The sequence below is a fragment of the Acinetobacter sp. ANC_7634 genome (assembly GCF_056779875.1).
Genome location: NZ_JBWYIT010000003.1, coordinates 57,672 through 173,014 on the forward strand (window position 1 = coordinate 57,672; position 115,343 = coordinate 173,014).

At 38.7% G+C, this 115,343-nt stretch carries 102 protein-coding genes, 4 tRNA genes, 1 other RNA gene and 1 pseudogene (2 of these 108 cut by a window edge); 54 read left to right on the plus strand and 54 right to left on the minus strand.

The annotated features are described in order from the left end of the window. Positions 1–280 carry the final stretch of a DUF4377 domain-containing protein gene (locus tag AC1M9A_RS05300; RefSeq protein ID WP_481586469.1) on the plus strand. It extends 497 nt beyond the left edge of the window, so 280 of the gene's 777 nt are visible here — the last part of the coding sequence; its start codon lies beyond the left edge, outside the window; the stop codon is at positions 278–280. A 52-nt stretch (positions 281–332) separates the two neighbouring features. On the opposite strand, the gene gdhA is transcribed toward AC1M9A_RS05300, so the two are convergent. Continuing rightward, positions 333–1,676 (minus strand): NADP-specific glutamate dehydrogenase, encoded by a 1,344-nt coding sequence (gdhA, locus tag AC1M9A_RS05305; RefSeq protein WP_035268479.1) that lies wholly within the window; start codon positions 1,674–1,676, stop codon positions 333–335. Positions 1,677–2,012: 336 nt separating this feature from the next. Between gdhA and AC1M9A_RS05310 the strand changes: the two genes are divergently transcribed. Next, on the plus strand, positions 2,013–2,804 hold the full coding sequence (locus tag AC1M9A_RS05310; protein WP_180027938.1) for an RnfABCDGE type electron transport complex subunit B: 792 nt from the start codon (positions 2,013–2,015) through the stop codon (positions 2,802–2,804). Further along, positions 2,805–3,506, plus strand: coding sequence for an endonuclease III (gene nth / locus AC1M9A_RS05315; protein ID WP_481597251.1), 702 nt, complete (start codon positions 2,805–2,807; stop codon positions 3,504–3,506). Here the strand turns inward: nth and AC1M9A_RS05320 are convergent. The 4 genes from AC1M9A_RS05320 to AC1M9A_RS05335 all read right to left on the minus strand — a co-directional run bounded on the left by AC1M9A_RS05320 (position 3,503) and on the right by AC1M9A_RS05335 (position 6,362). Then, a complete protein-coding gene (locus AC1M9A_RS05320; RefSeq protein WP_171076785.1) occupies positions 3,503–3,655 on the minus strand; it encodes a hypothetical protein in 153 nt (50 codons plus the stop codon). The genes nth and AC1M9A_RS05320 overlap by 4 nt on opposite strands. 75 nt (positions 3,656–3,730) lie before the next feature. Then, the gene (adk, locus tag AC1M9A_RS05325) at positions 3,731–4,390 is read right to left on the minus strand and encodes an adenylate kinase (protein ID WP_035268488.1); all 660 of its coding nucleotides are present in this window, start codon (positions 4,388–4,390) and stop codon (positions 3,731–3,733) included. A 75-nt stretch (positions 4,391–4,465) separates the two neighbouring features. Further along, a complete protein-coding gene (locus AC1M9A_RS05330; protein ID WP_035268489.1) occupies positions 4,466–5,782 on the minus strand; it encodes a DUF445 domain-containing protein in 1,317 nt (438 codons plus the stop codon). A gap of 64 nt (positions 5,783–5,846) precedes the next feature. Next, positions 5,847–6,362, minus strand: a complete 516-nt coding sequence (locus AC1M9A_RS05335; protein ID WP_035268492.1) for a hypothetical protein — start codon at positions 6,360–6,362, stop codon at positions 5,847–5,849. Positions 6,363–6,598: 236 nt separating this feature from the next. On the opposite strand from AC1M9A_RS05335, the gene mrdA reads away from it, so the two are divergent. Both mrdA and rsmD read left to right on the plus strand, forming a co-directional pair. Then, positions 6,599–8,707 carry a penicillin-binding protein 2 gene (gene mrdA / locus AC1M9A_RS05340; protein ID WP_481591796.1) on the plus strand — a complete coding sequence of 703 codons (2,109 nt, stop codon included), beginning with the start codon at positions 6,599–6,601 and terminating at the stop codon, positions 8,705–8,707. Then, positions 8,708–9,259, plus strand: a complete 552-nt coding sequence (gene rsmD, locus AC1M9A_RS05345; protein WP_035268497.1) for a 16S rRNA (guanine(966)-N(2))-methyltransferase RsmD — start codon at positions 8,708–8,710, stop codon at positions 9,257–9,259. A gap of 4 nt (positions 9,260–9,263) precedes the next feature. Here rsmD and AC1M9A_RS05350 read toward each other — a convergent pair whose 3' ends face one another. From AC1M9A_RS05350 to sdhC, 10 genes are all read right to left on the minus strand, one after another. Beyond that, complete coding sequence (locus AC1M9A_RS05350; RefSeq protein ID WP_481609794.1) at positions 9,264–9,743, minus strand: hypothetical protein; 480 nt, start codon at positions 9,741–9,743, stop codon at positions 9,264–9,266. 77 nt (positions 9,744–9,820) lie between these two features. Continuing rightward, complete coding sequence (sucD, locus tag AC1M9A_RS05355; RefSeq protein ID WP_481609795.1) at positions 9,821–10,711, minus strand: succinate--CoA ligase subunit alpha; 891 nt, start codon at positions 10,709–10,711, stop codon at positions 9,821–9,823. A gap of 12 nt (positions 10,712–10,723) precedes the next feature. Next, complete coding sequence (sucC, locus tag AC1M9A_RS05360) at positions 10,724–11,890, minus strand: ADP-forming succinate--CoA ligase subunit beta (protein WP_035268500.1); 1,167 nt, start codon at positions 11,888–11,890, stop codon at positions 10,724–10,726. Between the two features lie 167 nt (positions 11,891–12,057). Then, positions 12,058–13,491: a dihydrolipoyl dehydrogenase gene (gene lpdA, locus AC1M9A_RS05365; RefSeq protein ID WP_035268502.1), complete on the minus strand. Its 1,434-nt coding sequence runs from the start codon at positions 13,489–13,491 to the stop codon at positions 12,058–12,060. Between the two features lie 60 nt (positions 13,492–13,551). Beyond that, positions 13,552–14,772: a 2-oxoglutarate dehydrogenase complex dihydrolipoyllysine-residue succinyltransferase gene (gene odhB, locus AC1M9A_RS05370; RefSeq protein WP_035268505.1), complete on the minus strand. Its 1,221-nt coding sequence runs from the start codon at positions 14,770–14,772 to the stop codon at positions 13,552–13,554. A 17-nt stretch (positions 14,773–14,789) separates the two neighbouring features. Further along, positions 14,790–17,612: a 2-oxoglutarate dehydrogenase E1 component gene (locus AC1M9A_RS05375; RefSeq protein ID WP_481609856.1), complete on the minus strand. Its 2,823-nt coding sequence runs from the start codon at positions 17,610–17,612 to the stop codon at positions 14,790–14,792. 738 nt (positions 17,613–18,350) lie between these two features. After that, positions 18,351–19,061 (minus strand): succinate dehydrogenase iron-sulfur subunit, encoded by a 711-nt coding sequence (locus AC1M9A_RS05380; RefSeq protein WP_035268507.1) that lies wholly within the window; start codon positions 19,059–19,061, stop codon positions 18,351–18,353. Between the two features lie 14 nt (positions 19,062–19,075). Then, complete coding sequence (sdhA, locus tag AC1M9A_RS05385; protein ID WP_035268510.1) at positions 19,076–20,974, minus strand: succinate dehydrogenase flavoprotein subunit; 1,899 nt, start codon at positions 20,972–20,974, stop codon at positions 19,076–19,078. 12 nt (positions 20,975–20,986) lie between these two features. Then, positions 20,987–21,352, minus strand: coding sequence for a succinate dehydrogenase, hydrophobic membrane anchor protein (sdhD, locus tag AC1M9A_RS05390; RefSeq protein WP_035268511.1), 366 nt, complete (start codon positions 21,350–21,352; stop codon positions 20,987–20,989). After that, complete coding sequence (gene sdhC, locus AC1M9A_RS05395; protein WP_179997761.1) at positions 21,352–21,750, minus strand: succinate dehydrogenase, cytochrome b556 subunit; 399 nt, start codon at positions 21,748–21,750, stop codon at positions 21,352–21,354. Before sdhC ends, sdhD begins: the two co-directional genes overlap by 1 nt. A gap of 1,041 nt (positions 21,751–22,791) precedes the next feature. Between sdhC and gltA the strand changes: the two genes are divergently transcribed. Further along, complete coding sequence (gene gltA / locus AC1M9A_RS05400; RefSeq protein ID WP_035269948.1) at positions 22,792–24,066, plus strand: citrate synthase; 1,275 nt, start codon at positions 22,792–22,794, stop codon at positions 24,064–24,066. Positions 24,067–24,222: 156 nt separating this feature from the next. On the opposite strand, the gene AC1M9A_RS05405 is transcribed toward gltA, so the two are convergent. From AC1M9A_RS05405 to AC1M9A_RS05415, 3 genes are read right to left on the minus strand one after another with little or no spacing between them, the layout of a single operon-like run. Further along, a complete protein-coding gene (locus AC1M9A_RS05405; protein WP_481609796.1) occupies positions 24,223–25,800 on the minus strand; it encodes a flavin-containing monooxygenase in 1,578 nt (525 codons plus the stop codon). 15 nt (positions 25,801–25,815) lie between these two features. Continuing rightward, positions 25,816–26,661 carry an SDR family NAD(P)-dependent oxidoreductase gene (locus AC1M9A_RS05410; RefSeq protein ID WP_481590218.1) on the minus strand — a complete coding sequence of 282 codons (846 nt, stop codon included), beginning with the start codon at positions 26,659–26,661 and terminating at the stop codon, positions 25,816–25,818. A gap of 15 nt (positions 26,662–26,676) precedes the next feature. Next, positions 26,677–27,630, minus strand: a complete 954-nt coding sequence (locus AC1M9A_RS05415; RefSeq protein WP_481609797.1) for a metal-dependent hydrolase — start codon at positions 27,628–27,630, stop codon at positions 26,677–26,679. A gap of 282 nt (positions 27,631–27,912) precedes the next feature. Here AC1M9A_RS05415 and AC1M9A_RS05420 point away from each other — a divergent pair, with 282 nt between their 5' ends. The 3 genes from AC1M9A_RS05420 to AC1M9A_RS05430 all read left to right on the plus strand — a co-directional run bounded on the left by AC1M9A_RS05420 (position 27,913) and on the right by AC1M9A_RS05430 (position 31,380). Beyond that, on the plus strand, positions 27,913–28,401 hold the full coding sequence (locus tag AC1M9A_RS05420; RefSeq protein WP_481609798.1) for a hypothetical protein: 489 nt from the start codon (positions 27,913–27,915) through the stop codon (positions 28,399–28,401). A gap of 341 nt (positions 28,402–28,742) precedes the next feature. Next, complete coding sequence (locus AC1M9A_RS05425; RefSeq protein WP_481588917.1) at positions 28,743–30,368, plus strand: NAD+ synthase; 1,626 nt, start codon at positions 28,743–28,745, stop codon at positions 30,366–30,368. Next, entirely contained in the window at positions 30,361–31,380 is a 1,020-nt protein-coding gene (locus AC1M9A_RS05430; RefSeq protein ID WP_481609799.1) for a hypothetical protein, read from the plus strand. Before AC1M9A_RS05425 ends, AC1M9A_RS05430 begins: the two co-directional genes overlap by 8 nt. A 35-nt stretch (positions 31,381–31,415) precedes the next feature. On the opposite strand, the gene AC1M9A_RS05435 is transcribed toward AC1M9A_RS05430, so the two are convergent. Then, a tRNA-Met gene (locus AC1M9A_RS05435) sits at positions 31,416–31,492 on the minus strand. A gap of 202 nt (positions 31,493–31,694) precedes the next feature. On the opposite strand from AC1M9A_RS05435, the gene AC1M9A_RS05440 reads away from it, so the two are divergent. After that, positions 31,695–32,057: a hypothetical protein gene (locus AC1M9A_RS05440; RefSeq protein WP_481609800.1), complete on the plus strand. Its 363-nt coding sequence runs from the start codon at positions 31,695–31,697 to the stop codon at positions 32,055–32,057. Positions 32,058–32,114: 57 nt separating this feature from the next. On the opposite strand, the gene AC1M9A_RS05445 is transcribed toward AC1M9A_RS05440, so the two are convergent. From AC1M9A_RS05445 to coaD, 4 genes are all read right to left on the minus strand, one after another. Continuing rightward, positions 32,115–32,191: transfer RNA gene (locus AC1M9A_RS05445), tRNA-Met, on the minus strand. A 72-nt stretch (positions 32,192–32,263) separates the two neighbouring features. Then, positions 32,264–32,645: RNase P RNA component class A (gene rnpB, locus AC1M9A_RS05450), an RNA gene on the minus strand. Between the two features lie 28 nt (positions 32,646–32,673). Further along, a complete protein-coding gene (locus tag AC1M9A_RS05455) occupies positions 32,674–32,937 on the minus strand; it encodes a YfhL family 4Fe-4S dicluster ferredoxin (RefSeq protein ID WP_180027945.1) in 264 nt (87 codons plus the stop codon). A 1-nt stretch (position 32,938) separates the two neighbouring features. Continuing rightward, entirely contained in the window at positions 32,939–33,430 is a 492-nt protein-coding gene (gene coaD, locus AC1M9A_RS05460; protein ID WP_035269911.1) for a pantetheine-phosphate adenylyltransferase, read from the minus strand. A gap of 139 nt (positions 33,431–33,569) precedes the next feature. Here coaD and smpB point away from each other — a divergent pair, with 139 nt between their 5' ends. Beyond that, positions 33,570–34,046 (plus strand): SsrA-binding protein SmpB, encoded by a 477-nt coding sequence (gene smpB / locus AC1M9A_RS05465; protein ID WP_035269908.1) that lies wholly within the window; start codon positions 33,570–33,572, stop codon positions 34,044–34,046. A 29-nt stretch (positions 34,047–34,075) separates the two neighbouring features. Here the strand turns inward: smpB and AC1M9A_RS05470 are convergent, their stop codons facing one another. From AC1M9A_RS05470 to rluD, 4 genes are all read right to left on the minus strand, one after another. Further along, positions 34,076–35,395 (minus strand): hypothetical protein, encoded by a 1,320-nt coding sequence (locus tag AC1M9A_RS05470; RefSeq protein WP_481609801.1) that lies wholly within the window; start codon positions 35,393–35,395, stop codon positions 34,076–34,078. A gap of 236 nt (positions 35,396–35,631) precedes the next feature. Continuing rightward, on the minus strand, positions 35,632–36,927 hold the full coding sequence (locus AC1M9A_RS05475; RefSeq protein WP_481609802.1) for a hypothetical protein: 1,296 nt from the start codon (positions 36,925–36,927) through the stop codon (positions 35,632–35,634). Positions 36,928–37,260: 333 nt separating this feature from the next. Continuing rightward, the gene (gene pgeF, locus AC1M9A_RS05480; RefSeq protein WP_481609803.1) at positions 37,261–38,001 is read right to left on the minus strand and encodes a peptidoglycan editing factor PgeF; all 741 of its coding nucleotides are present in this window, start codon (positions 37,999–38,001) and stop codon (positions 37,261–37,263) included. Positions 38,002–38,018: 17 nt separating this feature from the next. Beyond that, positions 38,019–39,071 (minus strand): 23S rRNA pseudouridine(1911/1915/1917) synthase RluD, encoded by a 1,053-nt coding sequence (rluD, locus tag AC1M9A_RS05485; protein WP_481609804.1) that lies wholly within the window; start codon positions 39,069–39,071, stop codon positions 38,019–38,021. A gap of 71 nt (positions 39,072–39,142) precedes the next feature. Between rluD and AC1M9A_RS05490 the strand changes: the two genes are divergently transcribed. Both AC1M9A_RS05490 and AC1M9A_RS05495 read left to right on the plus strand, forming a co-directional pair. Then, the gene (locus AC1M9A_RS05490) at positions 39,143–40,159 is read left to right on the plus strand and encodes an outer membrane protein assembly factor BamD (RefSeq protein ID WP_179997751.1); all 1,017 of its coding nucleotides are present in this window, start codon (positions 39,143–39,145) and stop codon (positions 40,157–40,159) included. A 129-nt stretch (positions 40,160–40,288) separates the two neighbouring features. Beyond that, positions 40,289–42,184, plus strand: coding sequence for a DNA primase (locus tag AC1M9A_RS05495; protein ID WP_481607577.1), 1,896 nt, complete (start codon positions 40,289–40,291; stop codon positions 42,182–42,184). Positions 42,185–42,207: 23 nt separating this feature from the next. Here the strand turns inward: AC1M9A_RS05495 and hemA are convergent, their stop codons facing one another. Further along, positions 42,208–43,491, minus strand: a complete 1,284-nt coding sequence (hemA, locus tag AC1M9A_RS05500) for a glutamyl-tRNA reductase (protein WP_481597262.1) — start codon at positions 43,489–43,491, stop codon at positions 42,208–42,210. A gap of 76 nt (positions 43,492–43,567) precedes the next feature. Between hemA and AC1M9A_RS05505 the strand changes: the two genes are divergently transcribed. From AC1M9A_RS05505 to panD, 9 genes are all read left to right on the plus strand, one after another. Then, on the plus strand, positions 43,568–45,280 hold the full coding sequence (locus AC1M9A_RS05505; RefSeq protein WP_481595844.1) for a tetratricopeptide repeat protein: 1,713 nt from the start codon (positions 43,568–43,570) through the stop codon (positions 45,278–45,280). A gap of 6 nt (positions 45,281–45,286) precedes the next feature. Continuing rightward, positions 45,287–45,871, plus strand: a complete 585-nt coding sequence (gene lolB, locus AC1M9A_RS05510; RefSeq protein WP_481586488.1) for a lipoprotein insertase outer membrane protein LolB — start codon at positions 45,287–45,289, stop codon at positions 45,869–45,871. Between the two features lie 12 nt (positions 45,872–45,883). Further along, the gene (gene ispE / locus AC1M9A_RS05515) at positions 45,884–46,714 is read left to right on the plus strand and encodes a 4-(cytidine 5'-diphospho)-2-C-methyl-D-erythritol kinase (RefSeq protein WP_035269285.1); all 831 of its coding nucleotides are present in this window, start codon (positions 45,884–45,886) and stop codon (positions 46,712–46,714) included. Between the two features lie 5 nt (positions 46,715–46,719). Beyond that, a tRNA-Gln gene (locus AC1M9A_RS05520) sits at positions 46,720–46,794 on the plus strand. Between the two features lie 91 nt (positions 46,795–46,885). Continuing rightward, positions 46,886–46,960, plus strand: a tRNA-Gln gene (locus AC1M9A_RS05525). Positions 46,961–46,996: 36 nt separating this feature from the next. Beyond that, a complete protein-coding gene (locus AC1M9A_RS05530; RefSeq protein ID WP_035269283.1) occupies positions 46,997–47,950 on the plus strand; it encodes a ribose-phosphate pyrophosphokinase in 954 nt (317 codons plus the stop codon). A gap of 98 nt (positions 47,951–48,048) precedes the next feature. Then, complete coding sequence (gene rplY / locus AC1M9A_RS05535) at positions 48,049–48,345, plus strand: 50S ribosomal protein L25 (RefSeq protein ID WP_035269282.1); 297 nt, start codon at positions 48,049–48,051, stop codon at positions 48,343–48,345. A gap of 19 nt (positions 48,346–48,364) precedes the next feature. Then, complete coding sequence (pth, locus tag AC1M9A_RS05540) at positions 48,365–48,943, plus strand: aminoacyl-tRNA hydrolase (protein ID WP_481607573.1); 579 nt, start codon at positions 48,365–48,367, stop codon at positions 48,941–48,943. 147 nt (positions 48,944–49,090) lie between these two features. After that, a complete protein-coding gene (panD, locus tag AC1M9A_RS05545) occupies positions 49,091–49,471 on the plus strand; it encodes an aspartate 1-decarboxylase (protein WP_481609805.1) in 381 nt (126 codons plus the stop codon). A 58-nt stretch (positions 49,472–49,529) separates the two neighbouring features. On the opposite strand, the gene AC1M9A_RS05550 is transcribed toward panD, so the two are convergent. Then, positions 49,530–50,036, minus strand: a complete 507-nt coding sequence (locus AC1M9A_RS05550) for a DUF1289 domain-containing protein (protein ID WP_180027954.1) — start codon at positions 50,034–50,036, stop codon at positions 49,530–49,532. A gap of 91 nt (positions 50,037–50,127) precedes the next feature. On the opposite strand from AC1M9A_RS05550, the gene trhO reads away from it, so the two are divergent. The 3 genes from trhO to AC1M9A_RS05565 all read left to right on the plus strand — a co-directional run bounded on the left by trhO (position 50,128) and on the right by AC1M9A_RS05565 (position 52,274). Next, positions 50,128–51,060: an oxygen-dependent tRNA uridine(34) hydroxylase TrhO gene (trhO, locus tag AC1M9A_RS05555; RefSeq protein WP_035270894.1), complete on the plus strand. Its 933-nt coding sequence runs from the start codon at positions 50,128–50,130 to the stop codon at positions 51,058–51,060. Between the two features lie 196 nt (positions 51,061–51,256). Then, positions 51,257–51,598: a hypothetical protein gene (locus tag AC1M9A_RS05560; protein ID WP_481607572.1), complete on the plus strand. Its 342-nt coding sequence runs from the start codon at positions 51,257–51,259 to the stop codon at positions 51,596–51,598. A 67-nt stretch (positions 51,599–51,665) separates the two neighbouring features. After that, entirely contained in the window at positions 51,666–52,274 is a 609-nt protein-coding gene (locus tag AC1M9A_RS05565) for a DedA family protein (RefSeq protein WP_481609806.1), read from the plus strand. A gap of 26 nt (positions 52,275–52,300) precedes the next feature. Here AC1M9A_RS05565 and AC1M9A_RS05570 read toward each other — a convergent pair whose 3' ends face one another. Then, positions 52,301–52,825 carry a YecA/YgfB family protein gene (locus AC1M9A_RS05570; RefSeq protein WP_481609807.1) on the minus strand — a complete coding sequence of 175 codons (525 nt, stop codon included), beginning with the start codon at positions 52,823–52,825 and terminating at the stop codon, positions 52,301–52,303. Between the two features lie 66 nt (positions 52,826–52,891). Continuing rightward, a complete protein-coding gene (locus AC1M9A_RS05575; RefSeq protein ID WP_092766845.1) occupies positions 52,892–53,098 on the minus strand; it encodes a PA3496 family putative envelope integrity protein in 207 nt (68 codons plus the stop codon). 297 nt (positions 53,099–53,395) lie between these two features. On the opposite strand from AC1M9A_RS05575, the gene rpoD reads away from it, so the two are divergent. The 7 genes from rpoD (at position 53,396) to AC1M9A_RS05610 (ending at position 61,819) form a co-directional block, all read left to right on the plus strand. Beyond that, entirely contained in the window at positions 53,396–55,333 is a 1,938-nt protein-coding gene (gene rpoD, locus AC1M9A_RS05580; protein ID WP_228133303.1) for an RNA polymerase sigma factor RpoD, read from the plus strand. A 127-nt stretch (positions 55,334–55,460) separates the two neighbouring features. After that, positions 55,461–55,748, plus strand: coding sequence for a YbeD family protein (locus AC1M9A_RS05585; RefSeq protein ID WP_035270687.1), 288 nt, complete (start codon positions 55,461–55,463; stop codon positions 55,746–55,748). A gap of 129 nt (positions 55,749–55,877) precedes the next feature. After that, positions 55,878–56,534: a lipoyl(octanoyl) transferase LipB gene (gene lipB, locus AC1M9A_RS05590; protein WP_035267889.1), complete on the plus strand. Its 657-nt coding sequence runs from the start codon at positions 55,878–55,880 to the stop codon at positions 56,532–56,534. 77 nt (positions 56,535–56,611) lie between these two features. Continuing rightward, complete coding sequence (locus AC1M9A_RS05595; protein ID WP_035267888.1) at positions 56,612–57,145, plus strand: hypothetical protein; 534 nt, start codon at positions 56,612–56,614, stop codon at positions 57,143–57,145. A 2-nt stretch (positions 57,146–57,147) separates the two neighbouring features. After that, a complete protein-coding gene (locus AC1M9A_RS05600) occupies positions 57,148–58,332 on the plus strand; it encodes an iron-containing alcohol dehydrogenase (RefSeq protein ID WP_035267887.1) in 1,185 nt (394 codons plus the stop codon). A 267-nt stretch (positions 58,333–58,599) separates the two neighbouring features. Beyond that, complete coding sequence (locus AC1M9A_RS05605) at positions 58,600–59,994, plus strand: APC family permease (RefSeq protein ID WP_481609808.1); 1,395 nt, start codon at positions 58,600–58,602, stop codon at positions 59,992–59,994. A gap of 307 nt (positions 59,995–60,301) precedes the next feature. After that, a complete protein-coding gene (locus tag AC1M9A_RS05610) occupies positions 60,302–61,819 on the plus strand; it encodes an outer membrane protein transport protein (RefSeq protein WP_092766849.1) in 1,518 nt (505 codons plus the stop codon). 35 nt (positions 61,820–61,854) lie between these two features. On the opposite strand, the gene AC1M9A_RS05615 is transcribed toward AC1M9A_RS05610, so the two are convergent. After that, positions 61,855–62,307, minus strand: a complete 453-nt coding sequence (locus AC1M9A_RS05615; protein ID WP_481609809.1) for a hypothetical protein — start codon at positions 62,305–62,307, stop codon at positions 61,855–61,857. Positions 62,308–62,474: 167 nt separating this feature from the next. On the opposite strand from AC1M9A_RS05615, the gene AC1M9A_RS05620 reads away from it, so the two are divergent. After that, positions 62,475–63,554 carry a hypothetical protein gene (locus AC1M9A_RS05620; protein ID WP_481609810.1) on the plus strand — a complete coding sequence of 360 codons (1,080 nt, stop codon included), beginning with the start codon at positions 62,475–62,477 and terminating at the stop codon, positions 63,552–63,554. Between the two features lie 61 nt (positions 63,555–63,615). On the opposite strand, the gene AC1M9A_RS05625 is transcribed toward AC1M9A_RS05620, so the two are convergent. From AC1M9A_RS05625 to cysG, 4 genes are all read right to left on the minus strand, one after another. Further along, positions 63,616–64,590, minus strand: a complete 975-nt coding sequence (locus AC1M9A_RS05625) for an isopenicillin N synthase family dioxygenase (RefSeq protein WP_035267882.1) — start codon at positions 64,588–64,590, stop codon at positions 63,616–63,618. A 108-nt stretch (positions 64,591–64,698) separates the two neighbouring features. After that, positions 64,699–66,033 (minus strand): solute carrier family 23 protein, encoded by a 1,335-nt coding sequence (locus AC1M9A_RS05630; protein ID WP_481609857.1) that lies wholly within the window; start codon positions 66,031–66,033, stop codon positions 64,699–64,701. A gap of 450 nt (positions 66,034–66,483) precedes the next feature. Continuing rightward, on the minus strand, positions 66,484–66,963 hold the full coding sequence (locus AC1M9A_RS05635) for a tRNA (cytidine(34)-2'-O)-methyltransferase (protein WP_035267879.1): 480 nt from the start codon (positions 66,961–66,963) through the stop codon (positions 66,484–66,486). Positions 66,964–66,991: 28 nt separating this feature from the next. After that, entirely contained in the window at positions 66,992–68,377 is a 1,386-nt protein-coding gene (gene cysG / locus AC1M9A_RS05640; protein ID WP_481608742.1) for a siroheme synthase CysG, read from the minus strand. 199 nt (positions 68,378–68,576) lie between these two features. On the opposite strand from cysG, the gene AC1M9A_RS05645 reads away from it, so the two are divergent. From AC1M9A_RS05645 to AC1M9A_RS05665, 5 genes are all read left to right on the plus strand, one after another. Then, the gene (locus tag AC1M9A_RS05645) at positions 68,577–69,827 is read left to right on the plus strand and encodes a dienelactone hydrolase family protein (RefSeq protein ID WP_481595838.1); all 1,251 of its coding nucleotides are present in this window, start codon (positions 68,577–68,579) and stop codon (positions 69,825–69,827) included. Between the two features lie 45 nt (positions 69,828–69,872). Next, positions 69,873–70,394 carry a flavin reductase family protein gene (locus tag AC1M9A_RS05650; RefSeq protein ID WP_179997732.1) on the plus strand — a complete coding sequence of 174 codons (522 nt, stop codon included), beginning with the start codon at positions 69,873–69,875 and terminating at the stop codon, positions 70,392–70,394. Positions 70,395–70,424: 30 nt separating this feature from the next. Next, positions 70,425–71,510 carry an LLM class flavin-dependent oxidoreductase gene (locus AC1M9A_RS05655; RefSeq protein ID WP_179997731.1) on the plus strand — a complete coding sequence of 362 codons (1,086 nt, stop codon included), beginning with the start codon at positions 70,425–70,427 and terminating at the stop codon, positions 71,508–71,510. A gap of 60 nt (positions 71,511–71,570) precedes the next feature. After that, complete coding sequence (locus AC1M9A_RS05660; RefSeq protein ID WP_035267867.1) at positions 71,571–72,413, plus strand: hypothetical protein; 843 nt, start codon at positions 71,571–71,573, stop codon at positions 72,411–72,413. A 156-nt stretch (positions 72,414–72,569) separates the two neighbouring features. Next, complete coding sequence (locus AC1M9A_RS05665) at positions 72,570–73,589, plus strand: AraC family transcriptional regulator (protein ID WP_481590631.1); 1,020 nt, start codon at positions 72,570–72,572, stop codon at positions 73,587–73,589. A gap of 54 nt (positions 73,590–73,643) precedes the next feature. On the opposite strand, the gene serS is transcribed toward AC1M9A_RS05665, so the two are convergent. The 5 genes from serS to rplU all read right to left on the minus strand — a co-directional run bounded on the left by serS (position 73,644) and on the right by rplU (position 77,428). Then, positions 73,644–74,915 (minus strand): serine--tRNA ligase, encoded by a 1,272-nt coding sequence (gene serS, locus AC1M9A_RS05670; protein WP_035267865.1) that lies wholly within the window; start codon positions 74,913–74,915, stop codon positions 73,644–73,646. 112 nt (positions 74,916–75,027) lie between these two features. Further along, positions 75,028–75,813 carry an RsiV family protein gene (locus AC1M9A_RS05675; RefSeq protein WP_481609811.1) on the minus strand — a complete coding sequence of 262 codons (786 nt, stop codon included), beginning with the start codon at positions 75,811–75,813 and terminating at the stop codon, positions 75,028–75,030. A 110-nt stretch (positions 75,814–75,923) separates the two neighbouring features. After that, on the minus strand, positions 75,924–76,622 hold the full coding sequence (gene lolA / locus AC1M9A_RS05680; protein ID WP_092766859.1) for an outer membrane lipoprotein periplasmic chaperone LolA: 699 nt from the start codon (positions 76,620–76,622) through the stop codon (positions 75,924–75,926). A 217-nt stretch (positions 76,623–76,839) separates the two neighbouring features. Next, positions 76,840–77,097 carry a 50S ribosomal protein L27 gene (rpmA, locus tag AC1M9A_RS05685; protein WP_035267862.1) on the minus strand — a complete coding sequence of 86 codons (258 nt, stop codon included), beginning with the start codon at positions 77,095–77,097 and terminating at the stop codon, positions 76,840–76,842. A 19-nt stretch (positions 77,098–77,116) separates the two neighbouring features. After that, positions 77,117–77,428: a 50S ribosomal protein L21 gene (rplU, locus tag AC1M9A_RS05690; RefSeq protein WP_035267860.1), complete on the minus strand. Its 312-nt coding sequence runs from the start codon at positions 77,426–77,428 to the stop codon at positions 77,117–77,119. Between the two features lie 407 nt (positions 77,429–77,835). On the opposite strand from rplU, the gene sdsA reads away from it, so the two are divergent. From sdsA to AC1M9A_RS05730, 8 genes are all read left to right on the plus strand, one after another. Then, a complete protein-coding gene (sdsA, locus tag AC1M9A_RS05695) occupies positions 77,836–78,813 on the plus strand; it encodes an All-trans-nonaprenyl-diphosphate synthase (protein WP_035267858.1) in 978 nt (325 codons plus the stop codon). 23 nt (positions 78,814–78,836) lie between these two features. Beyond that, on the plus strand, positions 78,837–80,888 hold the full coding sequence (locus AC1M9A_RS05700; RefSeq protein ID WP_481609812.1) for a site-specific recombinase: 2,052 nt from the start codon (positions 78,837–78,839) through the stop codon (positions 80,886–80,888). A gap of 163 nt (positions 80,889–81,051) precedes the next feature. Beyond that, the gene (locus AC1M9A_RS05705; protein WP_035267854.1) at positions 81,052–81,687 is read left to right on the plus strand and encodes a phosphatase PAP2 family protein; all 636 of its coding nucleotides are present in this window, start codon (positions 81,052–81,054) and stop codon (positions 81,685–81,687) included. After that, positions 81,687–82,928 carry an efflux RND transporter periplasmic adaptor subunit gene (locus AC1M9A_RS05710; RefSeq protein WP_035267853.1) on the plus strand — a complete coding sequence of 414 codons (1,242 nt, stop codon included), beginning with the start codon at positions 81,687–81,689 and terminating at the stop codon, positions 82,926–82,928. The genes AC1M9A_RS05705 and AC1M9A_RS05710 overlap by 1 nt, the downstream gene beginning before the upstream one ends. Positions 82,929–82,940: 12 nt before the next feature. Continuing rightward, positions 82,941–86,117, plus strand: coding sequence for an efflux RND transporter permease subunit (locus AC1M9A_RS05715; RefSeq protein ID WP_035267851.1), 3,177 nt, complete (start codon positions 82,941–82,943; stop codon positions 86,115–86,117). After that, complete coding sequence (adeK, locus tag AC1M9A_RS05720; protein ID WP_481609858.1) at positions 86,117–87,568, plus strand: multidrug efflux RND transporter AdeIJK outer membrane channel subunit AdeK; 1,452 nt, start codon at positions 86,117–86,119, stop codon at positions 87,566–87,568. The genes AC1M9A_RS05715 and adeK overlap by 1 nt, the downstream gene beginning before the upstream one ends. 98 nt (positions 87,569–87,666) lie before the next feature. Beyond that, complete coding sequence (locus tag AC1M9A_RS05725) at positions 87,667–88,017, plus strand: YbjQ family protein (protein WP_092766864.1); 351 nt, start codon at positions 87,667–87,669, stop codon at positions 88,015–88,017. Between the two features lie 9 nt (positions 88,018–88,026). Then, positions 88,027–88,467, plus strand: coding sequence for a YbjQ family protein (locus AC1M9A_RS05730; RefSeq protein ID WP_092766865.1), 441 nt, complete (start codon positions 88,027–88,029; stop codon positions 88,465–88,467). A 162-nt stretch (positions 88,468–88,629) separates the two neighbouring features. Here AC1M9A_RS05730 and AC1M9A_RS05735 read toward each other — a convergent pair whose 3' ends face one another. Both AC1M9A_RS05735 and AC1M9A_RS05740 read right to left on the minus strand, forming a co-directional pair. Further along, complete coding sequence (locus AC1M9A_RS05735) at positions 88,630–89,436, minus strand: SDR family NAD(P)-dependent oxidoreductase (RefSeq protein ID WP_035266703.1); 807 nt, start codon at positions 89,434–89,436, stop codon at positions 88,630–88,632. 18 nt (positions 89,437–89,454) lie between these two features. Next, positions 89,455–90,135, minus strand: coding sequence for a hypothetical protein (locus AC1M9A_RS05740; RefSeq protein ID WP_481590626.1), 681 nt, complete (start codon positions 90,133–90,135; stop codon positions 89,455–89,457). A 187-nt stretch (positions 90,136–90,322) separates the two neighbouring features. On the opposite strand from AC1M9A_RS05740, the gene AC1M9A_RS05745 reads away from it, so the two are divergent. From AC1M9A_RS05745 to AC1M9A_RS05755, 3 genes are all read left to right on the plus strand, one after another. Next, a complete protein-coding gene (locus AC1M9A_RS05745; RefSeq protein ID WP_481609813.1) occupies positions 90,323–93,217 on the plus strand; it encodes a valine--tRNA ligase in 2,895 nt (964 codons plus the stop codon). A gap of 67 nt (positions 93,218–93,284) precedes the next feature. After that, a complete protein-coding gene (locus AC1M9A_RS05750; protein ID WP_481609814.1) occupies positions 93,285–94,568 on the plus strand; it encodes an AAA family ATPase in 1,284 nt (427 codons plus the stop codon). Between the two features lies 1 nt (position 94,569). Continuing rightward, entirely contained in the window at positions 94,570–95,229 is a 660-nt protein-coding gene (locus AC1M9A_RS05755; RefSeq protein ID WP_481609815.1) for an HNH endonuclease, read from the plus strand. Between the two features lie 131 nt (positions 95,230–95,360). Here the strand turns inward: AC1M9A_RS05755 and AC1M9A_RS05760 are convergent, their stop codons facing one another. The 6 genes and pseudogenes from AC1M9A_RS05760 to AC1M9A_RS05785 all read right to left on the minus strand — a co-directional run bounded on the left by AC1M9A_RS05760 (position 95,361) and on the right by AC1M9A_RS05785 (position 102,822). Next, positions 95,361–95,759 (minus strand): endonuclease domain-containing protein, encoded by a 399-nt coding sequence (locus AC1M9A_RS05760; RefSeq protein ID WP_481609816.1) that lies wholly within the window; start codon positions 95,757–95,759, stop codon positions 95,361–95,363. Between the two features lie 32 nt (positions 95,760–95,791). After that, positions 95,792–96,736: a hypothetical protein gene (locus AC1M9A_RS05765; protein ID WP_481609817.1), complete on the minus strand. Its 945-nt coding sequence runs from the start codon at positions 96,734–96,736 to the stop codon at positions 95,792–95,794. A 339-nt stretch (positions 96,737–97,075) separates the two neighbouring features. Continuing rightward, positions 97,076–97,794: pseudogene (locus AC1M9A_RS05770) on the minus strand (carbonic anhydrase). Between the two features lie 361 nt (positions 97,795–98,155). Then, positions 98,156–99,877, minus strand: coding sequence for a thiamine pyrophosphate-dependent enzyme (locus AC1M9A_RS05775; protein WP_481609818.1), 1,722 nt, complete (start codon positions 99,875–99,877; stop codon positions 98,156–98,158). Between the two features lie 188 nt (positions 99,878–100,065). Further along, positions 100,066–101,103 (minus strand): molecular chaperone DnaJ, encoded by a 1,038-nt coding sequence (locus tag AC1M9A_RS05780; RefSeq protein WP_481609819.1) that lies wholly within the window; start codon positions 101,101–101,103, stop codon positions 100,066–100,068. Between the two features lie 57 nt (positions 101,104–101,160). Beyond that, on the minus strand, positions 101,161–102,822 hold the full coding sequence (locus AC1M9A_RS05785) for a sensor domain-containing diguanylate cyclase (RefSeq protein ID WP_481593897.1): 1,662 nt from the start codon (positions 102,820–102,822) through the stop codon (positions 101,161–101,163). Between the two features lie 309 nt (positions 102,823–103,131). Here AC1M9A_RS05785 and AC1M9A_RS05790 point away from each other — a divergent pair, with 309 nt between their 5' ends. Then, positions 103,132–103,809: a YetF domain-containing protein gene (locus tag AC1M9A_RS05790; RefSeq protein ID WP_092766869.1), complete on the plus strand. Its 678-nt coding sequence runs from the start codon at positions 103,132–103,134 to the stop codon at positions 103,807–103,809. Between the two features lie 82 nt (positions 103,810–103,891). Here AC1M9A_RS05790 and AC1M9A_RS05795 read toward each other — a convergent pair whose 3' ends face one another. Continuing rightward, positions 103,892–104,884, minus strand: a complete 993-nt coding sequence (locus AC1M9A_RS05795; RefSeq protein ID WP_481609820.1) for an NAD(P)H-quinone oxidoreductase — start codon at positions 104,882–104,884, stop codon at positions 103,892–103,894. A 131-nt stretch (positions 104,885–105,015) separates the two neighbouring features. On the opposite strand from AC1M9A_RS05795, the gene AC1M9A_RS05800 reads away from it, so the two are divergent. The 3 genes from AC1M9A_RS05800 (at position 105,016) to AC1M9A_RS05810 (ending at position 110,589) form a co-directional block, all read left to right on the plus strand. Further along, entirely contained in the window at positions 105,016–105,306 is a 291-nt protein-coding gene (locus AC1M9A_RS05800) for a hypothetical protein (RefSeq protein ID WP_481609821.1), read from the plus strand. A gap of 138 nt (positions 105,307–105,444) precedes the next feature. Then, positions 105,445–107,904 (plus strand): glycerophosphodiester phosphodiesterase family protein, encoded by a 2,460-nt coding sequence (locus AC1M9A_RS05805; protein ID WP_481609822.1) that lies wholly within the window; start codon positions 105,445–105,447, stop codon positions 107,902–107,904. A gap of 264 nt (positions 107,905–108,168) precedes the next feature. Further along, positions 108,169–110,589 (plus strand): glycerophosphodiester phosphodiesterase family protein, encoded by a 2,421-nt coding sequence (locus AC1M9A_RS05810; protein WP_481609823.1) that lies wholly within the window; start codon positions 108,169–108,171, stop codon positions 110,587–110,589. Between the two features lie 56 nt (positions 110,590–110,645). Here the strand turns inward: AC1M9A_RS05810 and AC1M9A_RS05815 are convergent, their stop codons facing one another. The 4 genes from AC1M9A_RS05815 to cysD form a co-directional block, all read right to left on the minus strand. Next, positions 110,646–111,521, minus strand: coding sequence for an SDR family oxidoreductase (locus AC1M9A_RS05815; protein WP_481609824.1), 876 nt, complete (start codon positions 111,519–111,521; stop codon positions 110,646–110,648). Between the two features lie 120 nt (positions 111,522–111,641). Next, positions 111,642–111,890, minus strand: a complete 249-nt coding sequence (locus tag AC1M9A_RS05820) for a DUF2798 domain-containing protein (RefSeq protein WP_481609825.1) — start codon at positions 111,888–111,890, stop codon at positions 111,642–111,644. Positions 111,891–112,480: 590 nt separating this feature from the next. After that, on the minus strand, positions 112,481–114,097 hold the full coding sequence (cysN, locus tag AC1M9A_RS05825) for a sulfate adenylyltransferase subunit CysN (protein ID WP_481609826.1): 1,617 nt from the start codon (positions 114,095–114,097) through the stop codon (positions 112,481–112,483). Between the two features lie 126 nt (positions 114,098–114,223). Further along, positions 114,224–115,138 carry a sulfate adenylyltransferase subunit CysD gene (gene cysD, locus AC1M9A_RS05830; RefSeq protein WP_481609827.1) on the minus strand — a complete coding sequence of 305 codons (915 nt, stop codon included), beginning with the start codon at positions 115,136–115,138 and terminating at the stop codon, positions 114,224–114,226. A 141-nt stretch (positions 115,139–115,279) separates the two neighbouring features. On the opposite strand from cysD, the gene AC1M9A_RS05835 reads away from it, so the two are divergent. Beyond that, positions 115,280–115,343: the beginning of a GNAT family N-acetyltransferase gene (locus AC1M9A_RS05835; RefSeq protein WP_481609828.1), read on the plus strand. The gene runs 380 nt beyond the window's last position; the window shows 64 of its 444 coding nt (coding positions 1–64); its start codon is at positions 115,280–115,282; its stop codon lies beyond the right edge, outside the window.

Sequence of the window (115,343 nt, forward strand, 5' to 3'; positions counted from 1 at the left end):
TGAAATTTCGCCAGAAACTAAACAATGTACTGGTGTAGCTCCCCAAACTTGTCTACAAGTCAGAGAAATAAAATACAACGATAGTGGTATTAAAACGCAAGTCGATAAAGACTGGACTTTATTCTACGATCAAATTGAAGGTTTTTCACATAGTCCAAATGAACGTCAAATCATTCGTGTAAAACGTTATGAAATTAAAAATCCTGCTGCAGATCAATCAAAGTATGCTTATATTTTTGATATGGCTGTAGAGCGTGAAGCTGTAAAAGGTTCTTTATAAAGAATAAAAAACCGAGGCTAAGCCTCGGTTTTTTTTATTTTTGAATATATTCTTAGAATACACCCTGAGCTAACATCGCATCAGCAACTTTTACGAAACCAGCAATGTTCGCACCATCTACATAATTCACAGTACCATCTTCTTGAGTACCGAATTTTACGCAGTTACGGTGAATTTCTTTCATGATTGCATGTAAACGCTCATCTACTTCTTCGAAAGACCAACCTAAACGAAGCGCATTTTGAGACATTTCAAGACCAGAAGTTGCAACACCACCTGCATTAGATGCCTTACCTGGAGCATATAGAATTTTTGCATCAACGAATTTTTCAACTGCAGCAAGTGTAGAAGGCATATTTGCGCCTTCAGCTACGCAGATCACACCATTTGCAAGCAATTTATCCGCATCATCAGCATCTAATTCATTTTGTGTTGCACATGGAAGTGCGATATCACACTTAATACCCCAAGGACGTTGCCCTTCAAGATATTCAAAACCATGCTTCGCTGCAAACTCAGAGATACGACCACGTTGAACGTTTTTAAGCTCCATTACTTCAGCTAAAAGCTCTGGAGTCAAACCGTCTTTAATGTATACAGTACCAGCTGAATCTGAAAGTGAAACAACTTTTGCGCCCAAATACATTGCTTTGTCAGCAGCAAACTGTGCAACGTTACCCGAACCAGAGATTGTAACTACCTTGTCTTTGAAACTGTCGTTACGAGTCTTAAGCATTTCCTCAGCGAAATACACTGTACCGTAACCAGTTGCTTCAGGGCGCGCTAGTGAACCACCAAAAGTTAAACCCTTACCTGTAAATACGCATGAAGTGTCATTGCTGAGCTTCTTCATCATACCCGCCATGTAACCAACTTCGCGGCCACCAACACCAATATCACCCGCAGGAATATCTGTGTCAGAACCTAAGTGACGGTATAACTCGATCATGAGTGCTTGGCAGAAACGCATGATTTCGCCTTCTGATTTACCTTTAGGGTCAAAATCAGAACCACCTTTACCACCACCCATTGGTAGTGTAGTTAACGCATTTTTGAAAGTCTGTTCAAAACCTAAGAATTTTAGGATTGAAAGGTTCACTGAAGGGTGGAAACGCATACCACCTTTGAATGGACCAATTGCTGAGTTGTACTGAACACGGAACGCACGGTTAACGTGTGTTTGACCTTGATCATCAACCCAAGAAACGCGGAATTGAATCGCACGTTCAGGTTCAACTAAACGTTCTAATAAACCATGAGCTGCATACTTAGGGTTCTTTTCAATAAAAGGCCATAAGCTTGTCATCACCTCTTCAACAGCTTGAAGAAATTCTGGTTGATGTGCATCACGTGTTTTAACGTAGTCTAGGAAGTCGTTAAGGCTGTTGTATTTCAACGCTTAATCCTCAGCAGAAAATGGATCAAAATTGGTCAAAATTTCAATATATTGATAAGTTTTGGCGCAAAGTATTAAATATCTTTTACAGGCACTGTACAATAGTTTTCATAATTTTTTTTAATATTTTTTTAATTTCAATTACTTAATTATAGTATTTAATAATTTTAAATTATCAAATTCATTACTTTTAATTATGAATTAATGCTTATTCGGCGCTTTTATTGCGCGATAAATGACCCATAACAGCGCACCCCAAACTAACACTAATCATGTTAAAATCATTCATATTTCACACCTATGATCTCCTTTTCGCTTGATTAAGTTTTAACGTACATGCACGCACAAATCTCATTGATACAACAAGTTGATGCTTTCCTACCTCAAACCCAATGTGGTCTATGTGGCCACCGTGATGGTTGTTTACCTTATGCTAAAGCTATTGTAGAAGGAGAAGACGCGAATAAATGTGTCCCTGGCGGTCAACCTGTTGCTGACGCAATTGCTCACTTACTGAATCGCCCTAAGCTTAAAGCTGAAGAAAGCGTTTGGCCAATTCAATCTGATGGTCGCCCACAGCGTATGAAAGCGATCATACGTGAAGACGAGTGTATTGGTTGCACTAAATGCATCAGTGCTTGCCCTGTAGATGCCATCATTGGATCAGGAAAGTTAATGCATACTGTGTTAACTGATCTTTGTACTGGATGCGAATTATGTATACCACCTTGTCCAGTTGACTGTATCGATCTTGTTGAAGATTTACAGCCCATACCAAATGAGCAAGCCCGCATCCTAGAACAAAATGATCTTAGAAATCGTTATTATGCTCATATTCAACGTGAGGAAAATCGCAGTCTTCATCGCAAAGGTCCTGTCGTTAAAGCTGAAATTGATACTGCGCTTTTTGCTCAATTTTCAAAACAATTACAATCAGTACCTACTATTCAAACGATAAAAAAAACAGCGCTTCATAAGACATTAGATGCAAAATCTACAATCGAACTTGCCAAATTACGTACACAAATTAAAAAGCTTGAAAAACAACTTGCTGTACGTGAGAGTGTCGATAAGCAAGAGCAACTCAATACTTTATATGAAAAACTCAATTCAATTGAGGGTGTTTAAATGAACGTTAAAACACCTAAAACTGTAAAAAACATGACAAAAAACCAAATTCAAATTTTTTTTGAAAGATTAAGAGCTCAACGCCCAAACCCTAAAACAGAGCTGAATTATTCTTCACCCTTTGAGTTATTAGTTGCTGTGACCTTATCAGCACAAGCCACTGATGTAAGCGTAAATAAGGCCACAGATAAGCTTTTCCCTGTAGCAAACACACCTGAAGCAATCTATGCCTTAGGTGTAGAAGGATTAAAATCTTATATTAAAACAATAGGTCTCTATAACTCTAAAGCTGAAAATGTCATCAAAGCTTGTGAAATATTGATTAAACAACACAACAGTACTGTTCCTAACAACCGTGCTGATTTAGAAGCACTTCCGGGCGTAGGTCGAAAAACTGCAAATGTGGTATTAAATACCGCTTTTGGTCAACCAACCATGGCCGTTGATACCCACATCTTTCGATTAGGTAATCGTACTGGACTTGCGGTAGGAAAAAATGTACTCGAAGTTGAACACCGTCTAGTTAAAGTGATTCCAAAAGAGTTTATTGTAGACGCTCATCATTGGTTAATTTTACATGGACGTTATTGCTGTATTGCGCGGAAGCCAAAGTGCAATGAGTGTGTTGTGAGTGATGTGTGCAACTGGCCTGAACGTTTCGAATATGGAGCGACAAGACAGATCGATTTAAAACAGGTTTAACGATCAAGAGATTTTTTTTGATCTTTTTTCTCTTTATCTAATTTCATCTGTTTTTGACTATCGCGAAGTAATTTAAAACTTATAAATACCAAAAAAGACAATACTGCCAAGCATGCAAGCATCAATAAAATAATGGCAATATTTTGCACTTGTTTACCTTCACATCATAAAAAAGAAGCCCTAATATGACTTAGGGCTCCTTTTTTGTCAAAGCTGAATAATGGTTATTTAGTTTGATCTAAAATTGCAAAAAGTTCTTTTTGAACTTCTTCAATAGGACGAAGTCCATTCAACTTATCATACGTTGGCGCATTTTCACCTGAAGCTGCACGCCCTTGGTAAAAGCCAACCAACTGTTCAGTTTCAGTATGATACGAACCTAAGCGCTTACGAATTGTTTCTTCTTGGTCATCTGGACGCTGAACTAAATCTTCACCAGTTTCATCATCTTTGCCTTCCACTTTTGGTGGGTTGTAGACGATATGATAAACACGACCTGATGCTGGATGTTGGCGACGACCCGATAAGCGTTTAACGATTTCTTCATCAGGCACATCAATTTCGATCACGTGATCAATATCAATGCCTTCTTTTTCCAAAGCTTCAGCTTGAGGAATCGTACGAGGGAAACCATCAAAGATACAACCATTTGCACAATCTGGTTGTGCAATACGCTCTTTAACCAGACCAATAATCAGTTCGTCAGAAACTAGACCACCATTGTCCATTACAGATTTTGCCTGTAGACCGAGTTCAGTTCCTTCACGAATTGCAGCACGGAGCATATCACCGGTTGAAATTTGTGGGACATTGTAGCGCTTGCAGATCAACTGAGCTTGAGTACCTTTACCTGCTCCAGGTGGTCCGAGTAATATAATGCGCATAAATAAACATCCTCATTTTAACTATATCGACGATACTTGGTTAATGTCTTTGGTAGGCACCAATCCAGCATCTATTTATAAGAAAGCCACAAATAAATGAATCAGACCCGCGAAGAAACCTGTTACCCCACCTAGCACAATTAAGATCCATTCGTCTTCCTGGAATGCAGGACGTAATAGATTTTGAAACTCGCGCGGCGTTAATTCACGGATACGTTCTTTAAACATTTGATAGATTTTCTGTGCGCGGCTCGCATTAAAAGCTGGGTCGCATACAGGCACCATCGTAATTTCAATTGAGCGATCGATCAAGTCTGTCTTGAGTTTTGCATACTCTTTTGGACCTAAAGATAGCTGTAATGATGTACGAACCAATGGTGTTTCCATGATTTCATTGATATGACGTTTAACAATACGGCGTGTTTTGTCTTTTTTTCCACCATACATCATTTCCATCATAATAGATTTCAATGTAATCAAATCTTCAGTCACTACACGGGCAAATACATCAGATACTTCTTCTTGGCGCTTCATAAACGCACCTTGAATATTATAAGAACCAATGCGTGGAATGACAGGTTTTATCCAAGGGAATTTACGATCTTTCGTTAATTCAAAGAATTGTGGATAACGTATATAGTGTGGTTCAACTGGATTAAATACCATCCAAATTGCAATCCAATTTGTTAAAAAGCCCCAAATTGCTGCCCAGAATGGTACAGTCCAATGCCAAGGCACGACAAACCAAACGATCATTTGGAAGATACCAAAGAACATACCGATTAATGCACTGATATGCCAAATGAAGTTAATTTCTTTTTGACCCACTTTTAGGAACATATTGACCATCAATTGACGGTCGCCTTCCATTTGACTCACTACCATCGCACGCATATCCACGAGCGACTCAACATTTAAAGTTAATTCGGTTACGAGCTCTTTCAAAACATTTGGAAGTTGCTTATGTGCTTGCGCATAAATACGTCGCTTGATTGAGTAAGGTAAGTTTTCCCATAGAACCGCATTGCGATCCATCATCACTTCATCAATTAAGTGCTCTAACTCAAAGCCAACCTGTTCACCAATGATACGAGCAGTATCCTCGGGATCCATCGCATCTAAGAACTCTCGTAAGGAGCCAAGTTTTGATAGTGTATTGTCGGTAATAATACCCGATATACGTCCTGCCTTACGTGGAACAATTCCTTGCCATCCCACCGGAAGCGGACCTAAGTGAAAACCCCAAAACTTAATTGGATAAAACACCATCTTGAGTGCCATCCAGACGTGAGCCCAAGTCACAAATGCGGTTACTGGGATAATACTCAGTACTGCATAAAAATCAGGTCGATTGACGAAGGCTTGCCACAAATCACTCACATATCCAAACATTCATGACTCTCATATTCATATATCTAATTGCAGTCGAACTTGAGGTATAAAACCATAAAGCTTTCTAAAATCCTACACTTAAGGTGTAAGCAAACTGTAGTTCTGGTTTAGTTTCAAAAATCACTTGGTTTCCTTGCGTGATTTCCTCTCCTGCTTTTATCCCTACACTAAATGTACTAATTCTTTCTTTATTCAGCATGACATAAGATAAATCTATACCACCACCGAGTTGAGATTCCTTTTCACCATTGACTGTTTTTGATTTTAGATGACCAGCAAATGCACCTAAATAAAATCCATTTAAGTCCTTAGTTCCGAGAATTATTGGATAACGAAAACCGACTTGAGCGCCCACATCGTGGTCGTCATTTAAGAAAGCGCCAAGCTTTCCGTATCCAATACCGTATGGAGTGACGTATTCTAAATTCCCATGCGCTAACCGTTGTGTAACACCAGCACCCACATTTATTTTAGAAAATTGTTCTGGTTTCAATTTTGCTTCAGGATAAAACGATGAAAAATCTGCGTATGCTAAATTCCCTACCCACATCATGACAGCAAAGGAAACGATTTTTCTCATTATTTTCTCCATTCTCTCAAACTGAGAACAATATTATTATTCATCCATAGTGATTCGACTTTAACAGAATAATTTTCGTTCTTATATACAACAAGCTTTAAAATTAGTGTCTATTTGGTCAAATTTTAATTTTTATAACATACGAACTATTTATTAATTTTACAAATTTTATAGGCAATCTGAGTTAAAATACTTTGATATAAAGTCAGCTTTTACCCGCAAAAAAGTAAAGATCTATGAAGCAGCAGTTCCCACTGAAGAATGTACAACAAGAAAAGCGAATTTTTCGTAGTCGAGTGGTGTTTGCTATTTGCGTGGTAATCTTTTTTTTACTTGTTCTATTGTCTCGATATGCTTATTTGCAAATTGTGCATTACGACCAGTTTAAAGATGCATCGGACAAAAACCGAATTCGTTTACAACCGATTTCCCCTGCCCGCGGTTATATTTTTGATCGTAACGGCATTCTACTGGCTGACAATTATCCAGTTTTTACGGCTACATTAAGTAAAGCGGATGTGCCTGATATTGAAGACACGGTAGAACGCCTTAGAAAGATTATTGACTTGAGCGAAGAAGACATCGAACGCTTCATGAGTCGTGTAAAAACCGCAAAAAAGACTGAACGTGTAACGCTTAAACTAAACTTAACTGAAACAGATATCGCTAAATTTAGCGAAGTAAAGTTTAAATTTCCTGGTGTTTCCATTGAAACCCAAATGACGCGTTATTACCCACATGGTGAATTATTTGCCCATGTTATTGGGTATGTCGGTCGTATTAATGATAAAGAACTTAAAAGCATTGATAAAGATGCTTACGCAGGCACCAACCTGATCGGTAAAATTGGCGTAGAAAAATTTTACGAAGACCTGTTGCATGGTTCACCTGGCTTTGAATCTATTGAGACAGATGCATTTGGTAATGTCTTACGGAAATTAGGGCGTAAAGATTCTGTACGCGGTAATGACCTCTATTTATCACTTGATTATGGTCTCCAAACAGTAGCTGCTGAGCAACTTGCGGGGCGTCGTGGTGCAATTGTTGCAATGGATCCACGTACAGGTGAAATTTTGGCACTAGTTTCGAGTCCGAGTTTCAACCCCAATTTATTCGTGACTGGTATCAGTCATACAGACTATAGTGCACTGCGTGACAATTTAGATCAGCCGTTGTATAACCGCGCAGTTCAAGGGACCTATCCACCAGGTTCTACCATTAAGCCTATGGCTGCATTAGGGGGTATTCACTACGGTATTGTCGATTGGTCAACTGCTATTTCAGATCCAGGTTATTTCCACTTACCAGGAGACTCTCACAAATTCCGCGACTGGAAAAAAACGGGGCATGGTGTAGTCAATATGCATAAATCCATTGTTGTCTCTTGTGATACTTACTATTACGTTCTTTCTTACCAGATGGGGATTGATCGTATGAACACATGGATGCGTCAGTTTGGATTTGGTGAGAAAACGGGTGTAGACCTCCCTAGCGAAAGCACAGGCTTGTATCCTTCGCCAGAATGGAAAATGCGTACTCGCAATTCTAAATGGCTCAAAGGTGAAACAATCTCAGTCAGTATTGGGCAAGGTGCATTCACTTCTACCCCTTTACAACTCGCGATGGCAACTGCAATTACCGCAAATCATGGCGCCCATGTTACACCGCATGTATTGCGTGAAACCAAAGGAACAAAGCAATTCAAAGTCCACAATGCACCAGATTATAAAATTGCCTTCAATGGTACTGATGAAGATTGGATTAAGATGCGTGATGCCATGGTGGATGTGATCCAATCTGGAACAGGTAAAGGGATTCGTGGTGGACTGCAATATCAAATTGCGGGTAAAACAGGTACCGCTCAGGTCAAGAGTATTGCGCAAGGTAAAAAGTATAACGAAGCTTTATTAACTGAACGTCAACTCGATCACGGCTTATTTGTAGGCTTCGCCCCTGCCGACAACCCAGAAATAGCGATTGCAGTGATATGGGAAAATGGTCGTGGAGGTTCAGGAGCAACCGCGCTCGCACGTCCTGTATTAGATTATTGGTTACTCCATCGTGATCGTAAGCCAATAAAGCCGATGAATCATGTTGTCAGCGGCGGCTTAATGACAGCAGGCATTAAGCCTGGTGAATTACCTAGCGGATCTACCAATTTGTCAGCCGATCCAAATGCACTTCCTCGTGAACTCCAAACATCACGTAACAGCAACAGTGCAACGAATGCAACGAATGCAACGAATGCAACGAATGCAACGAATGCAACGAATGCAACGAATGCAACGAATGCAACGAATGCAACGAATGCAAACACTGACACTCAACGTAACACGAGTCAATAAATGAAAAATCAACTCCGCATCATTGGTGGTGAATGGAAACGCCGTGTATTACCTTTTGCCACTATTGAGGGTTTAAGACCAACACCAGATCGTGTACGCGAAACTTTATTTAATTGGTTAATGTGGGATATTCAACAAGCGCAGGTGCTAGATGTTTGCGCTGGATCTGGTGCATTAGGTTTTGAAGCGCTATCTCGAGGGGCAGCTCATGTCACGATGATCGAACCTAATTTAGAGCAAAATAAATTTTTAAAATCAAACTTAGCGCTTTTAAATGTGAATAATGCAAAACTGATTCAAAGCACTGCCCAAATCGCGCTAAAACAACTCTCAAACAATCAATTCGATGTAGTTTTTTTAGATCCTCCCTATAGTTTAAATCTTTGGGAGGAGTTGGCTTCATTGATTGACCCAAAACTCAAAGCAGATGCATTTATTTATGTCGAAGCCGATCAACCATTGTCATCACTTAATCTACCTTCTTCATGGCACCTCATAAAAGAAACCAAAGCTGGAACAGTTAAATCAGGCCTTTATCGAAAAATAGATTAGACATTTAAAATGTCTGATTCCAAAAAATCCGAATCAATCTGCCTCGATCGTAGGGAAACGAGGATAAAAACTCGTACCCTATCGTTTGATTCTGTTTCAGCAAATACTCAACACCATATCCAAACGTAATGCTTAATTGTTCCAGATTTGATAAGTCAAAATGACCTGTATCAAGTTTATTCTTCAATTCATTCCGATCAAAAGCCGTGAAATTAAAAAATTGAATACGTTCGGATTGAAAAATTGAATGCGTCAATACATCAAATCTCGAATATTCTTTCTCATTTAATTCTGCAATCTTGGTCTGTTCACTATTTAAATCTTCTATGGCAGGCTCATAGTGAAGTTCTTGCTGAGCTTCAAAAAAAATAAAAATGAGATTTTGATCATTCGTATTTTCATCATGATCCAAGGAATTCGCGTGAACAGCAGAAATTGAAAAAAACATCAAAGCTTGTAAATAAAGTTTTAAATTTTGAATCATATTAATTTTACGTTTCTATATCTTATTATTATGCATGAAAAAAAGCCTCCACTCAGGAGGCTTTTTTACTTAAAGCATTAAGCTAGACCTTTTTCTTTAAGTACTTCTAGCATCGTTGAACCAAGTTCAGCTGGGCTACGTGTATATGCCATTCCAGCACGTTCAAACGCAGCGAATTTTTCTTCTGCCGTGCCTTTACCACCTGAAATAATAGCACCAGCATGACCCATTCGCTTACCTTTCGGTGCAGTCACACCAGCAATATAACCAACAACAGGTTTGGTCACATTTGATTGGATATATTCTGCCGCTTCTTCTTCAGCTGTACCACCAATCTCACCAATCATAATAATTGCATCTGTGTCTGGATCATCTTGGAACAGTTTCAAAGCATCAATCTGATTCATACCAGGGATTGGATCTCCACCAATACCAATACACGTTGATTGACCTAATCCTAACTTCGTAGTTTGTGCAACAGCTTCATAGGTCAACGTACCAGAACGCGAAATAATACCGATTCGTCCTGGCTGATGAATATGTCCTGGCATAATACCAATCTTACATTCACCCGGCGTGATAACACCTGGACAGTTTGGACCCACTAAGCGAGTGCCATTTCCATTGGTTTCTAGATAGCGTTTCGCTTTCAGCATATCAATGGTTGGTACACCTTCAGTGATAACAACAATCAGTCCAACGCCAGAGTCAACTGCTTCAACGATAGAATCCAATACAAATGGTGCAGGAACGTAAATGACCGATGCATCAGCACCAGTCTCTTTCACTGCATCTTTCATTGTATTGAATACAGGTAGATTTAAATGAGTTTGACCGCCTTTACCTGGAGTCACACCACCCACAACCTTAGTACCATAAGCCAAAGCTTGTTCTGAGTGGAATGTACCATTTTTACCCGTAAAGCCCTGTACCAATACTTTAGTTTCTTTATTAATTAATACGCTCATGATTGATACTCCTTATGCTTTTACTGCAGCAACAATTTTTTCTGCGGCATCAGATAAGCCGTTTGCAGAAATTAGTTTAAGACCAGATTCATCAAGTAATTTTGCACCTAGTTCTGCATTATTCCCTTCTAAGCGAACAACAACAGGCACTGTTACATTTACTTCTTGAACCGCTGCAATAATTGCTTCAGCAATCATGTCACAACGCACAATACCACCGAAGATATTGATCAGCACACCTTGTACTGACTGATCCGCTAAAATGATCTTGAATGCTTCAATTACACGCTCTTTGGTTGCGCCACCACCTACATCCAAGAAGTTTGCTGGTTGACCACCATAGAGTTTAATGATGTCCATGGTTGCCATTGCAAGACCTGCTCCATTCACCATACAACCAATATTACCTTCTAAAGCAACATAGTTAAGGTCAAACTCAGATGCCTTGAGCTCACGCTCATTTTCTTGCGATTTATCTCTTAAAGCAGAAACTTCTGGCAAACGATATAAAGCATTCGAATCAATACCGACCTTGGCATCAACACACAAAATTTCACCATTTTCACGGACTGACAATGGATTAATTTCAAACAATGCGAAATCATTTTCTACGAACGCTTGATAAGCTGCAGACATAATTTTAACAAATTGATTAATCTGTTTATCTTTCAGCTCTAAAGCAAAAGCGACTTCACGAGCTTGGAAAGGAAGTAAGCCAACCAATGGATCTACTTCAACTTTAATAATTTTTTCTGGAGTTTCTTCAGCGACTTTTTCAATTTCGACACCACCTTCAGTAGAAGCCATGAAAGTAATACGACGTGATGAACGATCAACAACTGCGCCTAAATACAATTCACGCTCAACTGGATAGACATCTTCTGCAACGAGTACACTGTTAACTGGTTGCCCATTTGCATCCGTTTGATATGTAACTAAACGAGTACCAATAATTTGCGAAGCATATTCTTTTGCTTCATCAGCTGACTTAACGACTTTAACGCCGCCAGCTTTTCCACGCCCACCGGCATGTACTTGTGCTTTCATAACAGCGAATTTGCCGCCTAGCTGTTCAAATGCTTTTACTGCTTCCTCTGCATTTGTAGCGATGATGCCTTCCTGAACTGGCATACCATATTTTTTTAACAGCGATTTCGCCTGATACTCGTGTAAATTCATTGTTTTACCTTTTACTACTTTTCACTTTTTATGACACACCAATATTTAAACTTCCTTCGCAATAAATATTGGCATTTATTAAATTTAGTATTCTAGTTTTAGATGATTATTCAAACAAAAACAACCACCAAATGCAAAAAGAGCGGCCTCAGCCGCTCTTTTTTGTGTTATTTACGTTTACGCTGAATCGCGTGAATCGCTCGCCCATCTACTGCTAACGCAGCTTCATGAACTACTTCAGAGAAAGTTGGGTGACCAAATGTCATTAATTGAAGATCTTCAACGCTTGATACAAATTCAAGTGCGATCATGCCTTGGTGAACGATATCAGACGCAGCAGGTCCAATCACGTGCATACCAAGCAAACGATCCGTTTTAGCGTCAGCAACAAATTTTACGAAACCAGCATTTTCTCCAGCTGCCATCGCACGACCATTCGCTGCGAAACCAAATTGACCTGTTTTAACTTCGTGACCTTTTTCTTTCGCTTGTTCTTCTGTTAAACCAACCCACGCCGCTTCAGGGTGTGTATAAATCACAGAAATAATCGTGTCATAGTTCACTTGAGCTGCGTGACCATGAATACGTTCAACAGCCATTACGCCTTCTTCCATTGCTTTATGTGCAAGCATTGGACCACGTACTAAGTCACCAATTGCATATACACCTTCAACAGAAGTTGCACACCAATCATTTACTTCAACCAAACCACGTTCAGTAAGTTTAATGCCAGAATCTTCTGCTAATAAACCTTCTGCATACGCTTTACGACCCACGCAAACGATCAATTTGTCGAAAGTCTGAGTTTTGTCTTCGCCACCTTGAGTGTACTTAACTGTCACTTCACGACCATTGATTTCTGTACCAGCTACTTTTGCGCCAACACGAATATCAAGACCTTGCTTCGTTAATACTTTTTGGTAATCTTTAGCCAAAGCTTTATCAGCCATTGGTAAAAATGCATCCATTGCTTCAAAAACAACAACCTCTGCACCCAAACGACGCCATACTGATCCTAGTTCAAGACCAATTACACCTGCACCAATTACACCTAAACGTTTAGGTACTTCTTGGAATTCAAGCGCACCGGTAGAATCAACGATAAGATCTTGATCTACAGGAGCAACAGGAATATTTACAGGAACAGAACCAGAGGCAAGAATGACATATTTAGGTTCTAAAATTTGAGTTTCACCTTCATGTGGAACAAACTCAACTTTTTTACCAGCTAATAATTTACCTGTACCCTGCAACCATTCAATACCGTTACCTTTCAATAGGCCATCGATACCCATTGTAAGTTGGTTGACGATTTTATCTTTACGAGCAAGTAACTTTTGAAGATCGAATTTCACTTCGCCCGTTGTAATACCATGATCATCTAAATGATGAACAGTATCTTCATAACGATGTGAAGAGTCTAAAAGTGCTTTAGATGGGATACAACCCACGTTCAAGCAAGTACCACCTAAAGATGGTTTTCCTTTATGAATACGCTTTTCAATACATGCAACTTTGAAACCCAGTTGTGCTGCACGAATAGCAGCTTCATAACCACCTGGACCACCGCCGATTACTACTAAATCAAATTGTTGAGACATTCTTCTCTCCAAAAATGGGCCTAGAGGATCGCTCTAAGCCCATGGATTTATTCTTTAGAATTAAAGATCAAGGATAAGTTTAGCTGGTTCTTCTAACAATTCTTTGATTGTTACAAGGAAACCTACTGCTTCTTTACCATCAATTAAACGGTGGTCATAAGAAAGCGCTAAATACATCATTGGTAAGATTTCAACTTGACCATTTACCGCCATTGGACGCTCTTGGATTTTATGCATACCCAAAATTGCAGTTTGTGGCGTATTTAAAATTGGTGTTGAAAGCAATGAACCGAAAGTACCACCATTAGTGATCGTGAATGTACCACCTGTCATATCTTCAATGCCGAGCTTACCATCACGTGCTTTGAATGCGTAATCACGAATACCATTTTCTACTTCAGCATAGTTCATGCGATCAGTATCACGTAATACTGGAACTACTAAACCACGGTCAGAAGATACCGCTACACCGATGTCATAGTAACCGTGATAAACGATATCATCACCATCAATTGAAGCATTTACAGCTGGGTAGCGTTTAAGTGCTTCAGTTGCAGCTTTAACAAAGAATGACATAAAGCCTAAACGAGCACCATGACGCTTTTCAAAAGCATCTTTGTACTGAGCGCGCATGTCCATGATTGGCTTCATGTTGACTTCGTTGAACGTCGTTAACATTGCTGTTTCTTGCGTTGCAGCAAGTAAACGCTCAGCCACACGCTTACGAAGACGTGTCATAGGAACACGTTTTTCAATACGCTCACCTACAGCTACGCTTAATGGTGCAGCAGCAGGAGCAGCAGGTTTAGATTGGTGATTCGCCACATCTTCTTTAGTGATACGGCCACCACGACCTGTACCTGATACTTCTGATGCATTGATACCAGTTTCAGTTAATGCCTTACGAACAGCTGGAGCTTGGTCTTGAACAGGAGCTTGAGCACGTTCAACAACCGGAGCAGCACCCGCTTCTGTAGCAGCCGCAGCTTGTTCAACTTTCTCTTCAGATTGAACAGCTTGAGTTTGAGAAGCACCAGAAACAGCACCTGCTTCAAATGTAGCAATTACTTCATCAGAAAGAACTGTGTCGCCTTCGCCTTTAATGATATTTGCAATCGTACCATCTGCAGGAGCAACAACTTCAAGTACAACTTTATCCGTTTCGATATCACAGATCACTTCATCACGTGATACCGCTTCACCTGGTTGTTTGTGCCAAGTTGCAATTGTTCCGTCTGCAACTGACTCTGGGAATACCGGTGCTTTAATTTCGGTTGCCATTCTTAAGATTCTCCTGATTATTCTGCTACGATCGCAAGCGCTTCGTTAACGAGTTGTGCTTGTTGTTTTGCATGTAAATATGGTGAGCCACAAGCCGGTGCAGCAGATGCTTCACGTCCTGCATAGCTGATTTGAATTTGTTGACCTGACTTCATAACACCTTCGTATAAACGTGGTGCGATGAATAACCATGCGCCTTGGTTCTTCGGTTCTTCTTGCGCCCAAACAAGCTCTTTCACATTTGGATATTGTGCAAGTACTTCCGCTAAACGTGCTTCTGGATATGGGTACAATTGTTCAACACGAACAATAGCAGTGTTGTTCAATTCATTTTCACGACGTTTTTCAAGTAAATCGTAATAAACCTTACCACCGCAAAGCACTACACGAGTCACATCCAACTTATTAATGTTATCAACTTCATCAATCACAGTTTGGAAAGTTCCGTTCGCCAATTCATCAAGATTAGATACCGCTAATTTGTGACGTAATAATGACTTTGGAGACATGATAATCATTGGTTTACGAATTGGGCGAATCGCCTGACGACGTAAAGCATGGAAAATCTGTGCAGGAGTTGTAGGCGTCATCACTTGCATGTTTTCTTCAGCACATAGCTGTAAGAAACGCTCTAAACGTGCAGATGAGTGTTCTGGGCCTTGACCTTCAAAACCATGTGGAAGAAGCATCGTTAAACCACAAACACGCTCCCACTTTGTCTCACCAGAAGCAATGAATTGGTCAATAACAACTTGAGCACAGTTCGCGAAGTCACCAAATTGTGCTTCCCAAATAATTAAGCTCTTAGGTAGAGTTGTTGCATAACCATATTCGAATGCCAATACTGCCATTTCAGACAATAATGAGTCATAAATCGCTGTACGCGGTTGATTTTCTTTAATATGGCAAAGTGGAATATACGTCGAACCGTCTACTTGGTTATGAAGCTTCGCATGACGATGCGAGAATGTACCACGACCAACATCTTCACCAGTTAAACGAACAAGATAACCCTCGTCCAATAACGAAGCATAAGCTAGAGTCTCAGCTGCACCCCAGTTCAATGGCATTTCACCAGTTTGCATTTTAAGACGATCATCGATCACCTTAGAAACTTGACGCTGCATCACGAAGCCTTCAGGAAGCTCACGCATTTTGCGACCAAGTTCTTTTAAACGCTCTTCAGGGAAAGTAGTATCCCAAACGTCAGTGTATTCGTGACCTAAGTATGGCGTCCAGTCAACGAACATTTTTTTATTCGGTTCAAGTACAAGTGCATTAGCAACATGTTTACCTGCTTCTAAATCAGCACGGTAATCTTCGATCATCTGATCTGCAGTCGCACGATCAATTACACCTTCTTGTACTAATTTGTCAGCATATAATGCACGAGTCGTCGTTTTCTTATTAATGACTTGATACATCATTGGCTGAGTTGCTGCTGGCTCATCTGCTTCATTGTGACCGCGACGACGGTAACAGAACATATCGATAACAACGTCTTTACGGAAAGTATGACGGAAATCATGTGCAAGTTGAGCAACAAACAATACAGCTTCAGGATCATCACCATTCACATGGAAGATTGGTGCCTGAATCATTTTCGCGATATCAGTACAGTATTCAGTAGAACGTGCATCACGTGGATCTGATGTTGTAAAACCAACTTGGTTATTGACAACAATATGAACTGTACCACCTACCGTATAACCACGTGTTTGTGACATTTGGAAGGTTTCTTGGTTCACACCTTGACCAGCAAATGCAGCATCACCATGTACGATTACTGGTAATACGTCATCACCACCAATGTCTTTACGACGAACTTGACGAGCACGTACTGAACCTTCAACTACAGGCCCTACGATTTCTAAGTGTGATGGGTTAAATGCCAATGCCAAATGAACTTCGCCACCTGGAGTCATTACGTTTGACGAGAAACCTTGGTGATACTTAACGTCACCAGAACCTTTCTTGTGAAGTGATTTACCTTCAAATTCACCGAAAAGATCTGCTGGGTTTTTACCCATGATATTGACAAGCAAGTTGAGACGACCACGGTGTGGCATACCGATCACAACTTCTTTACATCCCACAGAACCTGCGCGTTGAATAACAGCATCAACCATCGGAATGAAAGATTCACCGCCTTCCACACCAAAGCGCTTAGCACCAACATACTTATTGCCTAAGTATTTCTCTAAGCCTTCAGCTGCAGTTAAACGTTCAAGAACATGTTTCTTTTGTTCTGCTGAAAAACCAAATTGACCTTTCACACCTTCAAGACGTTGTTGAATCCAACGTTTCTCTTTAGTGTCAACAATGTGCATATATTCAACACCAATAGAAGCGCAATACGTCGCCTCCATCGCATTGACCATTTCACCTAAAGTTGCTTCAGTTTTGCCAATTGCAAGATTACCTGTATTGAATACAGTATCTAAGTCAGATTTGGTTAAACCATGAGCCGCTAGATCAAGATCAGGCACTTCTTCTCGTTTTGCCAAACCTAATGGATCTAATTTTGCTTTTTGATGACCGCGGTTACGGTATGCAGCGATTAATTGTAATACGCCAATCTGACGACGCTCGTGCTCAGAACTAACTGAACTTTGAACGACAGGCTGAATACGGTTTGAGTTACGACCCAATAAAAGGAATTGCTCACGTACATTGCTGTGTGGTTGATCCCCTTTTGGGAACTTACCAAAGTATTCTTGCCAATCAGCACCGACTGATTCTGGAGCAACTAAATACTGCTCATAAAGTTCTTCAATATACGCTGCACTGTCAGCGGAAAGTTCAGTGTCAAGACGCAATGCGTCAGCAACTTCTTGCATTTGTGGACCCATTTCCTATTGCAAAACATTACAGGGAGCTTTCTAAGCTCGCCCATGATTGATAATGCCAAATCGGTAAATTGACATTCACCCATCTGGTACAAAAGACCATGGGGCGTATAGCATTAGAGAGTTTCTAATACCAATGACGAATCATAACGCCCTCATTGGCATCATCACTCATCTTTATACTCGATAAAATTACCGAGCAATTTTTGCAAATTGACTTAGAAAAAAATAAAAATATTAGTCTTTTCTAAAGCAACTTTTCAATTTCATTATCCCTGCTTTCAGCTTAACACCAAACCACCAAAATGTTGATTTAATGTACAGATTGAATAATATTCATGCTAAAAATTTTGTTCAAATCCTACCATGAACTTCACTTCAAACTGATTTTATTGACACATACCATTCATAAATTAGCTAAATACAACTATAAACCATTGAGATAATATAAGGTGCATTTAGATAAATTCTATTAAAATTCATAATTATTAGACTAAAGCCTAAAATTATAGATTTAAATACATGCAACTTGGATCATAAAACCGATATCTTAACATTTTAAAAAGATATTTGCAGATGCAAAACGTTTTCATTTATCCCTAAAGTGCATATTTTTTTATGATTGGGGCAAATCTAACCACTTCAACCAAAATATCTCGAAAACTAAATTTAACATCAAGTTTTGATTAAAAAAAAAGCACACCTAAGTGTGCTTTTTTTGGAACAGCATTATCCAGCTTGATCTAACAACATGCTACGAATGTGACCAATCGCTTTTGTTGGATTTAGACCTTTAGGGCATACTGATACACAGTTCATGATACCTTTACAACGGAATAAACTGAAAGGATCGTCTAAACGAGCCAAACGGTCTTGAGTAGCAGTATCACGCGAATCAATAATGAAACGATATGCATTCAACAATGCTGAAGGACCCAAGAATTTATCAGGGTTCCACCAGAATGATGGGCAAGACGTTGAACAACATGCACAAAGAATACATTCATACAAACCATCAAGATGCTCACGCTCTTCTGGAGATTGTAAACGCTCTTTAGGTGGTGCAGGTTGATTATTAATCAAGAACGGTTGAATTTTGTCGTACTGATCATAGAACTGATTCATGTCTACAACCAAGTCTTTGATTACTGGAAGACCTGGTAATGGACGAATAGTAATTACTTCTGGCAAATCGTTTAGGTTCCAAAGACACGCTAAACCATTTTTACCATTGATGTTTACACCATCTGAACCACAAATACCTTCACGGCATGAACGACGGAACGTTAAAGTTTCGTCTTGAACTTTCAATGCAAGTAGCGCATCAAGCAACATACGGTGCTTATCAGTCAACTCAAGCTTGAATGTTTGCATGTACGGTGCTTTATCCTTATCAGGATCGTAGCGGTAGATATTAAATGTACGAGTACCTCTACTCATCTTACTTCTCCCAATTAGAATGTACGTGGTTTAGGTGGAATAGCATCAACTGATAAAGGCTTGTAACGTACTGGCTTGTACTCAAGACGGTTATCAGCAGAGAACCATAAAGTATGCTTCATCCACTCATCATCACGACGGCCGTAAGGATATGCTGGATGATCTGGAGATTCTTCAAAATCTACAACAGTATGCGCACCACGACATTCTTTACGTGCAGCAGCAGAGATTAAGGTTGCTTTTGCAACTTCGTATAAGTTTTCCACTTCAAGTGCTTCAATACGCGCAGTATTAAATACTTTTGATTTGTCTTTTAAGTGGATATTACGGATACGAGGCTCAAGTGCAAGAATCTCTTTCACACCTTTTTCAAGAAGTTCAGTTGTACGGAATACACCTGCATGATCTTGAACGATATCGCGAATTGCATCAGCAACTTCTTGCGCATTCTCACCAGAAGTTGACTCATCTAAGCGACGGATACGCTCGACAGTTTGCTGAAGCACAGTTGTTGGAAGCGGCGCATATTCATCACCGTGATGCTTAGTCACATAGTCAATGATATGTTCGCCAGCAGCTTTACCAAATACAACTAAGTCAAGCAATGAGTTTGTACCTAAACGGTTAGCACCATGTACAGACACACATGAACATTCGCCAATCGCATAGAAACCTTTCACTGGTTTAGTGAAATTGCGATCCGCAGCATTGGTAGAATAAGTATCGCTGTCTTTGTCGTAATGTGCTTCTAGCGGAGTAGTTTCACGCGATTCAGGAACAACAACTTGACCATGAATGTTAGTTGGAATACCACCCATTTGGTAATGGATTGTTGGTACAACAGGAATTGGCTCTTTTGTGATGTCAACGTTCGCGAACTTCTTACCAATCTCAAATACAGATGGAAGACGTTTCATGATCGTATCAGCACCCAAGTGCGTCATATCAAGAAGGATATAATCACCTTTAGGTCCACAACCACGGCCTTCTTTGATCTCTTGGTCCATAGAACGTGATACGAAGTCACGTGGTGCCAAGTCTTTCAAAGTTGGAGCATAACGCTCCATGAACGGTTCGCCGTCTTTGTTACGAAGGATTGCACCTTCACCACGACAACCTTCAGTTAACAATACGCCTGCGCCTGCAACGCCCGTTGGGTGGAATTGCCAGAATTCCATATCTTGTAATGGAATACCTGCACGAGCAGCCATACCAAGACCGTCACCAGTGTTGATATATGCGTTTGTAGATGCGCGGTAAACACGACCAGCACCACCCGTTGCGAACAATGTTGCTTTCGCTTGGAATACTGCAATTTTACCTGTTTCTTGGTCAATTGCTGTAACACCAAGTACATCACCTGCTTCATTACGGATCAAATCAAGCGCGATCCATTCTACGAAGAATTGTGTACCCATTTTCACGTTGCTTTGATAAAGCGTGTGAAGAAGTGCGTGACCTGTACGGTCGGCAGCAGCACAAGCACGAGGAACAGCTTTTTCACCATAGTTCGCAGAGTGACCACCGAATGGACGTTGGTAAATTGTGCCGTCAGCGTTACGATCAAATGGCATACCTAGATGTTCAAGTTCATATACAACTTGTGGCGCTTCACGAGTCATAAACTCAATTGCGTCTTGGTCACCTAACCAGTCAGAACCTTTTACTGTGTCATAGAAATGGTAGTGCCAGTTATCTTCTTGCATGTTACCAAGAGAAGCACCAATACCACCCTGTGCAGCTACAGTGTGAGAACGCGTTGGGAATACTTTAGTCAATACCGCAACTTTCAAACCAGCTTGAGCAAGTTGGTAAGAAGCACGCATACCAGAACCACCACCACCAACGATGACAGCATCGAAAGTTTCGTGTGGAATATTTGTATAATCTTCTTTAGGGTTTATAGCGCCCATGATTGTTTCCTATCAATTCGCCCAAAAAATCTGGATTGCCCAGATCGCATATGCAAATACAGCAATAATGACTGCTGAAGTCAGTACTAGGCGTAAACCTGATGCTGATGGACCCATTTGACGAGTCGTCACATAGTCAGTGAATACTTGCCACATACCAATCCATGCGTGTGCAACAAGAGATAAGACTGCCAATAAAGATAAAATCTTCATCGGTAATGTCATCATAAAGCCGTACCACTGTTCGAAGTTGAAACCACCATTACAAAGGATCCAACCAAACACCACAACAGTATAAACAGCTAAAACTACAGCACTTACACGCTGGATAAACCAATCGCGAGAACCTGAACCCGTTAAACCAGTAGCACTTTTCATTAGAGTACGATCCATACAAATGATGCAACGATACCAATTGCAGATAAAATTAATGCGATTGTTGCTGCTACACGACCACTTTGTAACTCTTCAGCGATACCCATATCAGCAAGCAAATGCTTGATACCTGCGATGAAGTGGTAGATTAAGCCAGCGACAAATACCCATACGATGAAGCGCACGATAAAGCTATCAAAAATAGCTTGAACTTGTGCAAAGCCCTCAGGAGAAGACAATGATTTGTCTAAGATCCATAAAAGAACTGGTACGAGTAAAAATACGATGACACCTGAAAGACGGTGTAAAATAGATGCAATAGCCACAGGGGATTTTAAGTTTACGTCTAAAACTTGACCCATGGACAAATTGACAGGTCTGTTGCTTTTCACAGCGGGCATCCTGTAGTTAAAAACTCCATCCGGAGTTTGTTGGAATTAATTCGAAGGAAAGCTGGCATTTGTTAGACAAATAAATTGTCTAAACCTTTATACGACACGGAATTATAAAACGTGCAATTTCAAATTACAAACCTACGAAGCAGGCGTCAACCATAAAATATTTTTAAATAAGAATCATTTACATCTACTTTCTTACAGTTAAGTCATCTCTCTATTTAAATACAAACACTAAGCTATTAATATTTATATCAATTTATTTTAATTTAGTGTTACTGAACTCAAATGTTCGATTTGTCTTAATTAGACTAAAGCACAACTCACTACAAAAATATATTTTTTTAAGAAATATAATATTCATTTTATTTTTCAAAAACTTAAAGAAAATTAATTCTCAAATAATTTGTACTTTTAAAACTAATTAGAAAAATGAATATTGCTCACATGGTCATTGTTTTTTTATCTAATTGAATTGAGTAATTTCAAATGTAAAAAAGGATAAAAATCATATGCACTTATAAATTAATTACAAAATAAACTTCATTTTCTAATGTTGAGTTCACCACTTAAAATGTAATGAAACATTATAAATTAGACACTTTTTAATCAATTAGTAAATAAAGTGAAAAAAAATATTTCATTGTCATTATTGGTCTATTTATTCAGTCTATCATCTTAAAAAAACAGACAAATTCTATAAACAATCGCTTTTCACAACCTTTAACATATTGATAAAAGGTATTAATAATCAAGCATTACTTGGTTTAAATCATCAAAATATGCACGTTTTTGTCTTTTTTTTTATGCCACTACCGTTGAAATTGTCTTATTATACGGCGGCGCTAGTGAAAAGCAGATAAATTCCTACTGATTAACTGAGTTTAGAACCAGTCACTTTAGGTCGTCATTTTTATCCATAAGTATAATTGACAATTTTTGACTACTCACTAAGCTTAGAGCAAATTTTGAAACCGTCTAACTCACGGATTACAACAGATTATTTCGGGTTAGATAAAACATTCACCAGGACAGGAGATCTATTGAATGTCTGAAGCAACTGGCAAAAAAGCCGTATTACAGCTTGATGGCAAAGAAATTGAATTACCAATTTACAGCGGCACATTGGGCCCAGATGTAATCGACGTTAAAGATGTATTGGCCGCAGGTCACTTCACTTTTGATCCTGGTTTTATGGCTACAGCGTCTTGCGAGTCTAAAATCACATTTATCGATGGTAATAAAGGTGTTCTATTACACCGTGGTTATCCAATCGACCAACTAGCTACTAAAGCTGATTATTTAGAAACTTGCTACTTATTATTAAATGGTGAGCTTCCTACAGCTGAGCAAAAAGAAGAGTTTGACGCTAAAGTTCGTAACCACACTATGGTTCACGATCAAGTTAGCCGCTTCTATAACGGTTTCCGCCGTGATGCACACCCTATGGCGATTATGGTTGGTGTTGTTGGTGCGTTATCAGCGTTCTATCACAACAACCTTGATATCGAAAATGTTGATCACCGTGAAATTACTGCGATCCGTTTGATTGCTAAAATTCCTACCCTTGCTGCATGGAGCTACAAGTATACTGTTGGTCAACCATTCGTTTACCCACGTAATGACTTAAGCTATGCAGAAAACTTCTTGTACATGATGTTTGCTACTCCAGCAGATCGTGATTACAAAGTTAACCCTATTCTTGCAAAAGCAATGGATCGTATCTTCACGCTTCATGCTGACCATGAACAAAATGCTTCTACGTCTACAGTACGTTTAGCTGGTTCTACTGGTGCTAATCCGTATGCATGTATCGCTGCTGGTATCTCTGCACTTTGGGGTCCTGCTCACGGTGGTGCAAACGAAGCTGTTCTTAAGATGCTTGATGAAATCGGCTCTGTAGAAAACGTTGCTGGCTTCATGGAAAAAGTGAAGACTAAAGAAGTTAAACTCATGGGCTTCGGTCACCGTGTTTATAAAAACTTCGATCCACGTGCTAAAGTAATGAAAGAAACTTGTGATGAAGTTCTTGGTGCTTTAGGTATCAATGATCCACAGTTAGCTTTAGCAATGGAATTGGAGCGTATCGCACTTTCTGATGAATACTTCATCAAGCGTAACCTTTATCCAAACGTTGACTTCTATTCAGGTATCATCCTTAAAGCGATTGGTATCCCAACAGAAATGTTCACTGTAATCTTCGCACTTGCACGTACTGTTGGTTGGATCAGCCACTGGTTAGAAATGCACAGCGGCCCATACAAGATCGGACGTCCTCGTCAGCTTTACACTGGCGAAGTTCAACGCGATATCGTTCGTTAATTCGAACTACGTCGACAGTCAAAAAACCACCCTTTGGGTGGTTTTTTTATTATCTGATTAACAACAAAATATTGTTTTCAGCCCTGATGAAATAGAAACCTCGTATATATAGAATATCTACAAACAAAAAAAGCCTAATTAAATCAGGCTTTTTGATCAGTGTTGTGAATAATGATCCAAGTTTAATGAGCTTAACTGCTGTTTTAATTTTGCAAGAGACCATGGCCATGCTGCAAAGTTACGACCATTTTCATCCAAATAGTAACTCTTACAGCCACCTGCATTAAATACAGTGGTTTTAAGATGTTTTTGAACCAATTGATTATGTCGCTTAACAACGTCGTCTTTAATCACAAGCTTGTTAATATTTTGCTTTTTGATCTTTAGTAGGCCATCAAGAATATAATCTAATTGAGCTTCAGCAATACCAATAAATGAGTCATAAACCAGAATATTTGGTCCTAACACCAAAAATGCATTTGGTACATTGGTAATACTTGCACCTAAATAAGCTTCTGGTGAACTATTTTTCCAGCGATCCGCTAAGAGCTTCCCATCCATATCATAAATGCGCTTACCAATTGGCGGATGCGATACCTCAAAACCCGTACCCCAAATGATGACATCTACTTCATGACGCTCACCATTGGCCGCAACAACCGTATTCCCATCAATCTCAACCAACCCATCATTGATTAGTTTCACATTATCTTGTTGCAATGCTGGATAATAATTGTTGGCAAATAAAAGACGTTTACAACCAATATCAAAATTTGGTGTGACTTTTTTTCTTAATTCATCATCTTGAATTTGCAACTTCAATAATTGTTTGCTTAAGAAATTCACAGGTTTCAGCACTTTTGGATTACGCAAACCAAAGTTAATGCCATTTAAAATTTGGGCAATACTGCTCCGCCAAGTGGATTGAATAACGGGAAATTTCTGGATCAGTGATTTCGCTTGATCATTCAAATTCATATCAGCTTTTGGCAAAACCCAAGGTGCTGTACGCTGAAACACAAAGAGTTCTTTCGCTAATGGCTGAACCTGAGGAATAAATTGAATCGCTGAAGCACCTGTACCAATAACAGCAATACGTTTACCTTTAAGATCGTACTCATGATTCCATCTTGCAGAGTGAAACATTTCCCCCTTGAAACTTTCTATGCCCTTAATTTTTGGAAATGATGGCTCAGTAATGGGTCCCGTTGTAAAGATTACCGTTTTTGCTAGATACTTTCCTTGAGAAGTTTCTAACGACCACTGCGCCTTCTCGTTATCCCAACGTGCTGCTTTTAATTCATGATTAAATTGGATTTTTTCATTCAGTTGATGCTTCTCAACCACTTCCTCAAGATAACTTAAGATTTCTGGCTGCTTGGCAAACAAATGACTCCATTTGTGACTTGGCGAAAAGGAAAAAGAATATAAGGCTGAAGGAACATCACATCCACATCCTGGATAATTATTATCGCGCCATGTACCACCAACTCGGTTCGCTTTTTCCAGCACAATGTAGTCGCGATAGCCTGCCTGATTCATTTTATATGCCGCAGCGATACCTGAAATACCTGCACCAACAACAATCGTGTCATACACCTTTTGTTGTTGTTCAACTTTAAGTTCTTTATCTGCATTGTTTTTTTTCTTTACTTTTACTTCTGCTTTTTCAGATTGATCAGCAGTTTGAATTTTTAAATCTGCTTTGCTTTCAAATTCGTTATCGAGTGTCATTCTTTTATCTCTCTATTATTTTACAAACCGCTTAAACCATGGATAACCTACACCTAACATCTTGGTATATAAGGTTGGTGAAGCACGCTTCATCAACCAAAATAATTTCGCGTCTGGTTGTGGAATCGTATAAAGAATGCCTTTATCTAAATTGTTTAAGGTTTTTTGTGCAACTTGATCGCTTGTGACAAATGCATGATTCTGCAATAAATCATCAGCTAAACCCGAGTAATTGGAAGGTAATCGCCCATTCTTCATAATATTAGTAGGTACTAAAGTTGGGCAAAGCACATTCACACGGATATTATCTTGATGTAATTCTGCAGATAACGTTTCAGATAATGCAAGTACACTAGATTTCGTCACGTTATAAGCTGTCATTTCAGGTGCAGCTGTAAAACCTGCTGCTGAAGCAACATTAATAATTGCCCCATAACCTTGTTGTTTAAACTTCGGTACAAAAAAGTGACAACCATGAATCACGCCCCATAAATTGACATGCATACACCATTGCCAATCTTCTAGTGTCACCTCATCAAACTTACCACCTAACCCCACGCCAGCATTATTAATAACAAGTGTCACAGGATGATTAAAAAGGTTTTCTGCTTGATTCGCCAATCGCTCAACATCTTCCTTTTTTCCCACATCGCAGGATTCAGCAAATGCTTTTTGGCCTGTGGTCTGAGAAATCAGCTGAACAGTTTCTTCAGCTGCAGCTAAATTAATATCAGCACACACCACTTGACCACCACGTTTTGCAATTTCCAATGCAAAACTGCGTCCAATACCACTTCCAGCACCCGTTACCACAGCATAAGCCTGATGGCTCGGTTTAATTTTCTTCTTAAAAAAAAGCATGAACTATCCTTATTCTTATACCTTTAAAGCAGGCATGAATTCCTTCGTAAAGTATGGTGTTAAAATACCATCCACTGGATTTAATAAACGTTCTTTGTAGTACTCTAAAAACGCTGATGTATCATGATCATTCGGATGGAAGTCTGGTTTGAGATATTCGAAAATATGTTTGATCGAACTGCCATAAACCCCATCTTTTAGACCAAAAATCAAACCTACACTTCGGTACATATCTTTGTAGTAACTTAAACTGATTAGATTTGATGGCTTACGATAAAATGGCACAATTAAGGATGCAGCAGAAATCAGCACTAAAATCGTAATAAGCGCTGGGAAAAAGCCTGCTATTCTTAAAGCATAGTTACTCGAAAGAAGTTGGAACACATCATATGCAATATCTTTATGCTCTGATTCCTCAAGCATATGCCACATCCAAATTGCGCGTTGTTTCTCATCTTGAGATTCGAAGAAAATATGCTCATGATTCATCATGTATTCAGCAAGCACTGCGGTAAAATGCTCAATCCCAGCCATAAGCGATAATTTCATTGGCTGAGGCAACCGATTAAAACCATATTCAAAAACGTGATGCGCCAGAAATCTAAACAATTTGACAGGCAAATCTGCCTTTAAAAAAGCGTCATTTAATTCTTCATGAAGTTTAGAATGTAAAGCTTCTTGCCCAATCAGTGCTGTCACTCTTTGCTTGAGTAATGGATCTTGAATAAAGTCACGATGATAACGTGCTGTATCAATAACGAGATCCTCACCATAGGTTAAAAAAATTGAAAGTGAGGCAAAGTAAGCACTTGCTAATTCCGCATTCAAATAAAATTTTGGATCAATCTTTTGATGATCAAAATCAAATTTCATATGACGAATTGGAATAGCTTTTGATTGATTCTCAGAATCAAATTTAGAACCGTTTAGAAATTTTGAAATTTTTTTTAGTGGCTGAGTTAATAACATGGCGAACCTTCTCTTTTATCTCAGTGAATAAATTCAAATAATGTGAATTCTTCGACGTTTCTAAAAAATTAAGATAAAAAGACGAAATAGCCATTTGCATAATAAATCTTTAGAGATGGCATAATTGCTCATTCATCAAGATTGTCTAACAAAATTATTAAGTTTTAATCAGTAAATACCATTTCATTATCATTAAAGGTCAACACCATTTTTAACAAGTAATGATTCAAATTAGTGATATTTTGAGTGTCACATAAACTTTAAGTAGATTAAGAAATAAGTATGATGTTGTGGATGCCACTTATTTTAAAATGGATAAAATTTGACGCTTTTAGATGTAGATCACTCACCCAAGGTGAAATCACGTTAAGCCAAAGTGTCTTTGGTGATCTTATAGATTATAACAGGGTGAAAATCATGAATCATCCGTTTCTACCGTGGCAACCCTCAGCGGTATTTATGGCGCCAAAGGGCTATTTGCATATTCGCAACAAACATTTCAAAACTGACTATTCGAAAGAAAATAAAATCTATCAAGGAATTTTCATTCACGAGATGACTCATATTTTACAACACCAACAAGGACAAAATGTTTTGCTCAAAGGCGCTTTTCTGCAAAGTGCGTATTTTATTTCCTTCAAAAAGTATAATCCTTATGCCTATAAATTTGACCCTAAAAAAAATTTCAATGAATACAACATTGAACAACAAGGCGAAATAGCTAGAGATATATTTTTGAAAAAGATTCCGAATATTATTTTGAATCAATAAAAACTGTAAAATTAAAAGAATATTTTTTATTCAAGCTATTGATTTGTGAATCAGAAACACCATATCAGCTTTGACATCTGATTTACTGTGTCGCAAATCCATTACGATTTAATTTTTTATGTACAAACAATGGCAAAAGCTAGTATCTACTTTTATTTTAGATAGAATACATATGAATCGTAGTTTTTGCTGTGCAAGAAATAAGATCTTTTATCATGTTTTAATGATGTAAATTTGAGCCATTTGGCAGTTATGTAATATCACATACACACAGCTGAATAATTACTCCAATAAAATCAGCACGTGCTGTATATAAACCTATAGGATAGGACTTGGTTTAAATGAATAGTTTTAAAGTTTCTCTTGCTCAATTCTCTCCATTTGTCGGCAATTTAGAAGCCAATGTTCATCGAATGATTGGACTCGCTAACGAAGCCAAACAGCAAAATGCCAATATCATTGTGTTTCCTGAACTTTCGACCATTGGTTATCCTGCAGAGGATCTCCTACTTCGTCCAAGCCTAAGCAAACGTACAGCATCAGCTTTCGAAAAACTGGCTGAAGTGAAAGACATTGTGATGGTATTTGGTTTTGTTAATCAAGCTGATTCGGGTGCACGCTATAACTCTGCAGCCGTTATGAAAGATGGGCAAGTATTAGGTATTTATAACAAGCAAAATTTACCAAATTATAGTGTTTTTGATGAAAAGAGATATTTCGCTGAGGGTCATCAACACCTTGTATTTGAGTATTTAGGACATAAATTCGGTGTATTAATTTGCGAAGATGTCTGGACACTTGAGAGTGTTCAACAACTTGCCAAACTGAATGTTGAAACTGTTCTTGTGTTAAATGCCTCACCATACGAAGTTGGAAAGCCTCAACACCGTGTTGTTACGCTTAAAGAGTTAGCTAAACAATTGAATCTCAATCTTGTTTATGTCAACCAAGTAGGCGGGCAAGATGATCTCATTTTCGACGGAACAAGTTTCGTTGTGAATGCAAATGGTGAAGTTGTACTTGAAGCACCAAGCTTTAAAGAAGACCTTTTTCATGTTGAATATGAAGCAGAGCTTAAATCTTTTAAAGCCGCTACCAAAGCACCTGCATTAGATACGATTGCAGAAATTTACCAAGCTTTGGTTTTGGCAACACGAGATTATGTACAACGCTCAGGTTTCCCTGGTGTCATTCTTGGTCTCTCTGGTGGTATCGACTCAGCACTCACCCTTGCAATCGCTGTCGATGCTATTGGAGCAGATAAAGTTCAAGCTGTTATGATGCCTTACACATATACCTCTCAAATCAGTGTTGAAGACGCGACTGAGCAGGCAAAACGTATGGGAGTCACTTTTGGTATTGCGGAAATTCACCCAATCGTCAACAGCTTTATGCAGACATTACACCCATTCTTCGGCAATTCTCCTGCTGATGCAACTGAGGAAAATTTACAAGCTCGCGCACGCGGCACCTTATTAATGGGTCTGTCTAATAAATTTGGTAATCTTGTTTTATCTACAGGTAACAAATCTGAATTATCTGTTGGTTACTGCACACTGTACGGTGATATGGTCGGTGGTTTTGCTGTACTTAAAGATGTTTATAAAACGATTGTATTTGAGTTAGCGAAATACCGTAATAGTTTGGAAGATACGCCTGTAATCCCTGAACGTGTGATTACTCGCCCACCTTCTGCTGAATTACGACCTGATCAAAAAGATCAAGACTCATTACCACCTTACGATGTTCTTGATGCAATTTTATATGCATATATTGAAGAAGATCAGAGTCTTGAAGATATTATCTCTAAAGGTTTTGATCGAGATATCGTGACTAAAGTCATTGGATTGGTTGATCGCAACGAATATAAGCGCCGTCAGGGTGCAATTGGTCCACGTATATCCTCTCGTGCATTTAGCCGCGAACGCCGCTATCCAATCGTAAATGGATGGAAAGCAGGTGTCTAACTCGACACAACTCAATCAATTTGCTCAAGCACTTATGCTTGAGCAAATTCGGTTTACCCAACAACATTTATTAAATGCTGAATCAAATGCGGTATTAGACACGTTTGTTTCACAAGCTTATGCTCAGTTTAATCGAATCAAATTAAAAGATATTGTAAATATTGAACAACTTCATGCTGTTGTTTCGAAATATACTTTTGAGTTAAATCTTGGACCTGATTTACTAGAGTTTATTGGCGCTGTTGCACAACGTATTTACCTTCATTTAAAGAGTTCAAATGCTTTAATCGGAGATTTAATTTCAGACCATGATTTTGGGCTATGGCTAAATAAAATTCTTGAATTAGATCAAGTACGTTATGGTTTAAAACAACAAATTTTAAGTAATGAGAAGGCATATGCAGTAAGTCTTCAATTAGCAAATCAAATTTTAGAAAAATATACACCTTGGCTGGATAGGCTTCGAAAAAATAAAGTTCAAAATCATACGGTCAAATCAAAGATTTTTAATTTTCTCCAAGATCAGCAACACACATTAGAGTTAAAACTAGAATCCCAACTTGCAAATGCAATATTGGTTCAATTAGGCGAAATTATCACACTGCCTCAAAATGAACTTTATGAAATCATTCAACATATTTGGTCAGATCTCCAATTTCAAAAAATTTCAGCTCAGCTTGAGCAGATTGAAGCCATTGATGTCGAAGATTTTTTTATTTTGGTCTATGAAACCTGGAGAAATTTACGCCAATCCTCTGAGATTCAGTCCATCATTTTAGAAGTGGTTGATGAGTTCTATGAATATTTTGGTGATTACAGTTTACAAGCTTTACTCACGGCTGTTGGACTAACTCAAGAAGATTTAGTGATCGAAGCCCATCGTTTTGCACCTCAACTTATCACCATGTTAAATGATTTTGGCATTCTAGAACAATTAATTCAAAGTTTGATTCAGCCTTTTTATCAAGCACAATCTACACTTGATCTTATCTCAGGACATTTTGAGAAATAAAAAAAAGACCATGCGGTGAGCATGGTCTATAAAAATGGTGGCTATGACGGGACTTGAACCTGTGACCCCCGCATTATGAGTGCGGTGCTCTAACCAACTGAGCTACATAGCCGTAAACTGTGTGCGCATTATCTTAAGTTATCGTTGTATCGTCAAGCATACGAAAGCACTAATGATCACCCTTTATACAAATAAACCTTATTTGAACAAAATTAATCCATAATTATATGATTTTATTGTAATAGTAAGGTTTCAATAACATCAAAATCATGCTCAATCCTCAATATTTTATTCTCATATGCTGTTTAAGCCTTGTGAGCGGATGCCAAACGACTCACCCCATATTTGTGAATTATCACGGTGTACGCATGGATGTCGCTCAATGGATCAATGCTCAAAACTTTATAACCATGCAACAAAAACGAACTCTAATTCAATTAAGCCGTGCTCAACAAAAGCTCGTGCATATTGATGTCATTCCTGAAGATCATAAACTTGCCGTGAGTAAAGAGAATGCGGTTGCTCTTCATTGTGCACAGCTTTATTTGTCTGAGCAAAAAATTGAAAGCTTGCAAAATATTGTGTTTTCAAATGTAAATCAGACAGCCGTTTTAGCACAATTTGAACAAGAGTTTCCAAAAATTAAGCTAGATTCTCAGCTTATTCAGTGCCAATGAAAACTCAAGATTTCACACATAAAAAAAGACCACACTAGTGAGTGTGGTCTATAAAAATGGTGGCTATGACGGGACTTGAACCTGTGACCCCCGCATTATGAGTGCGGTGCTCTAACCAACTGAGCTACATAGCCGTAAACTGTGGGCGCATTATCTACTTGATTGATGTATCCGTCAAGTAATATCGGCACTGTTTGATCAAAATTTGTTGAAGTGAGCCGATAAGCCGGGTTCTGTCTAGAACGATCATTCCTCTAGGCATACAATCACTCATATGCTCAAGCGACCTACCCGAATCCAGTATGGGCCATACCTTAAGGATTCCTATTTGGTCTTGCTTCAGGTGGGGTTTACCATGCCATGAACTGTTACCAGTCATGCGGTGCGCTCTTACCGCACCCTTTCACCCTTACCATATTCTAGGCTAAACCGAAGTTCAGTTGCAAAATGGCGGTCTACTCTCTGCTGTACTTTCCGTAGGCTTACGCCTCCCAGGCGTTACCTGGCACCTTGCCCTATGAAGCCCGGACTTTCCTCCCCTGCTTTAGTCACGAAGACCTTCACAGCAGCGATCGTCTGGCTCACTTCAAGTGGCGCATCTTAACAAACTTTGAGATCAATTGCTCGTGCTTTTTTGAGCAATTAGTTTTTTATACTTTTCCAGCAATTCATCCTCAGATTCCACATGATTAGGATCTTTAGGAATACAGTCTACCGGGCAGAATAATGAACACTGGGGTTGGTCATAATGACCAATACATTCAGTACATAGATTCGGATCAATTTCATAGATCAGTTCACCCATATAAATCGCTTCATTTGGGCATACAGGCTCACAAACGTCACAATTGATGCACTCATCCGTAATAATTAAAGACACTCTACCAACCTTGCTGATGCTTACGTTCAAATGCCTCAACAACTGCTTTTGGCACAAATTTCGTCACATCACCTTTCAAACGTGCAATTTCACGAACTAATGTGGATGAAATAAACGAGTATTGCTCTGACGGCGTTAAAAATACAGCTTCAAAATTTGAATCTAATTGACGATTCATATTTGCAAGTTGAAACTCATATTCAAAGTCAGACACTGCTCTTAAACCTCTGAGTACAGCTGTTGCCTTTTGCTCTTGAAAAAAATTCACCAATAAACCGTCAAAACCAACAAACTCTACATTGTCTAAATGGCTTAACGATGATTTTGCAAGCGCAACTCGCTCATCTAAACTAAACACTGGATTTTTGTGATGACCAATTGCAATCGCAACTACAACTTCATCAAACATTTTTGCAGCACGAGATACAAGATCAATATGACCATTAGTAATAGGATCGAATGTTCCCGGATAGATGACACGAGTTTTAGACATCCATTTATACTCTAAGATTATTATGTAGGCGCATAGTTTAACAAAAACTCAATTCACACGCACACTTGTTGACAGTGAAATGACTTCACCTCAAGCCAAGTTTGAGGCAAAATAGGTCTAATCTTGGAATATTTGTATTATGTCGAAATCGATTGTAGTAAAAAAAAATAATAGTGGCACTATTGCGCTTAACAAACGTGCACGTCACGATTATTTTATTGAAGAAAAATTTGAAGCTGGTTTAGCGTTACAAGGTTGGGAAGTAAAATCTCTTCGTGCTGGACGCATGAGTATCACGGAAAGCTATATTATTTTCAAAAATAATGAAGCTTATTTATTTGGTGCTCAAATTCAACCTCTTCTTTCTGCTTCAACTCATATCGTTCCCGAAGCAACACGTACTCGTAAGCTACTTCTTTCACGTCGCGAACTCGAGAAACTCCAAGGAGCGATCAATCAAAAAGGTTACACATGTGTACCTTTGGCGTGCTATTGGAAAGGTCGTTTAGTCAAACTCGAAATTGCACTTGTTAAAGGTAAACAATTACACGATAAACGTGCCACTGAAAAAGACCGCGATTGGCAGCGTGATAAAGCAAGAATTTTTCATAAATAAAAAAACCGCTCATTTGAGCGGTTTTTTTATTAACAAAACCTTAAATTTCCATAACAGTTTGGAGCAAAGGTTTGATTTTTAAGTTGTAAATCTTTTAATGGAAAATTTACATTGGTATTCGGCAAATGAACATTCCCAACACCAAGTTTGTCACCAAACAGACAATCAAGTGCATTACAAGATGGAGGATTTCGACTGATATAATCACTGATTGGTCCAACCACTTGTTTTAACACATCATTCGTAATATCGATACGCTTCTCAGGTGTTACATCCCCAATATTAATCGAATCATTAAACGCCATCCACCAGCCCTGTTGTGCAGCAACGTCAGCATTTGGCCACCAGATTTCACTGTTTTGCACAGAGAGCGAGAATGGATTGTTTACAGGGATTTTATGAATTAAACCTAAGTTTTGATCTACCGTAATGTTGGCTTTTAAACCTGTAATGTTACCACTGACTTCTTTTTGCAAATTCAGTAATCCTACCCCTAGCACTTGGATATTAGCCGTGAGATTACCACCAAAATTCAATTGATTAATATTGGCAACACCTGTCAATTGTGCAGAACTCATTCGAGTACCAGAGACCGTAGTTCCATTAATTTGAATTGGTGCAGTCGTTTCTTGTAATGCTAAATTGTAATTATTCGATTTAAAATCGAGTGTCAAAGTAGGTGCAATAATACAAATCAAACAAATTCTTGCATTCACTTTTCCATCGATAGTTTGACCAGTATCGGCATAGGTCATACTTCGAGCATTAGTATAACCCATACCCTGAGTGGGATTAATTTTTAAATAACCACTGAGTGAGTTAATACCATTCGGTTTATCAGAGTTTTCATCACCAAGCGTCAGTAAACCTAATACTTTTTCAGCACTGAGACGCAAACCCACAACTTCTCGAGTTGATGCCGATGTTGGATTTTTTACCGCAAACTCTAAAAATGGATTGGTTAGCTTGGCTGAAGAACCCGCACGACCCTCTCTAGTGTCTGACATACCACTCAAACTCAGATTTTCGATATCAATATCACATCCACCTGCTCCATTAATACCACCACAGCCAAGTTGTAAATGCTTAATATTTGCATTGAGTTCTATATCTGCTTCCATTCCAAGCTTATAAAAGCCAACACCTTTACCTCGCATATTGTTTGCCCCATCATTGGGATCAATGTAACTCATACTTAACAAAGCTTGGCCATTTGTCGCTGATAACTCTTCATCACTCATCATTTTTAAATCATTATGAATGTTATTAGCCGTTGCATACAAAGGAATCAACACTAAGCATGATGTTGATAAAATCAATTTGATAGAACCAAGTAAACTCTTCAACATTAGAGTCTCCATATTATTTTTATTCAGGCTTAATCCATAAGCAACATCATTACTATCTATAAATTAATGAAAAAAATAAAGAGGCTTAAAACTTGCTAAATGAATTAAAATATAGAAATTAAAATAAAATTTAATATTTTCTAGAGACTTACATCACATTATTAATTTTTAAAATGTGATGTATATTCCAATTTATCCGATGAAATGCAAACTTAAAACTCAAGTATATCTATTATTTAGCAGAATTTTAAACTTCCATAACAGTTTGGGGCAAAGGATTGATTTTTTAACTGTAAGTTTACCAAATCCATATTCACTATTGAATTTGTTAATGGAACCTCACCTAATCTAAAATTACCTGCTAAACAACTTGTTGCTAAAAAACCACATTCGATTGGATTAGCCTGTAAATAATTACTAATTAGCGGTACAACTTGTTTAATCACTGCATCTGTCACAACCACTTTTTGACTCGGAGTAACATTACCTATATCAATTGGGTCCTCGATTGAAAGCCACCAACCTGTCTGAGCAGCAACACTCGCTCCAGTCCAATGTATATCTTGTTTTTGCATCGATAGAGAAAATGGATTACTCAAAGGTAAGCGGTGAATATATCCAAGGTTCTCTGAAACTTTAACATCTACATTTAGGTTTGAAACATTACCCGTAATGTCACCAGATAGTGGTATAGGCACAAGCCCCCAGAGTTTAGCACTTGCAGAAATTTTCCCTGACAATGCAATGTTATCTATTCGAGCAACACCTGTTAAATAAACATTTGACATTCTGTTACCACTAATAGTTTGGCCATTAATTTTTAAAGAGCCGCTTCCCTCAGCTAAATTTAAAGCATAATCATTAGACGTAAAGTCTGCACTTACGAAACCTGTTGTACTCTTTGCTTTTCCGTAAACTAATTCCCCAAGATTGTTAAAATTTACACCAGAACGAGCTGCTGTTGTCGCAGTTCCAACAGCGTCCTTAATCTTCAGATAGCCACTTAAACTATTGATACCATTTGGTTTTTCAGAGTTCTCACTACCAAGCGTTAATAATCCTAGTACTTTTTCTGCACTTAAACGAACACCAACCATTTCACGTGTGGAAGCTGAATCTGGGTTTTTTATAGCAAACTCTAAAAATGGATTGGTTAGTTGGGCACTTGATTGGACTCGTCCTTCACGAGTTTCTGCAACCCCTGACAAACTTAAGTTATCGATATCAATATCACAACCGTTTGCACCATTTACTCCACCGCATCCAAGTTGCAATCTTTTGATGTTAGCATTTAAATCTAATTGGGCTTCCATTCCCATTTTATAAAATCCAATATTTTGACCAGAATTCTTATTGACGGAATCTGCAGGTGAAATATAGCTTAAGCTCATGAGTGCTTTACCTTCAACATGTGAAAGTTCAGCGTCAGTCAGTTCTTGCATTGGAGCAGCATACGCTAATGTTATTGAAGTCAATCCATAGATGACAGGAATACAAAAATTTCTTGATTTCGCGAATCCTATTAAGATCATCATTGTCTCCACAATTTTTTATTTTTATGTCTTGTCTAACAAAAAGACAATGTAATATTCACTATTATATAAATTTTTACTATCAAATTGTGATTGATCTAACATTTTTTGTATTTAAATAATTCATATTTCAAAAAAAATGGTCTAGTAATGAATCACTTATATCAACTTAGCAACTTGTAAATTAATGTATTTTTATTTAAATCTTTCATTTAAATAAACAACAGATCGAAGTGATTAAATAAAATCTCAAACATAAGTAAAGATGATGAGCTTTAAGAAAGTCATCATTTAAATACCCAGACGATCTGATTGAAACTAAATAAATTCTTTTCACTCCATGAAGACAAATGTCGCCATGCGGCCGGTTTTTGAATTACGGCGATGAGAATAATATGTTTGATCCTCCGTGTAGCTACATCGCTCACCTCCAAGAACCTGTTCCACCCCTAAACTTTTCAATATATGGCGAGCAATCGCATACAGATCTGCGTAATACTTACCCTCTAGATCTCCCTTTTGAAATGCTGAACTTAATTCTGGAATCCTATCGCAGAATGTGTGCATTACTTCCTCACCCACTTCAAAGCATGGCTGACTAATTGCCGCACCTAACCACGCCCAAGAGGGTTGAGTGCTCATGGCATTGACTGTATTTTCAATAATGCCATTTGCCAATCCTCGCCAACCTGCATGCAAATTAGCGACTTCAGTACCATCTTTGTTACCGAGAACCACTGGCAAACAATCTGCCGTCATCATCATTAATGCATGATGTTTTTGTTGTGTCACTAAACCATCGCCATTTAGAGCGTGTAAGCTCATGTCATCATTTACAACGTGACAGATTGTACTGTGCGTTTGGTTCATCCAAGTCAATCGACTCACCCCATAGACTGAGAAGTCACTTAACAAGTGCATTCGATGCTGATGAACACGTTCTGGTTGATCATTTACATGCAAAGCCAAGTTAAAACCTTCTAAATCAGTCTGAGATGTTTGAAGTGCGTGAGGGTGACTTAATTCTGTTTGTCCTACCACAACACCTTTGGGCAAACCTTGCACAATTTGCATGTAAACTTTCCTTTAATTTAGTAAGCCTTATTTTCCGTACGAAGAGTCTCAAGTAATGCTGTGAAATCTCCAGGCCATGGTGCTTCAAACATCATTTCTTCACCTGTACGTGGATGTATTAGCCCCAATTTTGATGCATGAAGCGCTTGACGTCTAAACTCTCGTAAATGAGTAGCGAGTTTTTCTGAAGCACCTGCAGGCACTTTGACACGACTGACATACACTGGATCACCGACCAAAGGGAAACCAATATAAGTGAAATGCACACGAATCTGATGAGTACGTCCAGTTTCTAATTGTGCTTGCACACGTGTGAAATTTTGGAATCTTTCTTTCACATTATAGTGAGTCACGGCATCACGACCACCTGGTAAGATCGCCATTTTTACACGATCTACGGGATGACGTTTAATCGGCTCATCAATTTTACCGCCTGCAATAATATTGCCATAACAAATCAAATCATAAATTCGATAAACTGATTTTTTCGCCAACTGTTTACTCAAGGAAAATTGAGCTTCTAAATTTTTAGCTACAACCAAGAGACCGCTGGTATCTTTATCGATACGGTGTACTAGACCAGCTCGAGATAATTCTGCTGATTTTGGAAAATGATATAAAAGAGCATTAACCAAAGTACCATTCGGGTTTCCTGCACCAGGATGTACAACCATCCCCACTGGCTTGTTAATGACTAAGATATCATCATCTTCATAAATAATATCTAAGGGAATATTTTCAGGTTGGCTGGTGACTTGGGCTTCAAGCTCTACATTAAGCGTGAGTAGCTCATTCCCTTCACTTTTATATTTTGGTTTCACAATTTGACCATTTACCAACAAATGACCATCCTTCAACCATTGTTTCAATTTTTCACGCGAAAATTCGTTCCAAGCGAGTGCTGCAACTTGATCTATTCGCTGACCAAGAGAACTCTCATCCACTTGAAATTGCAACGATAAACGTGTTGCAGTTGGGGCTGAAGTATGGTTATCTGCATCCTCAGAATCTTCAAGTAAATTGATGTCGATTTCTGGGAAATTAGAATTAGAAGTTTGTGCTGAAGTCATTTGCTCATTCGGACAAAAGTGGTTTAATAGTGCAATTGTAGCCTATTGCCCGTATAAACAGAGGAATTTTTATGTCGCTACCACGTTATAAAGTTACAATGCTTGCTTTATCGCTAGGCTTAGCAGCAACATTTGTGGGCTGTAGCAGTAATCCCAAGAAGGATGTTGTGGATACTGGACCTAAATCAACCGAACAATCTTATTTCGATAAAGCACAAAAAGCATTAGATCGTGGTCAATATAGCGATGCAGCACAATCATTAGAAGCAATTGAAACTTATTACCCTACAGGTCAATATACTCAACAAGCTCAACTCGATCTTTTATATGCTCGTTTTCAACAAAAAGACTATGAAGCTGTTATTGCGCTAGCAGACCGTTTTATTCGTTTAAATCCTCAACATCCTAATGTTGATTATGCTTACTATGTTCGTGGTGTGGCGAATATGGAGCAAAACTATGATGGTCTCATCCGCTATACATCACTCCAACAGGCTCATCGTGATGTCAGCTATTTAAAAGTTGCATATCAAAATTTTGTTGATTTCATTCGTCGTTTCCCAAGTAGTCAGTATGCTGTAGATGCTGCTCAGCGCATGAAATTTATTGGTCAAGAACTTGCTGAAAGTGAAATGAATGCGGCTCGCTTTAACTTAAAGCGTAAAGCTTGGCTTGCAGCAGTTGAGCGTGGACAATGGGTTGTGGAACATTTCCCTCAAACACCTCAAGTACCAGAAGCGCTTGCAACGATTGCTTACGGATACGATAAACTCGGTGACAAGGCAACATCTCAACAATACGTTGAAGTGCTAAAGCTAAACTACCCTCATCTTGTGAAGTCTAATGGTGAGGTCGATTTACGCGCAGCACGTAAAGATGGAAGTTGGTTAAATCGTGCAACCTTGGGTATTTTAGGTCGTGAAGCACGCAGCCAAACAACGGCAGAAGTATCAGCAGAGCAATCTGACAACACCAATACACAACCCGGTTTATTGAATCGCTTAAGCTTTGGCTTGCTTGGTAATAAAGATCACAATGTGGAAAGTGCGCCAGCAAATGAAAGTATGTACGACCCACAGCGTCAATAATCCATTCTTACGAATCAAAAAAGGTGGGATTACCCACCTTTTTTATTGCATGGCTTTATTTATCGTCTTAAGTGTTTAGGATAGACTTAATTCAATCACTTTATTCCTCATTCTTTTGGCTTTTTAATTATGGCAATTCCACAACATACGATTGATCAAATTTTAGATCGAACTGACATCGTCGATCTTATTGGCCAACGTGTGAAATTAAAAAAGTCAGGTCGTACCTATTCAGGCTGTTGTCCTTTTCATCAAGAGAAAACACCTTCTTTTCACGTCTACCGTGATAAGCAATATTTCCACTGTTTCGGTTGCCAAGCCAATGGAAATGCAATTCGCTTTATGATGGATATTGATAATCGCAATTTCATCGAGGTGATTAAAGACCTGGCAAGCCAAACCGGTATCGAATTACCTAAAGACAATCAAGACAATAAAAAACTCTCATACAAGAGAGAACCTATTAAACCTAACCAAGAAAAGCAACCGCAGGCACCCATTGAAGCAGATGCAGCAGAAATCATTTCTCCGCCTACTTCAGCTTTTGATGTAGATCCTTTTGAAGCATTTCAAAACTATGAATTCGATGAGTATCAATTTAATACAGATGACTTGAATTCAGTTGAGGTCGCACCTGAAGGTAATTTATACGATCTTCTTGAAAATGTTGCTTTATTTTATGAAAAACAACTTCCAAATAGCCAAATTGCGCAACAGTATTTTCAGCGACGCGGACTAAGTGATACCACGATTAAGTATTGGCGATTAGGTTATGCCCCAGAAGATTGGCAACATCTTGAAAAAGCATTTCCGCAAGATATTGAAGGATTAAAACTACTCGGTTTGATCAGAACCAGTGATTCTGGTCGTGATTTTGATCTACTACGAGAACGTGTCATTTTTCCTATACGTGATGCAAAAGGTCGCGTTGTCGGTTTTGGTGGACGAGCATTGAATGACGAGATCAAACCCAAATATATCAACTCGCCAGACTCTGAAGTTTTCCATAAAAACCAACTACTCTATGGCTTATATGAAGGTCGTAAGCTCAAAGCCAATCATTGGTTAATGGTTGAAGGTTACATGGATGTCATCGCATTACAGCAAGCTGGCATTCCTGGCGCAGTTGCCACCTTGGGGACGGCGAGCAATGCTGATCACTTGAATCTATTATTTAAACAAAATAATCAGTTAACTATTGCTTTTGATGGTGATTCGGCTGGTCAAAAAGCTGCTCGACGCACTTTAGAAATTGCACTTCCCCTCTTAAATGATGGTCGTGAACTGAAATTTTTTATTCTACCTGCGGAGCATGATCCTGACTCATTAGTTCGTAAGGACGGTGTTGAAACTTTCAATCGACTTTGGCAACAATCACCACTCTTATCAGAGTTTGCTTTTTCACTTCTCAGTCAACAATATCAAATCAATACACCTGAAGGTAAAAGTCAGGTCATGGCTGAGCTAAATCAACTCACCAATCTGATGCCTAAGCAAGGTTCGTATCGCTATTTGATTCGTCAATATTTCAAAGAAAAATTAGGATTCAATAAAAAGTGGCAGCCTCAAGTGAGTCTTGACGCTTCATTATCATTTAATATTCGCACACGAGATGAAGATTTCGCAGTGGCAATGTTAATGTACCATCCTTTTCTTTATATTCATTTTGAAGTATTACGCGCAGTGATTCCTGAAGATGAATTGCTTGCAAAAGTATTAAAAATTTTTAATGTCATTTTTGATGATCTGCCAGATGACCAAGAGTTGGCGAGTTATTATATTTTGGGTGCATGTAGCCCATTTCATCATGAACTCTCTGAGATTTTAAAACGTACTAATATTCAAACACTCACTGAAGCCCCTGAAATGGCTGATAAACTTGCCTCAGAATACTCACTTTCACTCCAAGAAAAATATCTGAGAATCAAATTTAAAGCAGCAAAATCATTAAATGAGTCTAAAAACTTAAGACAACAACTGAATGAGCTAACCAAAAAAATTGGACTACGCTTACTACATGAATAAATAAAAGCGGTCAGTGACCGCTTTTATTTTTTTAGTTTTCGCTGAGCACTAAAAATATCTTCTAAATGTTCTTTAATCGTTTCATAGACATCAGGATTTTCATCTTTAGCGACTTCTCTGAGTAAGATGGATGTAGGATGTAATAGCTTTTGCGTCAAACGATGCGCCATTTCCTGCATGACAATGGCTGCATCATCGCCAGAGGCTAAACGATCTAATGCATGCTCTAATTCAAATGCTTTAACTTTATCTCCATGAGCACGATACTCACTAATTGTCGCTCCAGCTTGTGAAACTTTCTGCTGAGTCACCAATTGTGTTGCTAGTTGATTGACCATCACTTCAGCTTCAACAGCGGCTTGGCGTCGCTGCGCTAAGTTTTCATCAATAACACCTTGAAGATCGTCCACCCCATAAAGGTAAACACCATCCAAGCTTTCAGCCTTAGATTCAATATCGCGAGGAACAGCCAAATCCACCATCAACATTTGACGGTAACGACGTTTTTTTAGTGCTGACTTAACATCTTGATAGGAAATGACCTGATGTAAACTTCCTGTACAACTTGAAATCACATCAGCGCGATGTAAATTTTGAGCTAAATCAACAAAAGGAATAATTTCTACCGCAACACGATGTGATATTTCTTGCGCTAAAAGTTCCGCCCGTTCCTGACCACGGTTACAAATTAAAATTTTAGCAACGCCCATTTCAGCTAAGTGCTTTGCAACCAAGCTATTCATTTCACCTGCTGCAACCACCATAACGGTTAATTGTTCAGGCTTACTAAAAACTTGTAGTGCTAACTGTGCTACCGCATACCCCATGGATACAGCATGACTACCGACCGCTGTTTCTGAACGCACTTTCTTAGCAGCATAAAATGCATATTCAAAAATACGATTTAAATTTTGTGAAACAACTTCAGACTCTTTTGCTAAATTAAGTGCAGACTTCACTTGCCCCATAATCTGAGGCTCTCCAAGCATGAGTGAATCTAATCCTGATGCAACACGCATCAAATGTGTCACAGCATCTGTATTTTCATAACGGTAAATATGATTTTGTAATTGTTTTACATCAATGCCATTTTTTTGAGCGAGCCAATCTAATACCATCTCCGCATTATCAGCGATGGCGTAGACTTCAGTACGATTACAGGTTGACACCACAACCATATCGTTCAGCTGGTCATGGTGACTTTGTTCAGCCAACAATAGTTTTAACTTTTCAGGGTTAAAAGCAACTTGCTCTCGTAATTCAACTGAGGCTGTTTGATGGTTGACACCCAATGCAAAGAAAGACATATCAGATCATCAATTGGCTAAATTTATGCTATTGTGCAATAACGGTGTCATAAAAAGCAGTACTTGGATAAAAAAATTGCGTCAAACAATGAGCCGCACAACCGGCATGACAATTCGACAGTATTCTACCACACTCTTGTTAGTGAGTAGCATGACTTACAGTGCTCATATTAGAGCATCTGGAGAATTTTACCATGCCAATTTAAATCATAAAGTTTTACAACAGGCTATGGTTGCAGAATTTGCTTTAGCTGCACATGACACACCGACTGCTTTACACAACTATACCGTACTTGCAATCCAAACCAGTTCAACAGCTTTAAAACAACGTGCACTTAACGTCGCACTCGAACAAAACGACTTACAAGCCGCTTTAGATATTGCAACCCATTGGGTCGTGCAAGAACCCAAAGATGTACCTGCAAAATTCTATCTTGCGCATATCGCATTAAAGTCACACGAATATGAACTTGCTGCTGATGTGCTCGATGATATTTTAAATTTAGATCCTGAATCAGATTTAGAACAAATTCTTGAAGGAATTTCTCCGGAATCCCCTGAGGATCGAGCATATTTATTAAACACTTTGCGTAATAGTAAAACGCGTAACAATCCTTCAATTCTCGTTTTGATTGCGAGTTTACAAGCACAAAATAATGAAATCGAAAATGCCTTAATTACTTTAAATAAAGCATTAAAAAAACGCCCCAAATCAACAGGGTTTATCTTACTGAAAGCAAACTTACTCATGGCTTTAGGCGACGAAGAAGAGACGCTAAAATGGTTTGAAAAAAGTGCTCGTAAAAATCGTAATAATTTAGAGCTCAGTCTGGCTGAAATCCGCTACTTAATTAAACTGAATAAAAATGAACAGGCGTTAAGCAAATTAAAACGCATCATAAAAAAATGGCCTGATTCGGAAGAAGCTCTTTTTATCGCTGGTCTAACATCAATTGATCTCAAAGAATATGAGCTTGCTGAACAGTATTTGGTCGAACTACGTGCATCTGGACAGTATCAAAATGATGCTTATTTTTATTTGGCATTAAATGCTGAACGAAAACAACATTTTGAAACAGCTAAAGCTTATTATCGACTTGTAGATGGTAATTTATATATGGTTTCTAGACGAAATCTAATTTCAATCTATGACAAACAAAATCGCTTAAGTGATGCGCTGCGCTTTCTGACTCAGGAACGGGTGAATTACCCCCAACATGCGAGTTTCTTATATCAAGCACAAGCTGAAATACTCAAAAAAATGGGCAATAACAAAGCTGCCTTGGGCTTACTCAAAGAAGCGGCTAAAAATTTAACTGATGACCCTGAAATTTTATATTCTCAAGTCTTATTACTTGATCCATTTACGGATCGCGATCAATTAGATGAATTGCTTAAAAAATTACTCACGATCGAACCCAATAGTCCAACATATCTGAATGCGTATGCATATACTCTGGCGTTGCAAAATCGTCGTTTAGATGAGGCGAGACAATATGCCGAACAAGCTTTAGACAATGCCCCAGAACAAGCATCTATCTTAGATACCTTAGGCTATATCTGCTTTCTTCAAAACGATTTTGACACTTCCACCCGTGTACTTGCGAAAGCATATCAACTCAGCCAAAGTCCAAATATCGGCATTCGATATGCTAAATCGCTTTATATGCTGGGTTCACTGGAAGAATTTAGCCAAGTGTTACATCAACTCCATAAAAATCATCCAAATCATCCTCAATTGGATCAACTCGATAGTTTATTGTTGCCACAAAATATCAAAAAGAGTTAATACTGTATGATCTTAAATTTAAAATCATTATTGCTGATTGCCACAAGTAGTGCGCTTCTTGGGTTAACTGGCTGTCAAGCAATTCAAACTCAACCATCACAGCCAACAACGCAAAACCTTGAACAATCAAATCAATTTAATCTTCAGGGTAAAATTGGCGTCAAGACCCCCAAGCAATCAGGCAGTGCTTTTTTTACTTGGCAACAGCAAGATGAACAGTTTGATATCGAGTTAAGCGGAATTCTTGGAGTCGGTAAAACTCAAATCTCAGGTCAACCTGGTCAAGTGACACTGAACAGTGCCAAAACTGGTGAAATTACAGCCAACTCACCTGAAGAGTTATTGTTTCGTGCAACAGGTTGGGAAGCACCAATTACTTATTTAGTCGATTGGGTACAAGCTAAGCAAGCGACTGAAGAAGCTGAAATTCAAAAAGACGAATCGATGCGAATCAGTGAAATTAAAGAACAAGGTTGGCATATTCAATTATCTTACAACGGTCAATCTACACAACCAAACCGTTTGATTTTAAAGCAACAACTTGAAGATGGAACTGAAAATCGTATTACAATGGTAATTCAAAATCGTTAAGTTTGATTATTTATGATTCGTGTACCCTCCCCTGCAAAACTGAATTTGTTTTTACACATTACGGGGCGCCGTGAAAATGGTTACCATGAGTTGCAAACTATTTTTCAGTTGATAGATCTTTGTGATTGGATGGAATTTACTCCAATCTCTAACCAATCTATCTCCATTTCAGGCCTATCAGAAGTAAGTCTTGAACAAAATTTGATTTATCGTGCAATGATGATGCTGAAACCCTATGCCAAAAGTGAAAAATTAGGCATTCATGTCAACATCGAAAAAAATATACCGATGGGTGCAGGACTCGGTGGTGGCTCTTCAAATGCGGCTACCGCGTTATTAATCATGAATCAACTTTGGCAATGTGGCTTAAATCGTGATCAATTAGCAGAAATTGGTGTACAACTGGGTGCTGATGTTCCCATCTTCATCCATGGTCGTAATGCATGGGCAGAAGGTATTGGTGAACACTTAACATTCATAGACTTAGATCAAAAACAATACATTGTGTTAAAACCTGACTGTTTTATCAGCACTCAACTGCTTTTTTCACAAAAATCGTTGACAAGAGACACGAAGACCTCTAAATTTTGCGCCTATCAGATAAAGCCATCTGATTTCAGAAATAACTTTGAACCTCTGGCAAGAAGTCTATATGCTGAAGTCGATGAAGCAATGCAATATTTAGATCAGTTCGGTGTTGCAAAACTTACAGGTACAGGTGCTTGTGTTTTTACTGAAGTAACGACTGAAATGAACATTGATGACATTCTTGCTCATTCACCTTGTAAAGCTTACTTAGTGAATAGTTTAGAACAATCACCATTGAATCAAATCATCGTTTAAATGATAGGGGCGTCGCCAAGTGGTAAGGCAGCGGGTTTTGATCTCGCCATCCGTTGGTTCGAATCCAGCCGCCCCTGCCAATTTAGTTCAAAAAGACAGAACATTGGTATCATGAGTTGAGTCAAACAATCTTGACAAACCCATATAAAACCATTAAAGTTCTGCCGCATTAGGGGCGTCGCCAAGTGGTAAGGCAGCGGGTTTTGATCTCGCCATCCGTTGGTTCGAATCCAGCCGCCCCTGCCATCTCATTCTATACATTTCAACCGCCAAGGGTGCTTCATGCCCAATCTTGTCGTTTTTAGTGGAACTGCGCATCCACAATTCGCCCAAAAAGTCGTTAGCCACTTGCATATCCCTCTAGGTGCTGCATCTGTAGGTCAATTCTCTGATGGTGAAATCGCTGTCGAAATCACTGAGAATGTCCGTGGTAAAGACGTATTCATCGTTCAGCCTACTTGTGCTCCAACTAATGATAACCTTATGGAAATCTTAGTAATGGCAGATGCATTGCGTCGTGCAAGTGCTGGTCGTATCACTGCTGTGATTCCTTATTTCGGTTATGCTCGCCAAGACCGTCGTCCTCGTTCTTCACGTGTTCCAATTACTGCAAAAGTAGTAGCAGATATGCTAACAACTGTAGGTATTGACCGTGTTGTGATGATCGATCTTCATGCTGACCAAATTCAAGGTTTCTTCGACATCCCTGTAGACAACATTTACGGTACGCCAGCGCTTTTAGCTGACTTACGTCAACAGTCTCATGACAACCTTATGGTTGTTTCGCCAGACGTTGGTGGTGTTGTTCGTGCTCGTGCTGTTGCGAAACAAATGGGCGATATCGATTTAGCTATCATCGACAAACGTCGTCAAAAAGCAAATGAATCACAAGTGATGCATTTGATTGGTGATGTTAAAGATCGCGACTGTGTGATCGTTGATGACATGGTTGATACAGCTGGTACTTTATGTAAAGCCGCTGATGCATTGAAGACTTTTGGTGCGCGTCGTGTCGTAGCATATGCTACTCACCCTGTTTTATCTGGTAAAGCGATCGAGAATTTGAAAAACTCTGTTATCGACGAACTTGTTGTGACAGATACAATTCCGCTTTCAGAAGAAGCTTTAGCTCTTGGTAAGATTCGCCAAGTTTCAGTTGCGAGTATGGTTGCTGAAACAATTCGTCGTATTAACAACGAAGAATCTATTAGCGCAATGTTTGATTCTTATCTATAATAGAGCGCTAAAATTTTAAAGCCCTGCCTTTTGGTAGGGCTTTCTATCACTAGATCGGTCGCAGATCTAGTTCACTTAACTTAAATAGGATGTCTCTCATGGCAAACTTCGTATTAAATGCAGTAGCACGTGAAGAAGCAGTACAAGGGAAAGGTGCGAGCCGCCGCCTTCGTCTTCAATCTAAAGTTCCTGCTATCATCTATGGTGGTGATGCTGCACCTGTAGCAATTACACTTGAGCTTCGTCAGCTTGTTAAATACTTAGAAGACAACGCTTTCTTTGAAGAAGTAATTGAAATTGATGTTGATGGTAAAGTTGAAAGCGTTAAAATCCAAGCTTTACAACGTCACCCAGCTAAAAACACTCCAATGCACGCTGACTTCAAACGCGCATAAGTGTTGATGGTGTAAATTAGTGTCTCATATTTCACTGATTGTTGGTTTGGGCAACCCTGGTAAAGAGTATGCTCAAACCCGCCATAATGCAGGCTTCTGGTATGTAGAACGTCTTGCAGAACAATATGGCATAACACTTAAAAATGACCCTAAGTTTAATGGATTAAGTGGTCGCGGTAATGTAGAAGGACAAGATGTTCGACTTTTATTACCTTCAACCTTTATGAACCGTTCTGGTCAAAGTGTTGTACCCTTCGCAAAATTCTACCAAATCTCTCCAGAAGCAATGCTTATTGCTCACGATGAACTTGATATGGATCCAGGTATCATTCGCCTCAAAACGGGTGGTGGTCATGGTGGTCATAACGGTTTACGTGACGTTGTTCCTCATACTGGCCCTAACTTCCATCGTTTACGTATTGGAATTGGACACCCTGGATCAAAAGACCGTGTATCAGGTCATGTTCTAGGTAAAGCACCCTCAAGTGAACAAACGCTCATTGACGATGCAATTCATCACGCACTAAGTCGTACAAAATTATTAGTGAATGGTGAAATTCAGCAGGCAATGAATCAAATAAATGCCTACAAGCCGTAGTTGATAAATTTAATTTTTGTTCAACAATTTTTCTTGCCACGATGAAAATTTGAGGGCAAAATGCGCTTTCAAATGCTTCACCCAAATTAAAAAACTGTTGTTTCTAGATAATAAAACAATCTTAGAACAACTCAGGAGACGCTTCCCATGCTATCTCGTTTATTAAAAGCTAAAATCCACCGTGCAGTTGTAACACAAGCTGAACTTCATTATGAAGGTTCATGTGCAATTGATGGTGCATTACTAGATTTAGCTGGTATTCGTGAATATGAAGAAATTCATATTTGGAATGTAACTAATGGCAAGCGTTTTACAACTTACGCAATCCGTGGTGAAGAAAACTCAGGCATTATTTCTGTAAATGGTGGTGCTGCTCACCAAGCAGATTTAGGTGACATTATTATTATCGCGACTTTCGGTGATTTTACTGTTGCAGAAGCTGATGCACATAAACCACGTTTGGTTTATGCAAATCCAGATAACACTGTGAATCACACAGCAAATTGTATTCCTGTCCAAGTTGCTTAATGATTGACTAAAAACTCGCTTACTTGAGCGAGTTTTTTTATAACAAATTATCATAGAATTACTCTTCATCCACCAACTGCAAGCTCTGGCTAATCCCATCTGCTCTTAACCAAGCTAATTCATAACTGGCATTCGCCAAAGCTAGAACCCGACGTTCAAACTCAGTCCAGATCGGTTTAACATGTGGAGCTGAAATACCTAAACCACTCTGCTCTGCTAAATGCTTGTTTTTTTCACAAATTTTAAGCGCATGATATAATTTTCGGCCTTTTGAAGCATTCTCCAATACTCGGATTCTTTTTGATTCAATGAATTTTTCCACCTCAGAAAGTTGAGCATGAGGAAGCATTGGAACCAAAATTTGATCCAGTTGTTGATCTAAACGTTTCCAAATACTCAGTCGTTGTTCCTCATTATAAGTATTCCACTGAATTACTTCGTGATTAAAACGTCGACAACCACGACATACCGCATCACCAAACACTGTTGAACAACGTCCCGCACATGGTGTTAATGAAGGGATTCGACGCGCTGTATTCAAAACATTTTCCTCATATAAAACCATAAATTTTCTATGGCTTTCTCGCATATTTTCAAAAATCGCGTTAGAATACGCGCCTGATTTTATCCCTATATTAATACATTTGGAGTACTCCATGAACGCTACTGTAGAACAGCTTGCACCTGTAGAACAGCAAGCGACCACTGGTTGGGTTGTTGCGGCACTTTATCAATTTAAAGAAGTTGAAGATTCTCTAGCACTTCAACAAAAATTACTTGAGTTGGTAAAAACCATCAACCTATGCGGTACTCTTATTGTTGCCCATGAAGGGATTAACGGAACAGTTGCAGGTGACCGCCATGCAATTGATGTCATTCATCAATTCCTTTTAAATGAAGGATTTAATGACATGGAATATAAAGAGTCACACAGTGACGAAAAACCATTCCGTAAAATGAAAATCAAACATAAAAAAGAAATCGTGACTTTAGGTGTTCCAGTGAAACCACGCGACTTGGTTGGTCACTATCTAGACCCTAAAGAATGGAACGAACTCATTGCACGTGATGACGTGATCTTAGTCGATACAAGAAATGATTACGAGTACAAAGCAGGCACATTCAAAGGGGCAATTGATCCAAAAACTGAAACGTTCCGCGAATTCCCTGAATATGTAAAAAACAATCTTGAACAGCATAAAGATAAAAAGATTGCCATGTTTTGTACAGGCGGGATTCGTTGTGAAAAATCAACTTCACTACTTCTTCAAGAAGGCTTTAAAGAGGTATATCACCTCAAAGGTGGTATTCTTAAATATTTAGAAGAAACCCCTCCTGAAGAAAGTTTATGGGAAGGTGAATGCTTTGTTTTTGATGGTCGTACTGCGGTTACACACGGAGTGGAAGAAGGTCAAAATGTGAAGTGCCATGCTTGTGGTTGGCCATTAACCCCCGAAGAAGTAGCATTACCAAGTTACGAACATGGCGTATCATGTGTTTATTGTATCGATAAAACAACAGAAAAGCAGAAAGAAGGTTTCCGTATGCGCCAGTCTCAGATTATTGCTGCAAAACGTAAACGCCTCTAAATAAAAAATATTTTATTTAACTTACAAAAGCGTTGTCTACATTACAGTGTAGATGACGCTTTTTACATTGAACAAACAAAATTTCAATTTCTGATATATCACCATTACAAAGTTATTTTATAACAACACAAAACACATGAAGTCATTCAGATAAATTTAATACGAAGGAAATAAATTTAGTTCGAGGTAGAAAATCATGAATCGATTGCCATTCAAATATCTTCCTATTCAACGGAATTTTGCTCACCATAATCATTTAGATCGTGTATCAGCTGTACCGACACATTTAAAATTTATATATATCGATTCACATAATTCTGATGTTAGATTGCATATACGTAACCAATCCCATTATTTTATCGTAACGTTAGGTGCTTGTATCGGCGCAATTATTGCTTTAGCAATCGGTTTTCAGATGAGAGATTCAATGACTCTTGTCTTCATCATCAGCGTAACGCCCCTTCTCGTCAGCTATATCCTACGAGAAGTCTATGTTCATACACTTATACAAATTCAACACCCTGAATTAATGCATTAACTTAATTTCACTGTATTTTTTCTTAAAAACCTCTAGCATAGGTTTAAATTTAAAATACAAATCACTTATGAAAGATTGGATCATTTCAGTGATGGAGCAATTGGGCTATTTCGGCATTGCTCTATTGATGTTTCTCGATAATGTTTTTCCACCTATACCCTCAGAGATTATTATGCCTTCAGCTGGCTATACCGCTTCTCAGGGTCAATTACTTTTGATCGGTGTCATTATTTCAGGAAGTATAGGTTCGCTCTTAGCTGCCGCTACACTGTATTGGTTAGGACGTAAGATCTCTGATCAAAAGCTCTATGCGTTCGTTGAGAAATATGGCAAGTATTTATTTATTAAAGTAGCTGATGTTGATAAATCATTAGAATGGTTTGAAAGATATGGACATCGAATCGTTTTTTTTGGACGTATGGTTCCAGCAGTACGATCTCTGATTAGCATACCTGCAGGCATGAGCAAAATGCCTTTCGCAAAGTTTATGTTTTATAGTGGTTTAGGCACGGTTATATGGACCACCTTTTTAGCATATGTGGGTTATTATTTTGGAAATAACACTGAAATGATGCACAAAATATTTAGCCAAGTAAGCTATCTAATTATTGCTATTGTGATCAGCATAATCATTTGGATTGTGTACCACAGACAAAAAAGAAAGAACTCAAAATAAAAAAAGCACCTTACGGTGCTTTTTAATTAGTTCGGCGTATGATACATCAAATACAATTCATTCAAGTTATCTGGAATTTCTTCTGCAAGCTCATCCATTAATTGACCGTTACGGCGGAAAGACTCCATTTGAGGATCTTCTTCGTCAACTCCACTAAACACCATAATTGGCAGAGTGAGATCAACCAATTGCTCTTCAAACTCAGGTGTGAACCATGCATCTTCATTTAAGAACATTGCATCGACAAAGCCTACACTCCAATCCCCAAGGCTTGACTCTACATCTGCTTCTTCAATTTCAAAAGGAAATTCGATACCTTCTTCATTGGCAAGTTTTTGACGTAAATCTTCTAACCAAAGTTTAACTTGAGCTACGATCTCTGTAGGCACTTTCTTTTGATTATTGTCAAATAACTCATCCAACCAACGATCAAATTGAGGACCTACAGCTGTCGCACACAAAAAACCATGAGTTGCAGCAAAATCTAGACCATGCTCATTTTGGTCGCCATCTAAGTAGTCACTTAACAAGTCTAAATCTAATGCACTCATTGTATTTCCAAAGGTTGTATCTTAATTCCGTAGAATAACATTTTAGATCAGGATACCCAATCTAATTTAGTCTTCATCATCGTCGAAATCATCATCGTCAAAATCATATTCAAGATCTTTCAATTCACGATCTAAACGACGCTGTGCGAGTAAGTCATCAATCAAGCGACGCTTTTCTAATGATTCTTTGGCGCTAATTTTGCTCGTAGTTTCATCAAAACTAACATCATCATCACCGTAGTTATCATCTAGTTCAAAATCTGTAGAAGACACTAAAACTACCTCATGTGTGAAAAAATGAATGGGGCTAGGCGCTATTTATCTTTGTTCAGAATACTTGTCAAGTTTTATTTTATTTTTCGCTGATATTTATACAAATTTTAGTTTTTTTTGGACAAAAAAATATGTCATTATTTAATCAAGGATCAAATCCTTATTGCTGGTTTAAAATAAAAAGCATGATGTGCTTGAAATGAACAATTTTGACCCAATATTGACTTAAATAGCTTAATTCATTGGTTTTCAAAACCAATTATACTGAGTTAATACCATACTAAAGATAAGTTAATTGTGCTAGAATGCACGGTTTTTCCCCGCCACAGATTCAACGAGAAGAGAGCAAAGATGAGCGATATGCATTCCCCTACTTCACAAGTAGCGGCTCTGATTAGCCGAGGCAAAGAACAAGGTTACTTAACCTACGCTGAGGTTAACGATCATCTCCCAGACTCGATCACTGAAAGCGAACAGATTGAAGATATCATTCAGATGCTTCAAGACGTCGGTATTCCTGTACACGAACGTGCGCCAGAATCTGACGATGCAATGTTTGATGGTAGTAGCGCAGAAACGACTGACGAAGTTGCTGAAGAAGAAGCAGCTGCAGTTTTAGCATCTGTAGAAAATGAGCCTGGTCGTACAACTGACCCTGTTCGTATGTATATGCGAGAAATGGGAACAGTTGAACTGTTGACTCGTGAAGGCGAAATTCAGATTGCAAAACGTATCGAAGAAGGTATTCGTGACGTTTTAAACTCAATTGCTTATTGGCCAAATGCGGTTGAAGTTGTATTACAAGAATATAAAGATTACGAAACTGGCGAGCGTCGTTTAGCCGATATCCTTTCAGGCTATTTAGATCCAGAGTCTGATGAAGAAATTCCAGAAGTTTTAGAAGAAGTTGATGCTGATCTTGAAGAAGAAACAGAGACTAAACCAACTAAAGATGTAAAACTTGATGACGATGATGAAGAAGAGTCTGAAAGTGATGATGATTCTGAGGGTGATTCAGGTCCAGACCCTGAAATCGCAAAAGTGCGTTTTGCAGAGCTAGAAGCTGCGTGGAATGCGACTAAAGATGCGATCGCAAAACATGGTCGTAACAGTAAAGAAGGTAAAGCAGCTCTTGAGTCGCTCGCAACCGTCTTTATGATGTTTAAGTTCACACCACGTTTGTTTGACATCATTTCTGAAATGATTCGTGGCACGCATGAACAAATTCGTACAGCAGAACGTGAAGTAATGCGCTACGCAGTTCGTCGTGGTCGTATGGATCGTACTCAATTCCGTACAACGTTCCCTGGTCAAGAATCAAATCCAGCTTGGTTAGATGAGCAAATTGCTAAAGCCACTGCTGACCAAAAACCATACTTAGAGAAAGTACGCCCTGACGTTCTTGCTTTCCAACAAAAAATCGCTGATATCGAAAAAGATCTCGACCTTACTGTACGTGAAATTAAAGATATTTCTAAACGTATGGCGATTGGTGAAGCAAAAGCACGTCGTGCTAAAAAAGAAATGGTTGAGGCGAACTTACGTTTGGTAATCTCCATCGCGAAAAAATATACCAACCGTGGTTTACAGTTCCTCGATCTGATTCAGGAAGGTAACATTGGCTTGATGAAAGCCGTAGATAAGTTTGAATACCGTCGTGGTTATAAGTTCTCGACTTATGCAACTTGGTGGATTCGTCAGGCGATTACACGTTCAATTGCTGACCAAGCACGTACGATTCGTATCCCTGTACATATGATTGAAACCATTAACAAGATCAACCGCGTATCTCGTCAATTGCTTCAAGAAATGGGACGTGAACCTACGCCTGAAGAGTTAGGTGAACGCCTTGAAATGGATGAAGTCAAAGTTCGTAAAGTGCTTAAGATCGCTAAAGAACCAATTTCGATGGAGACACCGATCGGTGATGATGAAGACTCACATCTTGGTGACTTCATTGAAGATGGTAACATCACTTCACCAGTTGATGCTGCAACTTCAGAAGGCTTGAAAGAAGCAACACGTGAGGTACTTGAAAACCTCACTGAACGTGAAGCTAAAGTCTTGAAGATGCGTTTTGGTATTGATATGCCGACGGACCACACGTTGGAAGAAGTTGGTAAACAGTTTGATGTAACACGCGAACGTATTCGACAGATCGAAGCAAAAGCGTTACGTAAATTACGTCATCCATCGCGTTCTGAACATTTACGCTCGTTCCTTGAGAATGACTAATCTATCCATAGGATAATACAGGCTTGAATATGGGGGACACTCCCCCATAATATAAAGCATGTAGCAAATAATTCTAAATACCTGCGCCTAGCAGGTATTTTTACTAATGAGGTGTCCTATGACTGACATGATCGATCGCACTCCATCACGCGAACTACAAGAACATCTTTGGGTGTTTCCGATGGATTATCCAATTAAATTGATTGGTCTTGCAGGTGAGGATTTACGCAAAGCCGTGAATGACATTTTTGTTAAACATTTCCCTGATTTTGATGGGAATGCAATGACAGTGACACCATCGCGTACAGGCAAGTATCATTCAATTACTGCGCAACTTCGTTTTGAAGAGCTTGAGCAAGTACATCAAGTATATGCAGACTTGGCTGCTTGCCCTTTAATTAAAACTGCACTTTAATAAAAAAACACGCTTCATGCGTGTTTTTTTATGTTTGTTAATTATTCATCAAGTATGTGCCTAGGTCACACTTAATTCAACAATATTGTCTATAATAAAACTCATTTTTGAATGTGAGCCTTAACCTCCGTGGATGTCAAAACCAAACCTCAATTGATTATTCGTCACTATACCCAAACCACTTCTTATGAAGATCGCTTCCAAGAAATGAAGCTGATGACAGAACAGCGTGACGAACAAACAGCAGATGAATTTTGGATTTTGCAGCACAATTCTGTGCTTACCCAAGGACAAGCTGGCAAACCAGAACATATATTAGTGCCTAGCCATATCCCAGTTGTTCAAACTGATCGTGGTGGACAAGTCACTTGGCATGGTCCAGGACAATTAGTTGCATATTTTATGTTTGATTTAAATCGATTAGGCTGGAATGTCCGTACTTTAGTCAGCTATGCAGAAAATGTCATGATCGATTTATTAAAAAAATACGGTATCGAAGCTTATGCTAAACCAGATGCACCTGGTGTTTATGTTGATGGTAGAAAAATTGGATCTCTGGGCTTTAAAATCCGAAAAGGTCGCAGTTATCATGGACTCTCACTTAATATAGATTGTGACCTGGAAGGCTTCCAAACTATTAATCCATGTGGTTATGCAGGTCTTGAAATGGTCAGAATCTCTGATTTGATAAATCCCTACCCAAGTTTTGATATGTTAGTTCAAGACCTCATTGCCTATCTAAAAAAAAGTGACCTGTTCAGTCAAATTATCGTGAATGATCATTAAAACTCCTTTACTTTGTCATTAGATAATTTTAGAGTATTTACTCTAAATTATAAAACTATGTGATAAGGGACAAGTGAGTGATTTCTATTAACTCTGTAAAGCCCGCGCTAGAACAAGCTTATGTCAAACTCATGCTTGACGTGATTGGCAGAGGCTTAGCGATGGCAAGTCAAGTCGATGAAGAAATAAAACAGGAAATTGCTAAATTTCCTGTCGGCTTCACGATTTCAATGGACGTTTTCAACAGTGATGCAGCATTTATTGCACAAGTGAATCCACAACATCAACTTGTCTTAATCGACCATGCATCAAAAAAACCAGATTTAACGATTACCTTTAAACATATGCATCATGCTTTTTTGGTATTTTCTTTCCAAGAAAGTACTGCACAAGCATTTGCAAATGACCGTATGATTGCTGATGGCGATTTAGGTCATGCAATACGTTTAGTGCGTTGTCTGAATAAAATGGAAGCCCTTATTCTTCCAAAATTAGTCGCTGAACTTGCAGTCAAAGAATATCCGGTCAATCTGTCATTAAAAGAAAAATTGACAGGTGCAGCAAATATTTATCTCAAAGTAGCTCAGTCATATATTAAAGGGAGTGCTTAAGCATGGCTAAACCATATTATGAATTTTTCTGTCCAGTTAAAGTGATTGCTGGTAATGCTGCGCTTGAACACATTCCATTTGAGCTAGATTCAATGGGTTCAAAAAAACCACTCATCATCACAGACAAAGGCGTACGTGCCAATGGTCTACTTGAACCAGTGGAAGCTGCTTTTGCAGCGACAGAAGTAAAAATTGGCTCAATTTTTGATGAAGTTCCACCGGACTCAAGTTTAGAAACAGTAAAAGCCGTGACTGAGATGTATCGTAACAATCAATGCGATGCCATCATTGCAATTGGGGGTGGTTCAGTCATCGACACAGCAAAAGCTGCCAATATTCTCGTCTCCGAAGGAGGCGATGATCTGCTGAAATATTCAGGGGCTCACAACCTACCTCGCCCATTAAAGCCTTTTTTTGTTATCCCAACAACATCAGGTACAGGCTCTGAAGTCACGATGGTTGCTGTGGTTTCAGATACAGCGAATAATCAAAAAATGGCATTTGCTTCAAAATATTTAATGCCTAGTGCTGCAATTTTAGATCCACGTATGACTTTAACATTACCTCCACACCTGACAGCAATGACAGGAATGGATGCAATGACACATGCAGTTGAGGCCTATACGTGTTTGGCAGCGAATCCTATCAGTGATGCTTACGCTACTGCTGCAATTAAAAAAATTAGTGAAAACTTGTTTAGAGTTTTGGAAAATCCAAAAGATGCTGATGCCCGTTTAGAACTTGCTCAAGCATCAACCATGGCTGGAATTGCATTCTCAAATGCAATGGTCGGTATTGTTCACTCCCTTGGACACGCTCTAGGTGCAGTTGCTCACTTACCACATGGTTTGTGCATGAACTTATTCCTCCCTTATGTGCTCGATTACAACAAGGATGTGAATGGCGATAAGATTGCTGACCTGTTACTACCGCTTGCAGGTACTGATATCTATGCACAGACACCAGCAAATCAACGTGCAGATAAAGCTATTGCGATTATCAACACAATGCGTGATCGCATTTATGATTTAACTAAACTGCCACGTACATTACGTGAGACAGGCAAAGTTACGCAATCTCAATTAGATGAAGTTGCCGAAAAAGCGTTAAATGACGGATCTATCATTTTCAACCCTAAAGAAGCGACATTAAAAGATTTGAAATCTATCTTAGAAAAAGCTTGGTAATTTTCTCAAAATAAGTAAAGATACGCTTAAAACTAGCCTGATGTTTTTTTAGACATCAGGCTTTTCATTTGTTAGTTGTTTTAACTCATGAGTTCAATACCTTTGGCATAAATCCTGCTAAAAAAACTCGCACAAACTACTGACAAACTGCATCAATTTGGTTTAGATTGGCGCACTTTTGAAAAAACATTAGGGGGGATCGTTCGTCTCAAACGATCCTTAATTGATTTGACTGATCCTTGATCAACGATTAAGAGGATAAAGCCGTTGACTAATATAACTGGGACTCAATCGGCAGCTAAACTGCAAAAAACGCTAGGACTCTGGCACATCATTATTATCGGTTTAGCTTATATTCAGCCAATGACGTTGTTTGATACTTTCGGTTTGGTATCAGAAGAAAGTAATTTCCACGTTCCTACATCATATATTTTTGCACTTGTTGCAATCCTACTGACTTCATTGAGTTATGGTCATATGATCCGTAGATATCCATCTTCAGGTTCAGCGTATACCTATGCTCAAAAATCTATCCACCCTAACGTTGGTTTTATGGTTGGCTGGTCATCATGGTTAGATTACCTGCTCTCCCCCATGGTCAACATCATCCTTGCGGTGATTTATCTTGAGGCTTTATTCCCTAATGTCAATCATTGGGTCTGGGTCATTGTGTTAACAGCATTTATGACAGGTATTAACCTTCGTGGTGCGCGATTTGTTGCAAATTTCAACAGCTTAATTGTATTCGTACAATTAATTGTGATCGCTGTATTTACATGGATGGTCTATACCAAGCTCCAAATGGGATATAACGCGGATGGTCCAATCTCTGCTGAACAACGCTACCAACTTTGGAGTTTAGAACCATTTTGGAATGAGTTAACTTCAGTGGGTGCCTTAATCACAGGTGCGACATTACTCTGCTTCTCATTCACAGGATTTGACTCACTCAGTTCTCTCGCTGAAGAAACTAAAGATACTGAGAAAACGCTACCAAAAGCGATTTTCTTAACTGCGTTAATTGCAGGGATTATCTTTATCGTCAGCACTTATTTCATGCAGATCTATTTCCCTAATAATCCGGGATCATACTTCCAGAATATTGCAGAAACTCAACCTGAAATTTTGTTGTTGGTTGGTGGATCTTTGTTCCAGTCTTATGTACTTGCATTTGCCATCATTACTGTTATGGCATCAGGTATTTCTGCACATGCAGGTGTATCACGCCTCATGTATGTTATGGGACGCGATGGTGTCATCAATAAGAAAATTTTTGGTCACATCAGCCCTAAAAACTTCACTCCATCATATAACATCATGATTGTAGGTGGAGTCGCATTAACCGCTGGTTTTATGGATTTAGACTTTGTCATTTCATTAATTAGCTTCGGTGCTTTAACAGCATTTAGCTTTGTGAACTTATCTGTTATCTCACGGTATGCGTTACGCGATGGTCGTACTAAAACAGCGAAAGAAATTATTAATTTCGTTATCGTACCATTACTCGGCTTTATTGCAGTATTTGCATTGTGGCTTGAGGTCGATCAAGCATCGCTTAAATATGGTTTGATTTGGGCGATTGGTGGTATTTTGTATTTAGGTTATAAAACCAAAGGCTTTAAATACCCTGCTCCTCAACATGATGAGTTTAATGATCGTTAAAAATTGATTTTTTAGAAAAGGCGCTTAGGCGCCTTTTTTTATTATGCAAATTGACCAAAATGATCAAACATCAATCAAAATTTCTGATTTAAAAAATAAACTCTACATCCTAATAGGCAGCTTTATTTCAAAATAATGAGACAAATAACACATTTAAACGCAAATACATGAAATTAAATAAAAAATGATTGGCAAAAAATTACATATTTGTCAGGATACTCATTGACCAAAAATTACACGATGTGTATAAAGAGCAAAATATTTGAGTAAAAGCTCTAATAATATTCATTACACAGGGAATGTAATAATGCGTTTGAATACACTTACTGGGGCGATTTTGGTCGCAATGTTTCCAACCGCGGGCGCTTATGCTGCAGCTATGGATCGTTCAGGCCAATCGATGAATGGCTTTTTACAGCCAGGAAACTATGTAGATTTTAGTTATTCAATTTTGGATGCTGATCTTTCAGGAACAATGAGAACTGAACCTTCGGGCCCTGCATCTGCAGGATTAAGAGACCCGAATGGTTGGAATATGCCTACAGCAGATGATATTAACGCAGGTGGGGAAATTGCGGGCTCAAATTTAAGTGATATTGCAGACACGTTCGGATTTGCAAATATTAATTTAAAATTTCAAGTGACTGACAATATTTCATTAGGTTTAATTTATGACCAACCTTTCGGAGCAAAAGCCTCTTATTCAAATTCTGATAAAAAACATTCCAGAGTCAACAGCTCAGGACGATTGCCATTAGGTGACCTTGAATCTGCGACAAAATATGGTGCATTTCACAGTGAGTATGGCAGTACAGAGGCTGAAGTTTCGACAAATAGTTTATCTCTAGTCGTAGGCTTCCAACCTAATGAACACCTTAATTTTTATGCAGGCCCAGTTTATCAAACAGTAAAAGGTGATCTTAGTTTACAAGGAACTGCTTACAGTCTGTTGGGAGGTTATTTATGTAATTCACAGACTAGTGGTGTAGCACTGTGTAGTACTTTTAAGGAAAAAGGTACAGGTTCAAGAGATCTTCTTGGTCGTGATACAAGAAAAGATTATCAAGGCTATAAAGCAAGTATGCCTGAAGAAGGTGCTTTTGGTTGGCTAGCGGGTGCTGCATTTCAAATTCCTGAAATTGCATTAAGAGCTTCATTAACCTACAGATCAAAAATTTCTTATTCAGTTCAAGCTGAAGAAAGTATGCCTGAAGTGATTACAGATACATTACCTATTGTACATCCTGGGTGGCATATTGTAGATAAAATTGGGGCACTTGGTACCGACTACCAATATACAGAAGGTAAAACCTCAGCATCAACTCCACAATCAGTTAACCTAGATTTCCAATCAGGTATCATGGCTGATACATTAGCTTATATCAATTTACGTTGGGTAGATTGGTCTGAGTTCAAAATCCGTCCATACAAATTTGGAGTTTTAACTTCTTCTATTACGGAGGGACAAGGTAAAGGACCTCGTGGTTTCGACTTAATCGCTTATGAAAAAGATCAAATATCTGCAACATTCGGTATTGCAAGAAAATTAAATGAAAAACTCGCATTGACCATTATCGGAGGATGGGACTCTGGTGCAGGTGAATATGTTTCAACTTTAGGTCCATCTGAAGGTTTTTGGAGTGCAGGATTAGGTGGTCAGTACAGCTTTAATAAAAATACATTCATTCAAGCGGGTGCACGATATTTTTGGTTAGGTGATGCAAAAGCTCAATCTGCTAGTTGGTTCGGAACCGATCGCTATGATGCAGATTTTAAAGACAATACAGCTATTGGATATAGCTTTAAAATTGGTTACCGTTTCTAGAGTTTAAAAAGCACGGATTCTTCATCCGTGCTTTTTTAAATTAATCGACAACTAAAACCTAATTTAGTATCAATTTGATTATCTTTGAATCCTAAATACTCAATAAACCTGTTTCGATCATCCACAATTTTCTGTTCATCTATAGACATACGATGGCGATTTTTTTGCGCTAAAGAATATGTTTCATCTACAGAAGCTTGATATATATGACATAATTCAAGCTGTTTCTTACTTTTTAACACCAAATTTTTTCCTGTCCGCTCGAAATCATTTCGTTTTAACGCCGTACTCCAATTTTCCAAATTTTTGAACATTTTTACTTTCATCTGAGCTAATGCTTGATCGATTTCCTGTTGAGTCAATGGATTAATATTATTTAAATCCGCTTGTTCTTTATTTTCATTTTGTGCCATCACTTTAGAGGTCGTCATTCCTGCACAGATGATTACTATAATTCCATAGCTGTATTTTTTAATGTTTTGAATCATACATCCCCGTATCTAATTTATTTCGATAAATTTATGTTCGTATTAGACAACTGATATTTTAAAAAAGCCATTTTAATAATGTAATAGATTGAAATATTAAGGGATTAAGGCATTTTTTTTGCATTATCAATTCACTGATTTAATTATATATTTTTGGTATTGAATTTATGAAAAAAATGTTTCCATTAGGCTGTGCTGGACTAGGCATACAAGCCTCATCATTTGAACATCCAGTATCTCTTAAAGAACCATCAATAATGGAAAAATTCGATCTACTTGCAGAATCGAGCGTGTGGGATTTTATCGATCACATTCCGACTCATCGTGAAATGATTGATGATTACATTAAAGGGAGTCAAAAATACAATATTCCAGTTTATTCAGGTTACGGATGCTATATTTGGGGAGAACATGAAAAAATATTCAAAGAAAATATCGAGCTATCATGTGCCGTAGGAGCCAAATACCACAACATTATGCTTGCAGCAAAAGACAGTAAATTCAACTATCTTAATGATCAACAAGTTGCTGATGCCTATTTATATTTTTATGAGTATGCTCAAAGTAAGGGTATAACCATTACCTTTGAAAATCACGTAGATAATTGGTCTGAAGATTATCGCCGGGTAGAGAAAGTTGCAGCTTTAGTCAATCATCAAGGTATTCCATTTAAAATGGCGATGGACTATAGCCACTGTATTTTCAAAATCGAAAATCCAATCGAATCTTATATCTCTTTTCAACATGACCAAGAGGCGATTAGAAAGCTTGATCCTTTCAACTGCGATAGTTTTGCAGATGATTGGTTAAATCAAAATTTGGTACATTGGGGGCAAATACGTCCTGCGGTTCCAAACGGGCCATTAAATACATTGTCCCAAGAATACAGCCCATGGGAAGGTCACGGTCTTAATCGCCCTGGAAGAGGCATTCAATACCCATTTAGGCAGCCACCAAAAAATGCGTGTCCCCATGATGAATGGCATGCATATAAATTAAGCTGCACCCAAGAGGTCATTCGCAAGATGATTGACCATTATTTGGATCATGAGGATACAAATATTGAAATCATGACCGTGGATAATATTAATTTATGGTCCTATGGTTTGGGTTGGAAATATAATATGTTTGCAGATAGCTGCGACATAGCGCGCTATATTAGACAAATATATGCGGAAAGAGCATCAATTCATTATGCTAAAAAAGGGCTAAGTTCTGAGGACTTTATCAATCAATATCGCTCATAAATCATTAGAATAATTAAAAAAAAAGCATTATATAGATAATGCTTTTTTTGTATCGCGAGATTTAAGCTACTGCATTCTCTTCCGCTTTTTTATATGAACGATTATACATTTCTTCTAAATGCTCCCCTACTGTACATGGTGCATATAAAGGTAATTCACCTTCTTTCAATGTTCCTGGAACTGGCTCAATCACAGCGTGATAGTCTGGTTCATAAAAAAATGGAATTGAGTAACGATAAGCACCATTTGAAAAACTATTTTTTACTCGATGTGGATTGGAGTGATATAGACCATTGGTCCATTTTGGAATCATATCACCTAGATTAACTACAAATGTTCCTTCAATTGGTGGTGCTGCAACCCACTCTCCGTCAGGCATGCACACTTCTAATCCGCCTATTTGATCTTGTGCCAAAATGGTGACTGACCCCCAATCTGTATGCGCGCCAACGCCATATGTTTCATCATCATCTCTAGGTGTAGGTGGATAACGCAACATACGTAAGGTTCCCATAGGATCTTTACTAGAAGCATCAAAATAGTTCGATGGCAGATTTAACGTTAATGCCAAAAGTTGCATCAGAAAATTTGCCAGTTTATACATTTCATCGATGTACTCCTGACAAATCAATTCACATTGAGGTAATTCTTCAGGCCACTGATTTGGACCATAGTTTTGATATTTAGCGATTGCAAAAGGATGATCTTGAGGATAATTACGACCACAATAAAACCCTTCTTTATAATCTGGCTTGCCGTAAGGGTCTAATTGCTGACCATTTAGTTTATCAAATCCACGGAATCCAAAAAAATTACGTACATCATATTTTTGCTTAACGTCTTCTGGAAGCGCCAATAATTCTTTTGCTAATGCAAACTGTCGCGTCATCATTTCTAAAGGAACTGTATGATTCTTCACATAGAAAAAACCTGAATGCATCGCAGCTTTTCTCAGTTCAGCAACTGCACGTTTAGTCGCCTCACTTTCTGGTTTGTTTATATCTACGCCTGCTAAATCAATTACTGGTATTCCCATTTTTATCCCCTTGTATCAGGTATACATCTTTTACGTTTTCATTATCTTGCTGAAACTTTCGACAATTTAGGATTGACTAAAATTTGTCTTAAAAGCTAAGTCTCAAACTTAAGTTTTTTCTGGTACAACGTCTGCTACTATTTGATTCTGCTTTTGCTTAGCTCGATTAAAAATCAGATTTAGAATAATTCCCGCAAATGTCGCCGTTGTAATGCCGCCGAGATCAAGTCCACCAACCATAATCGAATAGTTCCCTGCGCCCATAATCACAGTCACTGATGCCACAATAATGTTGCCGTTTTGAGTAAAATCGACTTTATTTTCGATCCAGATTTTCGCACCAGCGATTACAATTAAGCCGAAAACAATCATTGAAGTCCCTGTCAAAATTGCGACAGGTAATGTGCTAATGAGTGCTCCAAATTTTGGTGATAATCCCAGAATAATGGCGACAATACCCGCAATTACAAAAACCACTGTAGAGTAAATACGCGTTGCCGCCATGACCCCAATATTCTCTGCATATGTAGTTAATCCTGTTCCTCCTACTGCACCAGACATAGAGGTACATACCCCATCTGCCAAAAATGCTCTCCCCATATAGGGTGTAATATTTTTGCCTGTCATTTCACTTACAACTTTGAAATGCGCAAGATTTTCAGCAATAAGAATAAATGCGATAGGTAGAATCAGCAGAATTGCATTCATTTGAAATTCAGGTTGATATAAAGTTGGTAAACCAAACCATGCCGCATTTGAAACCGAGCTAAAATCGATTGGTTTGCCCATTCCCATCATGTTAGCTAAAACAAAATATACAAGATACGAAACTATCAAACCCAACAATAGCAATAATCGTCTCAACATTCCTCTTGTAAATACTGCGACACCACCAATACACATTGCGGTCAATAAAGCCATCCATGTATCAAACTCATTACCTGATACGGCTTTAATCGCCCCAGGTGCTAAATTTAATCCAACAATCATAATGATTGCACCAGCAACAACTGGTGGTAAAAGATTCTCCATCCATTGAGAACCCGTTTTCATTACAAGTAAACCCATCAAGGCATAGAAAATACCACATACCACTATTGCACCTAAGGCAATCCCAATATTTGGATTTAACCCTGAACCGGTATAGCCTGTTACAGCAATCACAGCACCAATAAAAGCAAAACTACCCCCAAGATAGCTTGGCACTCTCCCACCTGTGATAAGGAAAAATAATATCGTGCCAATACCAGATAACAGGATCGTTAGACTAGGATCAAACCCCATGAGCAGCGGTGCCAACACTGTTGCACCAAACATGGCAAATGTATGTTGAAGTCCAAGTACAATACTTTGTCCTGCAGGCAAGTACTCGTTCATGGCAACGGGAGTTTTTTCAATATCCCCTTGAAAAGGAGTAAATTTGGAAAACCAATTCTCTTTCATCACATACCACCCCATTGGTAATGTGAGCCAATGTCGAACATCTTTAGACATTGGCTGTACAATGATAAATTCATTTCGTTTAAGTACAAATCACAGTTCGTCTATTAAATTTATCGGAACCATATATTCACTTTAACTAAGCAACAAATATACCAATTGGTCGAATTTATAATATCTCGTTTGGATGACAGCTAGTTTAAGATCAACAAAAATAAAACCTAAAACTCTGTTTTATATAAATATTAAATTCATTAACAAATAAAAAATTTGACCATTTTGTATATTTTTTAAACTTTTACTCAAAAAAAATTGGATTCCCGAAATATAAAATCAAATCGTATTTAAAATCATTATTTTAATTTTATTCTTAATGAATATTTCATTATATTAGCCAAGTTTTACTAAACTTTTATGCATTAAAAAAGGTCACCTTTCGATGACCTTACTGACTTAAGTTAAATCTTTAAATCCTTGTTGTCGCCATGCTTCATAAACAATCACTGCCGTAGCATTAGATAAATTTAAGCTTCTAGAATTTGGTGCCATGGGCAAACGAATCCAATGTTGCTTTGGGAACATCATACGGACATGTTCAGGTAGTCCGCGCGTTTCAGGCCCCATGAGTAAAGCAACTGGCCTATTCAGATTCGAGGTATGTGGTGTTTCGGTACCTTTGGTCGTTAAAGGATAAATCGAATCTTGATCCACACCTTGACTCGCTAGATTTTCCAGACATGCTTCAATATTATCCCATATCTGCATGCGAGCCCATTCATGGTAATCTAATCCAGCACGCTTTAACTTCTTATCATCCAGCTCAAAACCTAGCGGTTTGACCAAATGTAATTGTGCTCCTGTATTTGCACATAAACGGATAATGTTTCCTGTATTTGCAGGAATTTCTGGTTCGTATAAAACAACATGAATCACAATAATTTCTCAACTTTATAGCAGACTTTTACAGTTCGTCTTGCCATTTCAACTGTTCTCTTAATTTCACCACCTCACCAATAATGGTCAAAGTTGGCGCCTGAATTTGATTTTCTAATACTTTCGAAGCGATATCTGCCAAAGTCCCCACAACAACTTTTTGTTCTGGTGTCGTACCTTTAGAAATTAAAGCAACAGGCATGTCTGCTCGTTGACCATGTTGAATAAGCTTTTCACAGATTTTTTCTAATCCAACAAGCCCCATGTACAGTACCAATGTTTGGTGTTCATACACGAGTTCATTCCATGGAAGTTCAGGAGAACCTTCCTTCAAATGTCCAGTCAAGAAGCGAACACTTTGTGCGTAATCACGATGAGTTAAAGGGATACCCGCATATGCTGAACACCCTGATGCTGCGGTAATTCCGGGAACGACCTGAAATGAAATTCCTGCCTCATAGAGTTCTTGAATTTCCTCACCACCTCGCCCAAAAATAAAAGGATCTCCTCCTTTTAAACGGCAGACACGTTTGCCTTCATTCGCATATTTCACGAGTAAAGCATTAATACCTTCTTGTGGAACAGCATGATTTGACCTTGCTTTACCCACATAGATTTTTTCAGCATCCCGGCGGCATAACTCCATAATAGCACCAGAAACTAAACGGTCATAAATCACAACATCTGCTTGTTGCATCAACCTTAAAGCTTTGAGTGTGAGAAGCTCGGGATCACCTGGACCTGCCCCAACTAAATAAACTTCACCTTTGGGTTTGTTCCATTCTATTAAAGACTGATGAATAATTTTTTCTGCTTCAGCCAGATTATTATTAAATACACGCTCTTTGAAAGGTCCAGCATACAGCTCTTCCCAAAAGATACGGCGTTCATCAGGATTTTCAATTTTTTGTTTTACACTTTGTCGCCATTCACCAGAGATTTTAGCTAATGTTCCGATTCCATGCGGGATTACAGTCTCAAGTTGAGTTCTAATCTGTCTGGACAATACTGGGGATGTTCCATTACTCGCAATTGAAATAACAAGTGGAGAGCGATCAACAATTGCAGGGACCATAAATCGGCAATGTGGTGGATCATCAACACTATTCACCAATACATTTAAGTTTTCACATTCTTCAAAAACTTGTTGATTCACTAAAGGCTGATCTGTGGCAGCAATCACTAAACGGTAATCGTTTAATTTTAAATCGTGATCTTCAAAATGAGCTTGAATATATTGACCAGAGCTTTTCTCGACAATTTCTAAAAGTTGCGCCTCAATCTCAGGTGAAATAACCGAAATTTTTGCTCCTGATTTTTGCAGTAACAGTGCTTTGCGATAAGCAATATGCCCTCCACCGACAATCAAACAAGGTTGCTGCTGCAATTTTAATGAAATTGGAAAAATATCCACTGAATCGATCCTCATATGCCCACTCTATTTTAGCACCTTCTCCACGACTCAAGCTGCTTAAAAGTAAGCAAGTGGTAGCTTTTTTAACAGATGCATATCGATGAAGGGACCTAAAACGGATAAAACTTGAACTCTATTTGGATAGTCAAAAATCCTGCTGATGCCGATGATAAGTTCAACAGTAAAGGAGATTATCGAGATGGCTGGTTCATATATTGATGTACATTCATCAGCAGGTTCGTTTAAAGCATATCTTTCAGTACCTGAAGCAGGTAAAGGTCCTGGTCTTGTGTTATGTCAGGAAATTTTCGGTGTTAATGAAGTTATGCGTCAAAAGGCAGACTTTTTGGCTGAAGAAGGTTATACCGTTATTGTTCCTGATTTATTTTGGCGTATTCAACCTAATGTAGAACTCGGTTATACCGAAGAAGACTTTCAAAAAGCATATGACTTATATACTCAATTTAATCAAGATCTGGGTATTGAGGATATCAAATCTACAATTGAAACACTCAAATCCCTTGAAACAGTTGATCAAGATGCAGGTACTGGCTTGGTCGGATACTGCCTAGGCGGTAAATTGGCATATCTCGCAGCTTGCCGCATTCCAGATTTAAAGTGTTCTGTTTCTTACTACGGTGTAGGAATCGAGCAAAACCTAGAAGAAGCAGTCAACATTCAATCCAAACTGGTTCTTCATTTTGCTGAACAAGATCAATTCTGTGATTCTAACACTCGTGAACAAATCCTACTTGCTCTGCAAAACAACTCAAAAGTCGAAACATATATTTATCCAGATGTCGATCATGCCTTTGCTCGCCCACAAAGTATGCATTATCACAAGCCTAGTGCACTCATGGCACATGAAAGAACCATTACAGCTTTACGCAAAGCAATAGGACCAAATTACGACCTTGCTGCGCTATGGGAAGAGCATGTTCGATTTGAATTTGACACTCGAAATGTTCCAGACACGATGGCAACAATGGTGGCAGAGCCTTATGTCAATCACATTCCAACATTGACAGGTGGCGTCGGCTACAAACAATTAGCTCGCTTCTATCAATACCATTTTGTTCATAACAATCCAAAAGATATGAAACTGACGCCTATTTCACGAACTGTAGGCGCAACTCAAGTCGTTGATGAATTCATTATGAGTTTTACTCATGATGAGGAAATTGATTGGTTAATTCCTGGAATTAAACCGACGGGAAAATATGTAGAGATTCCAATGCTCGGCATTATCAAGTTCCGTGGACCGAAACTATGTCATGAGCATATCTATTGGGATCAGGCAAGTTTACTGGTGCAAATTGGCGTATTAGATCCAACTGGACTACCTGTTGCAGGTGTTGAAACTGCCAAGAAACTTTTAGATGAAACTTTACCCTCAAATGAACTGATGCCAACTTGGCCATCCAGTGAAAATAAACCGATTGGCGAATAAAGGAACTCATTCTGACAATCAGAATTAAGATGAAGGATTATAATCATGTTAAATGAAATGACACCTGTAATACAGTTGGAGCAACGCTCGTTACGCCAACTCTTAGGTCAGTATGCAACTGGGATTACAGTAGTAACTGCATTAGATTCAAATCATAAAAAAATTGGAATGACAGCGAACTCATTTACTTCTGTATCGCTTGATCCACCTTTAATTTTATGGAACATCGCAAAATCTGCGACACATTTCGAAGATTTCAAACAGGCAGAATATTTTGCCATCAATATCTTGAGTGAAGATCAGTATCAAGAGTCTAAGCATTTCTCAAAATCTTCTGATGACAAATTCGAAGGCTTAGATGACGTTGATGAGTATATGGGCATCCCCATTCTAAATAAATCCTTAACCACTTTTGTTTGTCGTCAGTATGAGCTTCATGAAGCTGGGGATCACTACATTATTGTGGGACAAATTGAAGCCTGCCGTAATCAGCTTGGAAATCCATTGGTGTTCCATAACGGGCAATATAAACAAGCAAATCTTCATCAAGCATTTGCTGGTGTATAGCGAATTCACGAAATTTAAGGATTTTTTAAAATGAATCAACATCACTTTTTCAATGATAATCGCTTTCTACTCGGCTCATTTGCTTCTAACTGCTCAGGTGGAATGACCATTTCAACTCTTGAAGATCGATGGAGTGCGAGCTGGGAAAAGAATCTCGAACTTGGAAAAATGCTAGATGAAGCTGGTATCGACTTCATGTTACCGATTGCTCGCTTTACAGGCTATGGCGGTGAAACAGACTTTCAGGGAACAATTTTAGAGACCATGACTTGGGCGGCCGCATTATTGGCTTTAACCAAAGACATTACAGTTTTTGCGACAATTCAGACTGTCCCCAATCATCCAGTTGTAGTTGCCAAGCAGATTGCAACGCTATCTGAGATTAGTCAAGGTCGTATTGGACTCAACATTGTTGCAGGCTGGAATAAACCTGAATATGAAGCACTCGGTCTACATTTACCTGATGATCACGAAACTCGTTATGGTTATGCACAAGACTGGTATGACCTGATTAAAAAAGTATGGACCAGTGAAGAAAAATTTGATTTTGAAAGTAAGTTTTTCAAAACCAAAGGAACTTATGGAAAACCAAAACCACTTGTACATCCGCCTATCTTCAATGCTGCTGGTTCAAAAAATGGACGTGAATTTGCCGTTAATAATGCGGACTTTCTTTTTACACCAGCTTCAGACTTGGGCAGAAGCAAGATTGAAATTGATGAGCTTAAACAAGCAGGTCGCGACGTAAACCGAGAAGTCAATGTGATGACCTTCTCCCATGTCATTTGCAGACCTACACAAGAGGAAGCCAAAGCAGAATGGGATCGTCAATTAAACAATGCTGATACTGTTGCCGTTGACAATCTGATGAGCTTAATGTTTGCACATGCTCAAAGTTTCCCAAAAGAGGTTCAACAATCCATTCGTGATGCAATGAGTGTAGGCCATGGTGGCTTTCCATTAGTCGGTACACCTGAACAAGTCGCGCAAGGTATTTTAGATTTACATGAAGCTGGTTTTAGAGGAACGACTCTTTCATTCCTCGATTATAGCCGCGAATTTCCGTATTTCCGTGATCATGTTTTACCAATTTTGGAAAAGCATAATATTCGTTAATCCACCACTTAAGCCGACCGTTTCACTGTCGGCTTATTTATTTTAAGAGGGAATTTAGCTGTGAATTATATTTTAAAGGGGTTATTCACTGGATCAATCTGCTTTGCATTAGGCACTGCAGTTCAAGCGGCAAATTGGAGTGATACTTCACTGGCTGTCAGTTATGGTCAAGATTTCTCAGAACCATTTAAAGACGGTGATTTTGACAAATATATTTTTAGTCTTGTACACCTAAGCGGCTATAAATATGGCACCAATTTTTTTCAACTCAATATGCATCAATCCTCAGCTGAACCAAATGCAAACAAAGCTTCTGGTCGAGGAGCTCAAGAGGCATATGCAATTTATCGTCATACCTTAGATATCCCAAGTATCACGCAACACAAACCGAATGATTCTAGTTGGTTCAAGACATATGGTTTTACAGTAGGTTTTGACTGGAATACAAAGAATGATGATTATGGTTCAAATCGACAAATGTATGTTGCTGGTCCAAGTGTTACATTAAATACACCAGGCTATCTTAATCTCAGTTTGCTAGGCTATTACGAGAGCAATGATGCTAATGTACTGAGTAAAAAATATACCTATGATCCTTACTTAGCACTTCAAGTGCTTTGGGATTTTCCTATTATGCAATCGAATTGGAATTATCAAGGCATAGGTGTTTGGATGAGTACCAAAGGGAAAGATCCTTTTGGTGAGCCTACCGCCAGTGAAATCTTTGTAGACATGTCTTTAATGTATTCTTTACTTAAAGATAAATCTGCCAATCAACCAAAATTGAAAGCTGGGATTGCTTATCAATACTGGAAAAATAAATATGGTAATGATGCATCTGGTGTTGCTGGTTCAGGAGCGACCGCGAGTAGCCCTATGTTACGTGTCGCTTACCACTTTTAAATAACATATCAAATTAATCTAATTTAGTACCAAAAGAGTATTTTTATATTCTACTATTTTAGATTAATTTATTTATTTGAGATAAAACAAAAAAAGCAAAATCATGGATTGATTTTTGCATAAGTAATGATAAGCAAGCTAAGGATAGAGGTATTTATGTATAGCCAGCAACACAGGTCTATTTCTACGATTCAATCACATACGCAGAATATTCATGATGCCAACCATTGTCTTGATTTAATCATTGGCCCACATGATTTAGTCGATTTTAATCAATATGAACCATTGGATTTTAGTTTTAATGGATCGCAAATCGGTCGTATGATTATTGGGGATTTAACATATGGTAAAGATGTAATTTTCAAAACGCATACGCATGAAAATATGAACCACTTTTGTATAACGCGCCCTAAAAATGGGCGACCACTATTTAAAAAAGATGGTCAAACTTTTTACGCCTGTTATGATCAAGCATCCATTGTTTCACCTGAAGATAAATTTGAACTAATTATTGACAAAGACTGTGTGCAAACATTCATTTCTTTTTCAAAGACTTTTGTTGAAAAAATACTTTCAGATTTAATCTCTCAGCCAGTTACCGAACCTTTGGTATTTCAAAATGTGATGGATCAAAACAACCCGAAAATTAAAGCATGGTGGGATTTAATTGACAGTATTAAAAATTTCACAAACAATTTTACCAATACTTCATTTTTTCAAGAAATGCGCTCAGATTTTGAATATATTATCGTGAAGTCATTATTATTATCTCAACCCAATAACTATAGTGATTTAATTTATAAAAATACTTTAGATTATCCTGACTTCTTTACTCGCTTATTAGAATTCATACAAAAAAATATACATCAAAAAATTGAAATTTCAGATTTAGAATATGCATCTGGATTAAGCAAAAAAAAGCTGAATACAATTTTCAAAAAATATTTAAAATGCAGTCCAAATGCTTATATACGCCATTACCGACTTAAATGTATTTATAATGAAATTTCACAGTCTACGCATAAAATTAATATTACTGAAATTGCTTATAAATGGGGTGTTACACATTTAGGTCGTTTTTCACTTGAGTATAAAGATGCATTTGGGGAAAAACCGAGTGAGACCTTAAAAAAAATTATTGAAAGGCAAACAGGCAGTGCTCAACTCATTCATTAAAACACTAAAAAAAAAAGCTAACTCAATTGAGTTAGCTTTTTTGTGTTTTATCGATTAATCGATAAAATTTTGTCCACCCATATAAGGACGTAAGACTTCAGGAATCTCAATCGAACCATCTTCACGTTGATAGTTTTCCATCACCGCGAGCAAAGTACGACCAACTGCTAAACCTGAACCATTCAAAGTATGAACAAACTCTGTTTTCTTTTGATCAGCACGGTAACGAGCTTTCATACGACGAGCCTGGAAATCCCCCATGTTTGAACACGATGAAATTTCACGATAGGTATTTTGGCTTGGTACCCAAACTTCTAAGTCATAAGTCTTCGTTGCACCAAAGCCCATATCACCACCGCATAGGATGATTTTACGATATGGCAATCCAAGCGCCTGTAAAATACCCTCAGCATGCCCTGTCAACTCTTCCAATGCTTGCATAGAGTCTTCAGGTTTAACAATTTGAACCATTTCTACTTTGTCAAATTGGTGCTGACGAATCAAACCACGTGTATCACGGCCATAAGAACCAGCTTCACTACGGAAACAAGGTGTATGAGCAGCATATTTCAATGGTAGACGCTCAGGATCAATAATCTCATCACGCACAAAGTTGGTCACAGGCACTTCAGCAGTTGGGATCAAGTAATATTCTTTGTCACCTTGAAGCTTGAACAAATCTTCTTCAAATTTAGGCAACTGACCAGTTCCACGTAATGAATCAGCATTTACTAAATATGGTACATAAGCTTCTGTATAGCCATTTTTCAATGTATGTGTATCTAACATGAACTGCGTTAGTGCACGTTGTAAACGTGCAAGCGGACCCTTGAGCACACTGAAACGAGTACCTGTTAACTTAGTCGCTGTTTCGAACTCGAGTCCACCCATCCACTCACCAAGATCAGTGTGATCTTTAATTTCAAAGTTGAATTCACGAGGCGTACCCCATTTTAAAATTTCAACGTTGTCATTCTCATCTTTGCCCTCTGGCACCGACTCATGAGGTAGGTTTGGAATAGAAAGTGATTTTGCTTCAATTTCAGCTTGTAGTTCTGTTAACGCAAGCTCAGCGGCTTTAATTTCATCTCCGATCGCGCTCATACGAGCCATGATTTCAGAGGCATCACCACCTGCTTTTTTGATTTGACCAACTTGTTTAGCACCCGAATTACGTTCTGCTTGTAAAGCTTCAGTCTTAGACTGAATTTCTTTACGACGAGCCTCTAAAGATGCCCATTCTTCTACGTTGAGTTGCACGCCACGTTTAGCTAAGGCTAAATTTACAGCCTCTATATTATTTCTAAGTAATTTCGGGTCGATCATGGTTAATCTTTTCAGGGAAAAAAACTGCCTATAGTGTAAGCGCTTCGTTGAAAAAAATACAGTCGAAGCGCTGACAGCTGAAGCTTATTGAATCAAATTAAAATAGAGTCAATTACTCAGCAGCGAGTTTGGGTAGGTTTGGAAGATATTCTGACTGTATCAAACCATTCACACTCACATAAGGTAAAGTGAGTTCAGACATTCCTTCAGCATAGGACGCGAGTTCATACAGCGGATAAACAAAAACGATACCATCAACTCCGTAATAGAAATTGTCACTTAATTCGAGTTTATCTTGTTCAATATTGTGATCTGTAAGCCACATACTATTAGCACTATAAAGTGTTTCTAATAGCTTTTTATTTTGACCTTTCACAATTAAATCTTGTAGTGCTATTCTTTTTTTAGTTTTTAAATCGAAATGAACATATTCTTTGTGGTACATCCCATGTGCTGCACCAGCAGGATATACATAGCTCAGATATTCAAAACTCGCAATATTCTGATGTTGACTTAAATAACGTACCACAGTCTGACTTTGACTCAACTTCAGCGGATCAACAGTTTTAGTCTCTGAGCTCTTAGTAGCCGATTGAAATGGGATAGGGTCTGCTTTTTCTATCCGATTTTTAAAATACGTATTAATCCACGGATGATTAGTTTCAACCGTTTGGAATGAATATTCTGTACACCCTGCCTCATCGCATACTTGCTTCTGTTTAGGCTTTAATTCGACGTTCTTCGATTCGATATACCAAGATTCTGATTGTTTTGCTTGCACAGCAGTCTCATTGCTTTTTTTAGTTTCTGCATCAGATTGAGGCTGACAAGCGCCTAACATGATCATTGATGCACAAATAACACTCAATTTTCCAAACCGATTCATGTGTTTTAGCATATAGCCTCCAATAAAAATGAGTGTTTAACACAGAGACTATAAATTCTAGATGACATGAATTCAGTTGAAATTTGTAGTTAAAAAAAGCAGCGATAAACGCTGCTTTTATATTATTGGTCAATAATGTCTGTGCCTTTAGGCGGTGTAAAGTTAAATGTTGAATCCGGAATACCTGCATTCACTTTCACATTACTAAATTTAACGTGTGTAGTTTGTCCTAATGAATCTTCTAAAATCATTAAGCTTGGCGCTTTATTTACACCGAAACTAATGGTCAGACTCTGAAAGGCACCATCTTTCTGCTTAGGATATAACGTGTAATAAGTTTTAGCTTTATTTGGCTGTGTTACACGATATGACTGCATAATTTGGTTGGTATTACCAGACAATAATAATGCTGGTGTATTGGCAACTTGCTCATCCATATTTTGACGAATTGCCTGCTGTAGATCTGGGTCATAGATCCAAATCATCTTTCCAGAAGTCACAATTGTTTGTTTTGCTGGTGCTGTAGTTTCCCAATAGAACTTACCTGGACGAGCAACTTTCATCACCCCAGTAAAAGTCTGATTCATATGTTGAGCACTCAAACCTTGTTTTTGTGGTGCTTTACTAGATTTAGTTGCTTTCGTTGTTTGTTCAAAATTTGCCGTTAAACTTTTTATTCCGTTTAATTGACGAACCAAGTTTGCGGTCGCTTGTTGCTCCGAAGCAGCCACTGGCGCTGCGAAAACTTGAGTGCTTGCGACTGGTGCCATCATTGCAGCACTCATTGTAATTGCACCAATCGTTTTACGAAGCATTGTCATGATCCCACCTTTTGTTATTGATCATCATTTGATATGGAGTCATCTTAAACCAAATTTGATCGCTAATAATTGAGAAAATAAGAACTTTTGTATTGTTATTTAGCTAAATTGTTGAAAATACTTCATCATGATGAAGATTCACTTCAGTTCAAAAACTTTCTTTCAGATATAAAAAAACCCACTCAAGAGTGGGTTTTTTGGTTATGCCTGATAAAACTTATACAGTTTCAACAGATACATAACGACGGCCAAATTGACCTTTAACTTCGAATTTGATCACGCCATCAGCGGTAGCAAATAAAGTATGGTCACGACCCATACCAACGTTAGCACCAGCGTGGAACTCTGTACCACGTTGACGAACGATAATGTTACCAGCAGTCACAGCTTGACCACCGAACATTTTAACACCTAACATTTTAGGATTTGAGTCACGACCGTTACGTGTCGAACCACCGGCTTTTTTAGTTGCCATGTCTATTTACTCCTCGTAATTAGCCTGAAATAGCTGTAATTTTCAACTCAGTGAACCATTGACGGTGACCTTGTTGTTTACGATAGTGTTTACGACGACGCATTTTGATGATGCGGATTTTGTCGTGACGACCATGGCTAACTACTTCAGCAGTTACTTTAGCACCAGCAACAACTGGAGCACCAATTTGAATGCTATCACCGTTCACTAACATTAATACGTCATCAAACGTAATAGTAGAACCAGTTTCAGCTTTCAATAATTCAACTTTAAGGGTTTCACCCTCAACAACACGGTGTTGTTTACCACCGCTTTGGATTACTGCGTACATAATGTACTCCAACAGACCCGTGTCGTCGTGCCGATAAAGGAATATATCGATCTTAAAACGAACGCCACTGGGGGTTATTCAAGGGCAAGGATTTTAAGTGATAATGAAATAAACAACAAGGTCTTTTGTCTAAAAGTTAACTTTCATCCCGAAATATCTATTTCTTACATGAAAATAACAATTTGCTGATTGATTAAACTATATTTATTCACAAAATGAACTACTTCAAATATCAAATAACGTATCAAGTTTTATTGGTATTATGAAGATTAAATCACAAACATGAATAGAAACTGAACAACATTAAGAAAATCATGCATATTCATGTGGCAAAGCGACCAAAACTTTCACTTAAATTGTTACACTAGCTGAGTAACATCTACTGTTTGTATAAGGACTTCATTGTTATGGCCATCGATTTTAAGCAAGACATTCTCGCACCTGTTGCTACAGACTTTGCTGCGATGGACCAACTTATTAATGAAGGAATCAGCTCTAAAGTTGCTTTGGTGATGTCAGTCAGCAAACATGTGGTTGAGGCAGGTGGTAAACGCATGCGTCCTATTATGTGTTTATTGGCTGCTCGCGCTTGCGGTGAAACCAACCTAGAGCATGCCCAAAAGTTAGCTGCAATTATTGAAATGCTGCATACCGCTACACTGGTACATGATGATGTCGTAGATGAGTCTGGGTTACGCCGTGGTCGTCCTACAGCGAATGCAACATGGAATAACCAAACCGCTGTCCTCGTTGGAGACTTCCTGATTTCTAGAGCTTTCGATTTGCTCGTAGATTTGAACAATATGGTGTTATTAAAAGACTTCTCAACAGGAACATGTGAAATTGCTGAAGGAGAAGTACTTCAACTGCAATCTCAACATCAACCTGAAACCACTGAAGCGACTTATTTAGATATTATTCACGGCAAAACATCTCGTTTGTTTGAATTGGCGACTGAAGGCGCTGCGATTCTTGCCAATCAACATCAATATCGTGAAGCACTCAGAAAATACGCAGGTCATTTCGGGAATGCATTTCAAATCATAGATGACATACTCGATTACACCTCTGACGCAGAAACACTTGGTAAAAATATTGGCGATGACTTAATGGAAGGTAAGCCAACACTGCCACTGATTGCTGCTCTACAAAAAACTTCTGGAGCAGAGCACGATATTATCCGTCGTAGCATCACTACAGGTGGTACTGAACATTTGGATCAAGTGATTCAGATTGTTCAAAACTCTGGTGCACTAGATTACTGTCGCGAACGTGCTGTTGAAGAAACTACAGCAGCTCGTGAGGCATTGTTACAACTGCCTGAAAGTATTTATCGTCAAGCGCTTGATAATTTGGCGCAATTAGCATTAGATCGAATCCAATAAACTTCAACTAAAAAAATTTGCGTATGCATATAAACTTTAATGATCTTTTTAAACAAATGCAGGAGCAACTTGACCATCATCAAGCTGCTCCAGACGAAAACATACTCATTGAACTCGTTAATCGCATCCGTCCATCAGACAGTTATAACCTAGAAGAAATTAATCAAAAATTTCAGGCGTTGATACAAGCGTTATTAATTACGCCGACTGCTGCCACCACTTTTCAAGCCTATATCGTTCATCTGATCAATCGCTATAAACAAACCACTATTTATGCGGACAGTGGGATTCTTTCTCTAGATGGTTTTTGGAATCAGTTGGGTCAACGAATGGGAGCGCATGTTCTTCCCCTTTTGACCGTTGAAACTGATCTAAAAGATTTAGTCTTCCGTGTCTTTCATTTACGTAGCGATAAATATTGGCTAGAAAATATTGAAGATCAGCAATGGATTCAGTTTTTTCAGATTGTCAATCAAAGTAATGGCAGCTTAGATGCAAAATTTGGCATCAAACGCGACATGATTAAAGCCATTACAGTTTTATCTTACCGTATCAGCGGTATTGGACTTTATCCTGAGTTTATTAATGCACAACCAGAACTGACTGAATATGAGTCACCTTTTTTGGTGCAGAATCGTGAAATCATTGAATTTATTGAGCTATACAAAAAACATTATAGTGAAGCTGATGATCTTACTGAAATGGTCGTACCCGACGCCAACCAGGCTTTGGTGATGATCGAGCAGTGCCGCGATGTCGTTTTGAAGATTCGTCGTGCTACGAAAAGAATTGGGGTGAGTTTAAGTCTCACTTATTTATTGTCTTTGCTTGAGCAATGTTTAGATCGTATTGAACTATTACTGAACTTATTGACTGAAACTGGAAAAGTTCAATACTTAGCACTCGCTGAGTTATGTCAAGATTTAGTTGCGGCTCACTATGAGGAGCGAAGTGTTCGAGAGCTTTTAAAAACAAACAGTGAATTAATCGCATTACAAGTCACTGAAAATGCCAGTAAAACAGGCGAACATTATGTAAGTACCAATAAAGCTGGTTTCTTCAGTATGTACAAATCAGCCGCAGGTGCAGGCGTCATTATCGCTATCATGGCGACCTTGAAGATTCTCACTGCGCGCATCGCCATGGCACCTATCATGCAAGCCTTCGCGTATAGCATGAACTATGCATTAGGTTTCATGTTGATCCATGTACTCCATTTTACGGTTGCAACCAAACAACCTGCTATGACTGCAGCTGCCCTAGCCGCGACAGTTCAACAAAAGAAAGGGTCTCGAACTGCACAAATCGCAGAACTTGCTGCACTGATTATCAATATTATCCGTACGCAGTTTGTCGCTATTCTCGGCAATATTTCCATTGCAATCCCGGTTGCAGCATTGATCACCATGATGTGGCCGTTGATTTTGGGTGAACAATTACTCAATCACAGTAAAGCAACATATTTACTTCATAGTTTAAATCCTTTTACATCCCTAGCAGTCCCACATGCAGCTATTGCAGGTGTATGTCTATTTTTATCTGGTTTGATCGCAGGTTACTTCGACAACATGGCAGTGTATCGTAAAGTCGGACCTCGCTTAAAAGCACATCATCGCTTAAAAAACTGGCTAGGTGCTGACAGACTGGAAAAGTTTGCAAACTATATTGAACGTAATTTAGGCGCACTAGCCGGGAATTTCCTGTTCGGAATCATGCTAGGCAGCATGGGGACAATTGGTTTTATTCTTGGTCTGCCTTTAGATATTCGCCATATTGCCTTTGCTTCAGCAAACTTTATGCAGGGCCTATTGAGTATCAATGGCACACCTGAAATAGGACTCATTATTGTTTCATTCCTTGGTGTATTATTAATTGGTTTGACCAACTTATTTGTCAGCTTTAGTCTCACTATTATTGTGGCATTACGCGCACGACGTGTTCGTTTTGAACAATGGAAACCTCTGGCAAAATTAGTATTTACTCACTTTGTTACACGACCAATGGACTTTTTCTGGCCCCCAAAACAACCTTTAGAGGTCGAAGATCCAATTTCACCAAAGAAATCTTCTCATTAGATATTTGTGTTATTTTTTGTGCTAAAAATAAGATGCACATTGTAATGAAATTACTATAAATTATGCTTTTACACTGACTTGAAAAAAAGTGTACTGGCGAGTACACTTTGACGCATTCATGCAATAAATGTATGCGACTATAATATAACTCAGGTTATTTTATATGCCTTACTTACTGATTTTAATAGGTTGTTTAGGAATAACGATAAGTAGTATAGGAATCTATATTCCAACGATACAACAGCTCGATCTCACTGCTGTTTCATGGATGAGTCAACACCGCAATCCCCTCATAGATGGAATTGCGGTTTTATTGTCTCATGTTGGCGGTTTACCGATCATGCTGATGTGCGTGGCGATTTGGACCTTACAGCAATGGCGATTAAAACAATATGCTAACTGTCTATTTATCTCACTTGGTCTCGTTGGTGGTGCCTGTCTTGGCTGGTTACTCAAATATGCTTTCGACCGACCTCGTCCAAATGCAATTTATCAAATCGTTGAAACTTATGGAGCCGCATTTCCAAGCGCACATAGTCTCTATGCAGCAGTGATTGCTGGTTTGATGATCATGATCTTTCGAAACCATCATCAAAGTAGAATCATTTTCGTCGCTGCCTGTATATGGTTTGTTGGCATGGGTTTTTCACGGGTTTATCTCGGTGCTCATTACCCGACAGATGTTGTTGCAGGTTGGAGTATTGCGTTGATATGGCTGACTATACTGTGGTTAGTCCTATCACAACGGATAGCAAAGCAAACAATTATTTTTAGAGAAAAATCTAACGAGGTGGAATAATGATGTCGGCAAAGCTTTGGGCCCCTGCCCTCACTGCTTGTGCTCTTGCAACAAGTATTGCACTTGTGGGTTGTAGCAAAGATCCAAAAGATGCAGAGCAAGCCGCTGCACAACAGCAAATGCCGCCAACTGAAGTTGGTGTCATCGTTGCTCAACCACAAAGTGTTGAACAAACTGTCGAGCTTTCGGGTCGAACTTCAGCCTATCAAATTTCTGAAGTACGTCCGCAAGCAAGCGGTGTGATTTTAAAGCGTCTGTTTGCTGAAGGTAGTTTTGTGCGTGAAGGACAACCTCTGTACGAAATTGACGCAAATACCAACCGTGCGAACCTAGACAGTGCAAAAGCAGCCTTAGTTCGTCAAAAAGCCAATCTCAATGCGCTTCAAGTTAAAGCTGACCGTTATCGCCAACTTGTCGGTATCAATGCTGTGTCTAAGCAAGAATTTGATGATCTACAAGCACAAGTAAAATTGGCACAAGCAGATGTTGCAGCTTCAGAAGCAGCGGTGAAAAATGCGCAGATTAACTTAGGTTATTCTACTGTTCGCTCACCAATTTCAGGGCAATCAGGTCGCTCTAGTGTGACTGCAGGTGCATTGGTAACGGCTAATCAACCTGAAGCATTGGTAACAATCCAACAGCTTGATCCAATCTATGTCGATATCAACCAATCAAGTGCTGAGCTTCTTCGTTTACGTCAACAGTTAAGTCAAGGCAGCATCGACCGCAGCAACAATACTAAAGTTCGTTTAAAACTTGAAGATGGCAGCATCTACCCTATTGAAGGTAATCTTGCATTCTCTGATGCAAGTGTAAATCCAGAAACAGGGACAGTTACCCTACGTGCTGTGTTCTCAAATCCGAATCAATTATTATTGCCAGGAATGTTCACTAATGCTCAAATTGTGCAAGGTGTAATTCCTAATGCGATTTTAGTGCCTCAAGCGGCTGTGACCCGTACACCAACAGGTCAAGCGACTGCGATGATCGTGAATGCGAAAGGTGCAGTTGAAGTACGTCCAATTGAGACTGCAGGTGTGCAAGGTAAAGATTGGATTGTGACCAAAGGTCTAAATACAGGTGACAAGGTCATTGTAGATGGTGTGGCGAAAGTTAAACCTGAACAACAAGTTGTAGCTAAACCTTATCAACCTCAAGCTGCAGCACCTCAAGCCGGCAAAGATGGTCAACAAGCAAAGCCAGCAGCTCAATCTGAACAAAAAGCTACTTCAAATGCATAAGGAGTAGACTGAATGGCTCACTTTTTTATCCATCGCCCAATTTTCGCTTGGGTGATTGCATTGGTCATCATGTTGGCGGGTATTTTATCCCTCACCAAGATGCCAATTGCGCAATACCCAACGATTGCACCACCAACGGTATCGATTTCTGCAACATATCCGGGTGCATCTGCTGAAACTGTAGAAAACACAGTAACGCAAATTATTGAACAACAAATGAATGGCTTGGATGGGTTACGTTACATCTCATCTAACAGTGCTGGTAATGGACAAGCTTCCATTACTCTAAACTTTGAACAAGGTATCGATCCTGATATTGCACAGGTACAAGTTCAAAATAAACTTCAATCAGCGACTGCACTTTTGCCTGAAGACGTACAACGTCAAGGTTTAAAAGTTACCAAGTCTGGCGCAAGCTTCTTACAAGTTATTGCGTTTTATTCTGAGTCAGATGCATTAGATGCAAATGACATTAAAGACTATGTAAACTCAAATATCTCTGAACCACTTAGCCGTGTGACTGGTGTGGGTGAAGTGCAAGTATTTGGTGGTTCATATGCTATGCGAATTTGGATGGACCCATCCAAAATGGCCAACCTGCAAGTTACACCGAGTGATATTGCAAATGCATTAAGAACTCAGAATGCGCAAGTGGCGGTAGGTCAGTTAGGTGGTGCACCTTCTGTACAAGGTCAAGTTTTAAATGCGACTGTAACTGCTCAAAGTCTTTTACAAACACCTGAACAATTTTCAAATATTTTCCTTAAGAACTCACCAAATGGTGCACAAGTTCGTTTAGGTGATGTCGCTAAAATTGAATTAGGTGCAGATAATTATGCATTTGACTCTAAATTTAATGGTCAACCTGCAGGTGGTGTAGCGATTCGTTTGGCAACGGGTGCAAACGCATTAGATACAGCCCAAGCGATTGAAGATCGTTTAAAAGAATTACGTCCAAATTACCCAACAGGTATGGTGGACAAACTTGCATTTGATACAACACCATTTATTGAGCTCTCAATTAAAAGTGTTGTGAAAACCTTAATTGAAGCAATTATCCTCGTATTCTTGGTCATGTTCTTGTTCCTACAAAACTGGCGTGCAACCATTATTCCAACAATGGCTGTTCCAGTGGTTGTATTGGGTACATTTGCTGTGATCAACATGTTCGGATTCTCGATTAACACATTAACCATGTTCGCTATGGTTCTCGCCATTGGTCTTCTGGTGGATGATGCGATTGTCGTCGTAGAAAACGTTGAACGTGTGATGGCAGAAGAGCACCTTGAACCTGTGGAAGCGACTGAAAAGTCGATGGGACAGATCTCTGGTGCATTGATTGGTATTACCTCTGTCTTAACTGCAGTATTCGTACCTATGGCATTCATGGGGGGTACGACAGGTGTAATTTATCGTCAGTTCTCTATCACGCTCGTTACAGCAATGATTCTTTCATTGATTGTTGCATTAACCTTTACCCCTGCATTGTGTGCGACCATGTTGAAAAAACATGATGCCAACAAACCTCAAAGCAATAACATTTTTGCCCGTTTCTTCCGTTGGTTTAACAATGGTTTTGACAAAATTTCGGTGAAATATCAAAACGGCGTAAACCGTTTAACACATGCCAAGCTATTTGCAGGATTGGTCTATGGTGTTGTGATTGCTGTGATGGGCTGGTTATTTGTCAACCTTCCTTCTTCATTCTTACCAGATGAAGACCAAGGTGTGGTGATGACACTCGTTCAGCTACCACCAAATGCAACGCTTGAACGCACTGGCAAAACAATTGATCAAATGACAGGCTTCTTCCTCAACAACGAGAAAGAACATGTTGAATCTGTATTTAGTGTTGCTGGTTTCTCGTTCACGGGTATTGGTCAAAATGCGGGTCTTGCCTTCATTAAGTTGAAAGACTGGAAAGACCGTACCTCTCCTGAATCTCAGGTCGGTGCAATTATCCAACGTGGTATGGCACTGAATATGATTGTGAAAGATGCCAGCTATATCATGCCTCTTCAACTTCCAGCAATGCCGGAGTTGGGCGTGAGTGCAGGCTTTAACCTACAGTTAAAAGCAGCTGCAGGTCAAAGTCACGAGCAATTATTAGCAGCACGTAATGCTGTACTCGGCTTAGCTTCTCAAGATCAGCGCTTAACAGGTGTTCGTCCTAACGGACAAGAAGATACGCCTCAATATCGTGTCATCGTCGATCATGCTCAAGCAGGTGCTATGGGAGTCAGCATTGCTGAAATCAATAGTACGATGGGTATGGCATGGGGTGGTTCATACATTAATGACTTCATCGATCGTGGTCGTGTGAAAAAAGTGTATGTCCAAGGTGAAGCGAGCTCTCGTATGATGCCTGAAGACTTAGACAAGTGGTATGTCCGCAATAACCAAGGTACGATGGTTCCATTCTCAGCGTTCGCAACAGGCGAATGGACTTATGGTTCACCACGTTTAGAGCGTTATAACGGCGTTTCTTCCATGAACATTACAGGCACTCCAGCTCCAGGTGTGAGTTCGGGTGATGCAATGGCAGCGGTTGAAGAAATCATTGCGAAGCTTCCTTCAATGGGCTTACAAGGCTTCGATTACGAATGGACTGGTTTATCTCTTGAAGAACGTGAGTCTGGCGCACAAGCACCATTCCTTTATGCTCTTTCGTTATTGATTGTCTTCCTCTGCTTGGCAGCCTTATATGAAAGTTGGTCTATCCCATTCTCTGTACTCATGGTTGTGCCATTGGGTATTGTTGGTGCACTTGCCTTAACATTCTTGGGAATGATTATTTTGAAAGATCCAAACCTTTCAAATAACATCTACTTCCAAGTGGCGATTATTGCCGTGATTGGTTTGTCCGCGAAGAATGCGATCTTGATTGTAGAGTTTGCGAAAGAGCTTCAAGATCAAGGTGAAGAACTCTTCGAAGCAACCTTGCATGCCGCGAAAATGCGTTTGCGTCCAATCATTATGACCACATTGGCTTTCGGTTTTGGTGTTCTTCCACTAGCTCTCGCTTCTGGCGCAGGTGCAGGAAGTCAACATTCCGTGGGTTATGGTGTACTTGGTGGTGTAATCAGCTCAACACTTTTAGGGATCTTCTTTATTCCAGTGTTCTATGTATGGATCCGAAGTATCTTTAAAACAAAACCAAAACAAAATAAACAGGAGCAAATTTCGTGATGCAAAACGTATGGTCTATTACAGGTCGTAGCATTGCGGTATCTGCAATTGCGCTTGCTTTGACAGCATGTCAAAGCATGCGTGGTCCAGAACCGGTCACTCAAGCCAATATTCCAGGAAGTTATCTTGGCAATGCTTCTGGTCCATCTATTGCGGAGCAAGGTTATAAGGATTTTTTTGTAGATCAACGCTTAATCCAAGTTTTGGATTTAGCCTTGGCAAATAACCGCGATCTTCGTAAAGCAACGCTAAATATCGAATTAGCACGTCAACAATTTCAAATCAGCCAAAACAATCAATTGCCTACGATTGGTGCAAGTGGTGGTGTTTTACGACAAGACACGATCAATTCGCCAAGCCCAGTAACAACCTATAATGTAGATTTAGGTTTAACGGCTTATGAAATTGATTTTTGGGGTCGTGTTAGAAGTTTGAAAGACAATGCCCTAGACACTTATCTTTCAACTGCAAGCGCACGTGATGCCACTCAAATTGCCTTGATTAGCCAAACAGCTCAAGCTTGGTTGGCTTACTCATATGCGCAAGCGAATCTTAAGCTCGCTGAACAGACGCTGAAAGCTCAACTTGAATCTTACAATCTCAACAAAAAACGTTTTGATGTGGGAATCGACAGTGAAGTTCCGCTTCGTCAGGCTCAAGTTTCTGTTGAAACGGCACGTGGCGATGTTGCTGAATACAAGACTCAAATTGCACAAGCGGTTAATGCGTTAAACCTCCTTGTAGGTCAACCACTACCTGACAATTTATTGCCTAAAGAGAGAATCACACGTGTGACATCAACCACTGCTTTTGCGGCTGGTTTGCCAAGTGATCTACTCAACAACCGTCCAGATGTTAAAGCGGCTGAATATCAGCTGAGTGCGGCTGGTGCGAATATCGGTGCTGCAAAAGCGCGTTTATTCCCAACCATTAGCCTCACAGGTTCAGCAGGTTATGCATCAACAGACTTAAGTGATTTATTTAAGTCTGGCGCTTTTGTTTGGTCTGTTGGTCCTAGTCTAGATATTCCAATCTTTGACTGGGGTACACGTCGTGCCAATATTAAAGTCTCTGAAACACAGCAACAGATTGCATTGTCTGATTATGAAAAATCAATTCAATCTGCGTTCCGTGAAGTGAATGATGCTTTGGCAGTGCGTCAAAATATCGGTGAACGTTTAACTGCACAACGCCGTTTAGTTGATGCGACCAATACAACCTACAAACTCTCAAATGCCCGCTTCCGCGCTGGTATTGACAGTTTCTTAACTGTATTAGATGCGCAACGTACATCGTATAGTGCTGAGCAAGGTTTATTGCTGCTTGAACAAGCGAACCTTAACAACCAAATCGAGCTCTATAAATCACTCGGTGGTGGCTTAAAAACCAATACTACGGATCAAGTGATTTATCAGCCTTCAAGCTCAGATTTAAAATACGACAAGAAGTAATTTTTTGTTTAAACAAAGCTCACCTCGGTGGGCTTTTTTATTGTCCCAAATACTGATATTTTGTCATTAATTATCCTTTTTATAACGACTTCAATCACATGCTGTTAAGTAATTTAGAATCTGTACCTGGTCATCAAATTCAACAACAATTTGACGTGGTATATGGCAGTACCGTCAGAAGTAAACACGTCGGGCGTGATTTACTCGCAGGACTTAAGAATATCGTCGGTGGAGAACTCACTGCATACACGGAATTACTTGAAGAGTCTCGTCAAGAAGCAATGAATCGTATGATTGATAAAGCACGTGGCTTAGGGGCGAATGCGATTGTCGGAATTCGTTTCTCAACTTCCAATATTACCCAAGGTGCTTCCGAATTATTTGTTTATGGCACAGCTGTGTATGTCACACCGAATGCACCTAAAATTCCTGATCCATTCACCTCTTAAGGATTCGTTATGGATGGTATCATTTTTCAGGTGGTCATCTTTCTCATCCTATTTTGTATTGGATTTGGATTTGGTCGCTATAATGAACAAAAGCATCTTAAGCAACTTGATGAACAAGAAGCGCGCTTAGCTTATATCAAGTTAGATAGTCAGCGTTTTAAAACTTCTGAAAACCATGGACAAATGATCAGCAGTAATGTTGTGATTTCGCATGATTATTTTAAGTTTGTACTTGCGCAAATCCAAAATTTCTTTGGTGGACGCTTACGCAGTTATGAAAGTATTGTTGAACGTGCAAGACGTGAAGCTATTGTTAGACTTAAACTTGAAGCAGAAAAAATGGGCGCAACTGAAATCTTAGGGTTAAGACTCAGCACCACAGATTTAGGTCTTCAAGGTGGAATGGTTGAAGTATTCGCTTACGGAACTGCTATACAAAAGAGAGACTAAAAGTCTCTCTTCTTCTTTACAGGTATGTAGTAGTCACTCAAGCCGTACACTTTGCTTGAGGAGTCTTCAAACCCCTTATCGCTCGCATGATCATTGAGATAGAAAACCAGACATAGTTGATAAAATTTTTCTCATCGATACGCGGGTCACGATCATTAAAAATTACTTTACTTTCATTTTTCGGATCATTCGATACAGTATTGCTGGTGATAACCGTGAAATAAAGACGCCTAATTTTTCTTTTGCCCCACCCACGACAATATACTCATCCCCTTTCAATAATGCCTGTACGGTTTGTTTAGCAAATTCCTCTGCTTCTAAACCATTTTCAATGGCCTCATCTTGATAACCTTGGGGCTTTCCCTCACCGTTTAAAGCGTTAAAGGATACATTGGTTTTCACAAATCCTGGGAAAATTACCGAGACACCCACACCATCTTGCGCAACTTCAGCACGTAAGCTATTCGCCCACATATGAATCGCACCTTTGGCTGCCGAATAAGTCGCACGATATTGTGTGCCCAATAAACCAGCGACACTTGAGATAAAGGCAATTCGTCCTGACTTTTGTTGCTGAAAAGTCGGCAAAACCGTTTTGGTTAAAAAGACTTGAGAGAAATAGTCAACTTCCATGATCGCACGTTCAGTTTGCATGGTCGTGTCTTTAATTAATGCACGTTGTGATAGACCTGCATTATTGATTAACCAATCAATACGTCCTTTTTGTTGGAGAACTTGTTCATAAGCATGACGAACTTGTGATTCATCTGTGATATCCGCTTTAATGGAAATATGTCGTTCTGGGTGTGCCAAAGACTGCCTTACCGTTTCCAGCTCTTCAAAACGACGAGCCGTCAAAATAACCTGTGCCCCTAAACTGGCACATTCAGCAGCCAACGCTTTACCAAGACCCGATGATGCACCTGTAATCCACACCACTTTCTGATCAAGCTGTTCCAACTTTGCCATTCCCTTTATCCTTATGGTTTAAGCATTTAATTTTGCTTTTTGCTGTCCTTCATTATCAAGAAAAACCAGAAAATGGTCAAAGTACTTCACGATACTTTGTGCATCATGAATTTTGCTTAAATTTTCAAATCGCTTATACCCTAATCCTGTGGTCAGACTGATCACACCATTTAAGGTTTTATCCACCACCATATTAAATTTCAGCATTTTTTTAGGTTCACGAATTAAGCTCGTAACGCCTTGATCAACCACTTTAGTGAAGGCTTTTAAGCCAGGAGCAACATATTGATTTTGACCTTCACGCATACGTTCTGCACAGCCCAGTAACTCATTCACAATAACTTTTTCAACTGGGTATGAAATATAGTATTTTCCATCTTGTTCATACATCAAACTTTGTACATGATTCACCATAGGCATTAAGCGATCATTACCAAAAAATGATACCGACCAAGGCATGTATTTCAAGATTGCATCTTGCACTTGTTTCAATACTTTTGCTGAGTCTTGATCCTTTGCATTAGAATCTTTGACCAGTGTGCCAAAGGCTTGATCAATAATCTCACAAGCAATTTTGGACAGATTATCTCCAAGAATTTTAGCTTGCGCTTCACGATCTCCTGCATTGAGTTTTTGGTGAATGGTTTGATATTGCTGATAAGTTTCAGGTTGTAAGCGCAAAGAAATAGTATAGGTCATGCGATTGTTATCCTTTATTGTCAGGCCGATTCCGCGAGTTGACGCTGGCTTTAGTGTTATTCAAAATCAATTACTGTTCGATTGTGTGGGATTTGAAACGAGAATGCATTTGCTTAACGTGCCTCTCCATGCATTTTTTTTGCTACAATAGATGCAATTTTTTATCTACTTTTGATCTGTTCGAACTATGACTGATTCAGCGCAAAATATTGCTACAACCTACGATCCGACCGAGATCGAGAAAAAATGGTACCAAACTTGGGAAGAACGCGGTTACTTTAAGCCGTCTGAAAAAGGCGAGTCTTTCTGTATCATGATTCCGCCACCAAACGTCACTGGTAGCTTGCACATGGGTCATGGTTTTAACAATGCCATCATGGATGCTTTGACACGTCATAAGCGTATGTCAGGTTTTAACACGCTTTGGCAACCAGGTACTGACCATGCGGGTATCGCAACGCAAATGGTTGTAGAGCGTCAGTTAGGTGCGCAAGGCGTAAGCCGTCATGACTTGGGTCGTGATAAATTCATCGAAAAAGTATGGGAATGGAAAGAACAATCTGGCGGTAATATTACCCGTCAAATTCGTCGTTTAGGTTCGTCTGTTGATTGGTCACGTGAACGCTTTACCATGGATGAAGGTTTATCAAATGCTGTGAAAGAAGTGTTTGTAAAACTTCACGAAGATGGTTTGATCTACCGTGGTAAACGCCTTGTTAACTGGGATCCTAAATTACAAACTGCCCTTTCTGACCTTGAAGTTGAGTCTGATAAAGAAGAACAAGGTTCATTGTGGCACTTCAAATACTTCTTTGAAGACAAATCACTTCGTACCTACGATGGTAAAGATCACATCGTTGTTGCAACCACTCGTCCTGAAACCTTATTAGGTGATACAGCGGTTGCTGTTGCACTTGATGATGAACGTTATGCGCATCTTGTAGGTCAAAACATCATCCTACCAATCACAGGTCGTGCGGTTCCTATCGTTAAAGATGAATATGTTGATAAAGAATTCGGTACAGGCTGTGTAAAAATCACCCCTGCGCATGACTTCAATGACTATGAAGTGGGTAAACGTTGCGAATTGCCAATCATCAACATCTTCAACAAAAATGCTGAAGTGTTGGCTGAGTTTGAATATATCGCTAAAGCGGGTGAGCAAATTTCTAAAACCATTCCTGCGCCAGCAGATTACATTGGTTTAGAGCGTTTTGAAGCACGTAAAAAGTTAGTAGAACAAGCGGAAGCTGAAGGTTGGTTAGACCAAATTCAACCGTACACGTTGAAACCACCTCGTGGAGACCGTTCAGGTGTAATCGTTGAGCCGTTATTAACAGACCAATGGTATGTGAAGATTGCACCACTTGCGAAACCTGCAATTGAAGCGGTTCAAGATGGTCGTATTAAGTTCGTGCCTGAGCAGTACAGCAACATGTACATGGCGTGGATGAATAACATTCAAGACTGGTGTATCTCTCGTCAATTGTGGTGGGGTCACCGCATCCCTGCTTGGTACGATGCAGAAGGCAATGTATATGTAGGTCGCAATGAAGCTGAAGTTCGTGAGAAAAACAACATTCCTGCCGATGTTCAATTAGATCAAGATGAAGATGTACTTGATACATGGTTCTCATCGGGTCTTTGGACGTTCTCAACTTTAGGTTGGACGGGTGACGAAGCGAAAGATAAAGAAAACTACTTCTTAAATACGTTCCACCCGACTGATGTTCTTGTAACAGGTTTCGACATCATCTTCTTCTGGGTTGCGCGTATGATTATGCTTACGATGCACTTCATGAAAAATGAAGATGGTACGCCACAAGTGCCGTTTAAAACTGTGTATGTACACGGTTTGGTTCGTGATGGCGAAGGTCAGAAGATGTCTAAGTCTAAGGGTAACGTACTTGACCCATTAGATTTGATTGACGGTGTGGATCTTGAAACTTTAGTACAAAAACGCACAACAGGTTTGATGAACCCGAAACAAGCAGCGAAGATTGAAAAATCAACACGTAAAGAATTCCCTGAAGGTATTCAATCTTACGGTACAGATGCAGTTCGTTTCACATTCTGTGCGCTTGCAAACACAGGTCGTGACATTAAATTCGACATGAAACGTGTTGAAGGTTACCGTAACTTTGCGAATAAAATCTGGAACGCAACTCGTTTCGTGATGATGAACTGCGAAGAGCAAGTGATTGGTCAAGAGGTGCGTCAAGACCTTTGGGAATTGCCTGAACAGTGGATCGTGAGCCGTCTACAAAAAGCGGAACAAGCAGTGCAAACAGCATTTGCAACCTACCGTTTAGACTTGGCTGCACAAGCGATTTACGAGTTCATTTGGAATGAATACTGTGACTGGTATGTAGAGCTGACTAAGCCTGTTCTGAATGATGAAAACGTATCGGTTGAGCGTAAAGCTGAAGTGCGTCGTGTTCTTCTTTCTGTGATGGAAGCATCTTTACGTTTGGCACATCCATTAATGCCTTACTTAACAGAAGAAATTTGGCAAACGCTTGCGCCGAAGTTAAACATTTCTGGCGAAACGATTATGCTGGCGCAGTATCCTGTTGCTGACCAAGCGTTAATTAATGAACAAGCTGAAGCTGATATGCAATGGCTTCAAGGTTTGATTGGTGCGGTACGTAATATCCGTGGTGAGATGGGCTTAGGTAATGCTCGCTTGTTGCCTGTTCTGCTTCAAAACACGACGGATAGCGAGAAAGCGCAAATCGCACGTATTGAACCGTTGTTTAAAGCATTGGCTAAAGTTGAAAGCATTACCTTCCTAAGCGATGCTGAACAACCGCCATTGTCATCTTCTTCTGTTGTAGGTCATGTGTCTGTATTCGTTCCAATGAAGGGCTTAATTGACCCTAAAGCGGAATTGGGTCGTTTGCAAAAAGACTTAGACAAGGTTCAAAAACAGCATGACCAAATTGCCAACAAACTTTCTAACGAAGGTTTTGTGGCAAAAGCACCTGCGGCTGTGGTTGAAGGCGAGAAAGTGAAACTTGCTGAGTTCGCTGATCAATTAGCGAAGATTAAAGCGAATATGGAGCAAATTGCAGCGCTTTAATGTGTTGTTAATTTAACCAAATTTGTAGTATAAAGGGCTGATTATTCAGCCCTTTATATTTTACGATATGGCTTTTATTCATAAGCATAACAGTAGTGGAAAAACTTATACTTTTTATAGTGATGAAATTACTTCAACAGAAAAAAATATATTTACTGTTCTTGTAGGAAAAAATGGTAGTGGAAAAAGTCGCTTACTAAATAGTTTAGTAATGCGAGGAGTTGAGGAAAGAAAATATGTTCTTGCTTTTTCTAACTCTATGTATCATAAATTTCCTCAGCTTAATAACGATAAAACTTTTGGTTATTTATGCTACGCAAACAATAAGAATATATTAAAAAATTATGCTTACTGTAATGCTCTGCATGGACTAATGGATCAAGAGTTAGTGCATTTAGCGATTGAAAAACAGTTATTTCACAATATGCCACTAATGCAATTTAAAGAGTGGAATATACAAAATCTTATACCTTTGTTAATTCTAAAATTAAAACAAGACCCTCACCGTGCTTATTTATTAGAGAAAGTTTTAGATTTCTTAGGTTTCGAAAAGAACATCCATATTACTTTTAATCGAAATAAAAAATCATCAGATATTTTCATTAATGCATTTAATGAAAAAATGTTAGCCTTTCAAAATAAAACTGAAAATCATGAAATTCTTAAAGAAATTGCTATTAATCTTTATAATAATAAATTAACTGATTATTATTTTCCTATGGCTAGAGATTTAAAAACATTTTCAGCAGTGGGTTATGGTATAGCTTTAGATCTGTGGAAAATCAAAAAAATTAATTTTATAAAAAAAGGCGAAAAAATTTCATATCGAGATCTTAGTTCTGGTGAAACATCATTTTTAACTCTCGGTTTATTCTTACTAATATTCCTAGAAAATGATTCAATTATATGTGTAGATGAACCTGAGATTAACTTACATCCTGAATGGCAAAGTCAGGTTATTAACTTTCTAAACAATGTCTTTCAAAAATTTAAACAATGTCATTTTTTTATAGCCACTCATGCTCCACAAATAATTTCGGGAGCTAATGGAGAAAACATTTATATTCATGATTTAGAAAAAAATATAAATCAAAATATTAATAATTTTAGAAATAGATCTTCCGACTTTCAATTAAGTGAGGTTTTCAACTTTCCTGGTAACAATAATGAGTATTTAATTAGAAAATTAATAGTTATTTTAAACAAGTTGAACACAGAGGAGAATTTTCATCTAGACCTAGAAAGCCAAGAACTTTTTAAAAATCTAGATATTTTAATCAATAATAAAAAAATTCATGAAGATGATAAAGTGTTCGTTCTTTTCAGCCTTATAAAAAGTTACAGAGGTTGAAATGCAAGTGTGTCAAATACCTAGTGAACTTCAAACTTTTATTGATAACTATGATAAAGAGAACTATCAGCTTTGGAATAATGAGACAAATAAAGATGTACAAGCTTTTCGATCTTTAATTCGTGCTCACTATTTATCTGATCAAAAACTTACTTGCTTTTACTGTAAGCAATATATTTGTTCAACTAATGGATTCCATTGGCAAGTAGAGCATATTTTACCTAAATCATTATTTCCTCAATTCTTATTTGAATCTAGAAACTTAATTGTCATTTGTCCAGACTGCAACCGAGAAAAAGGGGATCAAAATCCTCATGTTAATGGAGATAGAGCTCGCTCACAGCCTACCTATCCGCGCACGAGTGGGCGCTTCAAAATCATTCATCCTTTATATGATATATATGAAGATCATATTGAACGTATCTCTGCAAATCACTGTGATTATCCAGATCACTATTTCCTAAAAGCTCACACCCCTAAAGGTAAAGCTACTGTAAAAATGTGTGACTTAAATCGTTTTTATCAGGAATTTGCAGGCTATAAAGATATGAAAGGGAAACAAGTTGCAGCTTTGGATGAATTTATTGAAGAAAAAAATATAAACCTACTGACACGTGAGCAAAAAATGGAATTGGTTCAAAAAATTATGGCAAGTATGTAACCCTCACCCCAGCCCTCTCCCATAGGGAGAGGGAGCATCATTTGATTTAATCTCTGTATGAATTTCACAATGGAATTCCCTCTCCTGAGCAAGTTTTAAAGCACTGCTTTAAAACGAAGCGCAAGTGAGGGTTAGGGAGAGGTATTTTTCAGTTCACTACACTTCATCCACAAATCCTCCAACACCACATCCGTCCGCCCCAACACATCATGATTCCAATACCGCAGAACAGTTAAACCCAAAGCCTCTAAAAACTTAGTGCGTTCAACATCATATTCAACAGCGTCATGCATTCCATGCTGGCTACCATCCAACTCAATTACTAAACCAATTTCATGACAGTAAAAATCCACAATATAAGGTTTGATCACATGCTGACGACGGAATTTGAGATTCATAAAACGCTTGGCACGTAGAATTTGCCACATGAAGTGTTCAGCATCGGTAGCGGTGTGTCGCATGCTTTTGGCGAATTCTAATAGTTGGGGATCTTTTTCATTCTCCTCTCCCATAGGGAGAGAACTTTTCATTATGATCTTCATTATTTTTTGCTTGAATTAAGCTAAATCTTAAATTGAATGAAAGGATCGTTATAATCTTCATCAACTTCAAACCCTGCTTTCTTAATCTCATGCTCTTCTTCCTTACGAGCCAATAAACACTCTTCTCTGTATTTTTCTAGTTTTATTTGTTTTTCATTAATTGATAATTCATCTAGATATAAATCATCAGCACCATAAAAACTTAAAGCACTGTATATTGAAGCTAAGTACCGTATCTCAAATGTGGCTGAATAATCACGGTTATAAAAAATAGAAATTTCAAAATCTTCCACATAAAAGTAACTATCGAGTGATAAAAAGTCTTCGGATTCTAATACAGATTTAAATTCATCAAATTGAATGAGATCAGGGGCGAGACAAGTATGATCACCAGAAGCTAGAATTTTGTTGTAGTCCTCTTTTTTATAACGAATATCATCTAGAGCAAAATAGTTTTGACAACCTAAATCAAGTAAGTTTTGCATAAAGCGTTTGTAATCTTGGAAAGCATCTTCTAATGAACTATTCGCTTTCGTCCACCTTTGCTCGAACTCAATTCCCTCAATGATCTCATTGGTTTGTTTAAGGGAAAGATCATAGACATTGTCAAATTTCAAAGTCTTACCATTGAGTTCTAAATTCAGCTCAGTATTCCTTTCATAAGGATCATCACCAAAATTACAAGCATAATAACAATATCGATTATTTTTGGGTTCTTGTACGGTTTCGACACTCATTACACGATTTTGGTTTTTAAAGCGAATGAAACTATCTTGTGCCAATGAGATGACGACTGTTGAAGCATCAGTTAAATCCACTTTAGCAAAACCTGACCGACTCTTAGGCTCTTGAATCTCCTGTTGAGCTTCGACAACGGCGCTCTGCGTTAAATTTGAACCAAATAATTTATAAGCTGTGAATAATATTGCAACTACAATAAAAGCTAAGATGATAAAAAAACTCATTTATTCTTTTTCTCTTTTTGTATGTATATAAAAATGTCTGGACATTTAATTTAGACATAAGTCTTGTCATCTTTAAAATAACGTACCTTACTGTACTTATTCAAACTAAAAATAAAAAAACTAAAATATCCCACATTCCAACAACATCCCGATACCACTCTCTTCCATCATATACATCAACCTTTGCTTTTAAGATTTTAAATATTGCTTTATCCCCCATCTCCTTGCAAAGCATTGCTTCTCACCCCATAGGGAGAGGAGAACATTATTAGAGAACTCTACGCTCTATCAATATTCCCCCCACTCCCATTTCAATAAAGATAAGTCTTTACCTTTACATCAATTCTCCACCACCACTCGACCATTCAACGGCTGAATAGGTCGATTATTCGGATGTCCCAATAACTTGGCAAAGTCCTCAATCTGCTTGGCTGAGGCTGTTTGAATCTCTTTTAAGATTAGCCAGCGAACACCCTAGAACATGGAGGTGTGGTGAGCGACCCACTAAAACGATAATAATCCAAATTCTTTGGCAATAAATGATTAACAGACTGGGGCTGTTTTAACTCAACTGTTTGCCCTTTTTGCTTCGGTAATGAATTCCATATTCTTGCCAATTGCGGATTCTCTGCACCTTGTGCATACATCATCCCCACGACAGCCAGCTCTCCTTTGGCATTGGCATGTACAAAATGGATTTCTAGCGGATATTGTTTGCCATGGATTTTATTTTCACTTGGGGTATGCAAATGAAACTGCTTGAGTTGAAAACGATCACCGTCCAGCATCAGCTCTCCGCCTTCTTTAAAGTCGACTTGTACCGTGTGTCCATTGTTATGAATACGTTGAATCAAAGTTTGATAGCTAAACTGCAACGGTTTCAAATCCGCTTTTACAGAACGCTCAATGTTAATTGGTGACTGATTATGACCAGAACAGGCTGCAAAATTGGGACTCAGTGTGTTCCATTGTTCAGGGTGGTGATAATCCCAATCTGCACCTGCCCATACACTTGAAGAAAGAATAGAAAGTGAAAATATTTGAAAAAAACTTCTCATCATTAAACCTTAATACGCGAACCGTTCATTAATTTATGTGATTTTTACCATTATTATTTTGATCTATTTGATATTTCCTCATAGATCAAATGATCTCCACATCTTGATCATGACTGAATCAAAAATGGAACATAGTTATAGAAACTATGAGAATTTGGAACAATGACGATATTGATCAAAATGATTTTATGAAGGGTTAATGCTTATTTTTTAAGATAATTTTTATTGTAAATTTACTGTATTTTTTTATTATAATTTTACTTAACGGTATAAAAAAAGCTTCTTCAAGACTAGCAGATATAAATATCCCATGAGTACTTGAAGAAACTGTCATAAAAAATGATTAAAGAGACGAACGATTTTATTTAATAAAATTATTCACGATTAGATCTTTTACCTCATCTCCTCGACCAGCTAAAACCGCCTTCATCGCATACAATGAAGTCGCCTTCACTTGCTCAAATTTTGGTTCTGGTGGCATCACCAACTCTACTGGGTTGGTATGAATATCGATTAGTGCAGGACCATCATGAGCTAAAAATTTCTGAATAGCTGCTTCCAAACCATGACCATCTTTTTGAGTCATGCCATAAATCCCGATCGCTTCAGCGACTTTGCCAAAATCAGGGTTCGATAATTTAGTAAAATTATCCAGTAAGCCATCAACTTTTTGTTCAAGCTCTACAAAATTGAGCGAATGGTTATTAAAGACAACAATTTTGATCGGCAACTTTTCCTGTACGATGGTCATGAGATCACCCAACAGCATACTCAGACCACCATCACCACATAGCGCAATCACCTGACGTTCAGGAAAGGCTTTTTTAATCCCGAGTGCTTGAGGCATCGAGTTTGCCATCGTACCGTGCAGTAAACTACATAGCAATTTACGCTTACCATTGGTATCGATGTGACGAAGCATCCATAGTTTCGATGAGCCTGCATCTCCAGTGAAAAATGCATCATCATCTGCATATTTGTTGAGAAGCGCCACCACATATTGCGGGTGGATCAAACCATCTTTACCTATACGCTCTTCTTTCAAACGAGCTGCATCTGCAACTTTCTTTAAATCTAAGCACTCTTGAATAAAGTGTTGGTTCTGCTTGTTTTCAACTAAAGGGATTAAAGCACGCAGCGTTGGTGCAATATGTCCAACAGCACCAAAATCTATAGGATAGCGACGACCTAAATGAGTAGCATCGACATCGATTTGAATAATCTTCGCGTGTTTAGGATAAAACTGTGGCCACGCAAAGTCCGTTCCAAGCAGTAACAATACCTCACTATGATTAATCGCATGTAAGGCTGCTTTATTACCATACATACCATTCATCCCCATATTATAAGGATTATCATATTCAATAAAATGTTTTGCACGTGAGGTATGCACAACGGGTGCATTTAATTTTTTCGAAAGTTCAACCACTTCATCGTGAGCATGCTGAGCTCCAATACCTGCATAAATCGTGACTTTTTGATGAGCATTGATGAAGTTTTTAATCTGATCAAGTTCAGCAGGATTAGGCGTAGTTTCAGGCTGCGGATGATGTACCTTGAAATCCAATGTTTCCTGAATATATTGACTGCTGATATTGGTTGGCATAATGACCACCGCTACGCCACGTTTATTCAGTGCTGCCTGACAGGCCAATGTCATCACATGTCTGACTTGACTGGCTGCTTTGATCTCCTCGCAATATACAGAACAACTTTTATAAATTTCTTTAAAGTCGACATATTGGGGAAAATCTAAATAGCCTGCTTGTTCGGTTGAAAGTTGGCTTGCGATCAAAACCACAGGCGCACCATTACGGTGTGATTCGTACAGACCATTAATAAAATGCAAGCTTCCAGGACCACATGAGCCAGCACATACTGTTAAATTGCCACTCATCAATGAATCTGCACCTGCTGCAAATGCACCTACTTCTTCATGGCGAACATTGATCCATTGAATAGAACTACGCGATAAAGAATCGGTAAAGTGATTAAGCGTATCTCCAACAATGCCGTAACAGTGCTTTACGCCGACTTGTTCCAACACTTCAATCATAATGTCTGAGACTTTTTTACTTTTCATGTTATTCCTAGTTTTAGTTTTTAGAACATTATCGTTATATTATGGTCAATACATCAAATAAATGCGACAAAATACACATTTTATATAAATTATAATATTAATTTTTTAATAATAGGACAATCAATCATTGAGAAATACGGAATGAGTAGATGTCAGTAACAGCTATTTATAGCTCGTATGTTTTGGATTCAAAGAAGTGAATGTTCAATCAAAAATGCTAACCCGGAAGCTTTTGACATTTCCATTAAACGCTGCTTTTCCAATTTGAGTTGTTGTTTTAACGATGAAACATCTTGGTCAATCTGTTGATAGAGCTTTTGAATATTTAAAGCACCTTGAGTTTTTTGTACTTCAATTTTTGCCTTGTTTGACCACACTAAGCTATTAATCAATATCTGGATTTGCTTTTCTAAAGTTAAACTCTGTGCTTGCAATACTTGTTGATAGTACTTCAATTGATCTTGCTGAATAGCTTTCTGTATACCGACTTGAAGTTGCTCGACTTCAAGTTGTAACTTCAATAGCGTGAATAAATCCTCTTGTTCATAAGCTTCATTAACACGTTGTAATAATGCCGTCTTTGCAGCCTTCTTGGATTCATCCGGTTCACGGTCTGGATGAATGATAGAAGCTGTTTTGAGATATACTGTTTTCAGGGATTGATTCACTAACTTTTCTGCTTCGGCTTGTTTATCTTGCTGCCGTTTAAGTTTGGCTTGCTGCCTTGCTTGTTGATACTGCGCTTTGTCCCACAATGAATCGTCATCAATCGTTGAATCATTTTGTTCACCATGAGCATCTGGTGCTTGACTAGATTCGAAGTTGTTCTTTTTATCTTGCTTATTTCGTGGTTGAGCAAACACCTGTTCGAAATAAATATGTAATTTTTCAACTGTCTCAAGTTGAGTTTCATTGAGCATATTTGATTTGCTCAACATTTGGGTCAAGTTAAAACACTTCTCTTCCACAACCTTTTGAGACGACTTATTTAAATCAATTTGACTTAGGCTATTCCATAGACTTTGTAATTGCTGAAACAGCACTTGATAAACATCACGATAGACAGGAATAAGTTTCTTCTGCGTGTAGGTACGAATTTCTTCTTGGGCGTGTTGCCATGCGGATAATTGTAATTTTTGCTGCTCAATCTGATTAATCAAAACCCGTAGCTTATGATCTTGAACAAGTTGTGCAGAAGAACTGGATTGAATTTCGAATGAAGTCACGTCAGGTGTTTAGTCCAATGAGAGAATACTGAGTTTAACAAAATGTGGATGCTTTATTTAAGCATCGATCACAGTTTGATTTCGACCATTGGCTTTTGCTTGATAAAGATGTCGATCTGCTCGTTTAAGAATGGCATAAGCATCAGCATCGTTGAGATCAGTCACACTGACACCAATACTGACGGTCAAAGTTTTCTCTGCCAAAATAACAGCTTGTTCCACCAATGTACGAATTTTCTCTGCCAAAACTTGCGCACCCATCAGATGTGTTGCAGGCAATAAAATTACAAATTCTTCACCACCATAACGTGCCACAAAATCGGTTTCACGCGTTGCTTGATCAAGGATTTTTGCTACTTGTTGTAACACTTGATCCCCTTGATCATGACCATATTGATCGTTGACTTGCTTAAAATAATCGACATCCAATATAAGTGCTGCATAGCCAATTTGATTTCTTTTATGTTGACCAAATAAGTATTCAAGTTGTTCGTTTAAAGCACGGCGATTGTGTAAACCTGTTAATGCGTCATGTCGTGACAATCGAATCAACTCAAGATTAGCCAATTCAAGTGCTCGAGTGCGCTCTTGAACCTTACGCTCTAGAGATTGGTTTGCCTCAAGCAATTGTTGTTTCTGTTCCAATAAGGTTTGCGTCATGCTTTGTAGAGAATGTGATAATCCTTGGATTTCACGGATGCTGCTTTGACTATGAAATGCCGTATGCACGTCTCCCTGTTCGACCGCATAAGCCGATTTAGCTAAAGCCTCAATGGGTCTGCTCAATTTATTGGCAAGTTGATAAATCACATAAAAGATAAACAGCGAGACGAATAAACCAATCAGGAAGATTTTGAACTGCAAATCACGCATATCTGCCAAAGCAATCGCCAAAGGTTGACGAATTACCACATGCCAACCAATATCACTTTTAGTCTCGGACTCCACCGCAATATTTGCGGTTAAGAAATCCTGCCCTTCATTCCAATCATCAATATAATAAAGTGCATCGTTGACTTTAAGTTGAGGTGGCTTGACTCGTCCAATACTTTTAAATGGATACAGCAGTTCACCCTGTTTGTTTAAGATAAAGACTTCTATGCCACGCTGAGATGCTGTTTGAGATAATGCTTTATTGAGAATATGACGTGCCCACTCCCAATCTGCATGTGCAGCTAACACTCCTTTTAATTTTTGAGTATTTGGATCATAGATTGGTGTTGCGAAATCAATAAAACGCATCGGCTCATGAGGATTTAAAGCTTGAATTTTTTTTGCCAATAACACAGCTTCATGCACATCACCTAAGTATGTACCCTGTAAACCTGCCTTAAACCATGGCCGTGAAGAAACGTTTTCACCTTCAAGAATACCATCCGCAGCAATTTGAACATCACCGTTTAAATCTGTTACCCCCATCCAAGCATAATAGACATACGCATTTTTGACTTGTTCCAAGCGTGTACGAACACGTGGATCATCTAGACTTGCTTCTGAAAAGAATGGAGATTGGCTGAGCAGCACCATTTCGCGCTCGCGTTCGGCAAGAGAAGCTGCCAAGGCATTACTGATATTTTTTGCTGCGACATGTAGGGTCTGTCCACTGGCTTTAGCCAAGTGCTGAGATGCGATATTTCCAATATACAGCGATACGCATATCCCAAGGATAATGGTTAATCCAGCAAATATGAACAGAACGCGATTACGGAATGAATCCAAAATACACCTTAACTCTTGGTTAAACACCGAAACATGCAACCATAAGAATATAACAGAATATTACAAATACATAACAAACATTTCGGATCATTGTAATGAATAAAAAATGCCAACCTTATCTCATATATTCAAAATCCTGATTAACATTAACAACTGTAATTCCACTCCCTATCTTTTAAACAACATGATTTAATATTCAAGTCACGCACCACATCTACATAAAGTCATAATAATTCGACAATAATTCTGTATTTCTTTTTTTTGGCGCTTGATAGCTTAAGTAGAATCACCTAGAAAATTGAGGAACAAATGGATTTTGCTTCTATCTTTTTTTACGACACCACATGGGTGTTTGTTTTTGAAATTTTAATCCGATGTGTGGTGATGTATTTACTCATCATTCTTTTTCTTCGTTTGACTGGCAAGCGAGGGGTTAGACAACTCTCCATCTTTGAAGTTGCCATTATTCTTTGTCTTGGATCGATTGCTGGAGATCCAATGTTTACGGAGGATTTACCCTTAATTCAAGCCGTAGTCGTCATGAGTGTGATCATCTTGCTTTACCGCACCACAACGTGGTTAATGATGAAATATCAGCCTTTCGAAGACTTAGTCGAAGGTAAATCCTGTTACATCGTAAAAGATGGCATGCTCGTCCTTGAAGCATTCAAGCGAGGTAATATGTCGCATGATGAGTTCTTTTCGGAAATGCGTCGTCAATCTGTTGAGCATTTAGGTCAAATTCGAGTCGGTCTATTAGAGTCCGATGGGAATTTCAGTATTTTGTTTTATCCCGATGAACAAGTTAAATATGGCTTACCAATTTTTCCAGATCAAGCTCAATCAATATACAAGGTAAAACCTAGCGTAATATATGCGTGTACACATTGTGGATTCTGTACTGAACTTCAACAACCACTTCAAGATTGTCCGCGCTGTTCTTGCCAAGATTGGACACAAGCAATCAACAGTCTAAGAATTGGTTAGCAGATGAATAATCTTAAGTCTGTTGAGAAGAAGCAGATTATTCATCCTCAGCACTGACTGAATCGAACATAGGTGGTTAAGATTAATCCAACACTTTCACCACAATTTTACCAATGTGATCACCTGCATCCATTGCCAAATGAGCCGCTTGAATCTCATCAAAATTAAAAGTTTTATAGATCATCGGTAGACATTCACCTTTTGCCCATAAAGGCGCAACATGTGTCTTTAAATCTTGAGCGATTTTGGCTTTTTCTGCTGTGGTACGTGCACGCATGGTTGAACCAGTAATGGTTAAACGCTTCATCATGATTTGACCTAATTTTACGCCGTCGGCTTTAGCTCCTCCAAGAAATGCAATATAAACCAAACGTCCATCACGACCTAGTATATTCAGGTTTTGAGCTAAATAAGGCGCTCCAACCATATCTAAGACAATATCTACGCCATTTTCTTCTGTCGCTTGCTGAATGACCTGTTCAAAGTCTTCCGTTTTATAATTAATTGCATGCGTCAAATCTTGAATTGCTTTTACTTTCTCATCTGAGCCAACAGTCGCAAAAGTTTTTAAGCCAAATGCTTTACACAACATTAATGCTGTTGTTCCAATCCCACTGGTTCCGCCATGGATTAAAGCCGTTTCCCCCGCTTTAGCTTTGCCCATTTGAAAAATATTCGCCCAAACGGTAAAAAATGTTTCTGGAATTGCAGCAGCTTGAATATGACTCACCCCTGCAGGAATATTAATCAGCTGAGATTCAGGCACCACACAGTATTCCGCATAACCACCACCATTGGTAAGTCCACACACTTGATCCCCCACCTGATAGGCGTTTACCTCAGCCCCTACTGCAACGACTTCCCCTGATACCTCTAACCCAGGTACAGGTGTGACCCCTTTAGGCATTGGATATAAACCTTGGCGCTGTAAAATATCAGGACGGTTAATGCCGAAAGCATGTACTTTCACCAAGACTTCATTGTCTTTAGGTTGCGGAATATCAACCGTTTCATAAGCCAACTTCTCAACGCCGCCTGGTTCAGTAATGATCACATGTTGCATGCTTTGTGCCATAATCAAATCCTTTATTTACAATACTTTTCATTCATTTCAATCAATTTCATCATAGTTGATCGCATTGATAAAGTCCTGTATTACTTATGTATAAGGATGAAAACGAATCATTATTTTTTGGGGAAAATAATATGCGTTACTTGCTGCAATTTATTTTGCCATGCAGTTTTGCTGCCTTGGTCATCATCTGTTGGACTTTTTTGTTACGTTTTCCATGGGATTCAGCAGTAATTGCGATGATCTACTTCCAAATTGGGCTGGTGTTGTTATTGCTATACATTGAATACGATGCGAGCAAAGTGGATGGTGCAGCAGGTTGGACTTTTTTAGTTTTCTGTTTTTTTGAAATGATATTGTTCGTCGCTTTGGGGATCATTCGTATCATTATTGGTGGATGGCAAGTTTTAAATCTTTTATTTTGAACCTTGCCTCAGACACGAATATTAAAATAACTCAATAATATAAACAAAGCTTCGTATTTTTCTGATTTACAAAGGAATTGTAACCTTAATTTCATAGATTTTAAGGTCGTCATGGATCGTACACTCGAGAATTTTAAAATGAAAAAGCAGACTCTAGTTGTCACACTATCGCTCATGCTCGGTTTAGCAGGATGCTCTGGGGAAGATCAAGCTAAATCAACCTTACCAAATACTCCTGAGCCAACCATACCAATTCAGCCTGAAGATCCAAAACCATCCCTACCACCAGATCTCGAACCTGAAACACTGATCAATGTTCCACAACCAAACACTTATTTAAATCTGGATTTTACTGAACTTTATTCAATACCTTCTGATTGGAATATTCTGCCTTCAAATCCAGGTAGCATTCAATTTAAAGAGGGTGCCTTACTGATTGATGGTCGCAAAGATTTAACCAAACCCACCACCATCATGTTAAGTTCGGATTTTCAAAAGCTTCGCAACTATAAAATTGAGTTAGAATTTGAATACCTTGAGCGTAATAACGGTACTCGTTGGGGAAGTATTATTTATAGAGCTTCAGATGTGTTTGCTCAACCTGAATATACACCATACTACCAATTTGCTATTCGTGCAGATGCATCTGCTTATAATGGTCTAGAACTCGCACTTAGACGTTCGAATAACACATGGAATGTCATCAATACATCCAAATTTGAATCAAACATCGCTCTAGATACGCCTTATAAGGCTACAGTTGTTGTTCATAATCAACGTGTTCGTCATTACTTAAATGATCAATTGGTTTTTGATGGCGAATTACCCACCAACCTAAACCAAGGTGCCATTGGACTTTCAGCAGCAGGATTGCTGATGAAGGTCAACACAATACGGGTGATTGAACAACTTGATGCTCTCCCTACTCAAGATCGGATCACAGATGTCATTGATCACAAATATCCAGTTGCAATGGCGCCCGCTTTAGCACAACCAGCCGACTCATCAACAAATGATAACGCTCATACCGCCACTTATATTGCGTACCAACTTGATGAACAATTATTTTTAAAAGATTTCGACAATAAGACCTCGATGCACCTCAGAAGTCTTCTTTCTGATCAAACCAAAAGAACACTTCCTCTTCTGCATATCGACTCTGAAAACACACTGGCTGAATTAAGATCTTTGTCTTCAGATTATGATTTTAGTGATGTCACGCTAGTCTCTGATGATCCATATCTATTAAGAAAAGCGCGTGTGGAGATTCCAGAAATCCGTACAGCATTGGATTGGTCTGAAAAGTACAATTTGATTTCAGATCAAAATAGTGTTGTGAAAATTGCACAGGCAACCAATACATCACTTTCTAAAATTGTGATTTTACCAGCCCATTTGGTTCAGTCTCATGTAGTTGCACACTTGCAACGTTTATTGATCACACCTTGGGCAGGTTTTACCCACAATACTTCTGGACAAACCAGTCCTAAGCTTGATGCCTATCAAGCTGCTGAGATATTAACAACAGGCGTAAATGGCATTTATACACATCAGCCTGAATTATTTCATTCCATCATGCGCTCAATGGCGCCCAACACCCTACTTCGTAAACCACTCATTACAGGTCATCGTGGAATTCCATCTCAAGTTGATGAAAATACCCTTGAAGGTATTCTTAAGGCGATAGAAGTTGGTGCTGATGCCGTGGAATATGATGTTTATCTGACAAAAGATGACCATGTCGTTTTAATGCATGATAAATCGGTTTTACGCACAACGGGTATCGCAAAAAATATTGAGAACATGACGCTCGAAGAGGTTCGTAAACTTAAAACGACCGGGCAGCGACTTGCCATACCGACGATGGATGAAGTATTGGCTGCAGTAGTTGAAAAATACCCACATGTCACCAATTTTATCGAGATTAAGAGTGCAAAACCCGAAATAATTTCAAAAATTAAAGATTTACTTGATAAATATGATGCATATGGTCAAGTGATTGTCATAAGTTTTGATGGGCAACAAATTCTTGAAATGAAGAATACTCTAAAAGGTGTATCAACGGGTTTATTGGTATATCCACCAAAGGAACAAACTACTTTTCTAAACATTCGAAGAATTTTGGAAACAACACGACAATTTTCTTCAACATTCAATCCGAATTATAGTGGTTTGAATCAGGATGTCATGTATCTGGCAAGTTTACGTGGGGTGACCTTCTGGCCTTGGACGTTCCGATTAATTAAAAATGATTTCTATCGTATGTACATTCAAGGTACACATGGGTTGACCACAGATTATGCACAAGATGCATCGAATTTTGTGGTCAAAATTAAAACTCCACGACAAATAACAGCAACTGTTGGTCAACCTTTACAAATTACTGGGCAAAAATTAACGCAACTGGGTCAATCTAGTTACCAAAGCTTCAATACGATGCTCGTACTACCAGGCTCTGCAAAATATAGTCTAAATGGTCAATCTGTGAGTTTCAGTGAACGTGGTACAGCCTATGTCATGCCAAGCTACCAATACACCATAACACCCAATTTCACCTATACCATCTATGCAAAACCCGTGACTGTGACCATTCAATAAGCACATCACATTGATATTTGGAGACCAATTCAGTTCGCTGAGTTGGTTTTTTTCGAAAATCGCATTTTCCCTCATCTTTTCATAAGATTTCAACTGGACTTTTAATGATGTTCACCGCTTAAACACGACAGTATTTAAAACTGATGAATTTCATAAATATTTAATATGTAATATTTTTTTTACTTTATGACAAATCCATAGAATTGTCATTTTATGTACTTAGATTGTGTCTCGCTTAGGGACATACTTTTCGAGTACTTTTTAATGATGAAATTTACAACACTGACGTCAGCAATATTATTAACATTAAGCTTAACGGCTTGCTCCGATGATGATCAAAAAAATGCTGTATCAAATCCAGATCAAACGGAAAATCCTAATCCATCTCCAGAACCTGAAACACCAGAAATTGAAGTTCCTGTACCCAAAATACTTTTTGAAGAAAATTTCAATGCTTTAACTACTATTCCAAACAATTGGACTCAACTTCGTAGCAATCCAGGGAATATTGAAGTTAAAGATGGAGCACTACTCATCAATGGTACGGCGCACGATACACAAATGACGACCATCATGTTGCCAAACGAACTACAGCAACATCGTAATTATCGTATCGATATGGATTTTGCTTTCTTAGAGAATAACAATGGCGGGCGTTGGGGTAGCATCATCTATCGTGCCGCTGATCAATATGCTGATCCAGCTTTTACTCCATACTATCAATTCGCATTTCGTGTTGATGCAACCGCTGCAAGTGGTCTTGAACTTTCTATGCGTCAACCTAACAACACATGGAATGTTTTACAGAAATCTGCACATAAAGAGAATTTTGAGTTAAATAAAACCTACAAAGCAACAGTCATCGTACATGGCCAACGCGTACGCCATTATATTAATGATGAACTCGTACTCGATAGCACGCTACCTTACAATTTAAATCAGGGTGACATTGGCATTTCTACAGCTGGCGCTTTGATGCGTGTAGATTCAATTAAAGTGACTGAGCAACTTGAAGCCCTACCAGAGTCTAATCGAGTTACAGATCTAATCGATCAGCAATTGCCAGTCTCTATGGCACCAGCACTCGCTCAGCCTGCTGGCGCTACTACACTGAACTCAGCTCCATTAGCAACTCATGTTGCCTATCAACTGGATGAGCAACTCAATCTTCTTAACCAAGATCAAAAGAAAATTACTCATTTAAAAGATTATTTAAATGATTCAACACGACGTCATATTCCGCTATTAACGATCAATTCAGAAAAAACAATCCGAAATTTGAAAACGTTGACAGAAAACTATGATCTCGCTGATATCACCTTGGTGTCGGATCAGCCTGAACTCTTACGTAAAGCTCGTGTTGAAATCCCTGTATTGCGTACAGCACTCGACTATTCAAAACAATCTGGTTTAACCAATAGTAAATCAGATATTGTAAAAATTGCTCATAATACCAATTCTTCTTTATCAAAAATTGTCATTTTACCGCCGCACTTAGTGCAATCAGAAGTCGTATCTCATCTACAACGCTTATTAATTACACCTTGGGCAAGCACACTTCATCCAGATCAAAAAGATGGCATTGATGCATTCAAAGCAGCTGATATTTTAAGCACTGGGATTAATGGGATCTATACACAACAGCCAGATGTTTTCCAAAACATTATGAAGCAGATGGCACCGAATACCCTGTTAAGAAAACCCCTCATCACAGGCCATCGTGGCATTCCAGCCTTAGAGGATGAAAATACTTTAGAAGGAACAATTAAAGCTATTAAGGTGGGTGCTGACGCAGTTGAATATGATGTCTATCTATCGAAAGATGGTCATGTTTTCCTAATGCATGATGGAACATTAACTCGTACCACAGGTGATAATAGAAATACTGAAGATCTCACCTTAGCTGAAATTCGTCAGTTACGTACGATTCCTAATGGTCGCCCAGTTCCAACCATGGATGAGGTTTTGGCTGCAGTCAAAAAATACCCCCATGTGACCAATTTCATCGAAATTAAAAGTGCTAAGCCTGAAATTGTAGCGAAGATTAAAGAGCTTTTAGATAAGCATAATGCCTATGATCAATCGATTGTTATTAGTTTTAATGGTGATCAAATCTTACAGATGAAAAATACCTTACCGGGTGTTTCTACAGGCTTCTTAACGAGTACGCCGAACGCACAAAGCAATATTGTAAACACACGTCGAATATTAGACGCGACTCAAAAATATTCTTCTACATTTAATCCATCTTTTGCAGGATTAACCAAAGAGTTAATGTCAATGGCGAGCTTACGTGGCGTAACTTTCTGGCCTTGGACATTCCGTACCAATAAAGATGATTTTAATCGTATGTATGTACAAGGAACACATGGCTTAACCACCGATTATGCTCATGAATCTTCTGATTTAGTCGTCAAGATCAATACTCCAGGTCAAATTACTGCGAAAGTAGGACAGCCTGTTGTTTTTAGTGGAGAAAAAGTTACTCAGATAGGTAAGGCTTCAGCACAAAACTTTAATTCAATGATTGTTCTGCCTGGTTCTGCCAAATATAGTAAAAATGGTCAGTCGATTACGTTTAGTGAAAAAGGCAAAGCCTATGTCATGCCGAGCTATCAATACACGATTGCTCCGAATTATAGCTACACCCTGTACGGTAAACCCGTGACAGTCACGATTCAGTAAGAAACTTTAAATTTACATGCCCAATTGTTAAGTTTAAAGCTTCAATTGGGCATTTCTTATTTTTTTAAATTTTGAATCACTTCGGGTAAAAAAGAACGGTGAAATCCATCATAGGCTTGATTATTCTCAGCCGGACTTAATGGAAATATACGTGTGCCTTGAGAAGCTGCGCCATCAATCCGTATCGTGACACCCGATATAAATTTAGATGCTTCAGACAATAAATAGACGATCGCTGATGATACTTCAGCTTCTGTTCCCATGCGTTGCAAAGGAACTTTCTCCGCCATACTTGGAATCACTTTTTCAGCCATTTCACCAGTATATGTATCCATACCTGATGACAAAATCCATCCAGGTGCTACGGCGTTCACGCGAACTCCTGATTTACCCCATTCGACAGCAGCTGTCTTGGTCAGATTATCAACCCCTGCACGGGCTGCCCCTGAATGTCCCATATTCGGCATACCTCCCCACATATCAGCAGTCATGTTGACAATACTTCCACCATGCTTATTCATCCACTGATTGTAAGCTTCGCGCATAAGATAGAATGTAGCGTGTAGATTGTTTCGAATGACAGCATCAAATCCATTGGCTGAGATTTTTTCTAAATGCGCTGGAAATTGTCCGCCTGCATTATTCACCAAGCCATCAATTCGTCCGAATTTTTCAATTACTTCGCTAATCATGGCTTTCACTTGTGCTTCATCACGATTATCACAAGCGATGCCATAGGCTCTGCCACCATCTTCCATGATTTCAGCAACAACTTTATCGAGTTTTTCTTGGGTACGCCCTGTAATAATCACTTGTGCATCCAATGATGCAAGCTCATGAGCTGAACAACGTCCAATACCAGAACCACCTCCTGTCACAATGATGACCTGATTCTGAAATAAGTTTTCCTTAAATACTGAGTTATATGTCATGCCAATCCTTAGGTTGTAATTTTTATCGACTTGAAAATTATCCCGATTTTTTAACAGTTGCAAGATCATAGAATTTTATAATTGTTGTTTTAAATGCTAATCAAACCTTTCATTCAAGGGCTATGGTATCGTTTTTACAAAACGCATTAAGATTTTTCTTACCACAGGTAAAAATATTAAGATCAATGGAAATGCGATTAACCAAGACATTGCCCACGTCTTTATCCAGACCACCCAGATCCCATCAAAAAATCCACGATTCATTACAATATTAATTAAAGAAATTGAACCACTCATCAAACATGACAAAATTAACGGCATCAGCCAATTGAGATGTTTGGGGTGAAATTTTGGGAGTGCTTTATTCATTGTAGCGCCTAATCATTTCATCTCATTTAATTTAGCACCAAAGCAATCACTATTCCTATATTTTTCAAGTTTCAAGTACATAAAACTAATCCAATATCGTTAAAATTTTGAACCTTGAGGCATGATTTAATAATTTTTCTTAGCAAATGAATATTAAATAGAATGGATTAGTTTCCATCTTAATCAAGACTCTTGAGCGATAAAAAAATATTTAACTTTAAACGATGATTTTATTTTTTAGCTTTTCTACTCTACGAAAATGTTTTAAGTTTTTAGTTCAATTTTACCGTTAATCTCTATTCTTTAGATTCGAAGCATTTTTTTTGCAGTTTTTGCATAGCTTCTCTAGGCATAGGCGCTGTCATCATTTGTTGGTATTCTAAACAAGCTTTACTAGGGTGTTTTTGTTGTATCGGAGCATTAACACACGCCGTTAAGAGCATCAAAAGCAAATACGCTACTATTTTCATAATATCTCGAATTTATCGTTAATGTTTACCCTATCTTAGCTCATTAAGACTAGTGTGGTCGTTATTAACTTTTAAATAAAAAAACCCGCCATCAGGCGGGTTTTTTTAAATCAGTCAATCTTAAAGACGAACCAATTCCACAATCTTCTCAGCCAATTCTTCAGCAGCTTCTACTTCAAAACTAGCATCCGTACCTGTTGCAGTATCAGTAATGACCACCACTCCAGTTTCACGTAATAATGCAACTTGCTCAGCAGTTAAACCAGCTTTAGCAATCGCGACAACACCTTGTTGGATCAATAAGCTTTCTAATACTTGTGCATTCACAATTGCAGCATTTGATACAGTTACCGCAGCAGGCTTTTGACCCAAACGCGCCGCACGTGCTTCTGATGTTACAGGCTCATTATGTGCAGTCCACTCAACTGCCTCTTCAACCATACCTGCACCAACTGTAACGTTGCTTAAGCGGTCAATAAAGATAAATGAACCTGTGTAACGGCTATCTTGATAACGGTCAAATACGACTGGTGCATCAAATTCAATCGTTACATTCGCAATCGCATTCAGCTCTAAGTTTTCAACTTGAACTTTTTCAAGCGTATTTACGTTTGTACGGAAGTTAATTGCTGTTACCTTAGCAGGAACAGTTTGCGTACCAATCTTCACGTTATATAACTTACCAATCGCAAGCGGTTGGTCAGCCATCCATACAACAGTCGCTTGTACAGAACGAGAAATTGCAGGCACTTCTTGATCTGCACGTACAAGTACGTTACCACGAGAAATATCAATCTCGTCGTTTAATGTTAATGTCACTGCTTGACCAGCAACTGCGCGCTCTAAGTTACCGTCAAAAGTAACGATTTCTTTAACTGTAGATGATTTACCTGATGGCAATGCAGTAATGGTATCACCAACGTTGATATCACCTAGTGCGATTGTTCCGCAGAAGCCACGGAAATCTAGGTTTGGACGGTTCACATACTGTACAGGGAAACGGAAATCAGCTTTAGCTGAAGTACGGTTAATCTCTACAGATTCAAGCGTACCCATTAGAGTTTCGCCTGTGTACCATGGTGTATTTGGTGATTTGTTTACAACGTTATCACCATTTAACGCAGAAATTGGCGTAAAGATGATGTTAGATGGTTTACGGTCACCTAATTGTGCAACAAAGCCTGCGTATTCTGCTTGGATTTCATTGAAACGTGCTTCAGAAAACTCAACCAAGTCCATTTTGTTGATCGCAACAATAATGTTCTTAATACCAAGTAAGCTTGCAATATAAGTATGACGACGAGTTTGTGTTTGAACACCATAACGTGCATCAATTAAGATGATCGCAAGGTCACACGTAGACGCACCGGTTGCCATGTTACGTGTGTATTGCTCATGTCCCGGTGTGTCAGCAATGATGAACTTACGTTTTTCTGTAGAGAAATAACGGTAAGCGACATCAATCGTAATACCTTGCTCACGTTCAGCTTGTAAACCATCTACAAGAAGTGCCAAATCAGGTGCATCACCTGTTGTACCGACTTTTTTAGAGTCACGTGTCACTGCTTGCAATTGATCTTCATAAATCAATTTCGAATCGTAAAGTAAACGACCAATTAAAGTTGATTTACCATCATCTACGTTACCGCAAGTCAAAAAGCGTAATAAGTCTTTATTTTCGTGTTGTTTTAAATAACCCAAGATATCTTGGCTAATCAAATCTGATTGATGAGACATGGCTCATAGCTCCACAAATATGTTGAAATCGGTGTATTTGAATCCTCCCTCATTCCCCCTTTGAAAAAGAGGGATGACTCCTCTCTTTGGAAAAGAGAGGAGCAGCGCTGCTGCGCAAGAGAGATTCTAGAAGTAACCTTCTTGCTTTTTCTTTTCCATCGAGCCTGCTTCATCATGGTCAATCATACGACCTTGACGCTCAGAACTGGTTGCAAGCAACATTTCTTGGATAATTTCCGGCAAAGTATCAGCAGTTGATTCCACTGCACCTGTCAGTGGGTAACAACCCAATGTACGGAAACGCACCGATTTCATTTGTGGAACTTCACCTTCTTTTAAAGGCATACGCTCATCATCCACCATAATTAATGTACCACTACGCTCAACAACAGGTCGTTCTGCCGCTAAATACAATGGAACAAGTGGAATACTTTCTAAGTAAATATATTGCCAAATATCAAGCTCAGTCCAGTTCGACAATGGGAACACACGGATACTTTCGCCTTTATTCACTTTACCATTGTAAAGATTCCAAAGTTCTGGACGTTGGTTTTTAGGATCCCAACGATGTTTATCATCACGGAATGAATACACACGTTCTTTGGCACGTGATTTTTCTTCATCACGGCGAGCACCACCAAATGCAGCATCGAACTTGTATTTATCTAATGCCTGTTTTAAACCCTGAGTTTTCATGATATCAGTATATTTCGAACTACCATGATCAAATGGGTTAATCCCAGCATCCTTACCTTCTTTATTTTGGTGGACGATAAGATCGAAACCGTGTTGCTTAGCCATATTGTCGCGGAAAGCAATCATGTCCTTAAATTTCCAACCTGTATCTACATGTAACAGTGGAAAAGGGAGTTTTGCAGGATAGAATGCTTTAAGCGCTAAATGCAGCATAACTGCCGAGTCCTTACCAATCGAATAAAGCATGACTGGATTTTCGAATTCTGCAGCAACTTCGCGAATGATATGAATACTCTCAGCTTCAAGCTGTTTAAGATGAGTAAGTCTTTCCTCATTTAATGACATGGACAACACCAGCTAGAATATGTGTACTTATGACACTTTTGAAAATTTATATTCATTATAGTGATTTAGACAACGGAGCTTTATCTCGTTTTTTTATATTAATATACTCAAATAGAATATAAGCAAAGAGACAATCTAATTATGATAACAATTACAGGCCTTTCTAATATAAAATACCAAGAATGGTTAGCCCTTTGGTCAGCTT

Excerpts from the sequence above, each read along its gene's own strand:
- AC1M9A_RS05310 (WP_180027938.1), top strand. The coding sequence starts at position 2,013 with ATGCACGCACAAATCTCATTGATACAACAAGTTGATGCTTTCCTACCT.
- nth (WP_481597251.1), top strand. The coding sequence starts at position 2,805 with ATGAACGTTAAAACACCTAAAACTGTAAAAAACATGACAAAAAACCAA.
- adk (WP_035268488.1), bottom strand. The coding sequence starts at position 4,390 with ATGCGCATTATATTACTCGGACCACCTGGAGCAGGTAAAGGTACTCAA.
- AC1M9A_RS05330 (WP_035268489.1), bottom strand. The coding sequence starts at position 5,782 with ATGTTTGGATATGTGAGTGATTTGTGGCAAGCCTTCGTCAATCGACCT.
- AC1M9A_RS05335 (WP_035268492.1), bottom strand. The coding sequence starts at position 6,362 with ATGAGAAAAATCGTTTCCTTTGCTGTCATGATGTGGGTAGGGAATTTA.
- mrdA (WP_481591796.1), top strand. The coding sequence starts at position 6,599 with ATGAAGCAGCAGTTCCCACTGAAGAATGTACAACAAGAAAAGCGAATT.
- rsmD (WP_035268497.1), top strand. The coding sequence starts at position 8,708 with ATGAAAAATCAACTCCGCATCATTGGTGGTGAATGGAAACGCCGTGTA.
- AC1M9A_RS05350 (WP_481609794.1), bottom strand. The coding sequence starts at position 9,743 with ATGATTCAAAATTTAAAACTTTATTTACAAGCTTTGATGTTTTTTTCA.
- sucD (WP_481609795.1), bottom strand. The coding sequence starts at position 10,711 with ATGAGCGTATTAATTAATAAAGAAACTAAAGTATTGGTACAGGGCTTT.
- sucC (WP_035268500.1), bottom strand. The coding sequence starts at position 11,890 with ATGAATTTACACGAGTATCAGGCGAAATCGCTGTTAAAAAAATATGGT.
- lpdA (WP_035268502.1), bottom strand. The coding sequence starts at position 13,491 with ATGTCTCAACAATTTGATTTAGTAGTAATCGGCGGTGGTCCAGGTGGT.
- odhB (WP_035268505.1), bottom strand. The coding sequence starts at position 14,772 with ATGGCAACCGAAATTAAAGCACCGGTATTCCCAGAGTCAGTTGCAGAC.
- AC1M9A_RS05375 (WP_481609856.1), bottom strand. The coding sequence starts at position 17,612 with ATGCAAGAAGTTGCTGACGCATTGCGTCTTGACACTGAACTTTCCGCT.
- AC1M9A_RS05380 (WP_035268507.1), bottom strand. The coding sequence starts at position 19,061 with ATGAGTAGAGGTACTCGTACATTTAATATCTACCGCTACGATCCTGAT.
- sdhA (WP_035268510.1), bottom strand. The coding sequence starts at position 20,974 with ATGGGCGCTATAAACCCTAAAGAAGATTATACAAATATTCCACACGAA.
- sdhD (WP_035268511.1), bottom strand. The coding sequence starts at position 21,352 with ATGAAAAGTGCTACTGGTTTAACGGGTTCAGGTTCTCGCGATTGGTTT.
- sdhC (WP_179997761.1), bottom strand. The coding sequence starts at position 21,750 with ATGCCCGCTGTGAAAAGCAACAGACCTGTCAATTTGTCCATGGGTCAA.
- gltA (WP_035269948.1), top strand. The coding sequence starts at position 22,792 with ATGTCTGAAGCAACTGGCAAAAAAGCCGTATTACAGCTTGATGGCAAA.
- AC1M9A_RS05405 (WP_481609796.1), bottom strand. The coding sequence starts at position 25,800 with ATGACACTCGATAACGAATTTGAAAGCAAAGCAGATTTAAAAATTCAA.
- AC1M9A_RS05410 (WP_481590218.1), bottom strand. The coding sequence starts at position 26,661 with ATGCTTTTTTTTAAGAAGAAAATTAAACCGAGCCATCAGGCTTATGCT.
- AC1M9A_RS05415 (WP_481609797.1), bottom strand. The coding sequence starts at position 27,630 with ATGTTATTAACTCAGCCACTAAAAAAAATTTCAAAATTTCTAAACGGT.
- AC1M9A_RS05420 (WP_481609798.1), top strand. The coding sequence starts at position 27,913 with ATGATGTTGTGGATGCCACTTATTTTAAAATGGATAAAATTTGACGCT.
- AC1M9A_RS05425 (WP_481588917.1), top strand. The coding sequence starts at position 28,743 with ATGAATAGTTTTAAAGTTTCTCTTGCTCAATTCTCTCCATTTGTCGGC.
- coaD (WP_035269911.1), bottom strand. The coding sequence starts at position 33,430 with ATGTCTAAAACTCGTGTCATCTATCCGGGAACATTCGATCCTATTACT.
- smpB (WP_035269908.1), top strand. The coding sequence starts at position 33,570 with ATGTCGAAATCGATTGTAGTAAAAAAAAATAATAGTGGCACTATTGCG.
- AC1M9A_RS05470 (WP_481609801.1), bottom strand. The coding sequence starts at position 35,395 with ATGTTGAAGAGTTTACTTGGTTCTATCAAATTGATTTTATCAACATCA.
- AC1M9A_RS05475 (WP_481609802.1), bottom strand. The coding sequence starts at position 36,927 with ATGATCTTAATAGGATTCGCGAAATCAAGAAATTTTTGTATTCCTGTC.
- pgeF (WP_481609803.1), bottom strand. The coding sequence starts at position 38,001 with ATGCAAATTGTGCAAGGTTTGCCCAAAGGTGTTGTGGTAGGACAAACA.
- rluD (WP_481609804.1), bottom strand. The coding sequence starts at position 39,071 with ATGACTTCAGCACAAACTTCTAATTCTAATTTCCCAGAAATCGACATC.
- AC1M9A_RS05490 (WP_179997751.1), top strand. The coding sequence starts at position 39,143 with ATGTCGCTACCACGTTATAAAGTTACAATGCTTGCTTTATCGCTAGGC.
- AC1M9A_RS05495 (WP_481607577.1), top strand. The coding sequence starts at position 40,289 with ATGGCAATTCCACAACATACGATTGATCAAATTTTAGATCGAACTGAC.
- hemA (WP_481597262.1), bottom strand. The coding sequence starts at position 43,491 with ATGTCTTTCTTTGCATTGGGTGTCAACCATCAAACAGCCTCAGTTGAA.
- lolB (WP_481586488.1), top strand. The coding sequence starts at position 45,287 with ATGATCTTAAATTTAAAATCATTATTGCTGATTGCCACAAGTAGTGCG.
- ispE (WP_035269285.1), top strand. The coding sequence starts at position 45,884 with ATGATTCGTGTACCCTCCCCTGCAAAACTGAATTTGTTTTTACACATT.
- AC1M9A_RS05530 (WP_035269283.1), top strand. The coding sequence starts at position 46,997 with ATGCCCAATCTTGTCGTTTTTAGTGGAACTGCGCATCCACAATTCGCC.
- rplY (WP_035269282.1), top strand. The coding sequence starts at position 48,049 with ATGGCAAACTTCGTATTAAATGCAGTAGCACGTGAAGAAGCAGTACAA.
- panD (WP_481609805.1), top strand. The coding sequence starts at position 49,091 with ATGCTATCTCGTTTATTAAAAGCTAAAATCCACCGTGCAGTTGTAACA.
- AC1M9A_RS05550 (WP_180027954.1), bottom strand. The coding sequence starts at position 50,036 with ATGGTTTTATATGAGGAAAATGTTTTGAATACAGCGCGTCGAATCCCT.
- trhO (WP_035270894.1), top strand. The coding sequence starts at position 50,128 with ATGAACGCTACTGTAGAACAGCTTGCACCTGTAGAACAGCAAGCGACC.
- AC1M9A_RS05560 (WP_481607572.1), top strand. The coding sequence starts at position 51,257 with ATGAATCGATTGCCATTCAAATATCTTCCTATTCAACGGAATTTTGCT.
- AC1M9A_RS05565 (WP_481609806.1), top strand. The coding sequence starts at position 51,666 with ATGAAAGATTGGATCATTTCAGTGATGGAGCAATTGGGCTATTTCGGC.
- AC1M9A_RS05570 (WP_481609807.1), bottom strand. The coding sequence starts at position 52,825 with ATGAGTGCATTAGATTTAGACTTGTTAAGTGACTACTTAGATGGCGAC.
- AC1M9A_RS05585 (WP_035270687.1), top strand. The coding sequence starts at position 55,461 with ATGATCGATCGCACTCCATCACGCGAACTACAAGAACATCTTTGGGTG.
- AC1M9A_RS05600 (WP_035267887.1), top strand. The coding sequence starts at position 57,148 with ATGGCTAAACCATATTATGAATTTTTCTGTCCAGTTAAAGTGATTGCT.
- AC1M9A_RS05610 (WP_092766849.1), top strand. The coding sequence starts at position 60,302 with ATGCGTTTGAATACACTTACTGGGGCGATTTTGGTCGCAATGTTTCCA.
- AC1M9A_RS05615 (WP_481609809.1), bottom strand. The coding sequence starts at position 62,307 with ATGATTCAAAACATTAAAAAATACAGCTATGGAATTATAGTAATCATC.
- AC1M9A_RS05620 (WP_481609810.1), top strand. The coding sequence starts at position 62,475 with ATGAAAAAAATGTTTCCATTAGGCTGTGCTGGACTAGGCATACAAGCC.
- AC1M9A_RS05625 (WP_035267882.1), bottom strand. The coding sequence starts at position 64,590 with ATGGGAATACCAGTAATTGATTTAGCAGGCGTAGATATAAACAAACCA.
- AC1M9A_RS05630 (WP_481609857.1), bottom strand. The coding sequence starts at position 66,033 with ATGAAAGAGAATTGGTTTTCCAAATTTACTCCTTTTCAAGGGGATATT.
- AC1M9A_RS05645 (WP_481595838.1), top strand. The coding sequence starts at position 68,577 with ATGGCTGGTTCATATATTGATGTACATTCATCAGCAGGTTCGTTTAAA.
- AC1M9A_RS05650 (WP_179997732.1), top strand. The coding sequence starts at position 69,873 with ATGTTAAATGAAATGACACCTGTAATACAGTTGGAGCAACGCTCGTTA.
- AC1M9A_RS05655 (WP_179997731.1), top strand. The coding sequence starts at position 70,425 with ATGAATCAACATCACTTTTTCAATGATAATCGCTTTCTACTCGGCTCA.
- AC1M9A_RS05665 (WP_481590631.1), top strand. The coding sequence starts at position 72,570 with ATGTATAGCCAGCAACACAGGTCTATTTCTACGATTCAATCACATACG.
- serS (WP_035267865.1), bottom strand. The coding sequence starts at position 74,915 with ATGATCGACCCGAAATTACTTAGAAATAATATAGAGGCTGTAAATTTA.
- AC1M9A_RS05675 (WP_481609811.1), bottom strand. The coding sequence starts at position 75,813 with ATGCTAAAACACATGAATCGGTTTGGAAAATTGAGTGTTATTTGTGCA.
- lolA (WP_092766859.1), bottom strand. The coding sequence starts at position 76,622 with ATGACAATGCTTCGTAAAACGATTGGTGCAATTACAATGAGTGCTGCA.
- rpmA (WP_035267862.1), bottom strand. The coding sequence starts at position 77,097 with ATGGCAACTAAAAAAGCCGGTGGTTCGACACGTAACGGTCGTGACTCA.
- rplU (WP_035267860.1), bottom strand. The coding sequence starts at position 77,428 with ATGTACGCAGTAATCCAAAGCGGTGGTAAACAACACCGTGTTGTTGAG.
- sdsA (WP_035267858.1), top strand. The coding sequence starts at position 77,836 with ATGGCCATCGATTTTAAGCAAGACATTCTCGCACCTGTTGCTACAGAC.
- AC1M9A_RS05700 (WP_481609812.1), top strand. The coding sequence starts at position 78,837 with ATGCATATAAACTTTAATGATCTTTTTAAACAAATGCAGGAGCAACTT.
- AC1M9A_RS05705 (WP_035267854.1), top strand. The coding sequence starts at position 81,052 with ATGCCTTACTTACTGATTTTAATAGGTTGTTTAGGAATAACGATAAGT.
- AC1M9A_RS05710 (WP_035267853.1), top strand. The coding sequence starts at position 81,687 with ATGATGTCGGCAAAGCTTTGGGCCCCTGCCCTCACTGCTTGTGCTCTT.
- AC1M9A_RS05715 (WP_035267851.1), top strand. The coding sequence starts at position 82,941 with ATGGCTCACTTTTTTATCCATCGCCCAATTTTCGCTTGGGTGATTGCA.
- adeK (WP_481609858.1), top strand. The coding sequence starts at position 86,117 with ATGCAAAACGTATGGTCTATTACAGGTCGTAGCATTGCGGTATCTGCA.
- AC1M9A_RS05725 (WP_092766864.1), top strand. The coding sequence starts at position 87,667 with ATGCTGTTAAGTAATTTAGAATCTGTACCTGGTCATCAAATTCAACAA.
- AC1M9A_RS05730 (WP_092766865.1), top strand. The coding sequence starts at position 88,027 with ATGGATGGTATCATTTTTCAGGTGGTCATCTTTCTCATCCTATTTTGT.
- AC1M9A_RS05735 (WP_035266703.1), bottom strand. The coding sequence starts at position 89,436 with ATGGCAAAGTTGGAACAGCTTGATCAGAAAGTGGTGTGGATTACAGGT.
- AC1M9A_RS05740 (WP_481590626.1), bottom strand. The coding sequence starts at position 90,135 with ATGACCTATACTATTTCTTTGCGCTTACAACCTGAAACTTATCAGCAA.
- AC1M9A_RS05745 (WP_481609813.1), top strand. The coding sequence starts at position 90,323 with ATGACTGATTCAGCGCAAAATATTGCTACAACCTACGATCCGACCGAG.
- AC1M9A_RS05750 (WP_481609814.1), top strand. The coding sequence starts at position 93,285 with ATGGCTTTTATTCATAAGCATAACAGTAGTGGAAAAACTTATACTTTT.
- AC1M9A_RS05755 (WP_481609815.1), top strand. The coding sequence starts at position 94,570 with ATGCAAGTGTGTCAAATACCTAGTGAACTTCAAACTTTTATTGATAAC.
- AC1M9A_RS05760 (WP_481609816.1), bottom strand. The coding sequence starts at position 95,759 with ATGAAAAGTTCTCTCCCTATGGGAGAGGAGAATGAAAAAGATCCCCAA.
- AC1M9A_RS05765 (WP_481609817.1), bottom strand. The coding sequence starts at position 96,736 with ATGAGTTTTTTTATCATCTTAGCTTTTATTGTAGTTGCAATATTATTC.
- AC1M9A_RS05775 (WP_481609818.1), bottom strand. The coding sequence starts at position 99,877 with ATGAAAAGTAAAAAAGTCTCAGACATTATGATTGAAGTGTTGGAACAA.
- AC1M9A_RS05790 (WP_092766869.1), top strand. The coding sequence starts at position 103,132 with ATGGATTTTGCTTCTATCTTTTTTTACGACACCACATGGGTGTTTGTT.
- AC1M9A_RS05795 (WP_481609820.1), bottom strand. The coding sequence starts at position 104,884 with ATGGCACAAAGCATGCAACATGTGATCATTACTGAACCAGGCGGCGTT.
- AC1M9A_RS05800 (WP_481609821.1), top strand. The coding sequence starts at position 105,016 with ATGCGTTACTTGCTGCAATTTATTTTGCCATGCAGTTTTGCTGCCTTG.
- AC1M9A_RS05805 (WP_481609822.1), top strand. The coding sequence starts at position 105,445 with ATGAAAAAGCAGACTCTAGTTGTCACACTATCGCTCATGCTCGGTTTA.
- AC1M9A_RS05810 (WP_481609823.1), top strand. The coding sequence starts at position 108,169 with ATGATGAAATTTACAACACTGACGTCAGCAATATTATTAACATTAAGC.
- AC1M9A_RS05815 (WP_481609824.1), bottom strand. The coding sequence starts at position 111,521 with ATGACATATAACTCAGTATTTAAGGAAAACTTATTTCAGAATCAGGTC.
- AC1M9A_RS05820 (WP_481609825.1), bottom strand. The coding sequence starts at position 111,890 with ATGAATAAAGCACTCCCAAAATTTCACCCCAAACATCTCAATTGGCTG.
- cysN (WP_481609826.1), bottom strand. The coding sequence starts at position 114,097 with ATGTCTCATCAATCAGATTTGATTAGCCAAGATATCTTGGGTTATTTA.
- cysD (WP_481609827.1), bottom strand. The coding sequence starts at position 115,138 with ATGTCATTAAATGAGGAAAGACTTACTCATCTTAAACAGCTTGAAGCT.